Genomic DNA, 115,343 nt, shown 5'->3' on the forward strand with positions numbered 1-115,343 from the left:
AGCGGCAGGAGTACGGCAGCACTGAAGTCAGGGGCAGCGTTGCCGCCCGAGAGTCGATTGCTAACCCAACCCGCCCAGGCGTACGAGCTGACCAAAACGAACCCAGCCTCTACGGCGAAAAGCGATGCTCTTTTTGAATTGCTTCGGTCCAGGAGTACGCCGGTCACAGCTTTATGATACGCGACCCTGAGTCCTTCCGCATTGCCTTAGCCCGGAGAGAACTCCCAATACAGGTACCAGCTACCTTTCAGTCGTCGAAACGCAACTTGAGCTTGCCCAGGAACTGGTTCCTGGGCGTCGAGAGTTGGAAGGATTGGCGACGGCGTAGCACTAGCGAATGCGAAGCCCTTTCGGGTGTGAGTAGCGAGGAAGAAGTAGGTGCGCCATTGTGGAAGCAACCAAACTGAACCACGCCTAACGAGCGTTCCTTCGAGGCCGATTTTATCGAAGGTGTCGCGAATTTCCTTTATGGACCTCAGTTGTTGGAGAGAGCAACTGTCTTCGGGTGGATCGGACCACGATGGGCCTACCCTGTTTATCCCTTTTGATTGGGAGAGGAGTCGTGCCAAGCGATTGAGATGATCTTGGTTAGAATCAAAACTTGCGACAAGAGCTGAATCCAAGGGCGGTTCGTTGCCGATCCGTGCTGCACGCCGAAGAGTTGCCGGAAATCCAACGAGCCATACAAAGGTCAGTAATGCACAGAACCACTTGGCTCGAGATGTGGTACGTTCAAGTTTTCCAGGGTCAACCGTGGCTCCCACAATCAGGCTTAGGATGGCGACCCAGGGTCCTATGAACACAACAGCGAGTCCAAACGCGATTCCCGGGGCTAGTGCCGTGCAAACTAGCAGGAACAAGGATCCGAACCAGATCAGTGAGCAGCAAGCGGTGAAGATTCTTGTTAAATAAGTTGACGCGACAGACTTAGAGCGCTCGGCGGTTGATGCGTTCAGGTCTTCCCCTCGAGTCACCTCTTGATTGTATCAAAAGTCTGAGTATGATGTCTCGGTGGACTATCGCGGGCCGTTCCCGATCGGAACCCCAACCATTGCCGATAGCAACTCCGCAACCCCCAACGCCTCGGAGTCCAGGTTGTGTTGAACGATTTGTCCGGGAAGGAAATCGTCCCACATCATCCAGTCGGGCCAGAGGGAGTTGTTGACGAATTCGCCTTGACCGTAAAAGCGAAAGAGGGTGAGTTCGCGGTCGTCGGTGAGCCAGAGGCCGACTTTGTAGAGGTCCTCGGAGTCGTGAGAGACCCAATCGTTGCCCATCATGTCGTTGTAGGAGTAGATGATTTCGTGGATGCGGTCGAAGGCAATGACCTTGCGGGAAGTGAACGCCCAGAATCGGCGGTCTTGGATACGGATGATTCGGCTTTTGGGGTCGATGGAGACTCGGCGTTTGCGTCCGCCGGCGGTAATCAGGGCGGTGCGCCATCCTGATTCGAGGATGAGAAGAGACCCTTCTCGGCGCACGAAGGGCCGCGGGGCAAAGGCTTTGGTGATGAGCCGAGAGGCGACTGAGCTGAGGATGTCGCTCATCTAGGTTAAGGATAGCTGAATCCCCTCTCCGTATTGAGATGGAGAGGGTTGGCTAGGCATTAGACCAGGACTTCGGCACGCCGTTCGGAGACTCGGCGCTCGGAGTGGTCGAGGACCTTTTTTCGGAAACGAAGCTGCTTCGGCGTGACCTCAAGAAGCTCGTCGTCGCGGAGCCAGGCGAGAGCTTGCTCAAGCGAGAAGTCCTTGTGCGAGTCCAGAACCGAGGTGGCTTCCGAGTTAGCGGAGCGGATGTTGTTCGCGGCCTTTTCCCTCGTGCAGTTAACGATCATGTCTTCGTCGCGGCTACAGGCTCCGACGATCATTCCGGCGTAGACTTCGGTCTGGACTGGGTAGAACAGGGTTCCGCGCTCCTGGACGTCCTCGTAGGCGTATCGCGTGATCTTGCCCGGATCCTTGCTGATCAAGGAACCTTGGGTCCGGCTGGCAACTTCGCCCTTATATGGCTTGTAGCCGTCGAACAAGGAAGAGATTAAACCAAGGCCGCGCGAGAGGGTCAAGAAGGTGGATCGGAAGCCGATGAGACCACGAGTTGGGACGGAGTATTCGAGCGATTGGGTGCCGTTGTCGTTGACGCGCAGGTCGAGCAGGTCGCCCTTTCGGCGGCTCATTTCTTCCATGACCGAACCAACTGCGTCCTCGGGGACTTCGAGGGTCGCGATCTCGTAAGGCTCTTCGATCTTGCCGTTATCGTCCTTCTTGTAGATAACTTGTGGTCGCGAGATCTGCATCTCGTAGCCTTCTCGGCGCATCGTTTCGATGAGGATCGCGAGTTGGAGTTCGCCTCGGGCTTGGGTCTTGACGGTGTCGGTGGCGGCAGTGTTGTCAATCTTGACCGAAACCGAAACGGCTTCTTCTTTCTCGACTCGCTCGCGAATCTTGTGGATGGTGAGGAATTTACCGCCGTCCTTTCCGCTGAGCGGGGAGTTGTTGGCGTAAAAGTTCATCGACAGGGTGCTTGGCTCGACCTTAATGGCGGGGAGGGCTTCGCTGGTGTCGTTGTGAGCGATGGTATCGGAGATCAGGACGTTGTCGAGACCAGCGAGCATTGCGATCTCGCCAGCGGCGACGGATTCGGTTTCCTTGAGCTGGATTCCCTCGTACGTCCAGAGCTTGGTGACGTTGAAACCGGCTTTCTTGGTCATGCCTTCGCGGAGCATTTCGACGCGGTCGCCGACTTTGACTTCGCCACGGAGAACCTTTCCGCCGAACATTCGACCGAGGTACTCGCTGTAATCGAGGTTGTTCACCTGGAGTCGGAACGAGCCTTCTCGCTCAACGCGAGGCTCCGGAACGTTTTCGACGATCATGTCGAACAGGAGCTTCATATCGGTCTCGGTTCCTTCCGGAGTTGCTCGGGCATAGCCGCCAGCACCTGAGCCGTAGAGGACCGGGAATTCGAGGTCAACGTCGTCGCCGCCGAGGTCGATGAAGAGGTCGAGAGTCTTGTCGTAGGCGTAATCAGGTCGAGCGTTTTCGCGGTCGATCTTGTTGATAAAAACGAGTGGCTTGAGGCCGTTCTGGAAGGCTTTCTTCAGAACGAAGCGGGTTTGGGGCATCGGGCCCTCGTTTGCGTCGACGACGAGAAGGACGCTATCAACCATGCTGAGAACTCGCTCGACTTCGCCGCCGAAGTCGGCGTGGCCGGGAGTGTCAACGATGTTGATCTTGGTTCCCAAATACTGAACTGAGGCGACCTTGGAAAGGATGGTAATGCCCTTTTCGCGCTCAAGGTCGTTGCTATCCATGACGCGATTCGCCATGTGCTGGTTCTCTCGGAAAAGTCCCGCCTGCTTGAAAATGGCGTCGACGAGCGTCGTCTTGCCGTGATCGACGTGCGCGATAATGCCAATGTTCCGAATTTTGGGGGACATAGAAGCCAGTTTACCTTTTTGAGGCTGGTTGGGGGTTTGGAGTGGGGCGCAGGGGGTTGCCTAGTAGCCGGAAGCGAATACTGAGCGCGCGGCTTTGAGCGAGCAATTCTGGTATTTCGAGTAGGCAAGGGCGGCTCGCTGAATGGCTTTGGCCGAGGATTCTTGACGCTCGAAACTTTGAATCGAGGCTTCAAGGACGTAAGCTTCCGGAGCCATCAGAGACTTTGTCCAGAGGATCGGTTTGGCTGCTGTAGGACGAATATGAGGTTCAAAGAACTTCTTGCTCTTGCAGCATAGGATCGCGACCGATTTCGGAGCACTCAGTTTGGAATGGGTTGTGACGGGGAGCCTAAAGTCCATAAGGCCGTCGTGACCCAGGAAGACCAGCATGTCGGCTCCACCCCCGAATGCTTGTCTCGAGTCGGGTAGCGCTTTGGGATCAAAGCCGTTGGTGAAGCTAAGGAAGTCCTCGATTGCGTTCTTGATGTTTCGACCTCGATACGCGTCTGCAACGAGAGTGGTCCCCGAAGAGTTTCGCAGGATGATCCGCTCCAGGATTCCCGGTTTGGGGTTTTTGGTCGAGCTGATTCTTTTCCAGCCGCGTCGCGGTGTGAAGTAGGCCTTGACTCCGTACATTGAGCCCCAGTACAGGTTGTCCTTCAGGTCGTCGCCGTTCCCAAGTCGAGGCGGGACGGGGACGATGCCTTGGTATTTGTTATCGCAGAGTGCGACTAGAACGTGGATGACAGGCTTCGAGTTCGAGTGAGAACTCGCTACCCGGTTTTTGGCGGTGACTTGCGTGGGCCGTGCTGGGGTTCCGGAGTTACACCCTAGAGCAGGTACTAAGGCAAGAAAGACCAAAGCAAATTTGCTCATCTTCCAATTCGCAACACTTTCAATTTGATGATAGTTCCTGAGCTGTCGGTCCAAGTTCGTGAGAGTGATATCTTGCGCTACATATGGCGTAGGAATGAGTGTGGAAAAGCCGGAAATCACATTTGCCGTTCTTTACCGCTGGCGTCTGGTGCCAGGTTCAGAAGCAGTGTTCAAGGACTCATGGGCGAAAGTCACAGAGCAGCTAAAGACTCGCGGTGGTAGAGGGTCAAGGCTACACAAAGCTGAAGATGGGACTTGGTATGCGTACGCCCAATGGCCTTCTGCGAAAGCGCGCGAGGAGGCAGTCGCAGAACCGTCCGATGCTGAATTGGGCAGAGGAATGTCCGAGTCAATTGCAGAGCGCTTTGATGAGATTCGATTGGAGATCGTAGCCGATTTTCTGGACTAGCCCTCGCTCAAAACCCGCTCTGCCAGAACTAGGGCCGCGAAGTCATCGTACGGCTCGGGCGGTACCTGGAGCGAGGCGGGCAGTAGCTTCCGCCACCCGGTACGTGGGTTGGACTCCCAGTAACGTTCGCGAGCTTGAATCGTCGTCTCCTTCTCATCAATAACAAGGAGACCCATCGAAGGCAGGTGCCGACGAATCGCGGTTTTGACTTGCTTAGAGCCGGTCGAATCCCCAAGAATCACGAGATGGAACTCGTGGACGATGTAGGCTTCGTGGAGTTTGACGAGGACGCTGTCGATAGGAACAACGTCGTGCCAGAGCATGTTGATGGTGCCGTTGGACTCGCGTTGGACCAGGGCAAGACCGCATTTGCTGGTGCCGGGATCAATACTCAGGACGGTTTTGGGAGTCATCTAGCGCACCACAAGGTCGAACTCCAGTTTATCTCCCGCCCGGATGTCTTTGCGGGCGACGGCTTGGAGCCTCAGGAGGCGGTTTGTGGAGCGCACAGTGCGGATTGTGCTGAGAAGCTGGCCTGGATCAAGTTCACCAAAGGTTTCGCCGTCTCGACTCTGGATCGGAACCATTTTCACCCGCTTGGCCTTCGCGTTGACGTAGACGCGAACGAAATCGCGGATTTCGGCGAAGACCTCGATATCCGAGTTGCGGCCATCAGCGCGGCCCTCGGCGATGACATCACCCTGTTGGAAGACGACCGGATTGGGATAGAAGGTGAGATCTAGCGTGACTGGTTCGCCGACAAAGCGGTTCCAAGTTGACCTGGCGACAAGAACTCGGGTTGCGTTGGACGGTGTGATCTGCTTGACCCAGAAATCCTCGACTTCACTCTGCGGGATTTCCAGACGATTGACAATTCTCAGAAGGCCAGCCTCCCCAGGAAACGGATAGGCCGGATCAGGCTGGGCACCTTTTGATGCGGCTACAGTTTTAGCCGAACGGATGAGCGAGCGGAGCAAGTTTCGAGCCTCATCAGAGGTGAGGCTTGATGGGACGATGATCCGGGCCAGCTCTTCGCCTTTGCCGATTGCGACCGTCGACGTCCGTGAGAACGCTGCATAATTGCTGTTCTCTTTGCGAACTTGCTCGAGCACGTCCTGGCTATCTTTGATCTGCCGAACGAGATCGGATAGATCCTTGTTTGCGGATTCCTTGTCGCCTTTGAGCGTCTCAATTTCGGCCATCAGGGTCGGTAGCTGTTGCCTCAGTTCAGTGAGGTTCTTGGTGAGAAGGTCGTTGTTCTTTTGGATATCAAGATTACGAGCATTCAGGTTGTTGTAGTCGCTCAGGGCCTGCGTCTTTGCGGCGTCGGCAGCGTCGCGTTGTTTCGTTGTCGCTTCTAGGCTTTGACGAATGACCCTGAGTCCGGCTTGCTCTTTGGAAAGCAAGGATTTCGTGGCATCTAGGGTAATCCTTGCGGCGGCGCTTTGCTTGCGGAAACTGACGCTTTCACTTTGGAACCGGCGAATCGAGGATTCTGCTCGGCTGACAGCAGAGCTCAGCCGACTAAGCTGACCTTGCTGGCTGTCAATCGTCTTCTTCAGGAGGTCTGCTCTGGCGATCTGCGCGGCGGCCTCCTTCTTCTTCTGTTCAAGCGACTTGTTGAGCTCCTCTTGCTTCTTTTTGCTATTGGTTAGGAGGTCCTGACTACTTTTCAGAGACTGATTCGTCTCGCGGAGCAAGGTGTTTTTGGCTTGAACTTCGTCCTCTTTTTGTTTCAATTCCTGGACCGCTTTGCGCCCTCGGGTGACCCAGGTTCGGAACTCTGCACTGGAGGCAGCAAGGAGCAACACGGTGATGAGCGGTATGAGCATTCCCGTGATCGTGACGCTTGCACGGGCGATGTATTTGGGGCGGATGTGCCAAAGCGAAAGGCGCTTTTTGCCGATTTTGTAGCCGAGAATGTCGGCGACAAAGGCGGATATTCCGCCAAGCGCGATCATCAGAACTATGAATCCGGTTGCGACGCCGTCCATTGCTTAAGCGTTGTTCCTCCGCCACATGATTAGACCAGCGATTCCCAGACCCAGCGCCAACGGGGTAAATGCTGCCGCCATCGGAGGAATCACGCCGCCCATTGCCCACTGGTTCATAAACCGAGCAATGGTTTGGTAGGTGAACATGATGATAATCGCGAGCGCGAAGCCGGCTCCGGTGCCCGCACGGTGACTTCTAATACCAAGAGTAGCACCAAGAACGCCAAAAACAAACGCGGCGAGGGGAATAGCGAGTTTGTTCCAGAGCCAATATTCTCTATCTCGAACTTCGGCCGGGAGTAATGAGTTAGTGATCTTGGCCTTTGCTATTTGCTCGCGGAGCTCACCAGAGGTGAAGTAGTCGGGATTCTTGATCTTCTGCGCGACGATTTCTTCGGGGGTAGCAGCGATCTGGGGTAGCTGTCCCGGCCAGATGCCTTCTTTGAAGTCAGTTCGGTCGCGCCCATCGGTGCTGATCAACTTGCTAGCGCCGATGATGCGCCAATCTTTGCGGTCGTTAAATCGAAGCTGGTCGGCGAACATCGTAAAGGTCGGCTTTCGCTCTTTGTCCCATCCGATGATGGTCACATTGGTCAGGGTTCGATTCTCAAGCGAGAAGTCGAGGGCCTGGATGGTAAGCGTCACCTCTCCGTTTTCCTCTTGAACATTGAATGTGGGTTGCTTGGACTGACTCGATGCGACTTTTGAGGCCTCTTGGATAAGGCTTTCAGCCTGCTTTGTAGCGTAGGGGACGAGTGTGTCGTTGAGGATGTAGGTGACGCAGGCGACGAACAGGGTGAAGATTCCCACCGGAACCATGATCCTGTACATGCTCGCGCCTCCCGCTCGAAGAGCAACGATTTCAGAGTCGTTTGAAAGGCGTCCGAAGGCCAGCAGAGAACCCAATAGGGTCGCCATCGCGAAGGTGTTGATGAGCGTGGGCGGGACAACGAGGAGGGTAATTTTGGCGACGAGAGCGGGGGAGGCTCCGCCGACTATCAGGTTTGTGATCTTGTCGAGCGAGGTAGCCGCAAGCAACAAGGTAGAAAACATCGCGACCCCCATGAGCCAGGGGCCGAAAAGTTCGGAGATGATGAGGCGATCAACCTTTTTCATCGGGTTTGTCGTCTTTGTAGTCTTCCGAAAGGTCGTCGCTGAGCTGGTTTCCGAGGTAGTGCTTGCGAACCATCGGGTCTTCGGCGACCTGTTTGCGGTCGCCCTCAGCGACGATCTGGCCGTCGATGAGAATGTAGTTTCGGTCGGTGATTCGCAGTGTAGCGGCGACGTTGTGGTCGGTGATCAGGATCCCGATGCCGCGCTCTTTGAGGCGGAACAGAATGTTCTGAATCTCTTCGATGGTGACTGGATCGATACCGGTGAACGGCTCGTCAAGGAGGATGAATTTGGGCTCAGTCGCCATCGCTCTTGCGATTTCGACTCGGCGACGCTCTCCACCCGAGAGAACCCCGGCTTGCGCGTCGAGAATGTGGTTAATGTGAAGCTCGTCGGCGAGCTCCTTGACTTTGTCTTGCTGCTCTTTGCGACTCTTTCCAGCGAGCTCAAGAACGAGTAACAAGTTGTCTCGAACCGAGAGTTTGCGGAAGACCGAGGTCTCCTGGGGCAAGTATCCGACGCCGGAACGGGCCCGCTTGTACATTGGCCATTTGGTGATGTCTTTATCGTCTAGCGAGACTTTGCCGCCGTTTGGCTTCACCAAGCCGACCGTCATGTAGAACGACGTTGTTTTACCGGCTCCGTTGGGACCTAGCAGGCCGACAATTTCGCCTGTGGAGACTGAGAAGGTGACGCCCCGCACAACTGTGCGGCCCTTGTATCGCTTCTGCAGGTTCTCGGCGGTGATCTTCAAACTGGAGTGTTACCCTTCTTTTTGATCTTGGTGACAATCTTGTCCGGTTTCTCGCTGTTCATGCGGACGTTGGTGACTTCGCCTTTAGCGTTTAGAGTAAGTTTCACGCTTTGGGCACCGGTGACCTCAGCAGAATCCTCATCCTCCGGACCCTTTTGGTCGAAGTAGATGTTTCCGCTGAGCAGCATTTCAGCTCCTTCTCCCTTCTTTTCGTAGGCCATTCGGTCGGCTTTGGCGGTGATATTGGCTTTGCCCTTTTCGGAGACGCTGACACCTTTGTAGACGAGGGGCCCGTCAACTTTGAGCACCTGGAGCGCGGATTCATCTTTAGCGACTTTGCGTTTGAATGTCGCTTCGACCTTTGCCGCTGTTAGGTCAGCGTTTCCGGCTTTATCAGTAGTGGCAAGGAAGTCCAGTTTGACGTCTCCTCGGAGGACGGCTCTGGCTAAGGAGGAGTCAATAAGGTCGTAGTCCATCTCGTTGCCAGTGATCTTGAGGTTGCCGTTCTTCTCGACCTTCGAGATAGCGACGTCTCCTCGGACGCGGACATGGTTGGCGACGGTTCCCCTGTCCTCATTTTGTAGGTCGCCCAAAATCTGCTGGCCAGTCATGATGATTTGGTCGGTTTTAGAGTCGAGGCGAACGTTGCCGGTGACCTCAAACTTCTTGGCGAGTTCCACCCAGCCACTCTTGCCCGAGATCGATAGTTTTGGATCGACCTTTGGGCTACGGTAGGTGAAGCCGGTTTGGGACAGAATCAGTGCCGCCAGTCCACAGCCGATCACAAGTGCGAGTGCTTTCATTTCTTAAAAAACTTCTCCGATGTTCCGACCTTATCTAGTATCGCCTTTCCGGCTTTGTCGGTGTGAGATGAAGCGAATAGAACATCCATCGGGCCGACAACTGCGTCAATGCTCTCAAAGCTGGCCTTGCTCTCAAAAGTGACCTTACCCATCGCTTTGTAGAGGCTTTTCACGCCGTCAAACTCCACTCGGTCCGCAAGCATCGTCCCGTTCGATGCAATGATCTTCACCTTCCCCTTGAGAATCAGACGGTTGACTTTGTTGTCGGCTTCGGCGGTGTCGGCTTCAAACTCACTAGCGATCTTCTCGTTCTCGTAGGTTTCGCCTTTGACCCCACTCATATTGCCCACCTTGGCCGCATCGGTCGCCACGACTTCGGCGGCTTTCCAGGTGATCCGCCACATCTTTTCGTTCTTCTCACTCAAATGGGTGGACTCACCTGCGGCAGTCGCGACAGCAATCGGCTCGGCTGGCTTTGGCTTCTGCTTCTCCTCGGGCTTGTTCGCTTCTGGTTTCGGTGAGCCACAGGCGAGCAGTAACGCGCTTAAGGAGCAAGCGGCAGCGATTTTAATGGCTCCCCCTTGGCTCGGTTGGCGAATTTGCCTTTGTGTTGTCCGGCGAGTTGTCCGCAAGCCGCGGCGATATCGTGGCCGCGCTCGACGCGCTGCGTGACGTTCACTCCGGCATTTTGGAGGATGCCCCGAAATGTGCGAATTCTCTCATTCGAAGGTCGTGAGAAACCCTGACCGGTGTCGACCCAGTTGAACGGAATGAGGTTGACAACGTTTGGCATTCCCTTGAGAAGCGGGATGAGTGCGCGGGCCTGTTCCGGAGTGTCATTGACCTCGTTGATGAGCAGGTACTCAAACGTAACCTTGCGTCCGGTAGCAGCTTGATAATCGCGCATTGCGCCGACGACTTCGCGTACTGGCCACTTGTGATTGACAGGCATGAGCTTGTCGCGTACTTCGTCGAGGGGTGAGTGGAGACTGAGCGCTAGGTGGATTGGGAGCTTTTCTTTGGCTAGCTCACGGATCTGGGGAACGAGACCGACGGTCGACACGGTGATGTGGCGGTAGCTAAGACCCACTTCATCGTGAAGGATTCGCATCGCCTTCAAGAGGTTTTTGAGGTTGAGTAAGGGTTCGCCCATGCCCATGAATACGACGTGTGAGATGCGCTCTTTAGTCAGCCGCTGGAGCATCAGATACTGCCCAACAATCTCACCGGCGGTCAAGTTCCGGTCAAATCCCCCAAGGCCGGTCGCACAGAACGTGCAGCCCATTGGGCAGCCAACCTGGCTACTGAGGCAACACGAGACACGGCCCTCGTACGGAAGCAGAACGCACTCATACACTTGGTGGTCCCCGTTGTGAACAAGGAGTTTGTCGACGCCGTCGGTTGAAGTTTTATGAGTTGCGACTTCGAGAGGTTGAACCTGAAAGTTCTCAGTGAGGTCAGCGCGCAGGTCGGTGGGAAGGTCCAGCATGGCTTCGAACGAGTCGACTGCACGTTTGTAAAGGTGACCCGCGATTTGTTTTGAGCGGAGTTTTGCGTTCGCTCGTTCCCCGAGGAGGTTTTGAATTTCACTGCAAGTGTTGCCAACCAGACAAGTGTTTTTCGCCTCCATAGTTATAGAAGTGTACTTGGTTCAACCTGGGTCTTTCGGGAACACGGGAACTCAGCACATTTTCTGACGTTTATTACTGATATGAAACGAACAACGTTCATCGCAACTCTGGCGGCTTGTTTTGTAGGCGTTCTTGGCGCACTCCAAGTTGACCGAATGGTGACGGCTCGCAATAAGCCGGACGACATCTTTGCTGAGTCGAAGCCGTTCTTTGGCTCGTTACGCCAAGTTAAGGCTGAGCCCTTAGCTCAGCCGGCATTTGACTTCCGAGAAGCGGCGAAGCGGGTGATGCCCAGCGTTGTTTCGGTGGATCGGTTCGACAAAGTTCGAGGCTTTTTTGAGCAGCAAGCTTCGGAGCGTGAGACGGGTCAGGGAAGTGGAGTGATTGTTAGCCAAGACGGCGTCATTGTCACCAATAATCACGTTGTTGAAGCCCAAGCAATGGGACGACGTGGACAAGCAGTTTCGCCAAGAGTCCAAGTTCGACTGTTTGACGGTCGAAAGGTAGAGGCGAAGATCCTTGGTACGGATCCCCGCAGTGACCTAGCGGTGCTCAAGATTGATGCGCAGAATCTTCAACCAATTGATTTAGGCTCGAGTTCGAACCTTGAAGTTGGCGAGTGGGTGATGGCAGTCGGCAATCCGCTCGGATTTGACAACACGGTATCGGTCGGTGTCGTTAGCTCGAAAAAGAGAAACTTGCCAGTTGGTGAGAACGGGCTGGTCGAAGGAATCCAGACTGACGCAGCAATCAACCCAGGAAACTCCGGCGGAGCGCTATGCAATGCTCAGGGGCAACTGATCGGAATTAACTCCGCCATTGCTTCGGGAACGGGTCAATCGGTGGGAATCGGATTCGCCATCCCAATCGATCGGGCTAAGAAGATTGTCAACGACATCGTGAAGTACGGTGCTCCACGCTACGCCGGGCTCGGAGTGAGCTACGTCGGAAACATTGCTGGTCAGTTGGATAATCCTTGGGTACGACAAGAGGTTGCGGACTATCTCAAGCGCGAGGACTTTCCGAGCCATGGCCTCTTACTCAATCAGGTCGGTGGTCCAGCCGCTTCGGCCGGCATCAAGGCGAACGACTTCTTGCTTGAGATTGACGGACAAAAGGTCGAAACTACGTTCGACCTGAACAAGGTGATTCTCACCAAGAACATCGGTGACAAGGTGAAGGTCAAGTTTTGGCAAGCAGGGCAAACAAAAGAAGTCACGATTGCCTTAACAGAAATTAAACCTACAATCTAAAATCTCTTAACCGAGCGGTGCAAAAACACCGCAATACGCGTCTCGAAATTAACCAACGGCTCCTCAACCAATCTTGATTGAGGGGCCGTTGTACATTGAACTAAAATGGCTAGACATTCGGAAGGAATTGTCGAATTTCTCAACGTTCTCCCCAGCATCGTGCGCCAGCGCATCGAAGACAATGGGATTCATGGTTTGATCGAAGTGGTGCTCGACTACGGGCGTCCGGCAGAAGCGCGGTTTATCGACCGTGTTGAACGCTTCCCGGACATCATGGTCGGCGAGCACGACATGGAGTTCGTGGCTAAACAGCTCGGCGAGTTTGGCACCGATAACCGAGCGGGCATCGAACGCACACTTCACCGGATTTCGGCGATTCGAAATCGCCATCACAAGATAGTGGGACTCACGTGCCGTGTCGGGCGAGCGATGGAAGGGACCATTGACATTATTGACGACATCGTCCGCTCAGGGCAGTCAATTCTCATTCTCGGAAAGCCGGGAGTAGGAAAGACAACAAAGCTTCGCGAGGTCGCTCGAGTCCTTGCTGATGAAGTGATGAAGCGGGTTGTCATCGTTGATACATCTAACGAGATTGCCGGCGACGGCGACGTTCCGCACCCTGGGATCGGCTTTGCGAGAAGGATGCAAGTTCGCATCGCCGAAGAGCAGTACAAGATCATGATCGAGGCAGTGGAGAACCATATGCCGGAGGTGATCATCATCGACGAAATCGGGAATGAGGCCGAGGCTCATGCCGCTCGAACGATTGCCGAGCGCGGTGTGCAGTTGATTGGCACAGCCCATGGCCAGACGCTCGAGAATTTGATGCTCAATCCGTCATTGGCCGACTTGATCGGCGGAATTCAGGCCGTCACCTTGTCAGACGCCGAAGCCCAGCGCCGGGGAACTCAGAAGACGGTTTTGGAGCGAAAAGCTCCGCCAACGTTTGATGTGATTGTCGAGCTTTTGGATTACGACCGGCTCGCGGTGCATCACAACGTTCAGAAGACGGTAGACATGATTCTTCGCGGAGTTCCACCTCGCCCTGAAATTCGGGTACGGACGAGTCAAGGTGAAGTTGAAGTTGTGCAGGAGGAGCAGACTGCCGAGATTGCTGATCCCGCATTTAACCAGCGATTCCCGGCGTTAGCGAGAGCCTCGAGAGCTAAGGAGAACAATCCTAGCGGTCCGGCTGCACCAAAGGACGTAGAAATCGCTCGTCCTCCGGAATCGACGGTTGTCGTCAAGATTTTTCCCTACGGAATCGCCCGAACTCGGCTCGAAAGGGCAATCCGAGAGAAGCGAGCCCCGGCGATCGTGACTTCGGATATCGAAGGAGCTGACGCAGTGATGGCGATCCGCTCGACTTATCAGAACAAGCCGCGCAAGATCAAAGAGATGGCGGGGAAGAATGTTCGGACAGTCGTTGTTCGGTCGAACACCTTCGCAAACATTGCGACCGCGCTTGAGGAGCTGATCAAGAACCCAGGTGAGGCTGGCTCGCCGCAACAGTTGAAGATGGACGAAAAGGCTCTGGCCGAGGTTCAGGCAGGGATCGATACCGTGCTTTCCAGCAACAAGCCATTCGAGCTGACGCCTCAATCAGCGACGGTTCGCAAGGCTCAGTTCCAGATTATTGAGTCGCGGCGGCTGGCTTCGGAGGCGGTAGGCGAGGATCCGAACCGAAGGGTCCGGATTTTGCCAGTGAAGATGGCGTAAACAAAAAGGGCGAGCAGTTGATTGCTCGCCCTATTCGATCGGTTGCTTGATCAGTCGATCGGAGCGATGACGACTCGGCGATCTGGCTCTTCGCCTTCGCTGTAGGTAGTCACGCCTTCGATCTCTTGAAGAGCCTTGTGGATCACTCGTCGCTCGAATGCGGGGAGGGCTTCCAGGACGGCTTCTTCGCCGCGCTCTTTCACCTTGTCGGCGATTTTCTCGGCGAGTGCGGTGAGGGACTCAGCGCGCTTCTTGCGGTAGTCGTTGCCGTCGAGGGTAACGCGAACTCCGTTGCCGAGCTGTTGCTTGGCGATGAGGTTGATAAGGTACTGAAGCGAGTTCAGTACTTCGCCATTCTTGCCCACCAGGTAGCCAGCTTCCTTTCCATCGATGGAGAGGTTGATGTACTTGCCCTGGAGTTCGCCGACAACAATCTCGGCTTCCAGGCCAGATTGCTTCGCCAGCAGTTCAAGGATGTCGCCGAGTTTGGCGGCATCTTCAGGAGTAGCGGCAATTTCGGGGCCGTTGTCCTCTTCTTGCTCAGCGACTGGAGCTGCTTCTGCCGCTGGAGCCTCGGCGGCAACCGGAGCTGGAGCTTCGTCGGCCTTCTTCTTTGCGCCGAGCTTCTTCGGAGCAGCGGCTTTCTTCTCTTCGGCTGCTGGGGCGGCTGGAGCTTCTTCCGCAGGAGCGGCTTCGGCTTTCTTTGCCTTGGCCGGAGCCTTCTTCTTTTCTTCTGCCGGAGCGGCTGGAGCAGCGGCGGCAGGAGCGTCTGGGGCTTCAGCCTTTACTTTGTATGAGACTTTGCCAAAGAGTTTTTTGGACTCTTCGATAACGGTGATCTTTACTTGATCGGCGGAGACGCCTAGTTGTTCGGCAGCAGTAGTGGCGGCTTCGTCGAGGTTTTTAACGGTCAGTTCAATGGATGGCATTGTTGATCCTTACTTTTTTGGTTTGTGTTGTTGTGGCTTACCGGTCTTCGTTGACGTTTTGATGTCGGTTTTGCCACCGGGTTTGGTGTTTTTGGGGGTCGCTTCCGATGTGCTGCCCGGAGCAGGTGGCGTCATATTTTTGAGCCACTTGCCAAACGGCGTATCGTTAGGGACTGCTCCCCCATGAATCGTGTTCACCTTTTGCAAAGGAGGTAGCGGCAGGCGGTAGGCCCTGAGCGACTGGAAGGTCGCCAGGATGTTGGTAAACGTCCAGTAAAGGACGAAGCCGCTGACCACCGGGAATGCGCCGGTGAACATGAAGACTGTGAACATCACGGAGATGCCAATTCCCATCAGCCGCATCTGTTTAACTTGGCTGGGGTCACTCACCGGGGTGAGAAATTGGGAAATGACCATCGTGATTCCGTAGATGATGATGAGGATGGCGTCTTGCGCTCCTAGATTTGGAGCGATGAAACCGTTGGTTGCTTTGCTCGTCGCTTCGTTGATCCAGAGGAAGTTGCCCTTCTGAAACTCGAATTGGTATAGCAGCATGCACTGATAAACGCTAAGGAATAAAGGCATCTGGACGAATGCGGGAACACAGCCGGCCATCGGGTTGAGGCCATATTCCTTATAGAGCTCCATTGTTTTGATCTGGAGTTGCTGAGCGTCGTTCCCGTATTTCTCCTTCAGATCCTTGGTGAGCGGTGCCAGTTGGCTCATCATGCGCGAGTGCATGATTGTCTTCTGGGTGAAAGGGAATACGATGAGCCGGACGACGAGCGCGAGGAGGAACGCGCCGAACGCATAGCTGAACGAGGGAACTGCTCCAGTCATGTGCACCAGTCCGTCGATCATCTGATAGCCGAAGGGGATGAATCCCCAGATGAGCTCGTGCTTGTTGCGTTCGCTGATGGTGTCGCGAAGGGTGAAGAAGAGTTGTTGGCCGCTTGCAGTTTGCGGAACGGCTGGGAATCTTGAATCAGGAGCCGAGGTGAATGTCTTTCCGCTCCACTCAGGAGTGTCCTTAAGTTTCTTTTCGAATGGCCAAAGCGTCTGGAACGCAGTCCTAAGTCGTTGAGTCTCGTTCCGCATGAGACCTGCACGGAATTCGGTATTTGCGACTAGGATCGCTGCTTCGTGCTTCTTATCATCGGCTTCGGCTTGGGTCAGCTTTTTCTCGTTGACCGCTTTGTCAAGCAGGCCCTCGTACTTGCCTTTCAGGCTGGCCGCTGTGACATCTTTGGTCTCAATGTTTGCTTTCTGAAGATCCTTGTAAACCTGCTCGAAAGTCGTTTTATCGACAGGTTGGTTCTTCTGCATCACGATGAGCAGAACTAACGAACCGAGCCAGAGAACCCAAAATGTTGGGGGGAGTTTCTTTCCTGGTTGAGCTTTAGCCATAAAAACTTTCTTTTGACCGTTTACGGAACGGGGTCATGTCCGCCGGGAGTCCAGGGTCCGCACCTTGCGATCCGCTTTGCCCCCATCCAGCTTCCTTTCAGAAGCCCGTATTTTTCAATTGCTTGAAGGGTGTAGTTAGAGCAGCTGGGGGTGAATCTGCAGGTCGGTGGTTTCCAAGCGGTTCCGCGTTGGTAGCACCGGATCATGAAGATGCCGAAGCGTCGTCCCATACTCTCTTCACTAAATTCGCCATATCCGCACTGAGCGTTGCAAAGTCGGCATCTTTTGCTTTGATTCCAATCACAATCACCCAGTCTTGTTGCGGGTTGGTGGTTAGCGATTGAAGAGCGGCTTTGACTCTGCGTTTCTGGTAGTTGCGAGGTGGTTTCTCGCCCAGTTTGCGGCTTGTGGCAATCCCGACAAGTCCGGTTCCTTCGTGGGTAATTAACGTTAAAAAGTCGCCACGGTAGCGGCGACCTTCGTTAAAAACTTTGTCAAACCGGTTCTTGTTTGGACCTTTTATGCGCTGAGTTTGTGGCGACCCTTAGCTCGGCGTCGCGCGAGGACGTTCTGACCATCGGTGGTCTTCATGCGGATGCGAAAACCGTGGGTTTTGCTCCGTTTGCGGTTATTTGGCTGAAAAGTTCGCTTCATTTTGCGGCCTTCATTCGTCTCGGAATGAACTTTGGATTGTACCTGATGGAAAGTCGGGAAGTCAGGCTTTTGCCTTTACTCCAGCTTTGGCGAGCTTGGATTCCGTTTTTTGAAGTGTCTGCTGCATCTCAGTGAATTTCTTTGTATCGACTCCGGTGAGCTGCTTGAGAACCTGGGGATCGAGCAGGGACATCAGGTTGATCGCAGATCTCATCCGCCAGAGCTCGGTGATGAGCTTCTTCTTTTCGTCCATCGTCTTGGCGATGTCGCCCTTCTCAACTCGCTTGGCAAAGTCCGTTAGGGATTTCTGAACACCCTTGTAGTAGTTTGGAGCCTGCTTGATGGTCTTTTCGGCAAACGGTCTTCCTTCCTTCTCAGCGCGCTTCCACATCCCAACCGCCCAATCGATCCCCTTATCGACAATGTTTCCCTCGTCTTTCTTCTGTGCAAAGGCAAGGATCGGGAGAAGGCATATGAGAATGCAAATTCCTTTTCGCATGGCTACAATATCTTGGACGTGACCCGGACGTTTAGGGTTTCGACTTCTTAGGCTTCGGTGCCGGAAGTGATGCAGCTGAATCCGACACGACGGTTGTCAGCCAAGCCCGATCTGCCCAGCGCTGCTCTGGAACAATGAAACTCGGCTTCGCGCCAGGATACGGCGGAGCTTCGTCGAAACCTTGGACGTGCACAGCCAGGCCAGCTGAAGGCTTCAGGAACAGCAGGTCATCGCAGATCAGACCGACAATTTTGCCTGTTACCCAGATCCCGTATTCGCCGAACATTGGCTTCACTACAACGCCATCCACACCCGAAAGGGCATCTCGTACGGCCTCGGCGAACTCAGGTCGGGTTGCCATCAGATCATCTCTCTCGGATCAGCAAATGATCCCTTGATCGCGGTCGCCGCTGCCGTGCTTGGAGAAACCAAGTGGGTTCGCGAACCGGGACCTTGGCGACCTTCGTAGGGTCGGTTAGAAGTCGAGGCTGAACGCTCTCCAGGGCGAAGAATATCGCCGTTCATGCCCAGACACATCGAGCAGCCCGCCATGTGCCACTCAAAACCAGCCGCCTTGAAAATCTCGCCGAGCCCTTCTTTCTCGGCCTGCTCTTTGACTGCCTCGCTACCCGGAACGACCATTGCCCGAACTCCATGTGCCACCCGGCGACCACGCACCACCGACGCGGCTTCGCGCAAATCTTCGATTCGCGAGTTTGTGCAGGAGCCAATAAAGACCGTGTTCACTCGCTGATCGGACATGGCGTCACCTGGCTTCAATCCCATGTATTTCAATGCTCGTTCCTCAGCCGCATCGCGAGGCGCTGGAATCATTCCGTCCACGTCCACCGTCATAGCCGGAGTGGTGCCCCAGGTGACTTGAGGCTTAAGGCCGCTCGCATCCAAAACCTCGTGCCGATCAAAAGCCGATTCGTCATCCGTGCGCAGGTCAGCGCACGAAGCCACCATCGCGTCAAAGTCTGCTCCTTTAGGAGCAAACGGGCGATTCTCGGCGGAGATGTAATCGAACGTGACTTGGTCGGGAGCGATCAGCCCCGCCCGGGCACCCATCTCGATGGACATATTGCAGATGGTCATTCGCCCGCTCATGGGCAACTTCGAGATTGCCGAGCCATAGTATTCAGCCACATAACCGGTGCCGCCACTCGCCCCAAGCTTGCGGATGATGGCGAGAATGACATCCTTCGCCGTTACTCCTAAGCCAAGCTCGCCATCAATCCGGATCCCAAGCGACTTGCCCTTCCCTGGAGTCCGCAAGGTCTGGGTTGCCAATACGTGCTCGACTTCCGTCGTCCCGATACCGAATGCCAATGCTCCAAAGGCACCATGCGTCGAAGTGTGGCTATCGCCGCAAACAATCGTCAAGCCGGGAAGAGTGATTCCGAGCTGCGGACCAATGACGTGAACAATCCCCTGTTTCGCGTGTCCGTAGCCGAACAGTGGCACCCCAAACTCCGCGGCGTTGCGAGCCAATGCCGCGAGCTGCTTGCCGCTCAAAGAGGACTCATCAATCGCCCGTCCATCGGTCGGAACGTTGTGATCAACCGTAGCAAATGTCAAATCGGGTCGCCGAACCTTACGCCCTTGCTCGCGCAAGCCGTCAAAAGCCTGAGGAGAGGTGACTTCGTGGACAAGGTGTCGGTCAATGTAGATCAGGGTTCCCCCGCCCGGAAGATCGGCCACCACATGCCGATCCCAAACCTTGTCGAAAAGCGTCTTTGCCACGCCTTTATTCTACTAGGATCACAGGTAGTCGGCGGGATCGACCTGCTTTCCGTTGACGCGCACCTCGAAGTGGAGGTGGGGCCCGGTGGACATTCCTGATGAACCGACTTCGCCGACTTTGTATCCGGCTCCAATTCGATCTCCGACTTCAACATTGAGCTGAGACAGGTGAGCGTAAGCGGTTTCAAATCCCGCTCGGTGTTCGATCACAACGATGTTTCCGAATCCGGTAGCTTGACCTGAGAAGACCACTCGACCGGCGGCGGCAGCATTGACTCGCGTTCCGTAAGGACCCGCAAAGTCGATTCCCTTGTGCATCCGTTCTTCTTGCAAAATCGGGTGCATCCGCATTCCAAATGCGCTTGTTTGGCGAGTATCGATTGGTCGCAAGAGCGGTGCTCTTCGAGTGGGTGGCTCGTCTTCTGGCTCACCTTGGGCAGACACAACACGAATCTCGGCCTGAATATGCTTTTCGTCCCGCTCGCACTTGGCAATTTTTGTTTTTAAGAATTCAATCTGTTCGCTGACTTCATCTTTTGGATCCCGATCAACATCCTCGGGTTCAGCTGCTTTATCAGCGATTCGCTTGGGAGCGAGTGGCTTTGCTGCCCCTACAATAGAGCGGAATGAGTCAATGCTGGGTAGCCGATCAATTGCTTCCTCCACATCAGCGAGTGTGAGAACGGCTCTTTTGCCAATCAAAAGCTCTGCCAGCAGTTTGATTTCCCCTTCGACAAGCTGTTGATGAAGTCTTCGACGAAGGGAATCGATGTTTGAAGGCGTTGGTTTGAGCACTCTATCCGCAAGCTGTTGGACCTCCGGGCGCACTCGCTCCGAGTAGCGGATGGCTTCATCTTCCGACGCATAGACTTTGACAAATGATTTTTGCTCACTGAGACGCTTCTGCTCGGACTGAAGGAGCTGTAACTTGCTCGTCGCAAGTGTTTTCGCTGCTCGGACGCTTCGGAGCCCCGCTTTCAACCTGTCGAGGCTCTTATACTTTCCCTTGTTTGCGCTCACGGATGTTACAGAGCCGAGGCACAAGACCATCGCCATCGCTACAGCAAGTAGCGATGAACCTTTCCGACCCGAATCCCCCAATTCCCTCATGCTTTATCCGAGCCGTGACGAAACGCCACGTCGGCCTTGTTGAGTTAGTTCCTGAAGTGAGATATTGACTAGCTAGCACAGCTACTGGGTTTGGCGAAACAGCTTCAAGCAAAAAGAAAATCGGCAGCTCCAGCACATAGAATGCGAAAGCTGCCGATTGTGGTTGTCGGAGTGTTTGGAGCGGACTTAGAGGCCAGCTTTGGCGACGAAATCTACGATGTCGGCGATTCGGCAGCTGTAGCCCCACTCGTTGTCGTACCAACTAACCACCTTGCACATATTGCCGATGGTGATGGTGTCAACTGCGCTGAAGATCGAGCTGTGGGTATCGCCACGCAGGTCGGTGGAAACGAGTTGCTCATCGGAGTAGCGGAGAATGCCCTTCATCGGGCCGTCTGCGTACTCCTTCATTGCGGCGTTGATCTCGGCAACGCTGGCTTCTTTGAGCAAGACAGCGGTGAAGTCAACCACTGAAACGGTCGGAGTTGGGACGCGGAAGGCCATTCCGGTGAACTTGCCTACCAGCTCAGGGATGACCAATCCAACGGCTCGTGCAGCTCCGGTGGACGAAGGAACGATGTTCTGCGAAGCGGCTCGGGCGTCCCGCCAGTCTTTGCTCGCAGTGTCCTGGGTGCGCTGGGAGTTGGTAAAAGCGTGAACCGTGGTGAGCAATCCCTTGTCGATACCGAACTTTTCGTGAAGGACCTTGGCGACCGGAGCGAGGCCGTTGGTGGTGCAGGAAGCGTTCGAAATGACGTGGTGCTTCGCTGGGTCGTACTTGTCCTGGTTGACGCCGAGAACGATCGTGATGTCCTCGTTCTTTGCCGGAGCCGAGATGATGACCTTCTTGACGCCGTGGTTACGGTGGTTGACGGCAAGGGTTGCGTCAGTGAAGAATCCGGTGGATTCGATGACGATGTCAACGCCAGCAGAGTCCCAAGGGATGTTCGCCGGATCCTTTTCGGCAAAAACCGTGATCGGCTTTCCGTTGACGATGATGTTCTTTTCGTCGGTGGATACGGTGCCGTTGAAATTGCCGTAGGTGCTGTCGTACTTCAGCAAATGGGCATTTGTGGCAGTATCCGTCAGATCGTTGACGGCAACAACTTCGATGTTGTCTCCATGACGCTCAAGGATGGTTCGAAGAGAGAGACGACCGATTCGTCCAAAGCCGTTAATTCCGACGCGCACTGGCATAGTAGCGAGTTTACTCAGACTAGCTATCAGCCGTCTTGACTATCGTTCTTTAGAGGCTGACATTCCGTCCAAAGCTTAAACGAGAGCCGTACAATATGGGACAGATGTTGGTCTCAACCTTGCTACCCGTGATCATTGCGACGGCGTCAGTCACTTTCAAATTGATGTGGAGAATTGAGAATTCGGAGTCGCCGTTTTATAGCATCTCCAGTGTTTCAAAGAGTGGAAGTCTTTACGGGCTCGAAGGCTACTCCAGCCTCCACGATGGGTGGACCCAGCCGGTTTGGTATCAATCTGGAAAGCGAGTTAAACAGGCGTTCTCCATTCCGGCGTGTTCGCTTCCATCTGGACAGCCCATTTCGAAAAACGACCAACTGTTCAAGGACTTTCCGACCGGTGGGCCCACCGATTGCACCTGGGCCGTTTCGGGACGACGCTACTCTCTCAAACCGGGGGTTGATATTTGCCAGCTGACCTATGAGGGCGGAGCCCAAAACTTTTCACAGGTGGTTGTACAAGTCAGTCGAAGAAAGGCCAAACAACTTTCCTCGGTGGTACCTGGCCTGAAAGAGTTCGCCACCGCCAACATCATCCACATCGACCGTAAAGGATGGATGGTGGTTGGGGGATTCAAGGGATCCTTCTATTCAAGCGACAACTTGTATCACATCGGCGCGATTGGAGAGCAGCTCTACTGGATCTCGTTCAACTAGAAGTCGAATTAGCGTGAAGACACTTCGTCATATCGGGGATCGCTGACCTCGGGCGGAGTTTCCACAACTGCCGAGTCCTCCTTCTGAGTGTCCGCCTTCACCGGATGCAGAATCTTTAAACTCAGTGCCCAAGCCACCCCAACGCACACCGCGCAGCCCATAAAGGGCGAGTACCGTCCAAAGCTCTCTCCCAGTCGTAACGAAACCCCCAATGGCTGCAACTTCTCGTACATCGCCGAACCGATCGGGGCGCCGATCATGGCTCCGACGCCTTGGGCGGTCATGATTGCGCCAATGTTGGTGGCGCGCCGCTCCGGGTTGAGGTCGCTGACGCTCGCCATCCATGCGGGAATCGTCAGGAGGAAGCCGAGACCAGCCGGAAGACCGGCGAGGCCGAATAGATAGGGCGATCGCAGGAAGGGAAGAAAGCCGCCGATCGCGATGAGCGACAGGCCAATCGTGCAGAGCATGAGCCCATAGTGCACCGCCCTTGCACGCCCAATCCGGTCACCAAATTTCGCGAGGGGGCCGCTCAAAACGGCCATTGCAATCGCACCGGGAAAGATCATTCCCCCAACCGCCGACTCCGACATTCCAAACTCCTCAAGAGTAAAGAGCTTAAAGATGGCAAGCGGAAAACCGATTCCCATGAACGCGACGACAGCGAGCAAAAGGTACTCAGGAATCTGTTTGATTGAATCCAAGAACTCCTTGATTCCTCCACCCGAATGCTCGGCATCTGCGATGACCGGCACGTCATTCCGGCCAGTCAAGTAGGCACCTAGAGCCGCGCCGATAAACAGGATCATCGCCAACACCAGCCCCGCTGACTTGACATTAAACACGTCATTCGCAATTCCACCCAATGGGAAAGCGAGAGCTATTCCGACCATGTAGCAAGCGTTGAGATAGCTCATCGCCTGTTGGCGTTCTTCATCCTTCACCACGGAGTTCATCTGCGAAAAAGCCGCTGGCCACAGCATCGCAACGGCGAGCCCGTCAAAGGCTCGAAGGACAACGAAGGCAAATACCTCGATCGCCGAGCCGTTTCCGTGGGGAAGTAAAATCGAAACGATGGACGTCACGATGGAGATTGAAGGTCCGGCAATAAGCAGTTTTCGAGTCCCAAACCGATCGGCAACGTGGCCCATAACCGACTTGAAAACCGCCTCAAACAGCAGGAACGAGACCATCACAAGCCCTATCACGCTCTGCCCGAATTTGCGATCGGCAACGAGGTAGATTGGCATCGTCGAGATGTTCATCGTCGCATAGCCAATCTCGGCGAACAGTGCGATGAGCAACAGGTTTTGCACCGGGCGCTTCTTCCAGCAGGCAAGATTAGGGGCGGCGATGCTCATCGTTGTGCGCTCTCTATTGTACGGTGTTGGGGTGGGAATGGGTGCAACTCAGATAAACTCTCGGTTCTATGCTCGACCGTGAACTGATTCGCAAGCACCCCGATTTGGTGCGCCAAGGCATCCTCCGCAAGAAGGGCGACGCCTCGCTCGTTGATCAGTTCCTTTCTCTTGACGCCGAGTTTCGGCGGCTTGCTACCGAAACTGGGAATGCCCAGGCAGAGTCGAACGCGATTGCGAAGTCCATCGGAATGCTGATGGGACAAAAGAAGTTTGATGAAGCCGAGGGAGCCAAGGCAAAGGCGTCAGCTTTCAAGGGTCGAGTTGCCGAGCTTGAAGCCCAGGAACGAGAAGCCGAAGCCAAGCTTCGAACCCTCGAACTCGAGTTCCCAAATATTCCCCATGAGTCTGTTCCCGAAGGAGCCGACGAGAATGATAATCCGGTTGTACGCCTCCACGGCGAGCAGGCAAAGTTCGATTTTGAACCCAAACCCCACTGGGACCTCGCCGACCAGCACAAAATGATCGACCTTGCTCGAGGCGCAAAAATTACTGGTTCAGGCTGGGTGGTCTACACCGGAATAGGTGCAAAGCTCCAGCGGGCACTGTTCAACTTCATGGTCGATTTCCAGACCGAGAAGAACGGCTACAGCGAGATTTATCCTCCGTTTGTGGTGAACCGGGAGTCACTGATTGGTACTGGCAATCTGCCCAAGTTCGAGGACGATCTCTACAAAACTCAGGACGACTTCTTCCTGATCCCCACCGCTGAAGTTCCCGTCACTAACCTCTACCGCGATGAGATTCTGGAAGCCAGTCAGCTCCCCATTCGCCACGCCGCGTTTTCCGGCTGTTTCCGTCGCGAGGCCGGAGCGGCAGGTAAGGACACGCGCGGACTCCTGCGAATTCACCAGTTCGACAAGGTCGAAATGGTCAAATTCGTCGAGCCCGCGGCGGCTTACGATGAGCTTGAGTCGATGGTCGTTGATGCCGAGTCGATTCTTCAAGCCCTTGGCTTGCACTACCGAGTCATCGAACTCTGTACAGGAGACATGGGACCGAAGGCAACGAAGATCTACGACGTCGAAGTTTGGGCACCGGGCGTTGGCAAGTACCTCGAAGTCTCCTCGGTCGGAAACTTCGGCGACTATCAGTCGCGCCGGGCCAATATTCGCTACCGCCCAGAAGCGGGTGCGAAGCCGGAGTTTGTTCATATCCTCAACGGTTCAGGTGTTGCGGTCCCTAGGTTGATGGCGGCTCTGTTGGAGACTTACCAGCAGGCTGACGGGTCCGTCGATATTCCAGAGATGCTGCGACCATATCTTGGTCGCGAGAAGATTGGATGATCTTTCGCTGTTCGGTTGATTCACCCGTCGGACGGCTTCATCTTGCCGCTAGTGATGTGGCGCTGACCGAGTTGCTATTTGAGAATCATCGAGAAGAGGTCGATGGTGCGAGCCAGTTTATTCCTGCGCCCACCGAGTCGAACGAGGTTCTTGAGATTGTGTCGACCCAACTGGCTGAGTATTTCGCGGGGGAACGCACGGAGTTTTCAGTTCAGGTTCAACCCGGTGGAACGGAGTTTCAGGTCGCGGTTTGGACAGAACTCCAGAAAATTCCGTTTGGCCAAACGATCTCGTATATCGAGCTCGCGAGGCGGATGGGTGACGAGAAAAAGACACGCGCGGTTGGCCTCGCCAACGGCAAGAACCCGATTTCGATCATCATCCCGTGCCACCGAGTAATCGGGGCAAATGGGCACCTCGTCGGCTACGGAGGAGGGATTGAAAACAAGCGATGGCTGATCGACTTCGAAGCGACCGACCGACTGTTTTGACCTCTGCCGTCCCCGAATGGATGCTCCCGGCGCCATTCGCAGAAGTGACGGTGGCCTCGGATGAAGTGGCGGAGTGGGTTCGTTCTCGCGGACGGAGGCCGGTCTTTGCGTCCGCCGAACGCAAACCATACTCGCCCTACTTGCCTACACCTTCAAAAGGCATTGACAGTCTTTCGGAGGGGCCAGGGAAATCTGTGGTTGACCTGGGCTGTGGAGCAGGTCGGGATGCGTTTTGGCTGCAACAGCACGGTTGGAAAGTTCTTGGTGTGGACCGCCTTCCGCCACAAACCGAAATCCCATTCGTCCAGTCAAATCTCCACGAATTCAGAACTGAGCAACGGTTCGATCTCGTGCTTCTCCATTACTGTTGGGATCCCGAGTATCTTAAGCTCGCAATGCGGCTTTGCGCCGAGGGCGGAAAAGTATCGATCCTCGCTCACTCAGAACTCCACTGGCGATGCTTTGGGCATCCCCGAAGCAGCAAAGTCTTCAGCGAGTCCAGCTTCATAAACACACTCTTTCCGGGACTCAGGAAGCTAAGTGTTCAAAACATCTCCGGGTTCCGAATTACCGAATCGGAGGAGTTTTGGTCCTTGGATCGCCACTCCGTCCGGGTCGTTCTGGAACGTCGTAGCTGACCTTCGGTCGCTCCATCTTCAAGTTTGGATTCAAGAATGCCAGTTTTGCAGGCGCGGTCAGTCGGGTGAAAACGAATCCAGAAATGGAAGACACCGCAACCGTCTTGTCCCCAAGTCCGTTCGTCGAGGCTTGAGAAGACCAGAAACGCATTCCTGGCTCGCCCTCAGCCGTCTTCTCCCAGCCAAGAAACACCACCGAATGTCCCGGCCCTTTCACCCAGTTGATATTGCAAAAATCCCCCGGCAGTGCGTCCTTTGGAGAGACCCGAACTCCCATCTGCGAAAAGCCGCAGAGGGCATAGAATGATCCCGGGCCATCCGCGTTCCACCAACCGTAGAGCTTCACAGTATCCTCTCGGCGTCCTCCGTTCGGTTCCTGCATCCGAACGGCTTCCAAGACATCTTCCGACAAAGTTAAACGAGAAGACTCAAGTAGCAAGTCGAGAGCGGTCATGAAGGCGGCGTATGAGGCACCCGAGCAATAGCTGGAGCATCGGGGCGGATCGAGCAAGGGGCGATCGAAAAAAGTCACTCGATAACCAATGGGCGACTCCGGTGGATCGGCCTTCACGCCAATGAAGTAGCCGCCTCCTTCTGGCTCCGTGGATTGAACAATGTCTACCGCGTGCAACACTGCGCGGTTAGGCTCCGGAACCCCGAAACCGAACTTTCGCAAGTGCGAGATGTGGTAGGTTGGCACCTCAGTCGACGGCACTCGGGGCGGCATTAACATCGGATTCATGAACATGATTGTATCGTGCGGGTACCCTCGTTGAGAAATCTGAGGCTCGTATGATCGAAATTAACGAACTGCTGTCCGTTTTGCCCCACCGATATCCAATGCTCTTGGTCGATCGGATTCTGGAGATCAATGAAGAAGGGACGTATTGCAAGGGGCTGAAGAACGTCACGATGAACGAGCCGTTCTTCCAGGGTCACTATCCCGGAAATCCGATCATGCCGGGAGTTCTCATCATCGAGTCGATGGCCCAAGTTGGCGCGGCTTGTCTGATGAAAAATCCAGGATTGGCAGGGCGAATTCCGTTAATCGGCAGTATTGAGGAAGTTAAATTCCGAAGAATGGTAAAGCCGGGCGACCAGCTCATTCATGAGATCAAGATTTTGTGGGTCAAAGGCGGCGTCGGAAAGATGGATGCTGAGGCCACGGTAGATGGAGAACTCGCGGCTAAGATGACGATGCTCTTTAAGCTAAGCCTCCCAAACAAGGAATAGATTTGCCCACCATTCACCCCCTCGCATACGTTGACCCCAAGGCCGAAGTCGCTGCTGATGTTTACGTCGGTCCCTTTTGTAATGTGGAGGCTGGGGCCTCTTTGGGCGCGGGTTGTGTATTAGAGAGTCATGTCACTGTTCACAAGTGGACTTCGATCGGGCGGAACAACCGCTTTGGGCCTGGCACGGTAATTGGTGGCGACCCCCAAGATCGTAAGTACCACGGCGAACCGACATTCTTGCAGATCGGGGATAACAACATCTTCCGGGAGTACGTGACCATCCACCGGGCGGCCGGAGAAGGACGGTTCACGACGATTGGCAACGACGTTTTTGTGATGGCATACACCCACATCGGCCACAACTGCCACATCCACGACCAGGTCACCATCACCAACTCGGCCGGGATAGCTGGCCACGTGACCATCGAGGAGAAGGCGAATATTGGCGGGATGGTTGGGATTCACCAGTTCTGCCGAGTCGGGAAGTCCTCCATGATTGGAGGATTTACCAAAGTGACCCGCGATGTTCCTCCCTTTTGCTTGGTTGAAGGCGCCGACGAAGCCGTTCGAGACATTAACGCGGTTGGCTTACGCCGGCTTGGAGTGACTCAGGATGCTCGATTGGCTCTGCACAAGGCGGTGAAGCTCCTGTTTAAGAACAAGATTGGTTTGACAAACGCGCTAGAACTCGTCCGAAACGAAGTTCCTCTGACCGAAGAAGTGAAGTACCTGATCGCCTTTGAGGAGCGCCGATTCCACGGTCGCAACGGCCGCGGCGACCAGCACTGATGCGAATTTTTATCTCGGCTGGCGAAGCTTCCGGGGATCTGTATGGAGCGGCCTTGGCCGCCCGTTTGCTTCCTTTGGGATTTGACGTTACCGGGCTAGGAGGATCCAGGATGGCGGCTTTGGGTCTGGCTCTCATTGGGGACTCTTCGCGCTGGGGATCCATCTCTGTTGTCCAGTCTGTGCGTGAAGGACTCCGAGGGATCGGTACGTATCGTCGACTAAAAGCATCCCTACAGGCTGGACCGCCGGGTGTGTTTGTCCCGATTGATTTTGGTTACATGAACCTTAGACTCTGCTGGTGGGCACGTGAAGCGGGTTGGAAGGTGCTCTATTTCATTCCGCCGGGGTCGTGGAGGCGGGATCGCCAGGGTGCCGATATTCCTCGGCTCGCGCATGAAGTGGTCACGAACTTCCCTTGGTCGGCGGAGTTGCTGTCAAAAATGGGAGCATCGTCCCATTTTTATGGACATCCTCTGTTAGAAATTCACTCAGAAGTGTTGAGATCTGATTTGCCACGCGCTGGGCTGGCGGTGTTACCCGGATCGCGAAGGTCGGAGTTAGAGCAACTTCTGCCGATTCTGTCCGTCGCGCTGTCGGACTATCCTGGCACGATTACACTTCCCGTTCCGCCTCGGCACATGGAGCTGGTTCGACGACTCTGGGCCCGCGGGTCGGATCAGATTATTGATGGCTCGAAAGATGGAGCTGTCATGGGAACCCTCAAAAGTGCCGAGCGAGCGGTTGTCTGCTCAGGTACCGCCACGCTGGAAGCTGCCCTTGCCAAAACGCCGATGGTGGTCGTTTATCGAGTTTCTAAAACCGTGGAGATCGAGACGAAACTGATTGGGTTCAAACGGCCAAAGTTCGTTAGCCAGCCGAACATCCTTTTGGAAAGGGAAGTAGTTCCGGAATTGATTCAAGAGGGGCTCACGATAGCCACCTTGCGTAACACCCTCGGAAATCTCGATGTAGGACGCCAACTCCAAGGCTTTGATGAAATCGAATCCCTCCTGTCGCCATCGACCTGCCTCACCCAAACCGTCGAGCTTATTCAAAAGCTCGCAGCTCAGGTGTGATACTCGGCGTTGATTCGAACGTATCCGTACCCAAAATCGCAGGTGTAAATGGTCGCGGCTGCCCCTTCGCCCAGACGTAAATCGATGATGACATGATCGGCTTTCAGTGCGGTCGAAACCTTGGCTGGATCGAATTTCGTTGGTTCGCCTTTCTCGAACAACAAGTGGCGTTCGTCTCCGATTTCAAAGTGCAAGACTGCTTTGCTGACGTCAAGAGGAACTCCACTCTTTCCGGTCGCCATAATCACGCGACCCCAGTTGGGATCGCATCCAAACATCGCAGTTTTGACAAGCGGCGAATCGGCAATAGATCGAGCAACTTGGGTGGGATTCTCAGTTCCCGTGACCCGAACTTCGATCAGCTTTGTTGCTCCTTCACCATCTTTTGCGACTTGCTTGGCGAGCTCGGTACAAACACGAGAGATGATTTCAACTGCTTCCGTTTCGCTGGGTTGGATGCCCGAGAGACCACTGGCGATGAGGATCACCATGTCGTTGGTGGAGGTATCCGAATCGACCGTCATGCAGTTGAAACTGACTCTATTCGCCTGAATGAGGATCGACTTGATATCGAGGTGGGATAGATCGAGGTCAGTGACCAGATAGCCGAGCATCGTCGCCATGTTCGGCGAGATCATTCCGCTACCTTTGCAAACCCCGTAGACAGATGCGTCTCCGTTAAGTTCCACTGGATTCTTTGGAGTTGAAAGAACGTTGGACCCCCAAGCGGCAGCGGCCCACTTTTCGACGAGGTCAGTCGTAAGAATGGCTTCGATGAAAGGCTTTGGGTCCCTGGAAAGCTTTTGGGCAGCATCGTGGATCCCCTTCTCGACCTTTTTCATGTCGAGCTGGTGACCAATGACCCCGGTGGATGCGACCGCAATTGCTCCATCGATGCCAACGGATTCTGCGACAAGCTGAGCCATGCGAGCGGTGTCCTTCGCGCCTTGCTCGCCCGTGGCGCAGTTTGCGTTTCCGCTGTTGACAACCAAGCCGCGCAGCGCTCCTTCGGCGAGAGCCGTCCTTGAGAAATCGACGCACGATGCCCGAAACTGGTTCGTCGTGAATACTCCGGCAGCCGGATAGTCCGCATCGCAAATGATGAGGCCCATGTCGTTCCGGCGGTTCTTGAGTCCGCATCGAACGCCGGCAAAACGGAAACCCTTTGGGATCAAGGCCAAACTCCGTGGATGGGGAGTCCGGCGGTTTCGTCGAAACCAAACATGATGTTCATATTTTGAATCGCCTGGCCAGCGGCGCCTTTGACCAGGTTATCGATGACCGAAGTGGTCACAAGGTAGTTCGTGTGTTCGTCGATCGTTGCGAAGATATCGCACCGGTTGGACCCAATGACCTGCTTGGTTTCGGGCAGGGCACCAACAACTCGGACGAAGGGAGAGCCTGCATACGTGTCCCGAAGCACCTGCATCGGATCGCAGGTTGCGGCGAGTGGGATGTGGCATGTCACTTCCATGCCGCGTGGTGTGGGAATCAGGTGCGGCGTAAATCGAACTGGAACGCCAAGGGTCTGCTCGATCTCTGGCACATGACGATGTCCGGTCACTGCGTAAGGGGCAAAAGAGCCCTCACGTTCGCTAAACAAGTAAGCCGTCTCCGCCTTGCTCCGCCCGGCTCCCGAGACGCCTGATTTGGCGTCGACAACCGGAGTCCCTGCGATCAATCCGGCGCGATAGAACGGGGCAAGGGCAAGGCAGGTCGCCGTTGGGTAGCACCCCGGATTCGCCACCAAAGCCGCACTCGTTAGGCTCACACGCTCCGCGAGTTCGGACAACCCGTAAGTGACTGAAAAGTCGAAAGGCGCCCGAGGCATCTTGTAGTGCTTCTCGTAAGCGGCTTGATCCAGAAGGCGATAGTCGGCGGAAAGGTCAACCACTCTCAGCTCGCGCTGCACCAGTGTCGGGGCAACCTTTGCCGCGAAGCCGCTCTCTTGAGCGAGAAAAACAACGTCCGCCTTAACGGTTTCCGCATCAAACGAAGAGAGCACTAAGTCAGTACAAAGCCACGGGCAATGCTTGTCAAGTCGATCCCCACCGGCTCGACCGGAGGTTGCGGCGACGATTTCGACCGCAGGATGCGAGGACAGCAGGCGCACAAGCTCGGCTCCGGTGTAACCCGTAGCTCCGACAATAGCGACCCGTAACTGACTCATAAGGGAACGGGAATCGTACCCGTTTTAGGTTCCCCGATTCCCAATCGGCCCCGCTAGGCCACCACCACCGCCACCGCCGCCAGATTTGGCCGGGGGAATGTCGTCATCATCGGTCGTCGTGAGTTTGCCGTTACCCGTCTTGAACTCGAATTCGTCAACTCCCTCTTTGGTCACGATCGTCCCGGAGACACCGTACATCTCGTCGTCGAGAGAGTTCTTCATGATGACGTCCCTCTTGCCCGGCGCGCTGTCTAGCTTGAGGATTTCCTTCTCGTCGTCGTAGAAAGCTGAGTGCGCCCAGACGTAGCGCCACTCGCCTCCCGGAAGTTCCTGGCGAGCCTGGGGATTTCCGTTGATCTTCGCTCGACGTTCGCCCTTTTTGTACCAATACTCGATCTTTTCGGCAGTGATCGTAAGCGGATAGTCGCGAAGGTTTGAGCCGCTCCGGATCGTGTCTTCGCGCTTTTTCTGCGCCTCCGTATCCTTAGGCGCTGGTGGGCGATTCTTCGAGATCGAATCAGGGATTGCAGGCAACATTGGAGGAAGTGTGCCTTCGACGAGCTTATCGTTTTCCTGGGATTTTGGCTTCACTAGCATCGTGACACGTCCGGTGACCATCGCACGTTTTTCCTTGCGATAGACCACCACTTTGTCGGCGATCATGTTTGCCTTCTTGCCAAAGTATTTGACTTCGCCAGTGGCGGTCAGGATGTCCGTTTTGACTTCTCGTTTGATGTTTTTGGCGATGATGATGACCTCGCCGTCGGTTGCGCGAGCGTCGGTGAATACGTCAAATCCATCCTTTCGCCCGTAGGATTCATACTTGAACTCCCAGGATTTCTTGGTGTCTCCTGCCGGGAGTTCTGCTTGAGGAAGGTTGGCTAGGACGCCCTTCCATTCTCCTGCCCCGGTGCTGTACTCCTCCTTGTCCATGTTGTACAGGAAGTTTGCGACCTTGAGGTCGCCGCCATACAGCTTTCCAGAAACCGGACGGGGAACTCTGAGAGTCTTGTTCGCCTCGTCGTAATTCAGCTCCTGTGAGGCGAGGTCGAACTTGGCTCCTTTGAGCTGAACTTTGCCGTCCAACACGAGTTGCTTGGCGTAGCCGTTCCAGTTTCCGCGCTCCGCGCTGAATTCGTAGAGAGCTTTCTTCCAGGTGAGCTGTCCCTTCGAAACTCCAACAAAGTCGTACATCTGCCGATTCTGGGCAATGCTCATCTCTTTGACGAAACACTTTGCGGCAGGCTGATTGGGCTCGACGCGGGTGAAGTCGGTCTCCTTCATAAAGACGGCCACGTTGGAAGGAAGTTCGTTCTTGATCGGTGTCTTATACGGAGCAAGTGCGTCGACGTTGAGGATTTGACGGGTGCCATTGTATACGCCAAACCCTGCTCCTCCCAGCAAAGCGAGGAAAAGCAGACTTCGGAGGGCTTTCCGGTTAGTTGAGGGTTGCGTCGGCACGGATGACATCAGAGCTACTACTAAGTGTGACGTTCTGAGCAGGCGCGGTGAGCGCACCATTTTGAAATTCAATGCGATAAGTGGCCGCATCAACCCAGAATTGGTAACGAGCATCTGTCCCAACCGTGAAACGCCGCACAACGGTTCCTCCCGAGTTCTTCAGGGTGACGATCGTTCCGTTCGCAGACCCGCTCGGGGTGATGATGCCCCAGATATTGAACGGCAATCCCGGAGGGGTGTCGCTGTCCAGCGGTGTCATCAGGATTTCGCCGACGTCAACGACCCCTGAAATCGCAAGATTCCCATTCGGAGTGAACTCGTTGCTGAAGAAGTTGTTCGCCGCAACTTGACCGACGAGCCCGAGGAAACTCGCCGTGTTTGTATTCGAGTAAGCGACGTTCGGGATGCTAAACGTTCCGTTGCTTGCCGACGTACCGGATTGGCCCGCAAAGGCGATCTTTGCTCCGGCAATCACTCCGCTTGTGGCAGCGTTTCGGATCGTGCCGCGAAGCGTCACCTTCTGCGGCCCAACCCAGAGGTCGCCGACGTCGCTAACCTTCTGAGTTTGAGCAGGGAACACGAAGTCAAATATGGGGTAGCCGAGCGACGATGGCGCAAGGACAGTCACTCCGGTGGCTCCACTCGGAGCGGCTACCGTAAATGAGCCGTCAGCTACAGCGGTATTGGCGTTTGCCGCAGATGTCTGTACGGATGCCGGGCTGCTAAACGGTGCTCCTGTGTCGACATTGAGAACGCGTCCAGTTAAGGTGATGTTTGAAGCTGGGGGCCCTCCTCCACCGCACGCTATGAGCGTCAAGAGGAGTAAAAGAGCGAAGAAGCGACCGATCATCGCACACCTCGCACTGTGACATCAAAGCTTGCGGTGGTTCCCGTGGCCACAAACGCCATAGTGAGCCGGGTCGCCCCAGTAGTCGCGGATGCTCCCGACGAGACGTTCCGGGCGGTGACCTGAGTCCAACGACCCTGAACTTGGTCAATCACGAAGGTGTACGTTTTGCCTTTTACGAGCCCGTCCATGCTCATGCGGTAGGTAGCAGAAGCCGAGTAAGGGAGGTATTCGAGATATCGTTTATCATTTGCGGGCGAGAGGGCGGAAATCTGCATCCCTCCAATTGCGGGCGGAAGGTTGCTGTCCCACCGCGCATCGAATCCTGTTGTGGCCGCAGCCGACATTCCGAAGAAAACCGCACTTTGCTCTGCTTTACCGAACAACGACGCTCGGAAGGTGCTGGATTGCACAGCCGCTCGGGGAGCTCTAGAGCCACGAGACCCGCTGGCTTGTGATCCGAAGAGCATCACCGCACCTTCCGGAGCCAGGCACCGAACAAAGTAGCCGATGCCTGGAGCAAACTGAGTCGCGGCGGCGAACGATCCCCCTTCGGGCAAGCCAGTGACTCCGTCGGACGCTCCGGGAACAAATTGGAATGCGATCTTGCCCAATATTGGAGCCGAGGAATCCTCAGGATCATTTCCGCTTGCGGCGATGTACGAGAGTGGGAATCCAGTTGTACGAACGACCTGGACACTACTGAAAGCGCAGGCTGAACCGAGCGGGTTTGCGATCAGGTTCCATCCTGGTCTCAACGCCACCCCGAGGGAGTCACCAACTTCGACCCGAGCGGCTATGTTCGGATTTTGAAGTGTGCCCGTTCGGACGAAGTATCCCTGTCCTCCAGCAACCAGGCCGGTGACCGGGTACAGATCGTACTTTGCTTTCGATGGATTGTAACGCGCTCCGAGAAACGCCGTCGAGCCTAGGGAGTCGGCAAGATCTGACATCAAAGGATCGCCGGAGAGCCCGACCATCACGAGGCCACCAGGGAGTCCGTTCGGGAATCCGATTGCGGAAACGGGAGCCGCACCGAGGGTCACTCCGAGAGCTCCGATCGACTTGTTCACTTTTCTGGTGAGAATCGTCGTTGGAGTTCCACCGGCATCTTTTCGAACGACGGTGATCGTCACTTGACGGGCAGCTCGAAAGTTTGCCGTCCCGATCTGGCGCCCAAACGCAAACCTGCTGACCGGAATGTCGTTCACGGATTCAGAACCGTAAGAAATGTTGACGAACAGGTTCGTTCCAACCGGTTGACCGACGCCTACGATAGTGCCGTAGAAATCGGAAACTGAAGTCGTCGGCGTGGCAATGGCACCAGCCGGTACATAGAGCCGGGTCAGCTTGTCCTGTACTGGAATGTCGATTGCGACCCGGTACGCATTGCCTGCATTCTCGTTGGCAAAGTTGGGAGCAACGCTTCCGTAAGAACCAGCGATGTCAAGCCGCTCGCTCTGAGCGCTGGCTAGAATGCGGTTGTAATCTTTGTCCCAAAACAGCGGATAGCTCGTTCCGGAGAGCAGGGTTTCGTTGCCGTTGGCCGCGGTCTCGAACCACGCAGTCTCGATTCCGAAGACTCCGAAGTCGGTTCCGGCAAGCCCGTCGGTGATCGCAAAAATAGTCGTGTGGAGCTTGGTGCCTTGTGTCAGCTTGGTTTGCAACACGCCTTGCTCTCGCATCCAAGATGCAAAAGGAGTCCCCTCGATGGTTCCTCCTGGTGAGATTGATTCCAGGGTGCTGACGGCAAGATTCTGAAGGTTCACCGCATTTGTCGCGGCCGAAGGATTTGCCTTGATCGCGAAGTTCAGGTCTTTTGCAAAGGTCGGGTACTCAAGAAGCACCTTCGCCCAAGTCGAACCCGCCATACGGTACCGGGTTAAAAATAGCCCACCAAGATTTCCGCCTGTTATGGGTGCCGAAAGGAGGTTGTTGGCGATGAACTGAGGTCCACCCAACGACTTCTGGTTGAGCCAATCATAATCCGCTCCAACATCGTAGCTGTTGGCAAGCACGTCGACAACCGTTGCCTGATCCAAGGTTGGAACTGCGGCTGGAAGACGGCAGATTCGCATCGTCGTCGCTCGGACAAGTCCTTCGAGATAGGCATCAAAACCGTATGCTGGATCCGGAAGATACGCTAGCAAGAGGCAGTGGATTAGGGCGACCGCCGCCACATCTCGGCTGGTGTTGAGCGGTAGCCGAATCTCGCGTCCTCCGGAGCCGTTGTTGGGCAGGTAGTAACCTCCAACGATCGCTTGACGGTCCCCGATTGTCGCGTCGAAGTTGACGACGTTAACGGTGCCGCTGATCGCAGCGGTTCCGAACATGGAATCCATCGTTGCCTTAGCGTTGTTGTAGACCGTCTGCATAAAGGCTGTGCGCCCGGAATCGATCGAGTTGAAGGTCGGATCAATGATAAGGGTGAGTCCATCAAGGACTCCTCGAGATTGCCCGCCCGTCGGCAACGGACGGCCATTCTGCATGATTCGCAGCACCGCCGGAACGATGTAGGGCTGCTTGTTTGACTTGAATGCTTTCGCCCTTGCCGCTCGGTTTTGTGCCGTTAGCTCTGCATATTTCTGAACGTACTTGCCAAACATCGCGTCAGCCTGAGTGATCAGGGGTTCACGAGTAGTTGAGGCAAGATCGAGCTTCAGAAGGCTGGATTGCGAAAAAGCACTCGCCGCCCCAAGAAGGGCGGCGAGTACGGCAACGATCGGGCGCACTGCTTTCATGAGATTTGCTAGGTTACGGAGCTACAAACGATCCGACCGCGCTGAGAGTTCGGGCAGAATCGTTCGAGTTGGCTCCCATGACGATGTAGTAGTAGCGCTGTCCGGAAGACAGCGGAGTAAGGTTGTAGGTCCAAGACGTTCCGGTCGCGGGAGTGTTGAAGTTATTGGCGTACGACGTCACCCGGACTCCTGGGTATTCCGAGAAGACGTAGACCGTGTAGTTTGACGCACCGTTGACGGCTTGCCAGTTGAAGTTCACCTGTCCGCCACCGGTGCTCACGTTGTTCACGTACATGTCTGCCAGGGGAGTGACCGAAACCGTAGCGCTAAAATCGCCTTTCGAGTTATCGGTGTTTGGGTAGTTCGAGTTTCCACCCGCCACGGCATAGGTGTAGGCAAGGTTTTCTCGAAGCTCGGAGTCGCTGTCGAGATAGCTCTCCGACAGCGGATCCCGAAGGAAGTCAATTCCCGACCAGTCTCCGCTACCCCGTTTTCGCCAAACTTCGTAGCCAAGGATGTTAAGCGAGTCGAACTTATCCCAGAACAGTTGGACTTCGACGGCATTGCCGTTAGCAGTTACTCGGGTTGGTGAAGGTTTGTAGCGAGCATCGATGAACTTTTTGATGTTGGCTTGAGCCGCCGCCGCAACTCGGTCGCGTGAGACTTCACTCGGAGACGTCCACGCAACGGCCGAGAGGTTGGTTGGAGCGGGTATGACGCCATCGCTGGAGTTCTGTAACGTGAAGTTCTGAACCAGTGCAACCCCGGCGGTGGGAACCCGAGCGACATCCGTTGACCGGAAGCCCGAGAAGCTCGCCATGACCTGGTAGCTCACCCCGCTTTGAAGGCCGTTGAGATAGTAGTTGCCGTTGGAGTCGGTGATCGTCTGGACTGTCGCGAATTGAGATCCGCTGGTTGGCTTAGCGGTGATCCTAGCACCTTGGACGCGCACGCCGCGAGTTGACTCCGAAACTCCGCCTTGGATGGCGGCGACTTGGCTGATCGGCATGACAACGACGTTCATGCTTTGCGAATTCTCGTTGGCGTACACCTGCGCAAAGTTTTCGCCATAAAAGGTCGTTGAATTCTTGACGATTGTTGCCCTGACGTTGACGTTGTCAGCAACGACTCCGGTCAGCGAGAACGACCCCGAAGAGTTGGAAACCGTCTCTCGAATCGGCGAGTTATCGACATAGACCCGGGCACCTCGGACGGGGTTACCATCTGTATCGAGGACGAGGCCGGATATGCTGCCGGTTTGGGTTGTTCCGCCGCCGCACGCAATCAGCGTGAGGGCAAGAATTCCAAATGCAATCTGCGAAGATTTCATGTTGTTGATACGTTTGACGACAAGAATCACTTCATCGCCGAGATGAAAAATCAAATGTGAGTTCCAAGCTCAGTCCGTTTGACCTAAATGCTCCCGCCGTGTCGTTCGGATCAAGGTTCACAAGGTCTCTAAAAGTATAGCGACCAGTCAAGGCAATTCCACTGATTAGCTGATAAGAATATCCGGCGTTGAGGCTGATATCGTCTTGGGGAAAGAACCCTCGAGTGTTGCTCAGTATCGCGTTGAGAAACAATCGTTGACGATCGTTGATCCGGTATCCCGCGCCAAAGGAGCCATTGAGGCTGCTCTGGGCAAAACTTCCTCCGCTCGAATCAGTGAGGTTGTAACCAAGATTGAACGACCAAAATCGACCGGGCGATGTATTGTAGTTGAAATCAATCGAGCTTGAACTTGACGTCGGCGTGCTTCCGCTGAGGAAGCTCGTGTTCGACCTGGACCAATCTAAGTTAAAATTTGAGACGTCATTGGGTCGCCACGACATCCCCAAAACCAGGGTCTTCAAATCCGCGTTGCTGGTGCTCAATCCTTCACTGTTCTGTTGGATGAGGCCAAAGTTGAGCAGCATGTTTTCTTTCACTTGGTGCGACCCCGTTAAAGAGAACCGGCGACTGCGCAGTTGCCCCGTGCTTACCGTGTCAGTGCCGGTCGAGAAGCCATTGTTTCCGAATCCGAACCCGTTGCCGTTGGTTAGGCCCAGCGAGGCGAGAGTGCCGGAATCGCTCAGAGCGTATACCAGGGAGCCGCTCCATGGTCCAGTGTCTAAGAGATTCGCCCCGAACGAGTAGTCGTATCCCAACGAACTCTCATCTTCAGTCTTTATTGCACTTTGGCTCGCGCTTGCGGTGAGCCTCAGTTTAGAGCTGGCATCGTATCCGACAGTTGTGCGAAACGTGTTGACCCCGAAATCTTGGAGCTTGTTGCTGATTCGGCTGCGTCCGTCCTGCTTTTCGACTTCGGCAGTGACGTTGAGCTTTTTGTAGCGGTACTCATCGCCGAAGCCTAGAGTGCGGAGAATGTTGCTCTCTGTGGCTTCGCTGCTAGTTCGTGCATAGCGGAGTGACTGTCGGTGATTTACGTTTCGCTTTCGGTTGTTCGGGTCGCTGTACTCAAGTTCGATGCGATCGTCGACAACCCGAGTCGAGCCTCTTGGTGCGCCAGTCGAGTTGTCAAAGGTTGTGACCGAAGTGTTGTATGTTCCAACCCTGCTCGTGAGTCCCTTCGTGAAATAGTCAAGTCCATACTGAACGCGATCCTCGTTGCGATTAAAGCCCGTTTGTTCGATGGACGAGAAACCTGGTTCAATTTTTTTGACCTGAGCGGTGAAGGCACCCTTGCCTTCGTCGATTTTGAGGTCGTAGCCGGTTGCGATTCCGCTGTTGGGATTGAGTCCTCTCACCAGACCAGACGCCTGGGAAAACTTGATGTAGGTTGTCTTCGATCCAGGTGCAAAGACCGTGTAGTCGAGGCCGGTTACCTGCCTATCGCCGCTAGCAGTCTGAATCACTTTCGGACGGTAGGAGAAAATGATTTCTTGGGTCGTCGGAATCGCAATCCTCGAGATGATCAGGATTGGAAGTCGGGGATCCAAGTAGAAGTCAGAGATGCCGTCATCAAGAACCGAGAAGGTTCTCGGTATTCCGTTGACGGTGATTCTGATCGTCGCCTTCTCAGGCTCGAACTGCAGGTAATACTGGTCGCCAGGCCGGCCGAAGCCAAATGACTTTTCCTCGCGAATTGAGTTCGAGTTCGAGTCGCCCGTGAGCTGCTCGACGCTAGTGAATCCCAAACGCCCTGCCCAACCCAGGTCATAGGTAAACCCCGTACCTCGAATCGAACCTCTCTGTCCGCCAAAGTCAAAACTCTCGTAGCTCGCGTTGATCGTGCTGGTGGGAGCAATAACTTTGTTTAAGAAGGTGATCGTGCCAAGCTGGTTATCCGCAACATAGTCTTGGCCGACCACTTGGGGCTTGCCATCAACCTGGACTTGCAGGGAATCACTAATGATTCTTCCGGTTTGTAGATAGAACGGTCCGCTGGTGTTGTTTCCTTCGACGGTGATGGTCCGGGCCGCTCCTCGGGCGTCGGAACTGATGAAGCGTCCGTCAAATCGGCCTTTCTTGAATCCACCGGAGAACCCATCGAGCGAACGGTTAAAGCTAACAAACTGGTTGCCTCCCGTCAAGCTAGCCCTAATGGTTCCGTAGTTTAGGTCCAGCCCACCTCGCTTATAGTTTAGAAGCGTTCGTTGCTGTTCAGGGTCGCTGAAGCGGTTGTCGGTGAATTGCGCATCAAAGCTGACGAAGTCGAACAGTTTGTCGGCACGAACGGTGATGTTCCCCGTGTCCGAAAAGGTCTGTAATCCCGTGCCAAAGTTTGTGAGAGCATTAAAGCTCTCGGCGTCACCTTCAAACCGAAACTGGTGAAATCCTAGAGTTCGTTGTCCGGACCATTGAAGTCGGTTCAGCACGTTCTTTTGGAACCAGCTTTGCTGGCCCAGACTCATTTCCTGCTGCTGGGCAGAAGCAAGCGCGCAGGTTGTCCCGAGCGCCATAACGGCGAATCGCTTCATGAGGGTTTATCGCAGAATTTCGTTGGCGAGTTCGACACTTTTCATCGCTTCCGCCAGAAGCACTTTGCGCTGCTTTTCGACGATGGGCCGCATCTTGTCCATGTTCTTATGATGCGTTCTAAATGAGTCAAACAAGCGTTGGGGAGTCAAACTTTCCAGCGGAAGTGCGGCCCCGATGTCCAGTTGCCGTGCAAATGCCGTCACTTTCGGGTCGTAGCTTATCATGATGGGTGGTACGCCAACCGTCGCCGCCAGAATTCCCGCATGAAGACGCATCGCAATGACTGCTTCCATTCTTGCGAACCTCAGTTGACTCATTCGAGGCGTTCCAAGACGTTTGATCTCGGGAATTCGTCCACCCTGCTGTTTGGAGATTGCCGATATGAGGGGGCCGTCCTCGTGGGAATCCATCTCGATCAGGTTAGGGGCATACCCGGCTTGGTACAGCAACCGGCAAGTCTCGCCGAATAGTGTCACAACATCCACTCCTTTGCGTACTGCTGGTCGAGGAGCAATCGCGACGGAGGGCATCCCGCCGACTTGGTATTTTCCTTCGTCGCCATCTCGGATGGGTTCCGTCATGAGGAACGCACTATCCGCAGCTAAATGAACTTTCTTCTGAATCCCGATTTCTCTGAGGACGGTCAACGAACCAGGATCTCGGACAGTGATGAGATCGGCTGCCGAAAACGCGGCAAAAGCCTGTTTCCTGGCGATCCAAGATTTGAGGGGCCCCACACCTTGCCCGAGAAAGATCACCTTCTTGCCGTGCTTCTTCGCGATCTTGACGATGCCGTTGTAATAAATCGTGCTTTTGGCGCTGGTCACGTCCTGGAAAATTGAGCCGCCAGGGAAGATCACCGCGTCGGACTCTTTGATGACGCTATCCGTCAATCGAGCATCGCGACGGTCGATTGCCCGGATCCCAAAGTTCTGATTCGACTCTGAGGGACTGCCGCTCATGATTGTGTAATCATGGTCACCAAGGCGGTCCATGACACCAAGCATGACCGCATCGTCGCCAAGGTTGCCGCACCCCAGATAGCCCGCCATCACGATCTTAGCCATTCAAAATCTCCATCTGCTTCACCAAGAACTTTTGCACCACTAGCCAAACGATCTGTCCAACGATTCCGCCCAGTATGATTCCTTCAATGTTTCGGATCACTGAAGTCATCACCGGGGTGTGGAGGTGGCACATCGTGTTGACGACATCGGTGAGACCAACCACTCCGAGCATCAGTAACAATGAAACCCACCCTCGCATCTTGCCGAGCTGAGCCGAATCGTAGTGCGCCTTGTGAAGCATCGCAAGCCCCACGAAGAGCGCAGGGAACGCGAGAAGGAACTCCTTTGAGCGGGGCCGGACGGGAAGGAGCTGTTCTAGCAATCCTCGGAAGGCGAGTTCACCGCCACTGACCGTGTTAGGGTTGTCGTTTCCAGTCCGCAGGATCATCAAGCCGATGATCGCCATGATGACCAGCCCGGTGACCGCCGCTCCCCAAGTGATTGGGTCTTTCAGAGCATCTTTGAGGCTGTTCAGCTTTGCGAATCCGATAACGCCAAGGATCAGCACCGGCAGGAAAACGGAAATCTTGACTCCGGGAAACGTCTCGGCTCGAATGTAGTATTCAACTCCATTGAGTAGCCCGGCAACGCACATCCCTGAAACCATTGCGAGCAGCGCACTAGTGATCAGACCGATCCAGGGCGCTAGCTTTGATTCAAGCATGAAGAAAAATGCGCCACAAGGGAAAACGAGCGATGCCATCAGAGCGGCGAGTTGTAGAGCGGTTCCCTCGCGAGTCGAACCAAGGAAGATCGCGAGTCCGCCGAGCCCTCCGACGATGAGGCCCCGATTATCGCCAAGAAGTCTCACCCCGACCCAAACGGCTCCAATTCCCGAGAGAAGGCCGATCAACATCTTGACTGTCTTGGGTACGCCGGGTTCTTGATACGGCTGAGGTTGCCCCTCTTTGAGGCCCTCGGCTTGAAGTTGATAGCTGATGGTCTGAATGAATTCGCCAAACGTCGTTATCGGGGCATCGGAAGCGTTGCTAATTCCCCTCAAGAGAAGAATCCGCATGTTTCGCTCTCGGGCAGCCTTTCGGAACCTTTCGATGGCGCTATCCAAGCTTAGTTTGTCAAGCTCAGCGGCTTGGGCTGAGTGCAAACGAACAGTTTGGTCGCCGACTTTCCCGAGCATTTCAACGTCGCCTCCGAGCTTTGCGAATTCGGGCGATGCATAAAGGAGTCCTGTCGACTGGAGAGTCGACACCGTGGCGTCCATCGCGTTGCGCCGACCAAGCACCTGCTCTCCTTGAGCAAGGAAGATTGTTGCCCCCATCTCTTTTGCCCACTCGAGGGTCGCGATGACTGCTTTGGAAGTCACACCTGGAGGGTTGGCGCATCGGGCAATGATTCCAAGGCCGTTTTCCTTAGCGAGCCGGGTGACCAAAGGATCTAGCCCAATCGCCGTTGATCGGAGGGACCCAGTGTCCACCGGAGGTAGCGCAAGCCGGCGGTCCCGGGGCACGACGGTCTTTACGAGTTCGCCAAACCGAATTCCCATGCCACGCGTGACCCGCTTAACCGTCTCTTCGTCTGCAAACAGAAGCGACCGAACTTGATCTTTGGAGGCGACAGTCACCCCAGTCAGTTCTGCCCGACCATCCGAAATGAGTTCACCGATGGTCTCTTCGGGAACGACAAGACCGTTCAGTCCCTTCGTCTTCAGTTCCTTGATTCCCTGTTCCAAAGTCATGCCTTGGGCGGCAGAGTAAGACTGGATGGTGTCGACCTCCGCAGCAAACATCACGTACTGGTTGGCATTTTCAACCTGGATTCTCTTGCTGATCGAAAAAGCGCAAACTAGCGCGGTGAGGATCGCGATAGCGACGAAGGAAATCTGCGAATCGGTGAACTTCTTCATGACGCGTCGTCGTCAAGCTCAATCAGTTCGGGGTGCTCGCGTAGAATCGCCGTCCTACCCCCGATGACAAGCACAGTTAACATACCAGCTAAGAACCCGCCCGCGTGCGCCCAAGTAGCCACGCCTTCCTGCGGAACAAAGATCTGATACAGGAACCACGCCCCGAGAAGAAGCCAAGCTCGCAGTTCCCACTCAAGCCAGCCGAGGAGCGAAATAATGATTCGATTCGAAGGAAAGAGCAAAAAGAAGCAACCCAAAACACCACCAATCGCCCCGCTTGCCCCAAGAGTCGGGACGTTTCGATAAGGAGCGGCATAGATGTGACAAGCTGAAGCAAAGATTCCCCATGCCAAGTAGTAAAGGGGGAACCGCCAGGCACCGACTGCTTGCTCAACTGGGGGTCCAAACACGCCAAGGAACATCACGTTTGTGGCGAGATGCATCAGGCCTCCGTGCAGGAACATTGAGGTGAAGAGAGTGACAATCGGGAACCTGTCCGATCCGCCCTGGAGAGCTGAAATGACCTCGGGAGCCCGGAGCGAAAGGTCGCCGTACACAATGCTGGGCCCAAAGAGTCCGCCCCTCCGGTCTGCGATGTAGATCACGATATTCAACAAAATGAGCATCCAGGTAATCACCGGGACTTGCTCTTTCTGCTGTTCGGCGTCGCGCGGGGCCACCCGAAGATTGTACTGCTACCGGTCGCCAGGGATGACGATTCCCTTCATGATGACCCGTTGGGCAAACAGGAACACGAGGAGTGTTGGCAGTGCTGCAAGCGCAAGGGCTGCCATGACGACAGCCTTGGGTGCCGTCGTCTGAAGCTGATAAACCCAAACCATCAGCGTCCACATCCTCTGATCTTGGGCGACCAGGAACGCGAACATGAATGTGCTGTAGCTCGCCATGAACGCCATGAGCGCGAGGTAGCCGAGAACGGGCTTTGTCAGCGGGATTGCGATTCGAGCCAAAAGCGTCGTCTCAGGGGCCCCGTCAAGCTGCCCTGCCTCAAACAGTTCGGTAGGCAGTGAGTCGAAGAAGCCCTTCAGGAGGAAGATCATGTATCCGCTCGCCATTCCAGGCAGGACTAACGCTGCGAAGGTATTCAGTAGGTGCAAGTCCTTGAGCAACAAGAACGACGGGATCATCGCGACTTCAGCGGGGAATGCCATTGTCGCAAGCAGGAAGAGAAGAATCTTCCCCGACGCTTTGATCGGGTACCGCGATAGCGCGTAGGCGGCAAGAGGATTCACAACGAGTTGAGTCAGTATCGCGAGTCCGCAAAAGATGATCGTGTTGAGAACTGCCCGACCGTTGATAAGGATGTAGTCCAGAACGTAGCGGAAGTTTCGCCCGGCGAACTCTTGTTTGATCTTGCTGGCGTTTGACGAAACGAAATCCTTCTCTGCCGCCGCGATCGGCATCGGCCCCGTATGCGAAGCCGTCCAAAGCTCTTCGGCGGTGCCGTTCTGGTACCGCTCGGGAAGCTGCTTCATGTAGAGCGGATCGGATGGCTTAGTGATGATTGTCTCAAACGATTTCGCTGCACCCTTCAGATCTGCGGGAACATCGTCAATCCGGTTTTTGTATGTCGTTCGTAGATACTCTTGCCACAAACGAGTGGTGCGAACGGGAATCCGATATTCGGCAGGCAATGTCTTCTTGAACTCGAGCCAATCGCTGTATCTCTGAGCGGCGAGCGGCTCCCAGGTAGCCCGTTCTAACTGCTCGGTGGGCGGTTGAACGGTTTGAAAGGCGACGTTCTCCTCGATGTAAGCCTTGTTAAGTTCTTCGATGGAAGCAAACTTCGTGCGGAGCCATGTTTGATAACGCTGAGTCACCCGGCTCGTGACCTGGTTCGGGGCGAGGCGAAATCCAGCCGTCCACATATCGTTCGGCAGGGCCATCAGGAAACGATCATATTCGGCGACGTCTCCTTCATCGCCGATCCGGGTCGAGCCAATCATCTCCAAATTCCCCGCGTACTTATCGTCCACGTACTTGCTCAGCAGCTCGTTAGAGTCAGAGACATAAACGGGAACAACGGAGGTATCGTTTTGGTCGGTAGGACCCTTGAGTCCGGTGCTGACCATCAGCAGGAACGGATAAACCGTGGTGAGCGCACCAAGCGTGAGAAGGAGATAGAGGAACCCCATTGCGAACCTGGCGCGTGGACGCTTGCGACCGACTTGGCTCACGAGGCTCATACCAATATCTTACCGACTACTCTAAGTTTTTGCGGAAAACCTCACAAGCTGGTAAAGATACGTGGGTTTGCGCCGATGACAACGATAGATGTCATTCCGAATCAACACCAATATGCCGGGCATGATCGCCCATCGAAACGCCTCGATGAGCGGTTCGAGCCTGCAAGACTCGATTACAAGGTTGAGCTCGGGTATGCGGATCAATACCGCTGGGGACGATCCCGCAGGGTTAATTGCCTCCGAAGGACTGAGGGCACAAATCGCCTCGATCGAATCGGCAAGTCGAAACAACCAAGACGCGATCAACTTTTCAAAGACCGCCGAAGCCGCCCTTGCTGAAGTCAACAAACTCCTTTCAGATGCACGGGCACTGGCAATCACCGCTGGAAACTCTGCGACGCTCTCGGCATCTCAGATTCAAGCTAACCAGGATCAGCTTTCTTCCATCGCGTCGTCGGTCACCAGGATTGCACTCAATACTCAGTTCGGCACGCGCAGACTGTTGGACGGCTCTTCTGGAGTTCAAGCGCAAATCAGCGATGCTTCTCGAATCCAGGGAATGTCCTTCGCGGGAACATTCGCGGGGACGCCAATCACCTCGAACGGTTTAGTCAGTGTCAGCGTCAGCACCCAGGCGACTCGAGCTACGTTCGCTTCCGCGACGCTCGCCGGTGGAGTCGTCCTCAATGCAGGTTCCGTTAACATCAACGGAACGAGTTTTAGTTTCCCATCCGGAACAACAGGAGCTGCGGTTGTTGCTTCGCTCAACTCTTCATCCGGCCAGACCGGAGTCACTGCAAACTTCAACTCGACAACAAACGTGATTACACTGTCGAGTTCAAAGTACGGTGCTTCACAGGCGATCAACTTTACGGATCCTAGTGGAGTGATCTCTGCTTCGGGAACCAACGTCGCACCCACCGGAACCAATGCAGTTGCAACTGCTTCGATCAGTGTCAACGGCTCCACGAGGACGGCGATTTTCACGGGCGGCAAAAACGCGATGGACGGTTTGGCACTCAGCGATGCCGACGGAAACGTTGTTCGGATCACAGAGTTCGGGAATACGAACCTCGGCGCAATCACTACCATCGGTCAAGTCGCCGCGGGTGTTGCAAGCTTCCAGATTGGGGCGAACGTTAACCAAACCGCCCAACTTTCGCTTCCCAACCTCACCGCGTCGAACCTAGGAAACGACATCCTGGGGAACGTAAACCTTTCTAACATCGATCTTTCGACTGCCACCGGGGCCTCTCAGGCGATCCAGGTCATTGACCGAGCGATCGAACAAGTCTCCGCGTCACGAGGCCGAATCGGTCAGTTCACTAAGTACATCCTCGAATCGAACAACCGCTCGTTGGCGGCCGCCAAGGAGAACATGGCGGCGACTGAGAGCGCGATTCGCGACGTCGATATGGCTTCGGAAATGACTCAGTTCACCAAATATCAGGTCATGCAGCAAGCCGGAACGGCGATCCTAGCCCAGGCCAACAACCTTCCCCAAAACGTTCTCAGCCTCATCCGAGGCAACTAAGTTCCTTACTGAGGAGCTTTGGGTGGGGCCATGCGCAATGGCTCCATTTTTTTACGTGCCTTGATACTGCTTCCGGCTTGTTGGCCGAAGAGGTCATACGGTTCAGCCTCGGTGATCTCGACATCCACCATCTCGCCTGGCTTGGCGTCCCCCTTGAAAAACACAAGGCCGTCAATATCCGGAGCATCTCGATGAGATCGGCCGATCAGCCAGCCATCACGTTGGTCTTCGACGAGGACCCTGAGCGACCGGCCAACCCAGCCGTCGTTGACTTCTTGCGAAATCTCTTGCTGAAGGCTCATCAATTTGTGATATCGATCCTCTTTCACCTTTTGGCTCACTTGCCCCGGCATGTCGTGGCTCGGAGTGCCGGGCTCTTGGCTAAACATGAACGCTCCAACTCTGTCGAGTTGAGCTGCCTCGGTGAAATCCAGAAGATATTGGAATTCCTTCCCGGTCTCTCCAGGGAAGCCGACGATGAACGTTGTTCGGATCGAGACGTCTGGCATTGCTGCTCTCACTTTGTCAAAGATCTTCAGGTACCGCTCTCCATCCCAAGGTCGTTTCATACGCCGTAGGGTGTCTGGGTGAGCGTGTTGGAGCGGGATGTCGATGTACTTCGCAACCTTGGGAAGTGTTGCCATCGCTTCGATGACTTCGTCAGTCAGGCGGTTGGGATAGAAGTAGAGTATGCGAATCCAATCCAGTCCCTCGACATCATTGAGTTCGCGAAGAAGCTTTGGAAGAGTGAATTCCTTGTACAGATCATAGCCATACTGAGTCACGTCCTGAGCGATCAAATTGATTTCGCGAGTACCTTGCTTGGCTAGGTGAGTTGCTTCGGCTAGAACTCGCTCGATGGGTTTACTTTCGTGCTTGCCGCGGAACGAAGGGATCGTACAGAAGGTGCATTTGTGGTCACACCCTTCGCTGACTTTAAGATAGGCGCTCCAAGGTTGGCCCGATCTGGCTCTTGTTGGGATATCTGCCCAGCGGTGGTGGGGTGGGGCAACATCAATTGTAGGTTCTGAGCGTTGAAGGGTGTCGCGGACGATCTCGTCGAATCGACCCATTTGCCCCACACCGACGTAAGCATCAGCTCCGGGAGCGAGTCGTATGAGCTCGGGTCCTAGTCTTTGGGCGAGACAGCCCGCGACGATGACTTTTGAAGCTCGGCCCGCGTTCTTCTCGGCAACGGCGTCGATGATGGCTTGGATCGACTCCTGCTTTGAGGCTTCCAGAAAGCCGCAAGTATTGATGACAATGGCATCCGTCGTTTCAGAAACTCCATCGACTCGATAGCCCGAGGACTGGAGGACGCCAGCAATTTCCTCACTGTCAACGTCATTTTTTGCGCACCCGAGGGTGACGATTCTTACTTTTGCTTCGGGCACGCCAATCAGTTTACTTGCGCCGTCGCTTGAGAGCCGCGATGCCTAGCCCAAGAACTGCAATCGAAGCTGGTTCTGGGACAGCCTGAACGGTTGTCAGCGAGAAGTCTCCGCCGGCGGAGGGATCGAAATCAAACACGATTGCATCCACATCGGTCAATAATCCTGCAACGCTCGTGAAATCGAAGACGAGCGATTGAGGGCTGCTCGGAACGATACCGCCCGGCGCATTGAGCGTCAGAGTGTGGGTGTTCGCTCCACCATTTGTATAGATCGTGGCGGTGACTGGTTGAGCAACGTCGTTGCTATCAAAAACTAGATCTAGCTTTGGATTTAGCGAGAGGTCTGTATTGAGCGGATTTGAAGCAGGCGTAAGGGATGAGTTGGCAAATCCGTAGCCAAGGCGCGATACGATGTCAACTTGCGACTCCGTACCAACGGAGTAGATTCCTGCTACTGTCACAACGCGAGCGCGAGCGTCGCCACCCAGTGGGTTTGCGGTGATAGTGGATGATAGAAAGCGATTTCCACCTTGAGCACCAGAAGCATTGACCCAGGCATTAACGGAGCCGGAGCTGAAGTAGCCGCTATTGAAGCTCCCCGTCGAAAAGTCGTCGAGAACGAACGCCTGCGAAGCCGCAGCCATTAGCGAAACTACAATAAGAGCAGGAATTCGAGCCATAAATCACCAACAACCCGGCAACGTTGCAAGGTTAATACCGTTCAGTATAACAGAGGTTAGGCTGAAATACTGGCTGGACAGTCCCAATCTTCCGAAATCTTAACGAATTACTCGAGGGGTGAAGTCGGTATCCGGCTTGACTGAGCGGCAATATGCAGCCATGAGCTTTGCGCAGTTCTCTACGTCAGTGAGGCTCAGTACCTCTACCGGCGTGTGCATGTAGCGCAGGGCGACTCCAAGAATTCCGACCGCCATACCAGCTCGATTGAGCTGCATCGCGTTCCCATCCGTTCCGGTTCCCCCGCCGGTGACGTCAACCTGATACGGGATATCGCTAGAGTCGCCAGCTTCTCGGATCATTTTGAAAACGATCGGATTCGCGTTTGCTCCGCGCATGACTGATGGGCCTTTACCCACATCAAGCTGGCCGTGCTTGGTCTTGGAAACCGAAGGGTAGTCGATGGCGTGGTTCACGTCGACGGCAAGGCCAGACTGAGCGTTGATCCAGTACGCACTGGTTCTCGCGCCTCGCAGGCCAATCTCTTCTTGCACGGTTGCAACCGCGTAAACACCAACGCCTGCATCCAAACCACCCTCTTCTTTCAGCAAGCGCAGGGCCTCGGCAACTATGAATGAGCCCATTTTGTTATCGAACCCGCGGGCGGTAGCTCGGTCTCCAAGGAGGTGCTGGAACTCGTATTGAAAGGTCACGCAGTCGCCAAGCTGGACGTACTTTTCGGCTTCTTCGCGAGAAGAGGCTCCGATATCGATCCACATGTCTTCGATCTCCGGCTTCTTCTTCCGCTCTTCATCTTTTAGCAGGTGAATCGCCTTTCGGCCAATGACTCCAGCAATCCGTTCTGTCCCATGAACCCACACGGCCTGACCAACGGGGATCGCGGAGTCGTGCCCGCCAATCGTGCTGAAATACAGAAGCCCATCGTCACCGATGTAGTGAATGAGGAAGCCGATTTCGTCCATGTGCCCTGCGAGCATGATCTTCATCTCGGCACCGGGGTTGAGGATCGCGGCGACGTTACCGTGAACGTCGGTCACGATTTTGTCAGCAAAGCTCCCGGTGTATGAGCGGTAAACCTCTGCCGCTCGCTCTTCAAATCCCGAAGGGGAAGGGGTGTTGACGATTTCTTTGAAGAACGCAAGCGACTCTGGGCGCATATGCCAACTAGGTTACCGCTTCGCTTTCGCTTGATTTCGTGCCCGAAGAATGATCGCCACTGAGTTCATCGCCAGAAGGCAAACCATGAGCACCAGAATGGCACTTGCGGCCACCTTGTGAAACTCCTCTTGGCTCTCGTTTGCCCAATCAAAAATCTTGATCGGCAAAACTGTGTAGTTATCGCGGAGACTGTGAGGGAGGCTGCTCACGTAGCTGGCGGCTCCGACGACGATGAGGGGTGCCGTTTCACCGATGGCTCGGCTGATCGAAAGAATGATTCCCGTGAGAATTCCTGGAGCGGCATTGGGAAGCACCTGGCGGCGGATTGCTTGCCACTGTGAACTTCCGAGCGCGAGCGACCCTTCTCGGTAGCTGTTCGGTACTGCGCGGAGAGCTTCCTGGGTGACGATGATCACCGTGGGAAGAATGAGTAGGGTCATCGTTAAGGCACCGGCGATGATGCTCTGGCCAAGCCCCATCACAACAATAAACATCACCCGGCCAAGCAGGCCGTAAACAATTGAAGGCACGCCGCTCAGGTTGGCGATGTTTAGTTGGATCAAGTTCGTCAGACCAGTTTTCTTCTTGTTGAACTCTTCGAGATAGATAGCCGCTCCAACTCCGATTGGAACCGAAATGGCGGTCGTCAGCAACATGACGTAAGCCGAGCCAACGATTGCTGGCCATAGCCCGGTCCGGCGAGCTCGGTTCGAGAGATCATCGGTAATGAACTTCCAGCTCAGCTTGCCGATACCGTCCATGAAAATCTTGCTCAGAAAGATTGCGAGCAGGATCACACCGGCAAGGGCCGCGAGCTGACAGACCAACTGGAAGAGTTTGTCCTTCCGCTTCCGAGCGGCGAGATTGGCGGCAAGGTTTGCGTCGATGATCATTGGTAATTCAGCTTAAACTTGGATACCAGCCGGCGAGCGATGATGTTCATGATCATCGTAAAGGCGAAGAGAAGTAAGCCCACTGCGAAGATGGAGTAGTGCTTCATGGAGCCGTAAACGAGATCACCCTTTGAAGTCGAAACCATGTAAGCAGTCATCGTCTGGATTCCCTTGGTAGGGTCCAGCGAGATCACGGGATTCGAGCCAGCGGCGAGGGTGACGGCCATCGTCTCGCCAAGCGCACGGCTCAGCGCGAGGATGAACGAAGCGACAACTCCTGAAAAGGCTGCCGGGACGACGATCTTTGAAATCGTCTCCGCCTTTGTCGCCCCGAGTCCTTGGGCACCTTCACGAAGCGACTTCGGAACCGATGAGATTGCGTCTTCGCACAGCGAAGAAACGAGCGGAAGAATCATGACGCCAACCACAATCGCACCGGCAAGCGCGTTAGAAGACTGGATAGCGGGGAAGATGTTTTTCAACGCCGGAGTGACGACAAACAGGCCAAAATAGCCGTAAACAACCGTCGGAATTCCCGCCAGAAGCTCGAGCGCGGGTTTAAGAATTGCCCTGACCTTTGGCCGGGCATACTCAGCCAGGTAGACGGCGCTGAGCAGGCCGAGCGGGAGCGCAAACAACCCCGCTCCAAAGGTGATCATCAAAGTTCCCGTGACCAGCGGAAGAACCCCGTATGTGCCAGGCTCAGGAGTCGGCTTCCAGGTGCGGCCGGTGAAGAACTCTGCTATATTGACTTGACCGAAGAAGGGAAGTGCTTGGCTCAAAAGAACGTAAACAATTCCGACGGTAGTCACCACCGATAGGAGCGCGCAGATCAAGCAAAACCACTTTGCAAACCCTTCAGGCAAAGACCGCGAAAGTCTCCGTTCGCGGTTGAACGGAGACTCTGGGAGCGTCGGCTGTCCGGGCTGGACGACCGCCTTGTCGATTTCGCTAGAGATCACTTCTTGCCGTAGACGTCAGTTAGCTTTTGGCCAGGCTTGAAGTCTTTCATCTTCGTACCCGATTCGGCGGCCTCAAAGTGTGCTTTGACGGCAGCTCGAACGTCGGCTGGAAGTTGAACGTAGGATGCATCCTTGACGGCCGTGTTTCCGGCGTCGCCAAGTGCGAACTCGACGAACTTCTTGACCTCAGGTCGATCAAGTGACTTCTTGTTTACGTAGATGAACAGCGGTCGGCTGAGCGGGGTGTAGGTGCCATCGGCGATGGTGGTTTCGGTCGGGGCGACTCCGCCAACGGTCAACGCAGTCACATCAGCCTTATTCTCGATGTAGTAGTTGTAGCCAACAAACGCCATCGCGTTCTTGTCGCCCTTAACAGCGGTGACGATTGCGGTGTACTCCTGGTTTGGTTGGTACTCGCGAATTTCGTTCTTCTTGCCGTTGATGGCTTCGGTGAAGTACTCAAACGTTCCGTGGTTGTCGGTTGGTCCGAGGAAGGTGATTGGGTCTTTCGGGAAACTTGGGTTGATTTGATCCCAGGTCTTGACCGTGCTGCCCTTCATCCAAGCCTTCTTAAGCTCTTCGACGGTGACGTTCTTTGCCCAGGTGTTGCCAGAGTTAACGATGACGCTTAGACCGTCGTAGGCAACCGGGATCTCGATGAACTCGATCTTCTTCTCTTCGAGAGATTTGATTTCTTCGTCCTTGATCGGCCGCGAAGCGGTTGCGATGTCCAGGTTGCCTTCCATGAACTTCTTGAATCCAGAACCAGTGCCGGCCTTGTTCACGACGAGGTCTACTCCGGAGTTCTCCTTCTTGAAGTCCTCCGCAAGGATCGAAACGATTGGGTAGACGGTGGTGCTTCCGTCAATGGAAATCGTTGAACTAGCTGCGGGCTTAGCCTCGCCTCCAGTCGTTGCAGTTGGGGTGGAACCGGAACCTTCTGGGGTCGTGCCCTTGTCGCCGCAGCCAAAGAGGCTGTATCCCACGATGACCGTGGCTGCGAGAAGACCAGAAAACATCCATGTGCGCGTGTTGCTCATGTCATTGCTAAGGTACCGACCATTCATTAACAGATTGTTAAGAATGTTAAGAACTCGGCTCTCGGACGTTTTGGGTATCCTTATGAGCCTAACTCGGCGGGTGTAGCTCAGGGGTTAGAGCGTCTGACTGTGACTCAGAAGGCCGTGGGTTCAAGACCCATCATCCGCCCCATTTTCTATTTCCCTACCAGCACGAAGGATAAAGCGGATGATCGGGCTTCATAAAGCGAAACGCATCCTCTCAAAACTAGAATCCTCGGCGTCGGGGGTTCATGCCGTTCTACTCTACGGTCCTGAAGGCAGCGGCAAGGGTCTCATGGCGACCTCGCTAATTGAGCACTGGCTGGGAAATCAACGGGCGATCGATGCTTTCCGACGCGGGGCAAACCCTGACGTTCACGTCATTGAACCGATGGGTGCGAGTCGAATCATTAGGCGCCATCAGATCACTCCGCCGACGCCGCCCAATGAACCACCCGTTGCCCACTTGGTCGACTTCCTCCGAACTGCACCGCTTTACTCAAACAACAAGGTCGCCAAGATCGTGGATGCCGAGCGCATGAACGACACGGCGACAAACGCGCTCTTGAAACCGCTTGAAGAGCCCGCCTCCTACGCTAAGCTCATCCTGACCACCACTAGCATCAGCCAGATTCGCCAGACGATTCTCTCCCGCTGCCTTGTCGTTGCCTGCGAGCTCCCATCAGATGAAGAGCTAAAGAAGGCCTTCCCTGAAGCAACCCCCGAGTTCATCACGATGGCCGGGGCTTCACCGGGTCAGCTGAGTCGAATCGCCGGGAACCCGGAGTTCTACCAAAAGGTCTCCCAGTTCGCGCGTCAGCTTGTCAATGCCGATGCGAGTCAACTCCTCAAGCTCTCCGACGGATTCAAATCCCTCGCCGAGGAACTTGACTCCTCTACCAAGATCGGCGCTCGAGCGGCTAACACGAAAGTCGTTGAACTAGTCGCTACCATGATCGCTCAGCAGTCTCCAGAGCGAGCCGATATCATCCAAGCTCTTAGTGATGCGCATCGTAGAATCATCGGAAACGCCGCCTCAAACCTCGTATTTGATGCGGTTTTGGCACGTTTTCTAATAAAATGATCGTTCTGGAACTGTTCCAGATATTCTTTGCGTAAGGCTTCTTCAAATACCATGCTCTCGCTGCTCAAATCCAAATCCGAAGCGATCTCCGCAAGTGCGGAGTTCGAGCAGTTAATGCGCGGAGCCTATCGACAAGCCTACTCCGTCGCTTATCGACTCACTGGCGACTCCGTGGATGCCGAAGACCTGCTCCAAGAAGCCTTCGTCCGCGCTTATCGATTTTTCCACCGTTACGACCGCTCGCTCCCATTCCTGAGCTGGATGTACCGCATCATCAGCAACGCACATATCGATATGGTGCGACGCAGGAACAAGCTCAAGCCATCCTCGCTTGATCACGGCGGAAGAGACGGCGACCAGGCTCTCGAGATCGCCGACATGAGCTTCTGCCCAGGCGTCGAACTCATCAACTCTTCCTACTCAGACAGTGTTCAAAAAGCCCTCAACGCAATGAACCCTGAGTTCCGAATGGCAGTCGTACTCTCAGATGTCGAAGGAATGTCTTACGAGGAGATCGCCGTGATCATGGAGACATCTATCGGAACCGTTCGATCTCGAATCCATCGAGGCCGAACCCAGCTCCGAGGTTTCCTCGTCAAGCTTCAGCCAGAAACCTATGGGAGGATGCTATGAAGAACTGCGACCAGTTTGCTCCCCTGCTCTCGGCTTACTCAGATCGTGAGCTATCAACTACGCAGTCTCTGCTCGTCCGCCAACACCTGTTCGAGTGTGAGGCATGCGCTGCCGAAGTCAAGACTCTTGAAGGAATTCGTGGACTCATGCTGGAGATGCCAGCCGCCCCAGAGCCTCGCTTGAGCTTCGATCAGCTCGTGGCCGCAACTCGGCCCCGCCCGGTCCGCCGAACCCCGTTGATAATCAGCATCGCGTGTGTTGCGCTTATCGCCTCACTTTTTGCCCCAGCCATGATGCGGGCAGACAAAATTGCCCCACCGAAATCAATGAATCAAGAACTCGAGCGAGAGATCGCTCGTGACCAAATGATTGACGCTGAGGCCGACCCGACTTCAGGAGCGCCACTTGTCCACCTCACTGGCTACTCGCGTTAAGCAGTTTGCGATGCTGGTTGCGGCTTGCCCCGTGATGGTCTGCGCTCAGCAGTTCTCAGATTCTAGTCGGGATCTACTGTATCGCAGCATTCGGGGCGATAACCGGGCCAATTTGGTAGCAATCCTCACGCAACATAACAGCGAGAATGAAGAGGACTCTGTCAAGTTTAAGCTCACGCGAACCGCCGACGGAAAGACCAGGCAGTCCGTCATTGCTCCGCTGCGTCTACAGGGAAAGGAGAGTGTGGACGATGGCGTGAAGAGCTACACATTTTTGCCGGACGAAAAGATGATGATTGTCCAGCCGTCGGCGAGTGTCAAAGAAGATGCAGATTTTAGGATCCCTCTAATCGCTAAGAACTACATCCTCAACGCAAAGCCAGGTGGTAAGGTTGCGAATCGATCAGTGACTCAAATTACTGCCATGGCTAGGGAAGCCCGAGTTGGCGGAATTCGGTTTTGGCTTGACAACGAAACCGCGCACGTCATGAAGAAAGAGGTTTATAACTACGAGGAAGAAGAATGGGTGCTGGACTACGAAGTTCTTCGTGTCGACTTCCCTGCAAAAATCGACGCGAGCATCTTCAAAATCAGCCCTATTGGCGGTTATGAAACCCTTGAATACGGGGCTCGAAACCGTATGACATCGCTCAAGGAAGCGGAACGCGCTCTAGGATTCCTCCCAACTGCCCCCAAGGACTTGCCCTTCGGTTTTCAGATCCAGTCGATGCAAACCAACGCGAAATCGAATTGGAAATCGCTGTCTATGCGACTGACCGATGGGCTTCAAAAGTTGACGGTTTATCAGTGGAAACCGAGCAAGAACGAGACGATTACATCCGGGTCAAGCAGCACTGTCGAGACGGTGAACGGGATCAAATACATGGTCGTCACCGACTTGGATCCGTACGTCCGGAAATCCGTGCTCAAAGCGTTTGTGCGAACCGCTCGGAACTTTGCATATGTCGCCTCGACATACGACACGCTTTAATCGGAAACCTTCTGGTTCCGTCTGGCGTTTCTTAACTCAACCAATCATGAATACATTCAAACCTTGGACCGCCTACGCCGTTCTCGCTGGAGGCGCGCTTTTGGGCTTTGCAACTGTCATCGGCATCAACGGAGGCATTCGCCCACCTGCAGCCCTAGCTCAGACTCGCCCGGCGTTGCAAAGCGTCGGAGTGACGAACGGGGACAATCCAGTCTCATTGAGAGGACTCAACGACATGGGCGTTAACTTGGCGGAGTACGTGAAGCCCGCCGTCGTCCACGTCAAGACGGTGACCCAGCGTAGTCAGGACAGTGAAGGCAAGCGGATCCCGATCTCCGGCAGTGAGGGTTCAGGCTTCGTCTATCGTGCGGACGGCTACATTATCACGAATGACCATGTGGTTTCTGGCGCAAAGGAAGTGACAATCATCCTCAACGATGGCCGTGAACTCACCGGAAAAGTCACCTCTGCTCCAGAATGGGACGTCGCGGTGGTAAAGGTGGATGCGAAAGGCCTTGAAACTATTGGAATGGCGGACAGCAAGCAGGTCAAAGTTGGTCAGATGACCATGGCCATTGGCTCACCGTTCGGATTGGAGAACTCGGTCACGTTCGGCCACGTCTCTGCACTTGGTCGCGAAAACATGATTCCCGACTATCTGAAGGGCGGAGACCCAAGGTTTTATCCAGATCTGATTCAGACCGACGCGGCAATTAACCAAGGCAACTCTGGTGGACCTTTGGTGGATATCGACGGCCGGGTGATCGGAATGATCAGCTCCATCGCTTCGCGAACCGGAGGCTCGAACGGAATCGGTTTTGCAATCCCGAGTAACCAAGTTCGCTTCTTAGCGGATCAACTCATCTCCAAAGGCAAGATCACTCGCTCGATGATCGGCGTGGTTCCGCGTAATTTGAAGCCAATCGAGATGAAAGACCTCGGAGTGAAGAATGGGGCCTTTGCCGAAGACGTGTCACCGGGCTCGCCCGCCGAGAAGGCTGGCATTAAGAAAGGCGACGTGATCGTCGGCGTGGCTGGCGAAACGATCGAGAGCCAGATGGATCTGCGCAACTCGATGCTGAAAAATGCTCCAGGTACGACGGTGAAGGTTGAATACATCCGCGGTGGCAAGCGAAGCACAGTCTCGGCCAAGCTGGAAGAGTTTAAGCGAGTTGCTCCTGCTACCACACCGAAAGGTCAAGTGGAGGATCTCGGAGACATCTTTGGCGGCGACGGTAAGATGCCAAACATTGACGAACTGCGAAAGCGGTTCAACCTGAAACCGGAAGCCGAAAAGGATGTTGAGCCACTTCGCGAAGGAAAAGCTCGTCTCGGAGTCGGAATCGAAACGATCACCGAAGAAGCCAAGAAGCGGTACAAGATTCCGGCAAACATCAGCGGAGTGTTGATCAACTCGGTGGAACCCGGTTCCACTGCTGCGAAGTTGGGACTGCAAGCCGGGGACATTCTGACTGGAATTGGGGACAGCAAAGTAACTACGCTCAGCGACGTCACACAGGCTATGGAAGGTGTGAAAGTCGGTGATCAGAAGCAGATCAGAGTAGAACGTTATTCCCAAAATGGCCACGTTTCGATCGACCAAACCGTCACTTTCCGGTGAAAAACCGCCGATTCTGCCCAAGAAACATATCACTTGGGCAGAATCACGCGAAAAAGTGACTTGACATTTACGGAGTTTGTGATATTCTCTGTCTGGCAACAAATTGAACCTAAAACAAGTTGGAGCTTTCTCTTGGAGGAGTGCTCTGGCAAACGGGGAAAACAATGCAGTTCTACAATCTTAAGACTCGTTCACACGTCGACGTTCCGGATGCAGATGTCCGCAAGATCAAGATGGTTCGCAAGACCAAGACCGGAGAGCAGACGCGCTATGCGTTCACCGCGAACCACGGCGGCACCAAGCTGTTCAAGTTCGTGAACGAAGCCACCTACAAGGCTTCCACTGCACAAGAAGCCTAAGTTCAATCGAGCTAACGCGTTAAGAAGTGAGACAACAACAGTTGTCTCACTTTTTTTGTGAACGACAAGCGGCGAGCAACGTCTGTATCTGTAACCTATGGCACTAACTGATCGAGAGAGAGTCGCTCATTTGCTTCGCCGATTTGGCTTCGGCGCAAGTGAGGCAGAGATTGATTACTACGTGAAGGACGGCTGGAAGAGTGCCGTCGAAAAGCTTTTGAATCCTGAGGGCGTCGACGAGCAATTGGAGTTTCCCGTTGAGTCAATGGAGAACGACAAGGGAAACATTCAGGTCCAGCAAGTTGCTGGTTGGTGGGTCGGATGGATGCTCATGACCCGACGACCACTTGTTCATAAAATGGCGAGTTTCTGGCACAACCACTTTGCAACTAGCGGCGACAAAGTGACCCAGGCGTATCTGATGGCTGCCCAGAACGAGATTTTTGTGACCAAGGGCCTCGGCAAGTTTGAAGACCTCCTCATGGAGACTTCGAAAGACCCGGCAATGCTGATCTGGCTCGACGGCCAACTCAATATCAAGGGCCGAGCAAACGAGAATTTTGCCCGCGAGATCATGGAGCTTTTCACTCTTGGCGTCGGGAACTACTCCGAAAAGGATATCCAAGAAGCATCGCGAGCGTTCACCGGATGGAGCTTTACTCGAAACAATAAAGGCAAGAAGGGCCGTGCAGAATATGTATTCAAAGCTCCTTTGCACGATACGGGTGTGAAGACGGTTCTGGGTAAAACCGGAAACCTAACAGGGGAAGAGGTGATCAGCCACATCTGCGAGCTACCCCGCACCGCTGAGTTCCTGACTGAAAAAATCTGGAAGTGGTTCGTTTCTGACAACCCAACTTCCGCAACGATCAAGCCGTTTGCCAAGACCTTCCACGACTCTGGATTGGACATCAAGGTTTTGCTGCGAAGTATCATGCTGAGCGAAGAGTTTTATTCCCCCAAGGTCGTTCGGCGCCTCATCAAGAACCCGATTGACTTCACCGTCTCCACCCTCCGTGCGATGGGAATCGGCGAAAACATCCGGACTCGGATTGCCGCCGAGACTGATGGTGACAAAAAGCGCGGCGTCCTAGGTCCAGCGCAGGGGGCTTACGTCACATCCAAAGCGATGGGAATGTGGATTCTCTTCCCGCCAGACGTCTCGGGCTGGAAACCCGGAGAAAGCTGGATCACCTCCGCCACCATGGTTGAACGCATCCAATGGGCGAATAAGCTGATGGGACTTGGCAATGCTCGCGGAGCCGCAGGCGGAAACCTGAAGTATCCGATCTACCAACTCCTCGCGGCAGACCCGACAACATTCGGGATTGCCAAGAAGCTGTGTAGCGTCTACGATGCCCCTTTGGAGGGTGCCAAGCTAGCGAAGCTAGCTGAAGCGGCAGAGAAGGAGATGGGCGGCCAAGGGCTCACCCCACAGAACGCCAACAAAGTCGCGGCAGGAGTGATGAAACTGATCTTCGGCTCCCCGGACTTTCAGTTCTGTTAGGGTATCTCCTGCCTTCCGGGCGGTCACCAGAGACCGACCGTAAGGCGGGGATGCTGCTATGGGTAACCTTCGCGAATGCAACTCCTCGCCGCTTTAGCTTTCACACTCCAAGACTCCGCAATCAAGGAGCGCATCGTTGATCACATCTATCATAAACAAGGCGGAGCGGCGTTTTCCTACGACGTATTCAAACCCAACAAGCCAAACGGAGTCGCCGTGATTTGGATGGTCAGCGGCGGATGGGTCAGCGACCACAACAACATCAGTGTTCCAATGGCCGAACTCGCCTGCGCCAAGGGCGTCACCTTGTTCCAAGTGGTTCATGGAGCCCAGCCGAGATACAAGATGGGCGAGATCCTCGATCAAGTCCATCGGGCGGTCAAGGACATTCGAGCAAATGCAAAGCAATGGGGAGTAAATCCGAACAAGTTCGGTGTCTCAGGCGCTAGTGCGGGCGGTCACCTTTCACTCATGATTGGCACCCAGGGTTGCGTCCCCGTCGGCTCGGATGTTCTTCTGAAGACATCAAGCGAAGTTCAGTCAATCGCTGTTCTGTTTCCTCCAACCGACTTCCTGAACTACGGCAAAGAAGGCGGTGCGGCGTTCAAGAATCCGCTGCTTGTCGGAGCATACGGCGCTACTTTTGGAGTCGATACTAAGTCGCCTGAAGACAAACTTTCCGCGATCGGCAAGCTGTACTCTCCCGCAACCTACGTCTCGGAAAAGACCCCGCCGACTCTTTTGATCCATGGCGATAAGGATTTGCTAGTCCCGATCCAGCAGAGTGAGTGGTTCAAGTCTAAGCTGGACGGGCTGAAAATCAAGAACAACCTCATCGTCGTCCCCGGTGAAGGGCATGGATTTAAAGATATGGTGACGCCGTTCAATCAAATTTTGGATTGGCACTTGCAGACGCTCAAATAACCCTGCGGTATACTAGACACTCTAAGCGGGTGTAGCTTAGTGGTAAAGCTCCAGCCTTCCAAGCTGATCATGCGGGTTCGATTCCCGCCACCCGCTCCAAACTCCTTTTTGACTGCGCGCGCCTCAGCGCCGCTCTTACAGTGTTTGCTTTGCGACCCGAGTCATTCAACGGCTTACTCGGTCAGCAACAGCAGATCGCGATCCGACGGATCAAACATCTCGATTCTCAGTTCGCCGCCAACATCAACCCAGTCGCCGCACTGTCCTCCGCCAACCGAGGTCTCCAGCTCGACAATCGTCTGATCCATGCGATACACCGGCTTGTACCATTGGCCAACTGTGGTGCAGTCGCCGATAACGTAATGAGCAATAAGGCTCCGCCGGAAGCGCGAGCCGGACGTGTTCGGATTCGAGCCGTGAATCACTTGACCGTTGAAAAAGAGGACGTCTCCCGCCTTCATGACGACCGGTACCGCCGCCATTCCATCGGGAAGGGTCACTTCAACGCTCGTGAACGACTTCGTGGTATCCGACTTAGACAAGCACATCGTCGGCAACGTGTGCGTCCCCGGCACCACCATCAAACACCCGTTTTCCTCGTCGCAGTCGTCCACAGCAAGCCATGCCGCAATGCAGGTCGAAGGAGCTGCCTTTAGATAAAAATTATCCTGGTGAAGCGCTTGGCCGCGCGCAGTCGGAGGTTTGAAGTAGAACATCGTCTGCACCGCTAGCGGAGAAAGCCCGGTCAACTCCGTAATCGCGGCATCAATCCTCGCATCGCACAAAAAGTCCAAAGAAAGCTGATCATCACGATGCATCTGCATCTGTCGGGGATACCGTTGCAGAGGATCATCAGACGTCGGATCGGCGATGTTCGCATCCAAGAAACGACCTTGCTGCCGGATGCTCTCGTAATGCGATCGAAACTGCTCTATTTCATCAGCAGAGAACATCGAACGAGAAACAAAGAACCCGTCTGCTTCAAAGGTTTCACGAGGATTCATGCGTCCATTTTCCGTCAGTTTGCACGCTGGAATAAGTGTTAGAACAATTCAAGGCATATAATATTCAACTGTATGCCGTACGACGATCCGGCTCTTCGACGAGAGACTGTTGTGATTGCTGGCTACGCCAGCGAGGACCTAAGCTACCGAATCCGCCGAGACCAGGGAACCCCAAATTGGCTTGTTCTTTACACGATGGACGGAGCGGGCCGCTTCGACCAAACCCAGTGCCCCAAAGGGAGCTTCCTGTTCGTTCGTCCCGGTGTGCCCCAGGACTACAGCGTCGGAAAAGGTGCTTCTCACTGGGAGCAACTTTGGGTCCACGTCGCCTTTGCAGGAGCCTTTGAAGGCTATGCCGACACGTTAGTAGGCAACGCCCCTTACCGACTAATCCTCGACGCTCCGAAGGAGTGCGAGCGGTGGCTCCACCGGTGTGTCAATGCAGCGACCAAACTCCATGCGCTTCACGCGATCCAAGGCGCACTCCTGGAACTTGAGATCCCTCGAACCGACGCTGCCGGAATCCATGCCGCCTCGCTCGAATTCATCCGGCTCCATCTCAGCGAAGACATCGGCGTAGCCGAATTGGCAAAAGGGGTCGGACTCTCTCCCTCGCGCTTGACTGCTGTGCTTAGGTCCCAAAGCTCTCTTTCTCCTCGCGAGCTCATTGAGACCGAAAGAATGAAGGTCGCCTCAGAACTCCTCACGATGACAAATCTGCCGATTCAAAACATCGCCTCGCGGGTTGGCTTGCACTCGCCCTTCTACTTTTCATTAAGGTTCAAAAAAGCATTCGGCTCGGCCCCGTCGGATTACCGCAAACTCGCGTCTGGACAGGCGTAAAATAGCGGCATGAAGGGATTGGTGGTCGGTGCCTTAGGCGTCGCTGTGTTTGGACTTGGTTTTGGTTTGTCCCAATCGGCCAAGGTTGTAAAGGTCGGAATTCAGCCTGAGGGTGGGTACGTCGTATCAACTGGGCAGCGCCTCTTGCCTGGTGCAGTGAAGTTTGATCAGCGCCTTAGCGACCTCGCTCCAAATCCCAAACATGATGTCATCGCGGTGATGCAAAAAAGTCGCGTGTCGCTAATGACGGCTGCAGGACAAATCGCCGGAAGCGAAGTCGCTCTTGGCTCAGATGCAGGATTTCACGGAATGGCCTGGACCCCCGATGGATCCAGGCTCTATGTTTCTACAGAAGCTGGGCATATCCAGGAGTTTCGCTTTGACGGCTCGAAGCTCGATCTCGGGGAAAAGATTTCACTCGTCGGTGAGTCCCAGAAGGGTAATCCAGTTCCCGGCGGGATGTGCATTAACCGGGCCGGAAACCGACTCTTCGTCGCCTGCGCCGACTTCGGCGGTGTCACTGAAGTAGACCTGAAAACAAACAAGCGAATCGCGTTTCACGGTGCTCAAATGGTCCCCTTCGGATGCAAGCTCTCGCTTGACGAAAAGCAGCTCCTCGTTTCTAACTGGGGCGGCGAGCCACCGAAGCAGGGTGATGACACCATGGCGAGCGGTTCAAAGCGACTCAAGATCACAAAACAAGGTTCGACGGCAACCGGAACAGTTTCGTTGATTAACTTCCGAACCGGGGTCACGACCCACATCCAAACAGGATTTCACCCAACTGAGATCGAAGTCGATGGAAACCGGGCCTACGTTGCCTGCGCAATGAGCGATTCAATCGATGTGATTGATCTAGACAAAGCGCAGAAGGTTGCAAGCTGGCGCATCCAGACCGGCAACTACAAACTCATCGGCTCCATGCCAAATGCTCTGCATCTGGAAGGAAAGACCCTGTACGTAGCGGACGGAGGTGACAACGCTATCTGTCAAATAGATGTAAACAGTGGCAAAGTACAGGGTTTCCGACCTGCCGGCTTTTACCCGACCTCGGTTCGAATGCATCGAGGAAAGCTCGTTGCTCTTAACACCAAAGGCAATGGTTCGGTGCGGAACTCGGACAAGGGATCTAAACTCCGAAACACTCACGACTTCCAAGGAACTGTCTCCGTCATCGACCCAGCCGCGAATCTTAAGGACGAAACAACCCGAGTCGCCAGCCTCAACTCTTGGAACGACCCGCTAAGCACCCAAAGGCCGAACCTGAAGGTCTACCAAGGCGCGATCAAGCATGTGATCTACGTTATCAAGGAGAACCAAACGTACGACATGCTCTTCGGCGATATGAAGCAAGCAAACGGTGACCCATCGTTGTGCATTTTGGGTGAAAAAGTCGTTCCGAACCAGCGAAAACTCGCCCGAGAATTCACGCTTCTTGATAACTCCTACACCAGTGGGACGAATTCCGCCGATGGCCACCAGTGGTGTACCCAAGCCATGGCGAACGAGTACCTGGAGCACTTCTATGTCGGGTATTCCCGAACCTACCCCGACGACGGAACGGATGCACTAGCCCTCAACTCGGGAGATCGAATCTGGGATGCAGCTCTCAAGAAGGGTCTCTCGGTTCGTGTGTATGGAGAATGGGCCGACGACGAGAACCCGATCTATAAGCCGCGCAAACCGAAAGACTGGTTCGAGGCGTGGGAGGACCGCCAGAGTGGTCGAAACATGTTCGAGTTCATACCGACCACCGAAATTCCTTCCCTCAAGCCGCTACTTGCTCCTGGTTATCACTATTGGCCGCTTGAGCAAAGTGACCAGAGCCGGGTCGACACCTTCGAGAAGGAGTTCCGCAAGTTCGAACAGAACGACTCGCTCCCCAACCTCATGGTGATGACGCTTCCATGCGATCACGGCGAAGGCACTAACCCGGCCTACCCAACCCCACGAGCGATGCAAGCTGACAACGACTTAGCCCTCGGCCGCCTGGTCGAGATGGTGAGTAAGAGCAAGTACTGGAAGGATACGGCAATTATCGTGACCGAGGACGACTCGCAGTCGGGGCCGGATCACGTCGATGGACACCGGGTTCCAACTCAAATCATCTCTGCGTATACGAAGCGAGGATTTGTATCCAGCGAATTCCTCACCCAGGTTTCGCTCCATAAGACGATGCAGATGATGCTCGGCTTCGGTCCGCTCACTAAGTTCGACGCAATTGCTCGTCCAGCAACCGAGTGCTTCACCAACGAACCCGACCTAACCCCTTTTTACAAGGTTCCTAACAACGTTCCTCTGGACGAAGCCAATCCTGGTCGCAAGAAGCCGATGAACGAAGAGGAGAAGTATTGGTACGCGAAGACCATGTCTCTTGACTGGTCGAGTATGGACAAAGCCGATCCTTATTGGGTCAATCGAATCAACTGGTTCTCCTACACCAAAGGCTCCCGTCCGTACCCTGGTCGTCCGGGAGAAAGGCCGGGAATGAATGTTGAAGACGAAGATTAGAGTGATAGAATAAGGACATGCGTACGCTTGTTCGTTTGGGAGTAACATGCCTGATTCTTGCTATCCTTGGTGGCTGCGGAGGATCCTCTGGTGCCGGTGAAAACCTGACCGGAATCCTTCCCAAAGCGACAATTGATTGGCCAGACATCTCTAGGGGGTTCCAGGCCTCCAAGTTTGCGCTCTCCGCTCGAATTAGGGTCACCCCGTCCGCGGAAGGTGGAGCGGTCTCGAGTTGGGTAGTGGATCGACCCGCTGGAACATCTGCTCAGACGAGAACCTATTCCGGTACCGATGTTAAGGTGACGGGTCCAGTTTCAATCGAAGTTCAGTTCCTTTCAGGCACGGGAGCGACTGGAGACACTGTTGCGACTGCCGTCATCGCAGGGCGTGTCCTCAACGACGGAAGCTTGCGAGATTCGGAAGGCAACCCGCTTGGGAGCGTTGCCAGCGAAGGAACGATTACCGAATTAGTCGCGTTCGGATCGGATCCTTCGGGAGAAGTCGGGACGACAGTGAATGCAACGTCCAAGGTGATTTTGATTGGGCGAACGGGCAGTGGGAACTTCATCGCCCTGAACCAAGCCCAGATTGCTCCAAGAATTTCCTCCAGCGTCGTTTCAGGCGCCTCGCTCGTTTCGGCGCAGGGACCCAACATTCTCGGCTTGGCAGAAGGCGAAGGTCGAGTTGCATTCGTGCTCGACGGTTTTCGCGCTGAAACAAACGTGCGAATCTCGCCTCGGCTCGCCTCAGTTCGAACTCTGGACGTACAGGCTTCTGCAATTGCTTACGATTGGACTCGAAACCAGTTTTGGGCGACGTTTAATGCCACTGGTCCCAATGCAAACGGATTTACTTCGATCAATCCAACCAGCGGAGTCCTCGGTACCACCGTTAACATTGGCGGCGAGGCAAGTTTGCTCACAGTGAGCGGAGATGGGACGGCAGCTTATGTGAGTGTGCCGAATACGAATAGCGTGACGAGGATCTCCCTAGCCACTGGGGCAGTCGGCTCGCCAATCAACGTTGCGCTTGAGGGTAGCGGCAACCCGACTTCGATTGCCGTAAATCCAGTCAACGGAAATGAAGTAGCTGTTACCGTCAAGGGGACTCAATCGACGGCCAATTGGGGACCAGTGATCATACGAGACGGAGCTGTCCTGCCGAATTACATCACTGGTTCGTACAGCGATATGAGTCGCACCGCCTATCTTGACTCTTCAACCCTCATTGGTGCGAGTGGTGAGACCACCGCCTTCCCGACGGCAAAGGCGACCGTCAGCTCGAATGGTTGCGTTCTAGCCGCAGTTCAGAACGAGGTTCTGCCAGGCTTTGGAATGACTAGTTTGATCACTAAAGACGGGAAGGGCGTTACGAATAACGGCACCGTTTTCGACGGCTCAACGCTTTCGAGAAGCGCGCAACTCGACTACGAAGAGAGCTCGGTTGTGAATAGCCGGGCCAGCTTTGTCACTACGGACACTACCAACAATCTTGTCTGGTTCCTATTCCTTGGCCAGGATGGCTTCGTGTCAAGGATTCGGGCAGTCGATACAAACACCTGGACATTTACGGACGCAGTCACGGCCAAGGGGATTCAAGGCGAGGTGCGAGGGCTGCACCGATTTGGCACTAATGGCATTGCGATCCACACGACCCAGGCAATCTACACAATCGACGCCGCTCCAGGGTTATAGGTCGACCGAGATCTCGCTTAGGTTTGAGCAACGCGTGATTGCTCAAACCCGTACTTAGGAACGTCAAGTAGGCCTAGGTATTCTGTAACTGATCGCGCTATGTCAGACCTCCCCCCCATTCAGTTCGAACTTCCCCCGGTCGCGGAAGTGAAGAAACCCGGTGCGGAACTTCCGCGAGTCTGGCTCGGATGGGCATTGCTGGCTGTGATTTTTGCGGCACTAATCGGAAACAGTTTTGTTGCGGCGTCCGGAAAACGAATCCTCAGCGGAAAGGACACCGATAAGGCTCAGACCAAGATGGTCGAGATGATGTTGGGGCTGAAGGCACTTCAAGGGAAAAATGCTCCAAAGACGGACGTATTCACGCCTTACATTGACGACCTTAAGAACGCCGCGAAGAAGTCGGCTGACGCTCAGAAACTCCGGGTGGCACTTCGAACGGAAGATGATAAAGCTCCGTTTGGCGACGATCTAAAGAATCTGGCAGCTTCCCAGGATGAGCAAAACCAGATCTTCGCGAAGCTCTACGAAACGAAGGAAATAAAGAAGGCTGAAGCCGAGCCTCTGCTTGTCAAACTCGATGGGAAAGACCTTGGAGAGAAGCTAGCCCTGGTCCAATTCAAGGAAAAGTTTGGAGACAAAGAGATTCGAGGTAAGTCATTCCCGGCTGAACCTGCGATCCGCTTTGGGATTGCGGGAATGATCGGTTGTACGGGCTTCCTGGCCGGAGTTGTCCTGCTGGGCATGTTCACCACTCAGCGCGCGGCGGGTGCGATGAAGCCCATGGGGATGCCCCAACAGGGGGTCTCCCTGCCAGTGGCCGACCGGCTCGCTCTGGGAGCCGCAATCATCATGTGCTCGTATCTAGGCTTAGGTCTGGTTGCGGCCAAATGGCTAAGCGGGATCCCTGCCGTTCAACAGGTACTTCCATTCGTCGGAATTCTGGTATCCATCGGTCTGATCAGCCAGGTTTCGATGATGGGGCACCGCTTCACTTTGACCTCGCTTGGGATCAGCACGAATGGTTTCGGAAAGCGGATTCTCTGGGGAATCGGCGCATACCTTGCCCTGCTCCCAATCCTCCTCGTGGCCTTGTTTGTCGTTAGTGCCCTTGCCAAAGTTCTGCCAGGAAATGCTCATCCGGTCGGCGAAGAAGTGCTCAATGCGAATGGCATCCAGGCATTGGGCCTGTTTGTGATGGCGTCGGTGATCGCTCCCATTTGGGAGGAGATCATGTTCCGTGGGTTGCTGTTTCCTGCGCTATCTGCGATCACGAAGAGTCCCGTGTGGGGGGCAGTGATTTCCAGCTTCGTTTTTGCTGCGATCCACCCACAGGGTCCCGCAGGAATTCCTTTGCTCATGACGCTTGCCCTTGGAATGTGCTTCGTCAGCTACCAAACCAAGTCGCTAGTGCCGAACATCATCATGCACGCGATGAACAACAGCGGAGCACTTTTCATGCTCCTGCTGATTGGCAAAGACCTCTTTTAGCCCGACTCCGTGGTGGATGCATCGGGTCGCATGTGCTCTCCGTCGTCCCAAGCTGCTGTTTGCCAGTTGTCTAGCTCAATCTTTCGTCGCCGCCACGGCGAGATTGGGAACATCAACACCTCGCTAATGGTCATCACGTAGGGCTCGTACAGTTCGCGCAGCTTCTGGAGAGCTTCAAAATCTCGGTTCAGAGGGAAGTCGACCGTTTCTAGTTCATCCATCATCCAGTCGAAATCGTGCTGGTCAAGCCGGTTGCGCCATCCCGTCGTAGGGGGCATATTGAAGATGTACGCAGTATCCACAATCATGTGTCTTAGCGATGCAAACGTCGCCTTTGCCTGAAACCGCAGAACTTTGCACTCAGGAGAATCAGCCTCTGTGTTGGAAATGATCAGGGCGCATGCGTCCATAATTGCTGTCGAGGTGCGGAGCCAGTTCTGGTCGTCGTGCTGCGAGCGATAGAACGCAACAATCGGATAGGAAAGTGCCGCCTCCAGAAGCTCCGAACCCCACTGCTCGTACTTTTCAAGCAGTCCGGGCAGAAGCGAAAGGGCTCCACCTTTGGCATGTCGCCGAATCAGCTCAAACCCAGTTGGATCAGAGCTTGCTTTGCTATCGAGCAGCGTGATGAGGATTTCGCGCCGCTGGATGGAGCCGTAGATGACAGGAAGATAGCCGATGACGCTTGCTAGGAATACAAATCCCGTTCCCGCTTCGATGACGGCAAGTAACCGCCCAAAGTCGGAAGTTGGGGCAAGATCGCCGTAGCCCAGCGTCAAAAACGTAACGCCGGAGTAGTAGAGCGAATCTGCAAAGGTGAAGACGCCTTCTCGATGAGCAATCTGGAAGCCGGTATTCGCCATCGCGAAGCCGATTACCAAAAGAACTCCCCAAAGGATGATCAGCCCCAACAGCGAGAGCGGCGCGTAGATCATTAGCAAGGAGTTCTGAAGCTTCTTGCTTGGCACGGCGCGGACGATTCGGAAGTAGAGGGGCCGGGTCTGAAAGTAATAGAGCCTCGTGATTCGCCATGACCGCGTGACCGTACGGGTGAGAATCATGGTCTCAAAGCCGTCCCAAAGCGCCAAAGCGCAAAGGACCAGACCCAGGAGACCGACGATCACGATGGCTATTCCCCCTCCGACGGCTTGGGCGGAACCAACCCGAGATGCTTGTAAGCTAAGTCCGTCACGCAGCGTCCGCGAGGCGTTCGCTGGAGCATCCCGATCTGGAGAAGATAAGGCTCGTATACGTCCTCAATGGTCTGTGAATCTTCACCCGTGCTGGCCGCCAATGTTTCGATTCCGACCGGCCCGCCTCGGTGCCTCTCGATGATGAGCTGCAACAGGGTTCGGTCAATGCGATCAAGCCCGAGATCATCAATTTCCAGCGCTCTCGCGGCCTTTTGGACGATCCCTTGGCCAATGGATGGGTGCCCATCCACCTGAGCGAAGTCCCTCACACGTCTCAACAAGCGGTTGGCGATGCGAGGCGTCCCTCTCGAGCGGCGAGCAATTTCTTCGGCTCCGTCCGGAGCAATTTCGTAGCCGAGGATCCCCGCCGAGCGGCGTACTATCTCGTACAACGCATCCTGCTCGTAATACCGAAAGTGAGAAATGATTCCGAATCGGTCCCTGAGAGGGCCCGTCAGTAGCCCTTGCCGCGTGGTTGCGCCCACAACCGTGAACGCCGGAACTTCCATGCGAACCGATCGGGCCGCTGGGCCTGAGCCGATCATGATATCGACCTTCCGGTCCTCCATCGCTGGGTAAAGATACTCCTCAACAGTCCTCGAAAGCCGATGGATTTCGTCAATGAACAGGATCGCGCCTTCTTCAAGGTTAGTCAGAATCCCGACCAGATCACCGGGCTTGTCAATCGCGGGTCCGCTGGTGACGTGCACAATCGCCCCCATTTCGTTGGCAATGATGTGCGCAAGGGTGGTCTTCCCCAGTCCTGGAGGGCCGTACAACAGCACGTGATCCACCGGCTCACCTCGCTGCTTTGCCGCCTGCAGAAAAACTCCAAGGTTGTCCTTCAGGGCCTCTTGTCCGATAAACTCACGCAAAAAACGGGGACGAAGCGATAGTTCGTCCCCGTCTCCGGGCTGTCGGTTTGGGTCAAGATTCTCGTTCGCCACTGCTTATTATAGAATCCTTTTGTCTACCTATTTGGGTTTTCCAACTAGGAAATTCAGCTCTGCTATGCTCGTCCACTCTTGCTTGCGAACCTCTTCCACGGCTCGGAATTCAACGAACCTCGTCTTGATCGGGGCACCGATCATCACCCGTTGAAGCGCTGCGTTGTTCGGGAAGCTGCCTTCCTTCACTTTCACAAGCTGGTCCTGACTCAACCCGACCCGAATCTCATACTTACCAATCCGACCGTTCGCTTGATCCTGCCGGGGTAGGTAATCAAACCCACTCAGCTCAACCTCGGCTCCGAGGTCCACGAGGACAAAGTGCGGATGTTGCGCAACTCCGCCTGAATAAACAGTGTGCCAGAAGGTGGTCGGATCGCCATCAAAGGCGTGCTCAATGTTGCCTTCGCCTTGTTCCTCAGAGTCGAAACTCAGAACTCTGATCTGACTTTGGGGAATTCGGAAGACAGGGTTGATGCGTGGGAACTCCTTGACGACTTCGGGCGAGTCGATCCAGTCGGCAATCCTTTGAGCAAGCCGAAGTGTGCCGCCACCGGCGTATTCAAAGGTCGCCATCGTGGGTTGCAATCCGGCTTCCGTGACCCGCACGACACCGGCTCGGGAATCTGTCGCGACGACCGTCACGATGCCATCTTCACCCCGCGAGACTTGAGGCATTGGGGCAACCGGAGCAATGGTTCGACCAGCCGTAAAGTCACTCTTCCGAACTGGCTTGATGACAACTCGCCACGTCCGGGCGCCTGGTTTGCAGAGATACTGCTGGAGCGGCGAAGGGCCACAAGAAGCTCCTCCGAGACCCATTTGCTGAGCATCCAGGGAGACGATGGTTTCGTCTCTCGGGACGATCGGAATGAACTTGGCGGGCTCGCCATTCTCGTGCCGCGAAGCGTCTACGTCACGGGGGTCCTTGTTTGAGACGGTGACCGAGAGTTTGTCCCAAGCCTGGAACATCAGTCCAACGCCACTAGCATCGGTCAAAGCCGCCCAGCGGACGTCCTCGCGGTTTCCGTTCTCTTGAGGCCGAACATACTCCGTTCCTGCCTCGCTGACCTTCATGGAGTACAGACCAACATCCTGCCCCATCTTGCGATCGGGATAACTTTCCCATGGTCCTCGGCCCAGGTAAGTGAAGTTCTGCAAAGCCGAATTCAGCCTTAGATCGAGTCCGATCTTTGGAAGCTGCGGAAGATCTCCTACCGGATCGAACTGGTTATCAACCGTCACGGTTCCGTCGCCAAGAATTGTGTAGACCGCTCTGTGGAAGAACCCGCGACCCTTGTAACCTCGACAATCCATCTCAACGCTCACCCGAGCCACGGATGCGGAGAGTCTTTGGGCTGAGACTGTCACCGGTCGGTGCGCCATTCCGCCCAAACCGCTCTCCCAGTAGGACTTTTGGAACCAGGTGTCGTTGTCTGCAAACGCTCGGAACGTATTCAGCCAAGGGCCGCGTTTGAGCATCTCCCGCTTATCGACTTGGAACGAGGACATGAGACCTGTACCTTTATCAAATTCGATTCGGGTTCCACCAGCGGAGAACGCGTAAGCAGCGATCTCTTCGGACATCCCCAAAGCGGGCAACTTGCTAACGGAAGCAACCGGGGTAACCATCGCGTTACTGATGGGCAACTGCTCCCAAGCAACGGAATGCCCCTTTTCACCCCAAACATTTGCTGCACGAAGCCGAAGATCGACCCGAAGGAAATACTCTCGACCTGGCTTCTTCGTAAACTTCTCAACTGGTAGGGCCAAGGCTTTGGTCTCGCCCGGAGCAATCGACTGAGGCGTCCATTCACCCTTCGCGACAACCGCGCCGTCTTCCGAGACGGAGTAGCTCCAGTCGTAATCTGAGAGGTTGTTAAAGGCAAACTTGTTGGTCACCTTGAACTTGCCTTCGCCGGCATCGGATGCTTCGAAAGCGACTCGCTGATAAATCTTCCGAACTTCCCAGAGCTTCGGTGTCACCTGCCGGTCTGGCAAGATCAGTCCGTTGTTACAGAATGGACCGTCGTTTGGAGAGTCGTCATAATCCCCGCCGTAGGCGTAAAACCAACCAGTGCCGTCCGGAGTCGGTTTGTGAAGCCCCTGATCCACCCAATCCCATATGCAGCCACCCATGAGCCGCGGATACTTATCGAACTGCTCAACGTACTCCTTAAGGTTCCCGACGGCGTTGCCCATCGCATGGGCATACTCGCAGACGAAGAACGGTTTTGCAGATTTCTTTGCACCTTCAAAAGCCAGGTAGTCCACACCGGGATACATCACGGAATCCACGTCGCAAGGCTCATTGTATCGCTCGTAGTGAACCGGTCGTGTTACGTCGTTGTCGTGAATCCACTTTGCCGTAGCATCAAAGTTCACTCCAGGACCGGCCTCGTTGCCCAAGGACCACATGATGATCGACGGGTGGTTTCGGTTTGACGTCACCATGCGCTCAGTTCGATCTAGGTGGGCCTTTTGCCAAATCGGCTGATTGCCTAACGATCGATTCCAGTCATAACCCATCCCGTGGCTCTCAATATTGGCCTCATCCACGACGTACAGCCCGTACTGGTCACAAAGCTCGTACCAGTAAGAGTCGTTGGGATAGTGGCTATTGCGAACCGTGTTGAGGTTGTACTGCTTGTACAGTTTGATGTCCTCGATCATTCGCTCACGGGTAATTGCGCGACCACGATCGGGGTCGGCCTCGTGGCGGTTTGCCCCGAGGAGCTTGACAGCTTTACCGTTGATTGTGAATATACCGCTCTTCCATTCGATCCTGCGGAATCCGACTCGGCATGAGCGAACGTCACGCACCTTGCCGTTTTCGTCTAGGAGGTTGAGAACTGCCGTGTACAAGTTCGGTTGCTCGGCCGACCAGAGTAATGGACTATCGAGTTTCAGGCTCGCGGGAGGGTGATTCGAGAGGCCGCCGCTGAGACCATAAACAGATGACTTGCCACTCCCGACCTCCTTTCCGGAGTTGTCCAGCAGCCGCACATCGAGCTGATACCCGCCAGGACCTTCAACATCAGTTTTGACTTCGAGCGTCCCTTGCTTGAAGTCTGAACTCAATACCGTTTCGGTTCGGAAGTTTTCCAATCGCGTTTTTGGCGTGCTCAACAGAGCCACATCTCGGAAGATGCCGCTAAACCGAAACATATCTTGGTCTTCCAGGTAGCTTCCGTCCGTCCAGCGATAGACTTCAACAGCAACTTGGTTCTTACCGGGTTTAACGAAGGGCGTTAGGTCGAATTCGGAGGTCGTCTTCGAGTCCTCGCTATACCCAACTTTTTGCCCGTTGACCCAAAGGAAGTACCCAGAATAGACGCCGCCGAATCGAATAATCGTGCGCCGATTTTCCCATCCCGCAGGCAACTCAAAGGACGTTCTATAAGAGCCGACCGGGTTGTAGTTCTCGTCAACAAACGGAGGGTTAGCTGGATATGGGTAGCGGACGTTTGTATAAATCGGCTGTCCGTAGCCCTTCAGCTCCCAGCACGAAGGAACCTCGATACTCTTCCACTTCGAGTCGTCGAACTCTGTTTTGTAGAAGTCGACCGGACGATCCGCCGGACGCCCTACCCAGTTAAATTTCCAATCACCATTGAGAGATTTGTAGAACGGTGACTTAGAACGATCCAAAGTAATTGCCGAAGCAGCGTCGGCAAAAGGAATTGCCTCTGCCCGTGCCGGGAGCTTGTTGACGCCGACGACCTCCGGATCCTGCCATTCAAGCAAACCTGGGGGTAGTACTTGGCGAGGTTGTGCTTTAGATTGTTGCAGGGCGAACAGGACGACGAGCGCGGAAAGCGGCATTGCCCATTAGTTTGCCAGATACCGAGCAGTTTTGCGAGGGTGCATCTACCATTGATTCGTCGACCAACTCTTGTTGATCGCGAGAATGGCAACAACGATCCACGCAATGAGTGCTATGGAAGTTGGGAGCCAAGCCGTCTTGCTTCCGCTCTCATGGGCGCGATAACCAAATACGAAGCTCGCCGGGAGCACAAACAGCGGTAAGAAAACCGCGCCGACTAGCAAAAGAATCCATGAGGTAATCATGTATTCGATAATGCTTCTGGTGATGTCTAGCTCCCGTCGCCGGTCCAACTCTTCTGTAGTCGTCGGAAAACGACTTGAAGTTGATGGGAGGTAGTCGAACTCGGCAAGCTCTTTGGCGAGCCTGAACTCACCCGATGAAAGCCGAACTCTGCTATTAGGACTCAGGTTCCCAAACCGCGCCGCAAGATGGAGATCGGTCAGCGACAAAGGACCTCGCTCCGACTCGGAGCCTTGCACCCAGTACAACACGTCTTCGCTCATCTAAACGAATTCTATCAAACTACGCTGACTTTCGCGAGTAATCTCCGCCAACAATTCGATCAAACTCGCCACTCAAGACCCATTTCTCAAGTTCTTGAGTGCGAAACACCGGCATCGGGTGAGTCATTGTCTTGCCCATCGTGGCGAACAACACGAACTTCCCAAGCTTGTCGAGCGCATCTGCGTCCTGGTACGCCCGCGCCTGATCCATAAAGGCTTCCTGGTTCAACTCATGATGCAATCGCGACGGTCCGGCTGCTAGTCGAATCAGAGATTGGATCGCGATCGATTTATCCTGCGCCACCAACAGCCCAGCTCGATCCGCCGAGAACTCGGCTTGTCGAGACCACTCATAGAGAGCCAGTACTAGTGCATAAGTAGCCACGTCTGTGGCTCCCATTGTTCTTCGACCCAAAATATCGAGCAAAGGGAACAGCAGCCAGCCAATCGAGAAGTACAAGACATGATTCGCTTTGATGTGCCCAAGTTCGTGACCCATGATGAAGAACAATTCCTCATCGCTCATTGTGTCGATCATCGAAGATCGCAAACAGATGTACGGCCGTTCAACTCCTCCAGCAAATGCGTTCGGAAACGGATTCGACGACACATAAAGCTCCGGCTCCGGCATGTCCAGAGTCTTCGCCGACTCTCGCATGATCTCGTACAGCGTCGGATATTGGTTTGGTCCGCATCGGATCGAGCTGCTCATGTTGTAGCAGTACAGCCATCGATCGATTCCGATCTCATAAAACTTTGAGACCAGCTGCGGCACCAAGGGAAGATTCTGGAGCTTGTCCAAAGCCCATTTATCGGCATCCGAAACGAATGCATCCTTGGTGATTCCCGTCAAAACTTTGCGTTCACTCATGTCTAATAGACAAGCCTACGCCCACAACCGTATTCGGTTGCAGGCGTAGGACCCAAAAATTCTCGAGTGCCCGAGATATTTTTCTTACTTAGGCAGCGGCGAGAGCGATTTTCGTTTCTCGAAGGCTAACGTTCACTTCGATCTGTCCCACTCCCTCAAAGATGAGAGGAATGACCAGCGTCGGCGTGTTAAAGGTCGAGATTCGGATACTGTTTCCTCGAACCAGCGTGGGAGGTGTGATATTGCAAATCACTCCTTGGCCCGCAAAGATCGATGAGCTACTGCCCGTAATCATGTTTCCAAGCTCGGAGATTGCCGAAGCAACCAGCTGATCGAAAACTCGTGATGGCGCACCCATCATCAAGCTCGCAATCGCAAGCGCAGTGTCTTTGGACATGCTGTACATGACCAGGCCTTCAAGATCGCCATTCACTCCGCAGAGAATGTTCACCGGCAGCGCAGTAAACAACTCTGGTTTTGCGGATAGCTGACCTCTGGTCGGCTTCGCACCCATCATCATTTCTGCCACTGCCGAGGTCGCCTCGGCGAACGGCGCAACAAATTCAACTTTCATAAAACCCAATAACTCCTTTTGTTTGGTCGGCTGTTACTAGGCAGCATGTCGATTGATAACTTCTAGTACCTTATCGGCCTGGAAGGGCTTGACGATGAACTCTTTAGCTCCCGCCTGAAGGGCTTCAACCATTAAATTCTGTTGGCCCATTGCAGAGCACATCACGATTGTCGCGTTTGGGTCGGAAGCGCGGATGGCTTTCAGAGCCTCGATTCCGTCCATCTCGGGCATGGTGATGTCCATGGTGACCAGGTCTGGTTTGAGATCGTTGTAAAGCGAAACGGACTCAACTCCGTTTGCTGCTTCTCCAACGACTTCAAATCCGGCATCCGATAGGATGCGCTTGAGAGTGACTCGCATGAACAATGCGTCGTCTGTGATTAAGATGCGTTTAGCCATTTTTTCTCCTCGCTTGGTTTCTGATAGAAATACGGTTTCGGACACTCGTAGCCGATTTCCTTTGGATTGAAGATGCGTTCGCTACCCCCGATGAAGAGGTATCCACCAGGTCGCAACGCACCGTAGAATCGTCGGAAAATCTGCTCTTTTGCCTCGTCGACAAAGTAGATCAGAACATTCCGACAAACAATAAGGTCGTAGCCCGTGCCATAGCTGTCGGCAAGAAGGTTATGGCGTTGAAACGTCATGTACTTCTTCAGCTCGTCACTGACTGCGGCCCCCCGTGGCGTCTTGCTGAAGTATTTTTGATACTCCTTCGGAACGTCACGAAACTCTGTGCCGAACAACACCCCTTCCTGGGCTTGTTGCATTGCCGCGGCATCGATGTCCGTGCAGACAATGCGATGCGGCTTTCGGGGAGCATGAACGTCGAGGATCGAGGCAAGGCTGTAAGCCTCCGCACCCGTCGAGCATCCGGCACTCCAAACCTTGAGCGGCTTTCCGGCTTTTAACAAATCTGTTCGCATGAAGTGCTCCAGTTGCACCCAATGTTCCGGATTGCGGAACACTTCGGTGACATTGATCGCCAGGCGATCCAGGAACCATTCTCTTGCTTCTCGATCTTTGAGCACTAAATCGCAAAGCTCTTCAAAGCTCTTGAGCTTGCGCTGATCGATCAACATCAGCATTCGCCTGGTCAACTGATCTTGCTTGTAGTCGTTGAAGTTGATCCCTGCGACCGCATTGAAGCGGCGGTAGAAATCTTGAAACTGTTTTTCGTTAGGCTGCTGCACGTCTTCCTCCCTGTAGTCCAGCCACGATCGCCATGTATAGCTCGTGGGCAGGGAACTCGCCGTCTACTGCTCCAGCTTCTTTAGCCGAGCGCGGCATCCCGTAGACGGTGCAGGTCTCGGCGGATTCTCCGAGAATCATGCCGCCCGCCTTCTTGACTGCTTGGGCTCCGGCGGTTCCATCCCGTCCCATCCCGGTCATGATCACGCCGAGCGCCCGATCACCCAAATACTTTGCACCAGATTCAAACAGGTAGTCAGCGCAAGGCTTCACGCCGAGCCGATCTGGAGCATCGTTAAATTTGAGAGAGCTTTCTGAAGCAAACTCCAAGTGCATGCCGCCTTGCGCCAGCAGCGCGACTCCCGGTTCCAATTTGTCTCCGTCCTGGGCTTCGCGGACCTTGAATGAACCTGCCCCGTCGAGCCGGTGCGCCAGACTCTTAGTGAACCCGACAGGCATGTGCTGAACGATGACACATGGCACTCGCATACTCTTCGGTAGCGTTTCAAACAGCGTCATCAACGCCTTTGGACCGCCAGTCGAGGAAGCAATCAGCAGGACTTTGTTCGACTCAACAGCCTTGAGTTTCGGTGCCGAACCGAGTGGTGCCCGGTTGGACATCTTCGCCTGTGCTGCGGTGCGGACCTTGGGGATCAACTCCTTAAAGGTCTGATCCATTGACTCGGCGGTGATTTGAGTCGGCTTCGCAATGAAATCAATCGCACCGATTTCAAGGGCAGTCATCGTTGCCTTTGTGCCCACGGCGGTTAGCGTCGAACACATGACTACCGGCGTCGGGGCTTCCCGCATCACTTCCTGCAGGGCAATCAACCCGTTCTTATTAGGCATTTCGATGTCAAGCGTAATGACATCTGGTTTCAGCAATCGAACATTAGCAAGGACTTCGTCACCACTCGCCGCGGTTCCCACAACCTCCATATCGCCGGCTTTGTTGATAGCATCGCAAATCACTCGGCGCATGAAGATTGAGTCATCGACAACCAAGACCTTGATCATGCTGCTCTCCTCTCGACACCTTGCAACTCATCGCACTGAGAGATTGCACAATCAAGCATCTCGTTAAGTTCGTCCATCGTCAATCCGACCCGCTCAAACGCCTCTTGATCTAATTGATAGATCTGACCAAACGCCCCTTCGTTGATGCCTCGCTCCCTAACCATAAAGTCAGCGACGTGGATCAAATCAGCAATCGGATCTGGACATTCAGGCAAGCTCGGCTGGTGATGAAAACGGATCGCGCTCCCGTAAACCTTCGGCAGATTCCACACGTCGCAGAGTTCGGCTCCGACTTCGGCATGGTCAAACCCATAAACCTCGCGTTCAATCTCATCCAAGGGGCGTTGCTCCTTCTCGGCTCGGTTGACGAGGGACTCGAATTGACACTCCTTCCACACTGCAAAGACAACCGTGCCAAGATCGTGCAACAGTCCGATGCAGAACGGCAATTCGGCGTCTTGCATTTCCTTCTTGGTCGCCATCGACCGCACAAGGTATGCGGTGGTCAGTGAGTGGTTCCAAAGCAGGGTAGGGCTGATGCCTTTGCCGTTCAAGGCCTTGTGTAACCAAGGAAAGCTTGCTGCCACAAGCGACAAACTCTTGACTGTACGCATTCCGAGTACAACCACCGCGTCGGAAATGGATGTCACTTCGCGAGCCATTCCGTAGAAGGCCGAGTTAGCGAGCCGAAGAATTCTCACGGAGAGACTTGGATCTCGAGCCAAAGTTGCCGCAACGTGAATCGCACTCGAGTCCGCCAAGTCTGCGACTCGCATGACCTCAAATGCAACTTCTGGCATCGATGGCAACTCAGTAGTTTGCCGTAGTAATTGATTAAGCTGCGCGGACATGTTGACCCTCCCCGAACTTGTGTAGCAAGTTCATCTCCCGAGAACCACATGCCACGAATACCTCCCCTGACCCCAGGCACAATTGCGTGGACGTTGCCTGAGTTCCGCCGATCAGATCGGCTTCAAGGCGGGCATTGTGCTTGGTCAGGTTCTCGTGCAGAGCTTGGATGTTTCGCTCGCCAATGCTGAGATTCAAGCTAGCAGCTCCTGCGCCGAACTTAAAGACATTTGCGCCGCCTACAGCGACAAACTTGAGTCGACTCCGATTCGCTCCGGCGTTGATCAGCTCTTTGATCAAAGCAGGGATCGCCAAGTCCATGTAGCGCCCCGGAAGGTCGAGGTCCTTTCGTCCAGTGCTATCTGGCAGCACGACATGTGCAACTCCACCAACGTAACTTAGTGGGTCGTATGCCATGAGTCCGATGCAACTACCCAGGCCATGGCAACCTACCATCGGGGCCTTTCGCGCGACATATATCTCGCCCAATCGGGCGATCAAAATATCCTTTGTCTCCACTGTTACGCGGCCATCCCTAAGCCGAGGCGATCCCATAGTAGTTCGACCGACTCTTGACTCGGGATGAGCAGGAAGCTGCCCTTGACAGCCTCTTGGTCATCCCAGAGCTTAGTTTCGATAAACAGGGCAACTGCCTGCTCCGATGCCTCGGCGGCAATCGAGCCAAGGATCGAACCGAATGAATCGACCGCAAGCATCGGTGGCGTAGCGTTGCTAAACAATCCGGTGAAATCTGTAAATGCGGAAAGGAATGACCCGTTGATGATGTTTCCGACTTCAACGACGGAGCTCCATTCAAGTTCCGTGAGCTCATCGGCAGTCTCTGGTGCGGAGCCGATTAGCATTTGCCACAGTGCTTGACAACTTGGCCAGTCGAGGAAAAATGCCATGCGTCCATTGAAGTCGCCGTCCACTGCCATGTAGATCACAGCGTGAGTGTCGTCAACGTTATCGATCAGCTCGTGAACTCGGTCAAATGTGATCGGGCGAACCTGTGGAACAGAAATCAGGAAGTCTCGTCCGCAGACCGAAGCAAGGGCGCGTGCGGCGTGCCCCGTACCAATATTGGCAATCTCATTGAGAGCGCTCATGCGCATGTTCTGGTTCTCAATTGCCTGAACAATACTGATCGTGTTATCCGCCATGCGAAGGTGATTCCACAAAATTACTTGCTAGTAACACAGAATTTTGGGGATTGGTACACTGTTAGGGTTATGTCCGCTATCGACTTCGAACTGGTCCGGCACGCACTAGATGTTGCTGTGCAAAGCCAGATGAATGAAGTAGAGCTTGAAGTCGGCGCTGCGAAATTTTCCGCAGTGATCGAGAAAAAAGCGGCACCTAAGGTTGCACCCTCGCAGACCGTCGAAACTGCTGCACCCGCTGTCGTAGAAATTCAACCTTCCAGCAAACCGATCAAGGCAACATCGGTAGGGATATTCAGAACGGCCAAGGTGCCTTTGATTGCAGGAGCAACCGTCGAGAAGGGCGATGTGATCGGAACGATCTTCGCGCTTGGAATCTCCTCCGAAGTCCACTCTGCTATTGCCGGAACGATCTCTGACATCCTTGTTGAAGACGGTGACCCCGTCGAATATGGTCAGCCGATCATGGAGATCCTTATATGAGACGCGGCCAGACCCTCGTTGCGAGCCTCGCCGTCATAGCAATCATCGCGATCCTCGCCGTCGTTATGATGAAAGGTATGGGAGGCGCGGCACCAAAACCTAAAGCTGATGGTCGAGGAAAAACCGTGATGGGTAACGCGATGGCAACCGCCAATGATTCGGCGTGCCAAAGCAATTTGAGCCAGATGCGGCAGCTGATACAAGTCCAAAAAACCTCCGATGATGAGTTCAAGCCCACTTCACCCGCCGACATTCCTGGTGCGGCAAGCGTGAGTAAATGCCCGGTCGGCAAGGAAACCTATTTGGTCGACGAGCAGGGCAACGTCCATTGCCCCCACTTAGGACACGAGAAATACTGATGCTGAAAAAGGTTCTCATTGCAAACCGTGGCGAAATTGCCTGCCGTGCTATCCGCGCCTGCCGCGAACTGGGTATCGCTTCAGTAGCGATTTACAGCGAGGCAGACCGCGAAAGCCTTCACGTCAAGCTTGCCGACCAAGCCATCTGCGTCGGTGCCGGAAGCAACGGAGACTCTTATCTCAACCTCGCAAACGTTCTGATGGCTACCCAAATCAGCGGGGCTGAAGCTGTTCACCCTGGCTACGGATACTTCTCCGAGAGGGCAAACTTCGCGGTTGCACTAGAATCACTTGGAGTTAAGTTCATCGGACCTCCAACCGGAGCAATCGAGGCCATGGGCGACAAAGCCAGTGCCAAAAAAGCGGCTATCGAAGCCAACTGTCCTGTCGTGCCCGGCTCCGACGGCCCTGTCGCAAACGACAGCGAAGCCATTCAAGTCGCCGAAGAAATCGGCTATCCAGTGCTATTGAAGGCTGTCGCGGGTGGCGGCGGTCGGGGCATCCGCCGCGTCAACAACTCCGAGGAACTCAGCGGGCTCTGGAAAATGGCGACCGCCGAAGCCCAAGCCTCCTTCGGCTCGGGTGAAATGCTGGTCGAAAAATTCGTTCTCAATCCCCGCCACGTCGAAATTCAGGTCTTCGGCGACAGCTATGGAAACATGGTCTACCTTGGAGAGCGAGAGTGCTCGATACAGAACCTGCGTCACCAGAAGCTCGTCGAAGAAGCCCCCTACGCCGACCTGCCTCCCGAGGTCCGAAAGAGCATGGGAGAGGCTGCTGTCAGGGTCGCAAGCAGCGTTGGATATCAAAATGCGGGAACAGTTGAGTTCCTTGTCGACACCGATTTCAACTACTACTTCTTGGAGATGAACACTCGCCTACAAGTTGAGCACCCCGTGACCGAAGAGATCACTGGAATCGACCTGATGCAACTCATGCTCCGCACCACCAGCGGCGAAAAGCTCCCTTTCACCCAAGCCGATATCAAGCTAAAAGGTCACGCGATCGAAGCTCGGATCACCGCCCAAGACCCCGACAACGACTTCTCGCCTTCTACCGGAAAAATCACTGGCTGGCGCGCGCCAATGGGTCGCGGAGTTCGTATGGAATCCCACTGTTACGCCGGACTGACGGTTACTCCTTTCTATGATCCCCTCCTCGCCAAACTCATCGTCCGAGGCGAAACCCGAGCAGAGGCAGTGAGCAAACTCCAAGCCGCGCTACATGAATTTGAAGTGGAGGGCATCGCCACGAATATCCCATTCCTGCGTCGGCTAGCGGCCACACCTTCCTATGTCGCGGGTAACTTCGACACGGGATTCGTGCCGAAGTTCCTCGACGGTGAGGCCGTTTGAGCACCCCCTTTAGCTTCCGCCGAGTCGCCCGCGAGTGCGCTCTTCGCGCAATCTACACTTGCGAGTTGTCGCAGGTCTCCATCGATGACGCCCTTGAACTGACGTTCGATGCATTTCATGACGAGGAACAGCTAGATGATCTCACAAAGGGCGTCGACTATCCCGACGCCACCCTCGACCTCGTATTCCGCTTCGCTCGAGCTTTAGCAAAGGGAGCTTGGCAACACCGTGTTGGCCTCGACCGGACCATCTCCGCAGCAATCCCTGACTACGATTACAATCGTCTTGCCTCGGTGGATCGAAATGTGATGCGCCTGGCTCTTCACGAACTTCACGACTACCCTTATATCCCGCCTGCGGTGACGATCAACGAAGCCGTCGAAATGGCGAAGAAGTACAGCACTGCCGAGAGCGGCAAATTCGTCAACGGCGTCCTCGGTACCGTGCTGAAGCAAACCCTCAAAGCCAACTTCGACCCAAAAACCGCCCCCGCTGACCCAGATCTAGGCGAAGCCGAGCGCATCTTCCGCGCCCCAAAAGTCGAGCCAGAAGAGGAAACCATCGAAGCCGATTCCGAACAAGGAAAGCTTGTCAACCGCTTCGGCTGGACGATCAAGCAGTAAACTCTTGCCGTACTATGGCAACCATCCTTGACGGGCTCGCTCTCTCCAAAATCGTTCGCGCTGAGCTTGCCGAGCGAGTTGCCGCCCTCAGAGTAAAGGGAGTCACGCCTCGGCTCGACGTTGTCGTCGCCGCCCAAGACCCTGCTTCCGTTGCCTACGTCAACATGAAAAAGAAATGGGCCGCCGCCGCTGGCATGATCGGCGAACAGTTCGAGATTGACGAAAAAACCACCCAACAGGAGTTGATCGACATCATCGGTTCGCTCAACGCAAATCCCGCAGTCCACGGAGTCCTCCTTCAGCACCCGCTTCCAAAACACCTCGACGAGAACGCTGCCTTGCTTGCTCTTGGAGCGGAAAAAGATGCCGACGGGATCACTCCCGCATCTTTGGGACGCCTGACCGCTGGACTCGATGGATTCCGCTGCGCGACCCCGCTGGGCATCACCAAAATTCTCGACCACTACAACATCGACGTCACCGGAAAGCGCGCTCTTGTCATCGGTCGAAGCCACATCCTCGGCAAACCGATGGCTCTGATGCTGCTCGAAAGGAACGCCACCGTCACCATCGCCCACAGCAAAACCCTGGACCTCGCCGACCGATGCCGTGAAGCCGACATACTCGTCGCCGCCGTTGGCCGCGCCGAGATGGTCAAAGGCGATTGGATCAAGCCTGGAGCCACTGTCATTGATGCCGGATATAACAAAGTTGAGGGCCGAAAAGGTGATGTTGGGGACGTTCACTTCGAGTCCGCTGTTGAAATAGCCGGAGCGATCACTCCCGTCCCCGGCGGAGTCGGGCCGATGACGGTCGCCAGTCTATTGAGCAATGCAGTTACAGCGGCGGAAAAAACGGTTTCGTAAAGTGATTCTCTGGCTTTGTCTAGGGGTCGGACTCTACTTTGGGATGTGCTACAAGCTGGCCGACGGCTTGATTCATATGCCCAGATCCCATCCCGAGAAGCCATCTGAGTTTGCCGTCTGGCAACCCGTCAAAGATGTGAACGCCTGGGTGACTCCTTCAATCCTTGACGGGAAGCGAGAGACCGTCTTCGTCCTCTGTCACGGCCTAGGCGGAAATCGTGGTTACTACGCCAACACCGGCCTCGAGCTCCAAAAGCGCGGCTACCAGGTCGTTATATTGCCAATGACGGGCCAAGACGACAACCCCTCCGAAACCGTCGGCTTCGGCCCGGCTGAGTCCGAACTCATCCGCCAAACAGTCCGTGCCCTTAAGGCCGAGCGGACCATTCTCGTCGGCTGCTCGCTGGGCGGAGCCGCCGCCTGGCTCGCCTCGGATGAGCCTGGTGTGAGTGCCGTGGTTTCAGATTCTGCCTTTGCGCGATTGGACGAGGCTTGCGAAGCATGGCTCAAAAAAGACCTCCCCTACGGCAACATCCTCCTCCGCCCCGTGATCTGGTTCGGCACGGCGAGGGTTGGGGTTAAGCCCAGCGAGGTGAACCCGGTAGATACCGCTAAAAAATGGATGATTTGGGGTGCACAGATCAGCGAACTTGATGAGAAAGGCAAACCAATGGGCACACCGAACCTCCGTAGGCCAGCCCTCGTCATCCACGGCGCCGAGGACCGTCTTTTCGGCAAATCCAACGCTGAAGCGTTGGCCAAAGCCGCCGAAGCCGACCTATGGATCGTCCCCGACAAAGGCCATGCTCAACCCGTCGATGATCCCGGGTATGTAGATCGGCTCATCAAGCTAGCGAATTCGACAGCTGCAAGCTAACATTCCTCATCCTCTCGAATCGCTTCCAGCTCCTCCGCCGACTCCATCCAAACCATGAGCAATTTCGTTGGCTCATCCGGATGTTGGGACGGCAAAGCTGACTCGTAGCGGTGCCGATGACGCGAAAAGAAGATCATCGAGTCTCCGGGCTGCAGCATAATGACCTCTTTCGCAAGCGTCACCTTCAGAAGTCCTTGAAGGCAATAGACGTACTCCTCACCCGAATGGCGGAACCCCTCAATGTCCTGGTCGCCGTAGAGCTCCATCATCGCCGCCTCCAGTTTTCCGCCCCTCAAAGCGCAATTCGAGTTCTGCAGGAAGCCGCTGACAAAACCCAAGTTCCCGAGGCGCTTTCGTTCAGTAGCACTCTCGACTTTGGCAAAGTCGACTACGGTGCTGGGCGCCTTCTGTTTTCGAAATGCCACCCCCCAGTCTTCATCCGACCGCCGATGAATCCGGTAGTCGCGATCCCAATCCTCGCTTACGACCATGAGGTTCGGAATGACGGTCTGAAGCGCCACGCAAAGCCGGTCCAGCGCATCTTCTGAAATCGGCTCGCCTCTCTCAATCCTCATCAAGGTCGTCTTGCTGATTCTCGCCCGAGCAGAAAGCGCCCGAATCGAGAGTCCGCGCGACTCTCTAAGGTGCCGGATGCGCGGACCTGCGATCCTAGCTGCCTCTTCGACGTTTTCGTACCCTCTCCAACTTAATTTCGGCATCTTCTTATTACTCTGGCTGGTGCGCACCCGGATTGGTTTAGCGAAAACTCTAAACGTTCCTAACCATGACCCAAATCCTGCCGGATTGGGTCATTTTGAACCCAAGTTTGCTCCACAATAGGGAACATATCATCCGTGAATGATAGTAGATTTTAGCAAGTCCCAGAACTTGGGGGAAGAAATCAAATGAAGATTCGCACTCAATCACTTTTCGCCGTCGGCATTGCGACGGCACTAATCGGCTGCGGAGGCTCCGGCACAACTACACCGTTGGTCACACTCGACAAAAGCTCAGCCCGAGCTGCCGTCAAAGAAGCGGCTGGTTCGGTTCAGTCCGTCAAGTCTTCCAATGCAAAGCTCGCCAGAGAGGCAAGCTCCAAACTCTCACTCCAGTCGAGAGAACACGACGGCGACGGAGAGCAGGAAGGAGGCGGAGGAACCGAAGGCGGTAACCCGAACGGAATTTGGTACAAGACAACCAAGGAGGAGTATGGTTTTGCTAATGGTAACGAGTTTCGGAGTGTTTTTGAAGGCGACATGTTCTCCGATGCCGAACATATTAACAAAATTGGCTACCAGAACAACTATGTCCGCTATGAGGATGTGGTTGGGTTCAACGAAACCGACTATCACTTCACGAGCGGGATATACGCTCCAAATCGGTACAAATCGAGCACAATGCTCAACCCCATTTCCGGTAAGTCGTCATACGAGACCCTGATTATCGACAAGGGAGATGATGGGAAAATCTATGAAACCATCTCAAAGTTCAAGCAGGAGAGCTGGGAATCGAAGACCGAATTCGAGATTTCGTTCTCAGTCGGAGGTAGCCGCTACATCTTTATCGGTTCGGTTGAAGACAACGGCGTTGTTCAATCCAGCTGGACAAACTCGCTCGGTTACAAGATCAATTGGAGAGTCAACCAAGACGGATCTGGTTCCATAAGGCTCGAAAACGCCAACAACCCCCTCTGCCCTGCAACTGGTGAGTACGGAGTCGACGGAAAAGGCACACTGACCTTCGCCGATGGAACACAAGAAGCGTTCGACATGAATGCCGAAAACTTCTGGCAATAAGGATTCTGAGGAGCACGACTCAGATGTCGCGGGGTCTTAGGGCCCCGCTTTTTTGTGCCAGCCGCTTGTATCTTGCACGTTGCATTGGGAGAGCCGACCCTCCTATACTTGCCAAATGGTTCGCGCTGCTGCCGTTGCCTGCTTCCTCCTTTCGATTGCCATGTCCACTGCCCAAACCCGACCCACTCCGTCGCCCCGTCAGCTCGCATGGCACAAGATGGAGTACTACGGCTTCGTCCACTTTGGTCCAAACACGTTCAGCGGAAAAGAGTGGGGTGAAGGCAACGAGGACCCGCGCAGCTTTAACCCGACCCAACTTGACACTCGCCAGTGGGCGAAGACGTTCAAGAAAGCCGGGATGAAGGGCGTCATTCTGACCGCCAAGCACCACGACGGGTTTTGCCTCTGGCCAAGCAAGTTCTCCACCCACACTGTCGCCCAATCCCCACTCAAGCGAGACGTACTTAAAGAACTCTCTCAAGCTTGCAAAGCCGAGGGACTCAAACTCGGTGTCTACCTGTCGCCTTGGGATCGAAACCACCCAACCTACGGCACCGACAAGTACAACGATACGTTTGTCGGCATGCTCGAAGAAGTCCTAGGCAACTACGGTGAAGTTTTTGAAGTCTGGTTCGACGGAGCCAACGGCGAGGGCGCAAACGGCAAAAAGCAGGTTTACGACTGGAAGCGGTACATCGACACCGTCCGCCGACTCCAGCCCAAGGCCGTGATCTTCTCCGACGCGGGCCCCGACGTCCGCTGGGTCGGAAACGAATCCGGAAAGAGCCCGAGCACCAACTGGGCAACCATCAACCGCAGCCGCTACGTCCCGGGTACGTCGCTCTACAAAGAACTCGGCGAAGGTGACCCGAACGGCACCGATTGGGTGCCAAGCGAGTGCGACGTGAGCATCCGACCAGGTTGGTTTTGGCGTGAATCCGAAAACGCAAAGGTCAAGAGCGCCACCGATCTGGAGAACCTGTTCTATCAATCCGTCGGTAACGGCTCCTCCTTTCTCCTCAACGTTCCACCCGATACCAGAGGTCTCATTCATGAAAATGACGTCAAGTCTTTGCTCGGACTAAGGGCCAAACTCGACAAGACCTTCAAAACCCCGCTCAGTGCTCCAATCAAGGTAGAAGACACTAAATCCCTCTCAATCAACTTCAAAAAACCCACACTCATCGACCGAATCGAGCTGAACGAGGAAATCGCCAAGGGGCAAACCATCGCCCAATTTGACGTCAAGGGCCAAGTTAATGGCAAGTGGGAATCCCTCGCCACCGGAACGACCATCGGCAACAAGCGCCTCTTCCGCGTCGTTCCGACGACGGTCACTTCGCTCAAACTCACGGTGGAAAAAGCGTACGGGGCACCGATCATCTCTAGCTTCCGTGCCTTCAACAGCGGCGAGCAAAGCTTTATGACCGAAAGCAAAGCCCAAAAAGACGCCCGAATGGCGTGGTGGCGCGATGCTCGTTTTGGGATGTTCATCCACTGGGGACTTTACTCAGTCCCCGCCGGAACTTGGAACGGCAAGGAGTACGGAGGCGCATCCGAGTGGCTCATCAACTCGGCACAGATCAAAATCAAAGACTGGGAGCCGCTCCAAAAGCAGTTCAATCCGGTCAACTTCAACGCGAAAGAAATTGTCAGGGTTGCCCGAGCGGCGGGAATGAAGTACATCGTCATAACCAGTAAGCACCACGAAGGATTCGCCATGTGGCCGACCAAAGAAGGCACTTGGGACATCGGACACACTCAGTTCAAACGCGATCCCCTGAAGGAGCTCAGCGACGAGTGCAAAAGGCAGGGCATCAAATTCTGCACATACCATTCGATTCTCGACTGGCACCACCCTGACCACACCCCCCGCGAGAAGTACGACCTTCGGCCAGAAGTCAAAGCGGATTTTGAAAGGTATGTTCGGTATCTGAAGGCGCAGCTCAAGGAAGTGGTCACCCGCTACAACCCTGCAGTCATGTGGTTCGACGGTGAGTGGCTGAACACCTGGAACCACGAGCGCGGAGTTGACCTGTACAACTACGTCCGCGGTCTCAAACCCGACATCATCATCAACAACCGCGTCGACACCGGTCGCGCCGGAATGAGTGGCCTCTCTGCCTCCGGCTTCGCTGGAGATTTCGGTACCCCCGAGCAAGAAATCCCCGCCGATGGTCTCAGCATCGACTGGGAAAGCTGCATGACGATGAACGGCTCATGGGGCTACCACGCGGGGGATAACAACTGGAAATCTGCCGACACTCTCATTTTCAACCTGGTGGACTGCGCCTCAAAAGGCGGCAATTACCTTCTCAACGTCGGTCCTACCGCCCTCGGAGAAATCCCGCCCGCTAGCGTCGAAAGGTTGGAGGCGGTAGGGAAGTGGCTGCATCTAAACGGCGAAGCCATCTACGGAACCCAGGCGTCTCCGTTTGCCAAACCCCTGAGTTGGGGGCGGGTAACCCGAAAGGGCAACACGCTCTATTGCACGGTTTTTGATAAGAACGCTTTCCAAATCGAACTCCCCGGACTCCAGACTCCGATCAAGTCGGCAAAATTGCTCGGCTCGGGTAAGTCGCTTCCGATCATTGACGGTCTGGCAAGCCCCCTCATTGAAGTGCCTGCTGAGATCAAAGAACCGGTCGTCATCAAAGTCGAACTCGAGGGCGAGCCGAGCATCGTCAAAGTTCTCCCCCAGCAAAACCTAAATGGCTCCTTCACCTTCCTCGCCGCCGATGCAACTATCAACGGCACGACAGCCAAGTTCGAGGACGCCAAAAAAGCCATCGGATTCTGGACCAACCAGACCGACAGCGTCTTCTGGGACATCAACATCGTCCGCCCAGGCAAGTACAAACTCCAACTCGAATACGCCTGCGAAGCCGGCAGCGAAGGCTCCCTGTGCTCCCTCCTGAGCGGTGATATCGAAACCCAGTTCACAATTGCGAGCACTGGTGGCTGGTCAACATTCAAAACCCTCGACCTCGGAGAAGTGAACCTCACCAAAACGGGCAAAACCCGGTTCGAAGCCAAGGTGCGAATGATGCCCAAAGGTGCGGTGATGAATCTGAAGTCAATAAAGTTAATAACACCTTAACATCCCGTTCCCAATTCCAGCCGTAACCACGATTGAAGGTCAAAATGGATAACAACCAAGCCCTCATCGCCTCAATCGAGGCATTCGACATCGACGGCGGACAAGTCCAAACATCGTTCGCCGATCGCCTTGCCAAAGAGCAAGGCTGGACTCCCGAGTTCACCCAGCGGGTCATCCTCGAGTACAAGCGCTTTGTCGCCCTCGCCATGATCTCCAAGACACCGGTTACTCCCTCGCTCATTGTCGACGAAGCCTGGCACCTCCACCTCGTCTACACCCGCTCCTACTGGGAGCGCTTCATGCCGATGCTCCCGCGGCCGCTCCACCACGAGCCGACTAAAGGGGGAGAATCCGAAGACACCAAACACAAAACCCAGTTTGGATCGACGCTCGAACTCTACCGGCAAACCTTTGGTGAGGACGCACCGGCAGATATATGGCGTGGCAAACTCCCTCAAAAGCCAGAAGCTCCGAAGGCTGGAGTGCGGGCCAAACTAGTCTGGGCAACGCTCCTAACGGGAAGTGCCGCTGCTCTCGTCGGGTGCACAGCCCTAGCTCAAACCGGATCTCCTGCCAGCCTCGTCCCTCTGCTCTTCATCGGAGGAGTTGTGGTGATCATCGTGATTATCGCTGCAGTGACATCCGATCAACAACGCCGTAAGAACGGCAACTGTAGCACCAGCGGCGGAGGTTGCTCGTCAACCACCGGAGCCGATTCTGGCGGCCACGGTCACTCGGGTCACTGCAGTGGCGGCGGCCACTGCTCCGGCGGACACGGCGGCGGTGACGGCGGCTCGGGCGGAGGAGACGGTGGCGAAGGAGGCTGCGGAGGTGGAGGTTGTGGAGGAGGCGACTAACCCCACTGGGACCGCAGGTCGAAGATCCCGATGAAGTTGGGGCGTTTCGCCTGCCGAGCGAGGGCAGCGAGGCTTCAAGCCTCTAACGGTAATTCTTCAAACCCCAACCGACCTCCGTCATCCCGAATGACTTTCAAAACCCCGTCCTCCACAAACGAGTAGACCAACCCTTCCCCAAGAGCTGCTGCGACAAACGACGGTGCCGACAGTTTTGATGCACTTAACGCCGCGTCGATATTCAAAACCCCCTCCACCTTTCGAGCAAAAGAAGCGTCGAAAATCCGAACCACCGCACGTAAACTTGGCTTGATCTTTTTTGCAGATAGCCCTGTCGACAGGTTTGTCGCATCGTTATCAGTTACTGCAATCACCGCCGAGCACCGATGAACCCCCGCTCGCTCCAGAACTTCTACCTCTCTCCCATCACCGACCAAAAAGTGAACTGAATCCGGCAACATTCGGCGATCTCGCGCGGAGGCATCGGTATCGACCGCTACCACTTCAATTCCCATGTGGCGCAGGTACTCAACCGTCCTCCGCCCAACGTTGCCGAGTCCGACCACAATAACGTGTCCGCTCGCATTCACCCGTTGCTTACCTGCAAGTTCGTCGAACCGAGTCGAGACGATGTAATTGGTAATGATCGAATAAACAACCGCTACTCCTGCCGAGCCAAGAACCATCATTACGCAGGTGTACAGCTTCAGAATCCAAGATTCTCTTCCCACGTTGATGTCCCCGTATCCCGTCGTCGTCAACGTCGTAACCACAAAGTACAAAGAGTCGATCAACGAAAGTTTCATTCCGAGGTGGAACACCATGATGCTCCCCATGGCGAGTAACGAAATGAGGAGGAAAGCAACTTTCAGACTCCCGGGAATCGATCCCGCAAACTGCTGAAAAGATATACGGGGTCTTGTCGCCCGCCTCGGACCTGCCGTCGCCTCTCGACGGTGCGCTACCAAATCATCTGCCAAACCGATGTCGTCTGCTGACGGCGAGTCAGTCCGAACCAACGTGTATTGTTCCCCTCTCCACTCGAACGCTCCCAAAACACTGGGATCAAGTGCCGCCGCCGCAAAGCTTGGAGCCGCCACCATTGACATTGCAAGTGTTCGATCAATGCCCGACTCGCGGTGCAACCTCGCGGCAAGGGTCTGATCGCCGAGTCGAATCACAACTCGGCAAGTCGCCCCACTTTCCACTGCGTCCATTGCGATCTCCAAGTTCGCCAAATCCGAACTGGTCACCGCCAACAGCGCCCGAGCTTCCGAAAGTCCGGCTAATCGCAAAGAATCGATGTCGCGCGCATCTGCAATCTGAACTATAGCCCCAGCCTCCTGGGCGATCTTCTTAAACCCGCGCTTATCCTCAGTCGTCACCACCGTAACCGGAATGCCAAGCTGCCGCAGAAGCATGGTGCACCGAAACCCCACCTGCCCCAACCCGCAAACAATTACATGCGCCATGAACCTCCCAAGTCTACGCCAACCGTAACTCCAGCACCCCTACCAGGATGAACGGCACACCCAAAGTGGATTAACAAACTTGCTGCGCTGAATGGCAGTGAGGGATTTGGGCATTGAATACAGGCATTAGGACGAGTCATCGGCTAGAGACAGGGTTGCGAGTCGACCCGAAGCTCTTGCTTTCCAGCCAGATTTTGCAACTATCCATGCAAGAACTGGAGCAGAAACTGGAGGCGGAACTCAATGAGAACCCTGCCCTGGAACGCCTTGCTCCTGAAGAGATTCCCCTAACCGAGCGGGAAATCCTCCGCAACATCGCTCCCCGCGAGCTCAAACCCCACGGCGATGACCGAGAGCTTTGGCGTTCCTTGCCAACTGACGACGTCACTCCCGGCTGGATTGACCTTGCGTCGTCAGAAACGACGCTCCACGAATACCTCAGCGCCCAGCTTCTGCCGCAGCTCTCCGAAGACCTCCGCCAAGCCGGAGAGTTTGCTATCGGTTGCCTCAACGAAAACGGATACCTGTACGAGCCGGTCGAAGAAATCGCCCTCGGCGGAAACTGCTCCATCGAAGACGCGGAATACGTGATCGAGCAACTCAAAAAGTGTGAACCCGCAGGAATCGGGGCAAGCGGAATTCAAGAGAGCCTTCTGCTTCAACTCAAGGAAGATGAGACTTTTGAAGGCAAGATCGCCCGAAAGATTGTCCGCGACCACCTCGATCTGTTCACCGGCGGCAAGCGCATGAAGCTCGCCCGCCGATTCTCGGTCACCCCGGCGGTCATCAACGAAGTCTTCGACCTCATCATGGGCTGCGTCCCATTCCCCGGCGATGCCTTTAGGCCAAGCAGCCAGAGCCATGAAGCTCGGTTGCCAGCAATTCAGCCCGACATCGTGCTTTCGCGATCAGAATTCGGTTGGGAAGTCAGTGTCCGAGGTCCATCCGCGTCCGAATTCTGCGTCAACGGTTACTACAAGAAGCGACTCGATGATCTACAACAACAGGCTCGGGTCGAGAAGGATGAGAAGCGGCACTTGTCGCACTTCGTCGGTAGAGCGAGCGACTTTATTGACTGTCTTGAACAGCGCCACCGAACCATGATGCGCGTCGGTCAGTATCTCATCGAGAAGCAAGCCGGATTCGTCTCCACTGGCGATGTCTCGTTCCTCATGCCGCTTACCCGAACCCAGTTGGCCCACGACATCGACCTGCACGAAAGCACTGTCAGCCGCGCCACCCAAGGCAAGTTCGTCCAACTCTCGACTGGCGAAACTGTCTCGTTCGAAGTCTTCTTCAAACCGGCGCTGCGGGTTCAAAAGATGATCGAGGAAATCCTCGCCACCGAAAACCCCGACAACCCGCTCTCCGACGAACGAATCGCGAAGATTCTTGCGGATAAAGGCGTCCACGTCGCTCGCCGAACGGTGAACAAGTACCGGGATCGCACCAAGCTCCTGAGCAGCCGAAAGCGCCGCTCTGCTTAACCCAAAAGATTGATTGAACGTATGGACGGATCAACCACGTCCATAATCCAATCGTGTCCGTCAAGCTCCGTTTCTCCAAACCTCTCCAAGTCGTCTTGGGCATCTCCGCCGCCCTGATGGCCCTGCTTGGAATCGCCTACGCCCTGACCGACATCCCGTCTGCGGCCTCAAAATTCAAGGAAAACGAAGCCAAAGCCAAAGCCGCTGGACTATTTACGTCGAGCGAAGAGTTTCTTGCCACTCTAGAAGTCCCGACAAACGAGAATGGAGCCACGTTGATGAAAATGGTGTTGGACGAGTTCACCAAAAATTACGAAAGTCGCAAACTGTTCGAGTTAAACCAAAAATCACTCAACACCCCGCTCATCACGGCGTCCTACCAAGAGTTCGATCCGTTCTGGAAACAGGTTGATCAAGCCGCCAAGCTCAAATACTGCATCTTTCCGCGCAACCGAAAGCCGCTCATCAATGCCGAGTATCCAGAGCTTGCAACGCTCAAAAGCGTCGTCAAGTTTGCTTCCCTCCGTGCTGATGTCGCAGTTGAACAGAACCAGCCACAAGTCGCCGCCGAAGCCTGGCGCCGCGCCGCTAACGTCGCCCTCGTGGCCGACGACGAGCCAACGCTCATCGGCCTACTTGTGCGAATCGCTGGCGAGGCGATTGTAGAAGAATCGATGCGTAAAGCCCTCAACCGCCGAGGTCAAGACCCCGCCTTGCGGGCCGCCGCATGGCAGACCCTCCAACTCCTCGACCAGCCCCTCGACTTCGCGAGAACGATGAAAACCGAGCACGTCTTCGCGCTCGAAGGCTTTGACTCCTTAGCTAGAGCTCAGACAAACTTAAATGAAGAGTGGATGACGGAAGACGGGAACCGGTTGATCAGGACATATAGCAAGATTCCACGTGCAAAGCTTGCAGCCAATTCTCGCATCCATGAAATCTATGCCGAGTTCTACACTCGCCTGGGAAGTGATCCTTACGACTCCAAAAAGATCGAAAATGCGAGCAATTGGATGGATCGAGAATTGGAGTCCAAGAACGGACTCAGCTACATTTTGCCAAAGATTCTGATGCCGGTCTTCTCCCAAGCCGGAAAAGCCTGCTCAAAAACCTACGCCCAGCGGAACGTCTTGATGCAAGCCATCAAACTCCTCGAAAACCCAACCCAGAGAGACCTCCCCCTCAAGGGCCGCTACGCCCTCGACAGCGACGGAAAACCCCTCCGCCTAACCTGGGACAAAAACCAACGCATCATCTACAGTATCGGACCAAACTTCAAGGACGACGGTGGAGTCATTGAGCGACCCAAGTCAGGCGGCAGCCTTGACTACGACTACGGCGTAGCCATCCCCAAATGAAATCTTTCCGAAAGCCCCTCATCGTCACTGGAATCGTCGTCTGCATCATCGGTGCCGCAGCCACGATCTACCTGACGACCACTGGAGTCCTACCCGCGTTCCGCTCGTACTCTGCCCAAGTCGAGCGCGCCCACGAACTCTGCTTCCCCTTGGAACGGGAAGAAATCATCCAGAAATTCCCCATCATCAAGTCGGACGGAGTTCTGATCGCCCAGGAGATCGCGAGCGACCTCGGACGGGGCACCGCAACCGTCCTCAAAGCCCCCACGCCATCCGCCAAACTGATTCCGCCCGACCCCCAAACCCTCGAAATTTGGCAGAAAATCTCTCCAAAACTGAAGGAAATCCCCCGGTTAGAAGCCGCCAAACAGTGGAGCGGAGCCTCCGCCAGCCACTCCATCGACGCTGATCTTCAAATCAACGTAGGCCAAGGGGCGCTCCTTTCGCGCCTGGCCGGACACCTCGCCAATGCCGACCGAATCGAAGACGCCTGCCAAGTCTGGAAACTCTTCTTCCTCCTCAACAAAGCCCGAGGAGAAGGGCAGTGGGCCGGCGCCAGGCTGATTGAGCTCAAGTCGAACCAGAAAGCACTTTCCGATTTCCTCGCTTACGCACCAAGATGGCGGGCTAGTCCCGCCTATCAAACCTGCGCCAACCAGTGGTTCGACACCGTGCTCCGCAAAACCGACTACCGAAAGTACGCTTGGAACGACTTCTCGATGATCCACACCGCCCTCGATAAGTTCCAAGACCTCGGCGGCTCCTGGAACACCCCGTTCGGGCGCCTTCTTAAGCTCACGAGCATGGAACCCCTCCGAAGCGCAACCCGCGCCGAGCACCTACGTGGCTTCATCGAGCCCTATCCATTGCTGGAAGCCAACCCAAACTCGCCCGCCGTCTTCGATGACTACATCAACAAGGTCCGCGCCACCCACGCCACTAGCAACAAATTCTCCAAGGAGTTCCTCCACGAACTCGGCCCAGCGCCGGGTGTCGGCCGAATGATCGAGAGCCTTGAGCGAGACATCAATCTGCTCCGCTCAAAGCTCTAAATGGAGACCCTTACCAGCCTCGAACCGCCAGCTGCTCGCTCGGCAGCAGCGAATCGCAGTTGATCCCGACCATCGCCTCGCCAAGATTCTTACTAATTTCCGCAAGCTTCTTCGCATCCTTGTAGAACAGAACCGATTCAACAATCGCCTTTGCCCGCTTCGCCGGATCGCCGCTCTTGAAGATTCCGGAGCCAACAAACACTGTCTCCGCCCCGAGCTTCATCATCAAAGCCGCATCTGCTGGAGTCGCGATTCCGCCTGCCGAGAAGTTCGGGACTGGAAGCCGTCCGAGACGATGAACCTCGCGAACGAGCTCCAACGGAGCCTGGTGCTCCTTCGCCAAAACGTACAGCTCGTCATCCCGGGCGTTGTGAACAAGCCGAATCTCCGCCATGATCGTGCGCATGTGTCGAACCGCTTCTACAACGTCGCCCGTCCCGGCTTCGCCCTTGGTTCGGATCATCGCCGCGCCCTCGGCGCATCGCCGCAAAGCCTCGCCCAAATTTCTCGCGCCGCAAACAAACGGAACCGTAAACGCATGCTTGTCGATATGGTTCGCGTGGTCAGCCGGAGTCAGAACTTCGCTTTCGTCAACGAAGTCGACTTCCAGCGCCTCCAAAATCTCCGCCTCGACAAAGTGCCCAATCCGCGCCTTCGCCATCACCGGAATCGAAACCGTCTCTTTAATGCCCAGAATCATCTCCGGGTCGCTCATGCGCGAAACGCCGCCGTCGCGTCGAATGTCAGCCGGAACTCGCTCTAAAGCCATGACCGCAACCGCGCCCGCGTCCTCTGCAATCCGAGCCTGTTCAGGGTTAACAACGTCCATAATCACGCCCCCCTTCAGCATCTCCGCCAGCCCAACTTTTTCGCGCCAAGTCTTCAAACTCATGGTGTTAAGGATACCTTTCTGGGCAACCTGGGACCCCACTTGCACTCATGGGCCTAAGGTTCGAACAGTCGCTCCCGGTTGCTTCCTACGGAAGTTTTGTCAATGTCCTCTGCAACTCTGCTTTAGCGTCATCAAACGGCCTTCGATCTTCAAAACCAAACGGGTGCCAGGGGTACCAAGCCGTCGCGGGAACCTGTCCAAAGCGCATCTGGCGAGCATCGAGTTTCTCTCGGAACTTCTCTTGGTCAGCGAAGCTCCGGGGCGGGTTCGACTGGAGCTCTTCGTAACCGTAAGAAACAATGTCCATGGCGGTGGACTTCCAAGCGGCCTCAATGCGAGGATACTTCCGCCACTTTCCCCACTCTTCAAACTGAGGATCAGACGGCCGAATTCCTAAATCAGAAAATACCTTTGCCGCAGGATAACTCGGGTCATTGATTTGAAAGAGGCTGAATAGCTCGTATTTGAGTCCGAATTTCAAGTTTTGATTCATGACCTCGGTGGCCAAGAGTTTCTTTGCATGCTCAACAAGATCCTGGTCCCGCTCCAGCCTGGTAAGCAGCCGAGTAGCGACCTTCATTTCCTGCCGAAGGATTCCTCTCGCGACCAGTGCTGGAAACTGGGATTCATAGTTATCAGTAATGTGACTGCGAAGCCAAGCCACATCTTTCATCAGTGAAAGAGCCTCGGCGGGACTGGCCGTGGTTAACGCCTTGTTCAGCGTATGCTGGGCCACCTGGCGGTAGTAGGTGTACTCGGGCAACAACATTGCATATCCTTCGCGAAACTCACGCGGAATGCGAATCACCTTTTGGTCCCGAATCGGCTCGATCCGCTTCCACAATGAATCGAGAATTTCAGACTGTGCCACCGTCGTTCGACCGTCGGGCTTGGCCGTGAAGTTGATTTCATTCGCAACCTTCGGATCCTTTCCCAAGGCAAGGTTGTAGGCCTTCAGTGCGTCTCGAAGTTGCTCGCCAGCATACGTCGCCGAAGGCACGTTGTACTCCCGATTCAATTCGTCGGCGGTAGCAAACAACCCATACTTCTGGCACTTCTCCTCCCCATCGCGGTAAGCAGCAATCGCCGGCCCGATGCCGGTCTGCCGCTCAAAAACAACAATCCCCACTCCGGCAAGCCCAAGCGCAATAACCGTAGGAATCACGAAAACTTTAACCCAATTTCGCTGTCCAGATTCGACCACAAACACCACGACGCACCCAGCCGCGCAATTCGTTCAAAAAAGGTGGGCAACTTTGTAACCGCGCAACGACTCACTGGCGACCCTGTAAACTCAAACTACTTGCTCCACTTAGAAGCCTTAGCCGACGCCCCGTCTCTGACGCCAAAACAACTCGCCGCGAAGCACGGCGACGAAGCGGCCCGATGGGCACTGATGCAATTTGACCTCAGAAAGCGAGCAACCAAAAAATACGGCGATCTCGCCGAAGACATGCTATTCGAGCGGGAAGCCCTCGAACAAGCCTCCAGCTTCGCCGTCGCCCGCTACCACGCCAGTCAATTCCCCCAAGATGCACTCGTCATCGACCTAACCGCTGGACTCGGCGGCGACGCCCTCGCCCTCGCCGCCCGCGGCCCTCTCATCGCCTACGAAAACGACCCCACCCGCGCCGAACTTCTTGAGTTCAATTTATTGCGACTGCAGAACCTTGGAAGCACCGGGATTCCAGAACGTGAAGTCCGAGTCGCCGACGGCACACAAGCCCTCCTCGAACCCCTAACTCCCAACTCGCAACTCTCAACCCCCAGCTACTACTGGACCGACCCGGACCGCCGCTCCGCCACCGGACGCCGACTCACCAAACCCGAAGACTACACCCCCAACCCCGGCGATCTCGCCGCAAAACTCAAAGACTCCAAACTCGCTGGAATCAAGCTGTCCCCCCTCCTGCCAGATGACTACCTTGAGTCCCTTTGTGAATCCCACAATGGCTCCCTTGAATTCATCTCTCACCATGGCGAATGTCTCGAAGCTATCATCTGGCTCGGAACCGAAAACAAGAAGCCTAAACGTCAAGCCGTGATCCTCCACCCAAACCACCAACCAACACGAATCGAGGCAACCTCAAACCCCCCACTCCAAGCTGCCCACCCCGAGCGCTACATTCACGACTGCGATCCCGCCGTGGTCCGTGCCCACTGCCTCGGAACTTTTGGACTCTTCCAACTAGGCGACTCCCCCGGCTACCTGACCTCTGACGACCCAAACCCCAATCTCGCCTATCGAACCTACGAAGTTCTAGGCAGTCCGACGAAGAACCAACTCAAGGCTAAGTTGCAGCAACTCAACGCAAGAGTCTTCGAACTCAAACAACGAGGGACAAACCACGATCCCGTGAAGCTCCTCAAGGAGATCAAGACCAATGGGGACCGCCCCATTTCCCTAATCGCATTTCGATCGGGAAACAGTATTCGCTATGTCTTGACCGAGCGGTTAAGATAGAATCGTAGAAATGCCCCAATTCCTCCTTGAACTAGGACTAAACCGCCCGGATATGATGCAAGGTCCTAGCGAAGATGAGATGAGCCTGGTCGTCCAACATTACGCCTATTGGGAGGTTCTCTCCCAAACTGGGAAAGCTCTCGTCGTGGGCCGCACCCAAGACGATCGGCCCAACGGCTACGCCATTTTTCTTGCCGAGAACGAAGAGCATGCCCAGTTGATCGCGGAAAACGATCCGGCCGTCGGCAAAGTCTTCAGTTACGTGGTTCGTCCCTACAAAGTCTCCCTCCTCGGCGACCCCGCTGCCTTCAAACCCTGATACAATCACTGGGTATGAACGCACTGCTCAGCCCGATCACCAGGCCAATTGAGCAAGTGCTCATCTTCATCGGCGAGGTTTCGATCCTGATCGCCGATGCCTTCAAGCGACTGTTCGCTGGCCGAATCGAAGCAAAAGAAACGATCAACCAGATGGCGTTCGTAGGAGTGAACTCGGTGCCCATCGTTGCACTCACGGGATTCTTTAGCGGAGCTGTTTTTAGTCTCTATCTCAGCACCTTTCTGAACAGGTACGGTGCGGGCTCTTTTGTCGGAGCAACGGTTGCCCTGTCGATGATCCGTGAGATCGGCCCTGTTCTGGCCGGAATCATGGTCGCCGCCCGCTGCGGCTCAGCGATGGCGGCGCAGATCGGTACCATGCAGGTGACGGAACAGGTGGACGCCCTGCGAATGCTGAGCGTCCACCCCACGAACTATCTGGTGATCCCGCGGATGGTCGCAAGTATCTTCATGCTGCCAATCCTCGCGATGATCTGTATGACCATCGGAATCGGTGGTGGCCTGCTGGTCGCGATGTCCGAGAACATCGCTCCCGGAACCTATCTCACCTCCATCACCCAGTTCGTCAAGCCCGACGATATCCTGAAGGGCCTGATCAAAGCTCCCGTTTTTGGGATCATCATCAGCATCGTCGCCTGCCAACAGGGAATGCGAACCACCAACGGCGCCGTCGGCGTGGGTCGAGCGACGACCAACGCGGTTGTCATCAGCATGGTACTTGTCTACGTCAGCAACTTCCTGATCGCTCAAGTGACGAACTAGCATTCGCCAACCAGTTCCCGGCTAAACTCCACTCATGTTCTTAGCCGCGCTTATCCTTGCTCCCAAAGGCCAACTCGAACCGCAACTTAATCAAATCATCGCCCTCAGCAAGTCGGACAATCGTGTGATGCGGCATCTCTCCGAGCTCTGCTACGGAATCGGCCCCCGTGTTACCGGTTCACCCCAGCTCACGAAAGCCGAGAACTGGGCTTTGGCGAAATTCAAGTCTTTTGGTTACGCAAATGCGCACCTTGAAAAATGGGCTGACATCCCCGTCGGCTTCTCGCGAGGCCCAAACAACTCAGCTCGTATGCTTGAGCCGTTTCAGAGTGAGATTAAGTTCAGTAGCAACTGCTGGATGCCAGGAACCGATGGGCCGCTCAAAGGTCAAGTTGTGATGGCTCCGAACAATATGGAAGAGTTCGAAAGAGTGAGGAGTTCGCTCAAGGGTGCCTGGCTCCTATCCGGGGCGGCGGTTGGGATGCGAGGTGCTCAATCAGCTGCTGAGGATGTTGCCTTACGAAAACGGATTGAGGCAATTGGTATTAGCGGTTTTGTCTACGGGGCAAAAGATGATCATCTCCACGCTCACGGAACTTGGAAAGATAAAGACTTCACTAAAAGACCGACTACTCGAGAACTCACGATCCGGCGAGACGACTGGGATCGCCTGGCACGAAACGTCAGCTTTGGTCGCAAAACCGTCGCCGAGTTCAGCATGGACAACATTTGGCACAAGGGTCCCGTGGCCGTTCACAACGTTGTTGCTGAGCTAAAAGGGACTGAAAAGCCGGATGAGATCGTCGTCATCGGAGGACATCTGGATAGCTGGAACGCCCCAGGTTCTCAGGGCGCAAGTGACAATGGAACCGGTTCGTGTGCAACTCTTGAAGCCGCCCGCCTTCTCATGAAAAGCGGTCTGAAACCCAAGCGCACCATTCGGTTCATTTTGTGGGGTGGCGAGGAGCAAGGTCTGCTCGGCTCAACCGAATACGTGCGTCAGCATGAGAGCGAACTGGGCAAAGTCAGTGCTTGTGTCGTTGATGACGGCGGCTCCAACTACGAGAACGGGTGCTCCGGAATTGCGGCTTGGCAACCATTCTTCCAGCCAGCTTTCGACGCCATGACCGCTGGATTCCCGGATATGCCGATGACGTTCCGGCCAGTCGAAAAGTACAACGCCAGCGGCGGCAGTGACCAGGCTTCGTTCAACGCAAAAGGCATCCCCGCCTTTTTCATGGGCAAATCCGGGAGCCAGAAATATGGCCACATCTGGCACACCCAGTACGATCGCTACGAGGAGGTCGTGCCCAAGTACATGCAGCAAGTGAGCACCAGCATGGCGGTCACTGCATTGGCTCTCGCGAATGCAGAAACGATGCTCCCAAGGCAAAAGTAACCCTGGAATCTCCTCGGGCTTCGCCGATGTCCGAGCTTTGCTCGGACGAGGCGTTAATTTGCGCCATCAAATCTCGGCGATAATAAAGTAGTGGACGCCTTCCTCGGACTGAACCCCCAATCCTTCGGACTATCACCCGAGTTAAGCGCCGATATCCAACTCCTCGATCAGGTCCTTGGCCGAGTCCTGAGGCACCAAGAGGGCGAATGGCTTGTTACGGCGGCGCGAATGCTCGTTGACAATCCAAAGGAAGATTTCGACGCCCTCGTCACTCAAACCCCTGAACTCCAAACGGCAGAAGGGCTTCGTGCCTTTGGAAAGGCCCTAACACTTCTCTTTCAGCTGATCAACTCCGCCGAACAGAAGGAGATTGTCAGAGTTAACCGCGCGCGATCCAAAACCGGTGACCGCCGAGAATCGATCCGTGAAACCGTTAAAAGACTCCATGCAAAGCACGGCTCCGACAAGCTGAAACATGCCGTCAACCAACTCTGGATCGCTCCGACTCTCACCGCCCACCCTACCGAAGCCAAGCGGAAAGTCATCCTCGATAAACTCCGCGACGTTTCCCACCTTCTTGCCCACCGCCAAGGGACCAACGATCTTAATTCCCCCCTAGATGTGGGGAACGACCTCCCTCAAACTCTCGAAAATGTCATCCTCGAGCTCTGGCATACCGATGAAATGCGAAACAAGCGCCTCTCGGTGGATGAAGAGGTTCGGAACGCTCTTTACTTCTTCGATCGCACAATCCTCGACGTTGTCCCCTGGCTCTACCGCGACCTCGAGGATGCCCTTTACGAAACAACGGGCGAGCGCGTCGACGTCCCCGATATCCTCCGCTACCACTCTTGGATCGGAGGTGATCGCGATGGAAATCCTAACGTCACGCCAGACGCCACCATTGACGCCGCCGAAGCTCAACAGCAGCTCATCATCCCACGGCTAATTACAGACCTAGAGAAACTCCGCTGGGAGTTTACGCAGTCGGTCAAGCATACGCCTGGCCTTGACAACCATGAGCTTCAGGCGCAAGTCAAATTCTTCGATCCCCACCTTAACGAATTCGAACGCGAGCGCTACGCTCAGGAGCCATTCGTCCTCCTGCTTTTAGGAGTCATCTCTTACCTAGGGAAACCTGGCGCCTTCTTCTACAACGCCGTTGCCGCCCTCGATTGCATCTCCGAATCCGTTGGCGCAGATCTTCTGTCTGAGCGCAGCCGGCTCAAAGACATCCGCCGGCGAATGAGCGTCTTCGCCGACTACCTCGCCTGCATCGATGTCCGCCAACACAGCAAGGTCCATGCCATCGCAATGGGTGAACTCCTTACCCAAGCGGGCCTTATCGAGGAGCCGGAGGAATACGTCGATGCCCCAGAAGCAACAAAGCAGTCGATACTACTAACAGAACTCCAAAACCCACGACCCCTCATCCGCCAACCCGAGGGTGACTACCTGGAGACTGTTCTGGGCTCGATTCAGGTCATGAGCCAGGAGCCGGGAATGGATACTTATATCACTAGCATGTCCACCTCCGTGAGCGACATGCTCGAGGTGATGCTGTTCCTCAAGGAGGAGGGGCTATGGAGTGAAGAATCCCTCGGAACTCCCCACAACCCCAACATCGTCCCTCTTTTTGAAACCGTCGATGACCTCGAACAAGCCGCTTCACTGCTCAAAGAACTCTTCGCAATTCCTCTCTACAGAAAGTACATCGATGGCATTGGCTACCAAGAAGTCATGCTTGGCTACAGCGATTCCAGCAAGGACGGCGGGTACCTCGCCGCCAACTGGTCACTTCAAAACGGAATGCGCCAAATCGCCCAGGTCAGTGAAGAAACAGGAGTAAAAATCCGCCTCTTCCACGGTCGAGGCGGGACGGTTGGACGAGGCGGCGGACGGGCTTCACAAGCAATATTGAGCCAACCTAAAGGCGCATTCTGTGGACAGATTCGGTTCACTGAGCAAGGGGAAGTGATTAGCTTCCGCTACTCATTACCCGCCATCGCCCACCGGCACCTCGAACAAATTGTCTCTGCTTGTTTAATTGCAACCGTCGAGCCGAACGAAAACGACTACGACAGCAAGTACGAAGACGTGATGTCGAAGCTCAGTGAAGACAGCCGCCACGCCTATCGCAAGCTCGTCTACGATACTCCCGGCTTCTGGGAGTTTTACACAGAAGCAACTCCGATCGACCATATCTTGCTGCTTCCGATCGCCTCACGTCCGGTCTATCGCCCGGGTGCCGCCGCTGAAGGGGTTGAGGGTCTAAGAGCAATTCCTTGGAACTTCGCTTGGGTCCAGAGCCGAGCCTTGCTGGTGGGTTGGTACGGCTTTGGGTCTGCTTTGCAAGAACTGCTAGCAAGACCCAACGGCAAAGAGCAACTTCAAGAAATGTACACAGAGTGGCCGTTCTTCCGGACCGTTGTCGACAATGCCCAACTCGAACTCGTCCGCGCCGACATCCCCACTGCTGCGCTCTATGCGAAACGAGCCGAGGACCAATCCTTCTGGCAAGCGATCGAGCAAGAATACGCCAGAACCAAACACGGACTGCTGGCGATTACTGGCGAAGCGGAACTTCTAGAAAACAGCAAAGTCATCCGCCAAACCGTCGCCTTCCGCAACCCGATGACGCTCCCAATCAACAAACTTCAAATCCACCTGATGAACCGCTGGGAGAGCCTATCGGAGCAAGAAAAAGAAGGCACTTGGCGAGAAGCAATGCTCCAAAGCATTGCAGGAATCGCGGCTGCAATGCAAAGCACGGGCTAGCCAAATGAATATTGCCATCGTCGGAGCAGGAATCATGGGTGTAAGCACGACCTATGCATGCGCCAAGCGGGGGCACGAAGTCACCATCTTCGACCAATACAAACCCGGCCACACAAACGGAAGTTCCCACGGCAACAGTCGAATCGTCCGCAAGGCCTACCCCGATCCCTTCTACACCGAGATCATGCAAGAAGGCTATCGCCTCTGGCAAGAACTCCAATCCCAAGCAACCGAGCAAATCCTCTTCGAAACCGGCCTGGTCTACTTCGGGAAACGCAAAAGCCAAGAACTCCAACAAGTAACAGAATCCCTCCGCGCCAACGGAGTTGACCAGTCAATCTTCAACTGGCCCGACTTTGCCGATCTCTCCATCCAAGAAGACGAAATCGGTTACGTCACCAAAGAAGCCGGGTGGGTCCATGCCAGTCGAGCGGTTAAAACTCTCCTAGATCTTAGCGAGGCGAAGCAAGTTCAACAACAGATCAGCGACCCGCGAGAATTAGCTACCGACTTCGATAGAGTCATTGTCTGTGCCGGAGCCTGGGCAAAACTACTCTTCGACCTCCCCGTCACCGTCACTCGCCAAACTTTCGCTTACGTCCAAACCCACGAACCGATGGAAGGCATGGTCTGGATCGACGACACCTATCCAATGCTGTACGGCTTCCCCTCCGAACCTGGCAGAAGCGCAATCAAAATCGGAGTGCATAACCTCGGCGACGAAACCGATCCAAACGAACTCGGCCAACCAAACCTAGACCACCTCGAGATGATCCGCACCGCCGCGACAAAAAGATTCGGCATCCAAAACCCTATCCTGCAAGATCCAACCACTTGTCTCTACACCCGAACCGCCGACGAAGACTTCCTCTTGGGCGAAGCCGCCAACAACGTCTTTTGGGTATCCCCTTGCTCCGGGCACGGATTCAAATTCGGACCTTGGATCGGTGAACGGCTTGCCGACTTAGCCGAAGGCAAAATGCACCCGCGCGACATCCCAAGGTTTAATCTAAGTTGATGAAACGCCCGAGCCCGCCGTATCCGATGTGGTTCGCGTACTTGTTTGCCATTCTTCCTCTGGTCACCTGGTGGGCAAGCGGCCTCTTCGACCTCGATGAAGGCTTCTACGGAGCCGTTACGGCCGAGATGCTCCGGCGCGGAGACTTCATCACGCCATACTACAACGGTCAGCCGTGGTTCGAAAAGCCGATCCTGCTTTACTGGCTCGCCGCGCCGTTCATCAAGATTTTTGGAATCTGGATTGGTCCGAGAATTCCCTCCGTCTTCTGTACCATCGCGCTCTACGTCCTCTGCGGCAAGTTTGCCAAACGGCACGCGGGCGCGTGGCAGGCGCGCCATGTCGTCTACTGTCTGGGCACCAGCCTGTTGGTTCTCGCCCTAGGACGGCTCATGATGACCGACGCCGCGCTGAACCTGGCGATGACCGGGGCATTCCTGAGTTTCTACACTTCGCTAAGAGAGGATGGCGACGAATCGACTTCCGAAGCGAAAAGCGAAGAGCGAAAAGCGAACGTCGAGCGCATCCAGATCGGACTCTGGCTCGGAATCGCCATCCTCGCCAAAGGCCCCGTCGCTCTCCTCCTGTTCACTCCGATTGCGGTCCTAACATACTGGCTCAATCCCACCCTTCGCCCTGGATTTAGAGGCGGCTGGTTCGCCGCCACGGCGACTCTTCTCGCAACCGTCTCCAGCTGGTACATTCCTTGTTACCTCGTCAACCGAGAAGCCTTCATCCAGAAATTCCTCATCGAGCAGAACCTCAACCGCTTCACCGGTGGCGACGCAGCCCACTCCCTGGGACTGAAAGGACTCCCGTTCTATATTCCCGTTTTGCTCATAGCAGTCATCCCATGGGGGTTCACCGAAGCAAAGCGGATCTGGCAAAGCAAAGCCGCCACCCCTCTGAACCGCTACCTGTTCACTTGGGCGGCAACCATCTTCATCTTTTTCACCATTTCCAGCGCGAAGCTCCCCCATTACATCCTCCCGGTCATTGCCCCGCTCGCTCTGCTTGCCGCTAATTCAATCGCCACAAAGGAAAAGACAAACGCTCGCAATCCCCAAGTCGTTCTTGGCATGGGAGTTCTTCTGCTTTTCGTGATTAGCGGGCTTCAAACATCCTGGTACGTCAAATCGGGACAAGCTGAAGCTCATACAATCGCTCTTCGTCACCCGGAAATCAATACTGTGTTTCGCCTTGGACGACAAGAAAAGGACATGGGAACCGGAACCACGGATTTGCAGCAGACCTCGCTGCCGTCGTTGATTATGGTTCTCAATAAATCAATCCAAGAAGTCGACGATCATGAACAAGTCAAACCCGGAAGTGTTGTCTTCACGCGCAACGGAAGGGTGAGTCTTGACTGGGGTTGGACTCTCGTAGAAAGTGGCAGAAACTTCGAGGTGTACAGAACCCCTCCACGGTCACCGCGCATTCACAATGAGCTTTGATTGCACGATCTGACTACCATTCATCAGAAAACAGCTCGGAAACTGCGCAGTTTGACGCAAAAAGCCTAACATTGCGCGGTTACCGTACCGATACAAATACGTGGACGCTAACTGTCCGCGGGAATAGAATGTTCAAGGTACTGCTTAATCCGGCTGTCAAACTGCTCAATCGCCTCCGCTATGGAGCAAAGTTTGCCCTCATCACCGTCCTCTTTGGCGCACCGCTGTTCTACGTCGTCAAAGCCTTTGTCACTGAAATGAACAACCAAATCAAGTTCAGTTCAGACGAGGTTGTAGGAACAGAGTATGCCAAGCCGATCCAGTCGGCTATCTTCAATTTCGCTCACTACCGTGGCGAAGTAGTTAAAGGTGATACAACCAAGGCGGCTCAGTATGCCGAGGCAATCGAAAAAGACTTTTCGGCATTCGCCGCAACTCAAACCAAGTATGCCGACCAGCTCAAAACCGCAGATCTTCTCAAGACCGCCCAGACTGAATGGGAAACCTTGAAGGGCAAATCGGCCAAGCTGAGTTCCGACCCCGTAGGCACTTCCCAAGGGTTTACCAATGCGCTCCTTGCGGTCAATACGGCGGTGACCAACAATTCGAACCTGATCCTTGACCCAGATATTGATAGCTTCTACACTATGGACCCGGTTATGGTCCAGATTCCGCAAACCGTTCTGCGCATCGCCGACATCCGTGGCACATCTTGGAATGTTCTGCGTAACAAAGCTCTTTCCGAACAAACGAAGATCGACCTTGTCGTCATGTCGGGCCAACTCGATGGGTTTAATGGAGTGATTTCTGGTGACAAGGACACCGCCGTGGGTTACAACAAAGATCTGGAGCAGGGCTACAACGAAGGACATAAAGCATATGCGGACAGCGTCGCCAAATTTCGGGAGGCGGTCGAAAGCACGTTCATCAAAGGTTTCAGCGGTGCGGCGAACGCCAACTACTGGACCGTGGCAAGCTCCCCAATTGAACATCTTCAGTCGTATCATATCGGGCAGGCGAAGAGCCTTAGAGCTCTTCTCGACGCTCGGGTCGGACGACTCGCTGATCGCAAGAGCACCGCTCTCACCGTTGTTAGCGTGTTCTTGCTCCTCGCGATCTACACGTTTGCCGCCTTCTATCGAGCAACGGTCCTGAGCCTCGGAAACCTCAAGCGGGCGACTGGGAAGCTCGCAGAAGGAGATCTCGAATTCGAACTGAAGCAAGATACCCGCGATGAAATTGGGGAGCTCTATCCAGAACTTCAGCGTGTCATTGAGGGTCAAAAGGACATGGCCGCGGTTGCTTCTCTCATTGCCGATGGAACACTCACGAAAGAGATTTCTATCCGAAGTTCCAACGATACTCTTGGAAAGTCGCTGAACAATATGCAACAGAACCTCAGAGCGATCGTTATCGAGATGCAAGGCAGTGCCAAGAACCTCGACGAAACGAGCTCGGAGCTTAGAAGCTCTTGCGAGATCCTCGGCGATTCCGCCCAAACCGTCAGCACAGCCATCCACGACGTCGCCGAAGCATCTGACCAAACTCAGCACGCGACCTACGATATCGCAACGACCTGTGAAACTCAGGCTAATTCGACGACCCAGGCGAGCTCGGCCATGTACGAATTGCAGTCGTCCATCGGTCAGGTTGAAGCTTCAGTAAGCGATCAAATCCAGATCGTTCAAGAGACTCAAGAAAAGGCTAAAGAAAACTCTGAAGCGATCAACGCGGCTCTGAAAACTGTTGAGAAGATTCGAGACGAAGTTCTGACAACGTCCGAGCGGGTCAAGTCACTTGGCGCGACAAGCGAGCGAATTGGCTCGATCGTCGATACGATTGATAACATCGCCTCGCAGACAAACCTCTTGGCTCTCAACGCTGCCATCGAGGCCGCCAGAGCTGGTGAGCACGGACGCGGATTCGCGGTTGTTGCCGACGAAGTCCGCAAACTAGCTGAGCAGTCGAGCCACGCAACCGAAGAGATTGCCAAGCTCATTGGCGAAGTGAAATCTGACGTTGACCTGACGCTCGAAGCAATGAACCGGTCGAACAAGGAAGTCGAAAACTCGACCGCCGCGGCCCAAACCGCCGCCGTGGCGATGGAAGCCCTCACCGGCTCCATCGCGGGAATCACCGAAAGCACCGACAGTCTTGCTACCAGCGCTCAGGCGATGCTTCGCGAGACGCATCGACTTAGCGAAATTGTGGAGACCATCGCGACTGGTTCTGAGCAAACTGCCGCAGCCGCCGAGGAACTCTCCGCGACCGCCGCCGAAGTTGCGAACACGGCTCACCGGGTCAGCAGCGAAGTCGAGAACCAGGGCCACGCGATCAGTTCGATCGAACTGACTTCTTCTGATCTTGCGACCATGGCTCTTCAACTCAGGGCACTCAGCGACCACTTCACGGTCGAAGAGCCAACCTTGCGAGTGGTCAACGAGGAGTATCAGCAGGCGGCTTAACAGAAAGAAAGGGTTAGAAGTCAGGAAGGGACTCACTGGGATCGCGGGCGTCTCGCCCGCCGCACCGAGCGCAGCGAGGCTGCAAATCGCGACAATGGACCAAGAACTTCTAACCCTCTCTTAACATTCAACCAGTTAAACTAGGGAGACGATGTCCGTCTCTCGCCGCTCTCTTCTTACTCTCGGAGCCGCTGGGCTTGCCAGCATCCCTCTTGCCCGAATCGAAGGGTTCGAACCCCAAAAGTGGAAAGGGAAGCGACCAAAGAACATCATCTTCTGTGTCGCCGACGGCATGGCCCTCCAGGTCGTGACGATGGCTAACCACTTCCAGCAAATGACGGAAGGGAAGCACTCGTACTGGACTGAGCTCATGGAGCGACCAGATGTTGCGACCGGACTGCAGGACACCCGGTCACTTAGCTCCATCGTCACTGATTCCGCCGCTGCTGCCGGCTCTTGGGGATCAGGACGGCGCCAGTGGAACGGGCAGATTAACGTTTTTCCTGACGGCACCAAGTTGAGAACAATCTACAATGTTGCTCAGGAAGCAGGTGTCAAAACGGGTCTCGTGACGACGACCACAATGACCCACGCAACCCCTTCCGGATTCTCAGTTGTGATCGACAATCGAGACCGAGAAGCGGACATCGCAGTTCAGCACCTCACGAACAACGTCGATGTTCTCCTCGGCGGCGGAGACAAGTTCTTTAGCGGCGAAAAACGCAAAGATAAGCGGGACCTCTACAAAGAGTTCGCCACGAAGGGCTACTCTGTGGTCAAGGACCGAAGCTCGCTGCTTGGACTTAAGTCTGGCAAAATTCTTGGCATCTTCAGCGATAGCCACGTCCCATTCTCGGTGGATCGCATGAATGATGCATCGATCCAGACTTCGGTGCCAACGCTTGCCGAAATGGCCAAGACCGCAATCGATAACCTCAAAGGCGGAAAAAACGGATTCATTCTCCAGATTGAAGGCGGAAAGGTCGACCACGCTGGTCACGCCAACGACATCGCTGGGCAAATCCACGATCAAATCGCCTTTGAAGATGCCGTTCGCGCCGCAATCGAATTCGCCGAGAAAGACGGTGAAACCCTTGTCATTATCACTAGCGACCACGCGACCGGCGGTCCATCGCTCAATGGAGCCGGGAATGAGTACGGCGACTCAACAAAAGGCTTCGCTTCTATTGCCGGAATCAAGTCATCCTTTGGCCCAATTTTCGATGCCATCGGCAAGAAGCCAACCGCGTCAATGGTTCAAGACGTGATTCGCGAAAAGACCACCTATGGACTGAAAGAATCAGAAGCTCAAGCCATCGCGGATACCATCCAAGGCAAGTCGCCATTTGGCCTCCTCGAACTCCAAAAGGGTCCCCAATCCGTCCTCGCCTTGGTCCTCCAAAACTACCATAAGGTTGGTTACACCAGCCTTAACCATACAAGCGACCACGTTCTCGTCTCTGCTTTCGGTCCGGGCAGTCACTACTGTCACGGGATGACGAACAACTTCGAGTTCTTCGACCTGATGCTCGCCGCCAAGGGCCTGAAGCACGAGAATCCGCCCCAGATGAGCTACGAAGAAGCCGCTAAGCATATGGAGAAGAACAAGGACACCGTCTTCGCTGAACTTGAAGAGTGGGAAACGTCAAGCGACTGCTCTTGCCACAACCACTAAGTCCAGAATCTTGAGATAAACTATCAGAACTCCATTGGAGGAGGTGCGCAAATGTTGATCCCATCTGACCGAAACCAGCTGCGTACCTCCGCGCCTTACTAGGCCCCAGCCCAAAAAGCACACATATGGAATTCAGACAATTAACGTCTGACCAAGACTGGTCAGACGCAGCAAATATTCGTAATCGATTCTTCTGGAACAGTCCCTTGACGCCAGAAGAACTCAAGTCATTCTTCGAGATGAACGTTCGGCAAGGGCGTCCGGAGCGACGAGAACTGATGCTTGTCGACGGTGAGGTTCGAGCCTTTGGCGGAGCCAGCCTCAATGCGAGCGCCGAAGGCACAACCGACTTCTGGCTACGTCTAGCCGTCGATCCGAGCGCGCCACATTATGTCGAATCATTCGACCGAATGTTACAACGAAGCACCCAAGTCGCGATCGAACTTGGAGCAAAAACCGTACGCTTCGAAACCAGGAGCGACTATCCCTGGACACTCGACGTTCTGAAGGAAGCCGGCTTCGAGTTCTCGATGCGCCTTCCGATGTCCGCTCTCGCGGTTCAGCGCGTGGATTACGTTCCTCCGTTGTTGCCCAACGGACACGAAATCATCAATATCGTCGACTACGAACATCGGTTTCCTAATACGTGGGAGCACGATCTCTGGCGACTAGAAATGGACATCGCAGCCGATCTTCCCTTGCCCTTCCCGTTCGAGGAATCGCCCTTCGAGGACTACCGTGAGGAGTTGAGTGATCCCCTTCTGAGTCGGGAGTCTCAGTTTGTTTATTTGGTTAACAATGAGCTAGCGGGAACTACTCAACTGCATCCATGCCCCGCCGACCCGAGGTATGCAGTCAACGGCTTGACCGGCACCCGCCGGACATTCCGACGGCAACGAGTCGCTATGAACCTCAAAAAGACGTCAGCGTTGTGGGCTAAACAAAATGGCATCGAACTGATCTTTACGGACAACGAAGAGAACAACCCGATGTACCAGCTCAACCTCCAACTCGGGTTCGAACACCGCTTCGACAACCTGGTTTACAGCAAGCAAATTTAGTGCTGATTCCCAAAGCCCCTCTACTTCCCAGGAAGGAGAGGGGGCTGGAGGTGAGGCAGGCTCCAGCAGAAACCTTTCGGTCTCAGGGTTTACTCTTTACTCAGTGCTTCTGGAACCTCAAACCGTCGACGATCTCAACCTGCTCGCCCGGTTCCTTGCCGCGCCAGAACCTCTCCCAGAAAGAGCTGATCTGATCGTCGTTTTGGGTTCTGCACTCCCTATCAATGCAACTTACGGGGCTCAACTGTTTCACCAAGGCGTCGCCCAACTTTTACTCATCTCCGGCGGAATCGGACACTCCACCCCTTCCCTCTGGGCGAACCTTGAAGAAGAAGGAATCGAAGGCGAAGACCGCGCCGAGGCCGACATTTTTCAAGACCTCCTGGTCAGCCGGTACCAGGTCCCTTCCGAGAAGATTTTGGTCGAGTCGGTCTCGACCAACTGTGGCTCCAACGCGATTCAGTCCAAGCGGTTGCTCGACCAAGTCGATCTCCATCCCCAATCTCTTGTCCTGATACAAGATCCCACAATGCAACTCCGCTCTAAGGCCTCCTTCCAAAAATCTTTCCCCGAAGCCGAGATATTCAACGCCCCACCCTTCGTCCCTGCGGTCACGCCGAGCGGACTTGAAAACGAAGGCTGGTCTTTCGACCGCTTCCTCGAACTCGTCCTAGGCGAAATCCCCCGTTTAGCGGCGTATGGCCCCAAAGGGCAAGGCTTCATTGCCGAAGTAGACGTCCCCGAAAATGTCCGAGCCACTTGGATCCGCCTCTCCAATAGCTTCCCCGAACATATCCGAGGTGTTGCTCAGTGAAAAGCGACAAACGACCCACGAATCACGAAAAGCGAACCACCAAATGCTAATCGACACCCACTGCCACATCCACAATCCCGAGAGCTTCGATGACCCCGACGCGGAAGTCCTTGCGGCCAAAGAAGCCGGAGTCGAGCGGATCATCGTCGTGGGAACCGAGCCCGCTGACTGGACACAAGCCATCGCCTTTGCCGAAAAACACGCGGAAGTCTTCGCGATCTGTGGTTGGCACCCCAACTACACGGCCACGTACGATCCCATCGATATGCCCCTTCTGGTCAAAGCCCTCAAGCACCCCAAAGTGCTTGCTCTCGGCGAAATCGGTCTGGACTACCACTGGGACTACGCCCCTGTCTCCATCCAGCACAAAGCCCTCCGGGACCAGCTCAAACTCGCCGAGGAAATGAACAAGCCAGTGGTGTTCCACGCCCGCGAGGCATACTCCGACCTTCTCGACGTCCTCGAAAAACTCCCCCGCCGCCCCTATCTCTTCCACTGCTTCGCGGGAACGAAGGAGGACGCAAGACGTGCCCTTCGACTTGGAGCCTGGTTCGGTTGCGACGGCCCGATCACCTACAAAAAGGCCGACGAACTTCGCGAGGTCTTCAAATTCATTCCACCCCACAAGATCGTGCTGGAAACCGACGCTCCGTACATGGCACCCGTGCCTCATCGCGGGAAAACAAACCGAAGTGCCTACATCCCGATCCTCAACAAGACCCTGGCCGAGCTCCACGACATGACCCAGGAGGAGATGGCGGCTCAAACGACCCAGAATGCCCTCGACTTCTTTGGGTCTACTCTGGCTTGATTCCGCGAATATCTCGAAACTTCTTACCGTTCTCCGAGAGATTTCCTTCTACAGAGGTCTTCTTCTCTGCTGGCTTACCAATATTCGGCCCGATCAGGACGTATCCTATGAGGGCGGCGCAAAGAGGCACTACTAGCCACTTGACAGTCCCGATAACCGCTTTTCCGAGAGGAGTGAGTACAACCGCCACTACCTATCAGTTTAACCGAAAACCATGCCAGTCCAAGTCTACGAAGATTCCCTTGAGTTACTTATCGACGTGCTAACAGAGGACGGGTTCACGAATGCTTCCTGGCCCCTGCCGCAACTCAAATCCCACGAGCCAAAGGTGGCTCGAGTTGTTCGAACCGTCATCCTTGAAAACGAGTATCTAAAGTTGACGATCGTGCCCGAACTAGGCGGGCGACTCTGGGAGGTTTCCGACAAGCGAAGCATCGGTTCTGCCTTCGGGGGCGGAACTGAGGTGTTCCTTAATAACTCAGCCTCGGCCGGGGTCGAGTATCGTCGAGGACTTCTTGTCTCCTCTGGAGTTGCACATCACTCCAGATCGCTCGCACGGGCCGACTTTCTTGTCGACAATCCCGATGCAGAGGACTCCAGTCCTTCCGTAATCATCACTCAACCGGGATCATCCTCAATCAAGACTCGTTATAGCCTCTCTCCCGGCGATGCTCGCGTGCGAGTAGAGGTCACCGTTCACAACCGCACCCGAGAATCTATTCCCTACGAATCAAACACGGTCTGGATTGAAAATGAGCACTATAACGTCGTCTACAACCCCGACTCAATCTTCGCGGGAACGTTCTGCCTGAACTTCGAACCCGGCACTTTCGAGAAGCCCAATGCTGGAGTTTGGAAAGAAGATTTACAATTGTGGCGCCGTGTCCCAGGAGCAACGCTTGGCCCAGGCCAAGCCGACTCCTACAGCTTCTATCTCACTCCGGTGAAAGGTATCAACACCGTTAGCAGTTGTAATGAATTTGGCGTCGGTCACCTGCATGTTCCGGCGAAGCCAGTCGACGAGAATTCAAAAGAACCTCCCAATCGCCCCGCGTTCTTCTTCCGAGCATCCAGAATCATCCTCGGCGCAAAGCTCCTCATCCAGAACGACTCCGGAGCAACCTTCGAGATGCCCGTCGATCTCTACCCAGAGAAGGTCCACTATAGTGATCTGACAAGCATTCCTTGGAAAGTCGTCGCCGCGGAGTTAAGGGATTCGAACGGGGCTACTATTGCCAGTGTGCTTCCGCCGAAGGAGTTCTTCGAGCCCGAATACGAGCCGTTCCCCACCCCGCAGCTAACACTTTTAAGGGTCAAACAACTTTCCGACGCCCAA

At 54.9% G+C, this 115,343-nt stretch carries 106 protein-coding genes and 2 tRNA genes (2 of these 108 only partly in view); 50 read left to right on the plus strand and 58 right to left on the minus strand.

Annotated features, from left to right (window positions below; genetic code table 11):
• The 5 genes in view from WCK51_05195 to WCK51_05215 are tightly spaced (at most 60 nt apart) and all read right to left on the minus strand, a layout consistent with a single transcriptional unit that may run on beyond the window.
• Positions 1 to 167, minus strand: the 5' portion of a protein-coding gene (locus tag WCK51_05195; GenBank protein ID MEI7576268.1) for a hypothetical protein. The gene continues 229 nt to the left of window position 1, outside the view; only the first 167 of its 396 coding nucleotides appear in the window; the start codon lies at positions 165 to 167; its stop codon lies beyond the left edge, outside the window.
• A gap of 39 nt (positions 168 to 206) precedes the next feature.
• Positions 207 to 974, minus strand: a complete 768-nt coding sequence (locus WCK51_05200) for a hypothetical protein (GenBank protein MEI7576269.1) — start codon at positions 972 to 974, stop codon at positions 207 to 209.
• 42 nt (positions 975 to 1,016) lie between these two features.
• A complete protein-coding gene (locus tag WCK51_05205) occupies positions 1,017 to 1,547 on the minus strand; it encodes a hypothetical protein (protein ID MEI7576270.1) in 531 nt (176 codons plus the stop codon).
• 59 nt (positions 1,548 to 1,606) lie between these two features.
• The gene (gene typA, locus WCK51_05210; GenBank protein MEI7576271.1) at positions 1,607 to 3,439 is read right to left on the minus strand and encodes a translational GTPase TypA; all 1,833 of its coding nucleotides are present in this window, start codon (positions 3,437 to 3,439) and stop codon (positions 1,607 to 1,609) included.
• Between the two features lie 60 nt (positions 3,440 to 3,499).
• The gene (locus tag WCK51_05215; GenBank protein MEI7576272.1) at positions 3,500 to 4,315 is read right to left on the minus strand and encodes a hypothetical protein; all 816 of its coding nucleotides are present in this window, start codon (positions 4,313 to 4,315) and stop codon (positions 3,500 to 3,502) included.
• A 94-nt stretch (positions 4,316 to 4,409) separates the two neighbouring features.
• Between WCK51_05215 and WCK51_05220 the strand changes: the two genes are divergently transcribed.
• Positions 4,410 to 4,724 carry an antibiotic biosynthesis monooxygenase gene (locus WCK51_05220; protein MEI7576273.1) on the plus strand — a complete coding sequence of 105 codons (315 nt, stop codon included), beginning with the start codon at positions 4,410 to 4,412 and terminating at the stop codon, positions 4,722 to 4,724.
• Here the strand turns inward: WCK51_05220 and WCK51_05225 are convergent.
• The 7 genes from WCK51_05225 to rlmN form a co-directional block, all read right to left on the minus strand.
• A complete protein-coding gene (locus tag WCK51_05225) occupies positions 4,721 to 5,137 on the minus strand; it encodes a pre-16S rRNA-processing nuclease YqgF (protein MEI7576274.1) in 417 nt (138 codons plus the stop codon). The genes WCK51_05220 and WCK51_05225 overlap by 4 nt on opposite strands.
• Entirely contained in the window at positions 5,138 to 6,718 is a 1,581-nt protein-coding gene (locus WCK51_05230; protein ID MEI7576275.1) for a DUF3084 domain-containing protein, read from the minus strand.
• A 3-nt stretch (positions 6,719 to 6,721) separates the two neighbouring features.
• On the minus strand, positions 6,722 to 7,834 hold the full coding sequence (locus WCK51_05235) for an LptF/LptG family permease (GenBank protein ID MEI7576276.1): 1,113 nt from the start codon (positions 7,832 to 7,834) through the stop codon (positions 6,722 to 6,724).
• Positions 7,821 to 8,585, minus strand: a complete 765-nt coding sequence (gene lptB / locus WCK51_05240; GenBank protein ID MEI7576277.1) for an LPS export ABC transporter ATP-binding protein — start codon at positions 8,583 to 8,585, stop codon at positions 7,821 to 7,823. The genes WCK51_05235 and lptB overlap by 14 nt, the downstream gene beginning before the upstream one ends.
• Positions 8,582 to 9,388 (minus strand): hypothetical protein, encoded by an 807-nt coding sequence (locus WCK51_05245; GenBank protein ID MEI7576278.1) that lies wholly within the window; start codon positions 9,386 to 9,388, stop codon positions 8,582 to 8,584. Before WCK51_05245 ends, lptB begins: the two co-directional genes overlap by 4 nt.
• Complete coding sequence (locus WCK51_05250; GenBank protein MEI7576279.1) at positions 9,385 to 9,813, minus strand: hypothetical protein; 429 nt, start codon at positions 9,811 to 9,813, stop codon at positions 9,385 to 9,387. Before WCK51_05250 ends, WCK51_05245 begins: the two co-directional genes overlap by 4 nt.
• 119 nt (positions 9,814 to 9,932) lie before the next feature.
• Positions 9,933 to 11,018, minus strand: a complete 1,086-nt coding sequence (rlmN, locus tag WCK51_05255; GenBank protein MEI7576280.1) for a 23S rRNA (adenine(2503)-C(2))-methyltransferase RlmN — start codon at positions 11,016 to 11,018, stop codon at positions 9,933 to 9,935.
• Positions 11,019 to 11,099: 81 nt separating this feature from the next.
• Here rlmN and WCK51_05260 point away from each other — a divergent pair, with 81 nt between their 5' ends.
• Complete coding sequence (locus tag WCK51_05260) at positions 11,100 to 12,272, plus strand: trypsin-like peptidase domain-containing protein (GenBank protein MEI7576281.1); 1,173 nt, start codon at positions 11,100 to 11,102, stop codon at positions 12,270 to 12,272.
• Between the two features lie 105 nt (positions 12,273 to 12,377).
• Positions 12,378 to 13,994: an AAA family ATPase gene (locus WCK51_05265; protein ID MEI7576282.1), complete on the plus strand. Its 1,617-nt coding sequence runs from the start codon at positions 12,378 to 12,380 to the stop codon at positions 13,992 to 13,994.
• Positions 13,995 to 14,044: 50 nt separating this feature from the next.
• Here WCK51_05265 and jag read toward each other — a convergent pair whose 3' ends face one another.
• The 9 genes from jag to gap all read right to left on the minus strand — a co-directional run bounded on the left by jag (position 14,045) and on the right by gap (position 21,536).
• Complete coding sequence (gene jag / locus WCK51_05270) at positions 14,045 to 14,923, minus strand: RNA-binding cell elongation regulator Jag/EloR (protein MEI7576283.1); 879 nt, start codon at positions 14,921 to 14,923, stop codon at positions 14,045 to 14,047.
• A 9-nt stretch (positions 14,924 to 14,932) separates the two neighbouring features.
• On the minus strand, positions 14,933 to 16,330 hold the full coding sequence (locus WCK51_05275; GenBank protein MEI7576284.1) for a YidC/Oxa1 family membrane protein insertase: 1,398 nt from the start codon (positions 16,328 to 16,330) through the stop codon (positions 14,933 to 14,935).
• A gap of 20 nt (positions 16,331 to 16,350) precedes the next feature.
• Positions 16,351 to 16,560, minus strand: a complete 210-nt coding sequence (yidD, locus tag WCK51_05280; protein MEI7576285.1) for a membrane protein insertion efficiency factor YidD — start codon at positions 16,558 to 16,560, stop codon at positions 16,351 to 16,353.
• A gap of 289 nt (positions 16,561 to 16,849) precedes the next feature.
• Positions 16,850 to 16,984 (minus strand): 50S ribosomal protein L34, encoded by a 135-nt coding sequence (rpmH, locus tag WCK51_05285; GenBank protein MEI7576286.1) that lies wholly within the window; start codon positions 16,982 to 16,984, stop codon positions 16,850 to 16,852.
• 61 nt (positions 16,985 to 17,045) lie between these two features.
• Positions 17,046 to 17,483 (minus strand): hypothetical protein, encoded by a 438-nt coding sequence (locus WCK51_05290; GenBank protein MEI7576287.1) that lies wholly within the window; start codon positions 17,481 to 17,483, stop codon positions 17,046 to 17,048.
• A gap of 31 nt (positions 17,484 to 17,514) precedes the next feature.
• The gene (locus WCK51_05295) at positions 17,515 to 17,844 is read right to left on the minus strand and encodes a TfoX/Sxy family protein (protein ID MEI7576288.1); all 330 of its coding nucleotides are present in this window, start codon (positions 17,842 to 17,844) and stop codon (positions 17,515 to 17,517) included.
• The gene (leuC, locus tag WCK51_05300; protein MEI7576289.1) at positions 17,844 to 19,229 is read right to left on the minus strand and encodes a 3-isopropylmalate dehydratase large subunit; all 1,386 of its coding nucleotides are present in this window, start codon (positions 19,227 to 19,229) and stop codon (positions 17,844 to 17,846) included. Before leuC ends, WCK51_05295 begins: the two co-directional genes overlap by 1 nt.
• Positions 19,230 to 19,247: 18 nt before the next feature.
• On the minus strand, positions 19,248 to 20,339 hold the full coding sequence (locus tag WCK51_05305; GenBank protein ID MEI7576290.1) for a peptidoglycan DD-metalloendopeptidase family protein: 1,092 nt from the start codon (positions 20,337 to 20,339) through the stop codon (positions 19,248 to 19,250).
• A 186-nt stretch (positions 20,340 to 20,525) separates the two neighbouring features.
• Complete coding sequence (gap, locus tag WCK51_05310; GenBank protein MEI7576291.1) at positions 20,526 to 21,536, minus strand: type I glyceraldehyde-3-phosphate dehydrogenase; 1,011 nt, start codon at positions 21,534 to 21,536, stop codon at positions 20,526 to 20,528.
• A gap of 104 nt (positions 21,537 to 21,640) precedes the next feature.
• Between gap and WCK51_05315 the strand changes: the two genes are divergently transcribed.
• Positions 21,641 to 22,249 (plus strand): hypothetical protein, encoded by a 609-nt coding sequence (locus WCK51_05315; GenBank protein ID MEI7576292.1) that lies wholly within the window; start codon positions 21,641 to 21,643, stop codon positions 22,247 to 22,249.
• A gap of 8 nt (positions 22,250 to 22,257) precedes the next feature.
• Here WCK51_05315 and WCK51_05320 read toward each other — a convergent pair whose 3' ends face one another.
• Positions 22,258 to 23,610, minus strand: a complete 1,353-nt coding sequence (locus WCK51_05320; protein ID MEI7576293.1) for an MFS transporter — start codon at positions 23,608 to 23,610, stop codon at positions 22,258 to 22,260.
• Between the two features lie 68 nt (positions 23,611 to 23,678).
• On the opposite strand from WCK51_05320, the gene serS reads away from it, so the two are divergent.
• Genes serS through WCK51_05335 form a run of 3 tightly spaced genes read left to right on the plus strand, consistent with a single transcriptional unit; the run spans position 23,679 to position 26,082 of the window.
• Entirely contained in the window at positions 23,679 to 24,953 is a 1,275-nt protein-coding gene (gene serS / locus WCK51_05325) for a serine--tRNA ligase (protein MEI7576294.1), read from the plus strand.
• The gene (locus WCK51_05330) at positions 24,950 to 25,444 is read left to right on the plus strand and encodes a methylated-DNA--[protein]-cysteine S-methyltransferase (GenBank protein MEI7576295.1); all 495 of its coding nucleotides are present in this window, start codon (positions 24,950 to 24,952) and stop codon (positions 25,442 to 25,444) included. The genes serS and WCK51_05330 overlap by 4 nt, the downstream gene beginning before the upstream one ends.
• Positions 25,405 to 26,082, plus strand: a complete 678-nt coding sequence (locus tag WCK51_05335; GenBank protein ID MEI7576296.1) for a class I SAM-dependent methyltransferase — start codon at positions 25,405 to 25,407, stop codon at positions 26,080 to 26,082. Before WCK51_05330 ends, WCK51_05335 begins: the two co-directional genes overlap by 40 nt.
• Here the strand turns inward: WCK51_05335 and WCK51_05340 are convergent.
• Positions 26,012 to 26,824, minus strand: a complete 813-nt coding sequence (locus tag WCK51_05340) for a hypothetical protein (protein ID MEI7576297.1) — start codon at positions 26,822 to 26,824, stop codon at positions 26,012 to 26,014. The two genes, WCK51_05335 and WCK51_05340, sit on opposite strands and share 71 nt — an antisense overlap.
• A 50-nt stretch (positions 26,825 to 26,874) precedes the next feature.
• Here WCK51_05340 and fabZ point away from each other — a divergent pair, with 50 nt between their 5' ends.
• Genes fabZ through WCK51_05355 form a run of 3 tightly spaced genes read left to right on the plus strand, consistent with a single transcriptional unit; the run spans position 26,875 to position 29,182 of the window.
• On the plus strand, positions 26,875 to 27,315 hold the full coding sequence (gene fabZ, locus WCK51_05345) for a 3-hydroxyacyl-ACP dehydratase FabZ (protein ID MEI7576298.1): 441 nt from the start codon (positions 26,875 to 26,877) through the stop codon (positions 27,313 to 27,315).
• Between the two features lie 2 nt (positions 27,316 to 27,317).
• Positions 27,318 to 28,106: an acyl-ACP--UDP-N-acetylglucosamine O-acyltransferase gene (lpxA, locus tag WCK51_05350; GenBank protein MEI7576299.1), complete on the plus strand. Its 789-nt coding sequence runs from the start codon at positions 27,318 to 27,320 to the stop codon at positions 28,104 to 28,106.
• Positions 28,106 to 29,182, plus strand: coding sequence for a hypothetical protein (locus WCK51_05355; protein MEI7576300.1), 1,077 nt, complete (start codon positions 28,106 to 28,108; stop codon positions 29,180 to 29,182). Before lpxA ends, WCK51_05355 begins: the two co-directional genes overlap by 1 nt.
• Here WCK51_05355 and argJ read toward each other — a convergent pair.
• From argJ to WCK51_05410, 11 genes are read right to left on the minus strand one after another with little or no spacing between them, the layout of a single operon-like run.
• Entirely contained in the window at positions 29,173 to 30,357 is a 1,185-nt protein-coding gene (gene argJ / locus WCK51_05360) for a bifunctional glutamate N-acetyltransferase/amino-acid acetyltransferase ArgJ (GenBank protein ID MEI7576301.1), read from the minus strand. The genes WCK51_05355 and argJ overlap by 10 nt on opposite strands.
• Positions 30,354 to 31,352: an N-acetyl-gamma-glutamyl-phosphate reductase gene (argC, locus tag WCK51_05365; protein ID MEI7576302.1), complete on the minus strand. Its 999-nt coding sequence runs from the start codon at positions 31,350 to 31,352 to the stop codon at positions 30,354 to 30,356. Before argC ends, argJ begins: the two co-directional genes overlap by 4 nt.
• Before the next feature lie 24 nt (positions 31,353 to 31,376).
• Positions 31,377 to 32,822: a hypothetical protein gene (locus WCK51_05370; protein ID MEI7576303.1), complete on the minus strand. Its 1,446-nt coding sequence runs from the start codon at positions 32,820 to 32,822 to the stop codon at positions 31,377 to 31,379.
• Positions 32,791 to 33,663 (minus strand): hypothetical protein, encoded by an 873-nt coding sequence (locus WCK51_05375; GenBank protein MEI7576304.1) that lies wholly within the window; start codon positions 33,661 to 33,663, stop codon positions 32,791 to 32,793. Before WCK51_05375 ends, WCK51_05370 begins: the two co-directional genes overlap by 32 nt.
• Positions 33,660 to 36,401, minus strand: a complete 2,742-nt coding sequence (locus WCK51_05380) for a hypothetical protein (GenBank protein ID MEI7576305.1) — start codon at positions 36,399 to 36,401, stop codon at positions 33,660 to 33,662. Before WCK51_05380 ends, WCK51_05375 begins: the two co-directional genes overlap by 4 nt.
• A gap of 13 nt (positions 36,402 to 36,414) precedes the next feature.
• Positions 36,415 to 37,785 (minus strand): carboxypeptidase-like regulatory domain-containing protein, encoded by a 1,371-nt coding sequence (locus WCK51_05385; protein MEI7576306.1) that lies wholly within the window; start codon positions 37,783 to 37,785, stop codon positions 36,415 to 36,417.
• The gene (locus WCK51_05390; protein MEI7576307.1) at positions 37,763 to 40,321 is read right to left on the minus strand and encodes a hypothetical protein; all 2,559 of its coding nucleotides are present in this window, start codon (positions 40,319 to 40,321) and stop codon (positions 37,763 to 37,765) included. Before WCK51_05390 ends, WCK51_05385 begins: the two co-directional genes overlap by 23 nt.
• 6 nt (positions 40,322 to 40,327) lie before the next feature.
• On the minus strand, positions 40,328 to 41,389 hold the full coding sequence (gene csaB, locus WCK51_05395) for a polysaccharide pyruvyl transferase CsaB (protein ID MEI7576308.1): 1,062 nt from the start codon (positions 41,387 to 41,389) through the stop codon (positions 40,328 to 40,330).
• Complete coding sequence (locus WCK51_05400; GenBank protein MEI7576309.1) at positions 41,382 to 43,253, minus strand: DUF5693 family protein; 1,872 nt, start codon at positions 43,251 to 43,253, stop codon at positions 41,382 to 41,384. Before WCK51_05400 ends, csaB begins: the two co-directional genes overlap by 8 nt.
• A complete protein-coding gene (locus WCK51_05405) occupies positions 43,250 to 43,933 on the minus strand; it encodes a rhomboid family intramembrane serine protease (protein MEI7576310.1) in 684 nt (227 codons plus the stop codon). Before WCK51_05405 ends, WCK51_05400 begins: the two co-directional genes overlap by 4 nt.
• Positions 43,934 to 43,948: 15 nt before the next feature.
• Positions 43,949 to 45,460, minus strand: coding sequence for a carbohydrate ABC transporter permease (locus tag WCK51_05410; protein MEI7576311.1), 1,512 nt, complete (start codon positions 45,458 to 45,460; stop codon positions 43,949 to 43,951).
• An 88-nt stretch (positions 45,461 to 45,548) separates the two neighbouring features.
• On the opposite strand from WCK51_05410, the gene WCK51_05415 reads away from it, so the two are divergent.
• On the plus strand, positions 45,549 to 46,994 hold the full coding sequence (locus WCK51_05415) for a flagellin (protein MEI7576312.1): 1,446 nt from the start codon (positions 45,549 to 45,551) through the stop codon (positions 46,992 to 46,994).
• Positions 46,995 to 46,999: 5 nt separating this feature from the next.
• Here WCK51_05415 and rimO read toward each other — a convergent pair whose 3' ends face one another.
• The 6 genes from rimO to WCK51_05445 all read right to left on the minus strand — a co-directional run bounded on the left by rimO (position 47,000) and on the right by WCK51_05445 (position 53,166).
• On the minus strand, positions 47,000 to 48,388 hold the full coding sequence (gene rimO / locus WCK51_05420; GenBank protein ID MEI7576313.1) for a 30S ribosomal protein S12 methylthiotransferase RimO: 1,389 nt from the start codon (positions 48,386 to 48,388) through the stop codon (positions 47,000 to 47,002).
• Positions 48,389 to 48,398: 10 nt separating this feature from the next.
• Positions 48,399 to 49,031, minus strand: coding sequence for a PEP-CTERM sorting domain-containing protein (locus WCK51_05425; protein ID MEI7576314.1), 633 nt, complete (start codon positions 49,029 to 49,031; stop codon positions 48,399 to 48,401).
• Positions 49,032 to 49,166: 135 nt separating this feature from the next.
• Entirely contained in the window at positions 49,167 to 50,243 is a 1,077-nt protein-coding gene (locus tag WCK51_05430; protein ID MEI7576315.1) for a M20/M25/M40 family metallo-hydrolase, read from the minus strand.
• 12 nt (positions 50,244 to 50,255) lie between these two features.
• Positions 50,256 to 51,137 carry a phosphate ABC transporter permease PstA gene (gene pstA, locus WCK51_05435; GenBank protein ID MEI7576316.1) on the minus strand — a complete coding sequence of 294 codons (882 nt, stop codon included), beginning with the start codon at positions 51,135 to 51,137 and terminating at the stop codon, positions 50,256 to 50,258.
• On the minus strand, positions 51,134 to 52,099 hold the full coding sequence (gene pstC / locus WCK51_05440) for a phosphate ABC transporter permease subunit PstC (GenBank protein MEI7576317.1): 966 nt from the start codon (positions 52,097 to 52,099) through the stop codon (positions 51,134 to 51,136). The genes pstA and pstC overlap by 4 nt, the downstream gene beginning before the upstream one ends.
• Entirely contained in the window at positions 52,096 to 53,166 is a 1,071-nt protein-coding gene (locus tag WCK51_05445; GenBank protein ID MEI7576318.1) for a PstS family phosphate ABC transporter substrate-binding protein, read from the minus strand. The genes pstC and WCK51_05445 overlap by 4 nt, the downstream gene beginning before the upstream one ends.
• Positions 53,167 to 53,235: 69 nt before the next feature.
• Here WCK51_05445 and WCK51_05450 point away from each other — a divergent pair.
• From WCK51_05450 to WCK51_05495, 10 genes are all read left to right on the plus strand, one after another.
• A tRNA-His gene (locus WCK51_05450) sits at positions 53,236 to 53,311 on the plus strand.
• 36 nt (positions 53,312 to 53,347) lie between these two features.
• Positions 53,348 to 54,244 carry an ATP-binding protein gene (locus WCK51_05455; GenBank protein MEI7576319.1) on the plus strand — a complete coding sequence of 299 codons (897 nt, stop codon included), beginning with the start codon at positions 53,348 to 53,350 and terminating at the stop codon, positions 54,242 to 54,244.
• Positions 54,245 to 54,295: 51 nt separating this feature from the next.
• Positions 54,296 to 54,877, plus strand: coding sequence for a sigma-70 family RNA polymerase sigma factor (locus WCK51_05460; protein ID MEI7576320.1), 582 nt, complete (start codon positions 54,296 to 54,298; stop codon positions 54,875 to 54,877).
• Positions 54,874 to 55,311, plus strand: coding sequence for a zf-HC2 domain-containing protein (locus tag WCK51_05465; GenBank protein MEI7576321.1), 438 nt, complete (start codon positions 54,874 to 54,876; stop codon positions 55,309 to 55,311). Before WCK51_05460 ends, WCK51_05465 begins: the two co-directional genes overlap by 4 nt.
• Positions 55,283 to 56,302, plus strand: coding sequence for a hypothetical protein (locus WCK51_05470; protein ID MEI7576322.1), 1,020 nt, complete (start codon positions 55,283 to 55,285; stop codon positions 56,300 to 56,302). Before WCK51_05465 ends, WCK51_05470 begins: the two co-directional genes overlap by 29 nt.
• 46 nt (positions 56,303 to 56,348) lie before the next feature.
• Entirely contained in the window at positions 56,349 to 57,923 is a 1,575-nt protein-coding gene (locus tag WCK51_05475; protein ID MEI7576323.1) for a trypsin-like peptidase domain-containing protein, read from the plus strand.
• 164 nt (positions 57,924 to 58,087) lie between these two features.
• Positions 58,088 to 58,282 (plus strand): hypothetical protein, encoded by a 195-nt coding sequence (locus tag WCK51_05480; GenBank protein MEI7576324.1) that lies wholly within the window; start codon positions 58,088 to 58,090, stop codon positions 58,280 to 58,282.
• Positions 58,283 to 58,379: 97 nt separating this feature from the next.
• On the plus strand, positions 58,380 to 59,789 hold the full coding sequence (locus WCK51_05485; GenBank protein MEI7576325.1) for a DUF1800 domain-containing protein: 1,410 nt from the start codon (positions 58,380 to 58,382) through the stop codon (positions 59,787 to 59,789).
• A 75-nt stretch (positions 59,790 to 59,864) separates the two neighbouring features.
• The gene (locus tag WCK51_05490) at positions 59,865 to 60,713 is read left to right on the plus strand and encodes an alpha/beta hydrolase (GenBank protein MEI7576326.1); all 849 of its coding nucleotides are present in this window, start codon (positions 59,865 to 59,867) and stop codon (positions 60,711 to 60,713) included.
• 25 nt (positions 60,714 to 60,738) lie between these two features.
• Positions 60,739 to 60,812, plus strand: a tRNA-Gly gene (locus tag WCK51_05495).
• A 74-nt stretch (positions 60,813 to 60,886) separates the two neighbouring features.
• Here the strand turns inward: WCK51_05495 and WCK51_05500 are convergent.
• Positions 60,887 to 61,717, minus strand: a complete 831-nt coding sequence (locus WCK51_05500; protein ID MEI7576327.1) for a phytanoyl-CoA dioxygenase family protein — start codon at positions 61,715 to 61,717, stop codon at positions 60,887 to 60,889.
• 72 nt (positions 61,718 to 61,789) lie between these two features.
• Here WCK51_05500 and WCK51_05505 point away from each other — a divergent pair, with 72 nt between their 5' ends.
• The 4 genes from WCK51_05505 to WCK51_05520 all read left to right on the plus strand — a co-directional run bounded on the left by WCK51_05505 (position 61,790) and on the right by WCK51_05520 (position 68,256).
• Positions 61,790 to 62,560, plus strand: a complete 771-nt coding sequence (locus WCK51_05505) for a helix-turn-helix domain-containing protein (GenBank protein MEI7576328.1) — start codon at positions 61,790 to 61,792, stop codon at positions 62,558 to 62,560.
• A 9-nt stretch (positions 62,561 to 62,569) separates the two neighbouring features.
• Positions 62,570 to 65,071, plus strand: a complete 2,502-nt coding sequence (locus WCK51_05510; protein MEI7576329.1) for a bifunctional YncE family protein/alkaline phosphatase family protein — start codon at positions 62,570 to 62,572, stop codon at positions 65,069 to 65,071.
• 17 nt (positions 65,072 to 65,088) lie between these two features.
• Positions 65,089 to 66,765 (plus strand): hypothetical protein, encoded by a 1,677-nt coding sequence (locus WCK51_05515; GenBank protein ID MEI7576330.1) that lies wholly within the window; start codon positions 65,089 to 65,091, stop codon positions 66,763 to 66,765.
• Positions 66,766 to 66,864: 99 nt separating this feature from the next.
• Positions 66,865 to 68,256 carry a type II CAAX endopeptidase family protein gene (locus WCK51_05520; GenBank protein MEI7576331.1) on the plus strand — a complete coding sequence of 464 codons (1,392 nt, stop codon included), beginning with the start codon at positions 66,865 to 66,867 and terminating at the stop codon, positions 68,254 to 68,256.
• On the opposite strand, the gene WCK51_05525 is transcribed toward WCK51_05520, so the two are convergent.
• The 12 genes from WCK51_05525 to WCK51_05580 form a co-directional block, all read right to left on the minus strand.
• The gene (locus WCK51_05525) at positions 68,253 to 69,380 is read right to left on the minus strand and encodes a potassium channel family protein (GenBank protein ID MEI7576332.1); all 1,128 of its coding nucleotides are present in this window, start codon (positions 69,378 to 69,380) and stop codon (positions 68,253 to 68,255) included. The genes WCK51_05520 and WCK51_05525 overlap by 4 nt on opposite strands.
• Positions 69,381 to 69,385: 5 nt before the next feature.
• Positions 69,386 to 70,396 (minus strand): Holliday junction branch migration DNA helicase RuvB, encoded by a 1,011-nt coding sequence (gene ruvB, locus WCK51_05530; protein MEI7576333.1) that lies wholly within the window; start codon positions 70,394 to 70,396, stop codon positions 69,386 to 69,388.
• Positions 70,397 to 70,423: 27 nt separating this feature from the next.
• Entirely contained in the window at positions 70,424 to 74,221 is a 3,798-nt protein-coding gene (locus WCK51_05535; GenBank protein MEI7576334.1) for a glycoside hydrolase family 2 TIM barrel-domain containing protein, read from the minus strand.
• A gap of 45 nt (positions 74,222 to 74,266) precedes the next feature.
• Positions 74,267 to 74,728: a hypothetical protein gene (locus WCK51_05540; protein MEI7576335.1), complete on the minus strand. Its 462-nt coding sequence runs from the start codon at positions 74,726 to 74,728 to the stop codon at positions 74,267 to 74,269.
• Between the two features lie 19 nt (positions 74,729 to 74,747).
• Positions 74,748 to 75,599: a M48 family metallopeptidase gene (locus WCK51_05545; protein ID MEI7576336.1), complete on the minus strand. Its 852-nt coding sequence runs from the start codon at positions 75,597 to 75,599 to the stop codon at positions 74,748 to 74,750.
• Positions 75,600 to 75,687: 88 nt separating this feature from the next.
• A complete protein-coding gene (locus tag WCK51_05550; GenBank protein MEI7576337.1) occupies positions 75,688 to 76,173 on the minus strand; it encodes a chemotaxis protein CheX in 486 nt (161 codons plus the stop codon).
• A gap of 36 nt (positions 76,174 to 76,209) precedes the next feature.
• Positions 76,210 to 76,572 (minus strand): response regulator, encoded by a 363-nt coding sequence (locus WCK51_05555; GenBank protein MEI7576338.1) that lies wholly within the window; start codon positions 76,570 to 76,572, stop codon positions 76,210 to 76,212.
• Entirely contained in the window at positions 76,554 to 77,366 is an 813-nt protein-coding gene (locus WCK51_05560) for a protein-glutamate O-methyltransferase CheR (GenBank protein MEI7576339.1), read from the minus strand. Before WCK51_05560 ends, WCK51_05555 begins: the two co-directional genes overlap by 19 nt.
• Positions 77,353 to 78,381, minus strand: a complete 1,029-nt coding sequence (locus WCK51_05565; protein MEI7576340.1) for a chemotaxis response regulator protein-glutamate methylesterase — start codon at positions 78,379 to 78,381, stop codon at positions 77,353 to 77,355. Before WCK51_05565 ends, WCK51_05560 begins: the two co-directional genes overlap by 14 nt.
• Positions 78,378 to 79,181: an HDOD domain-containing protein gene (locus tag WCK51_05570; protein MEI7576341.1), complete on the minus strand. Its 804-nt coding sequence runs from the start codon at positions 79,179 to 79,181 to the stop codon at positions 78,378 to 78,380. Before WCK51_05570 ends, WCK51_05565 begins: the two co-directional genes overlap by 4 nt.
• A gap of 34 nt (positions 79,182 to 79,215) precedes the next feature.
• Positions 79,216 to 79,647: a chemotaxis protein CheD gene (locus WCK51_05575; GenBank protein MEI7576342.1), complete on the minus strand. Its 432-nt coding sequence runs from the start codon at positions 79,645 to 79,647 to the stop codon at positions 79,216 to 79,218.
• Positions 79,648 to 79,751: 104 nt separating this feature from the next.
• Entirely contained in the window at positions 79,752 to 80,393 is a 642-nt protein-coding gene (locus tag WCK51_05580) for a chemotaxis protein CheC (GenBank protein MEI7576343.1), read from the minus strand.
• Positions 80,394 to 80,462: 69 nt separating this feature from the next.
• On the opposite strand from WCK51_05580, the gene WCK51_05585 reads away from it, so the two are divergent.
• Genes WCK51_05585 through WCK51_05610 form a run of 6 tightly spaced genes read left to right on the plus strand, consistent with a single transcriptional unit; the run spans position 80,463 to position 84,956 of the window.
• Positions 80,463 to 80,876, plus strand: a complete 414-nt coding sequence (locus tag WCK51_05585; protein MEI7576344.1) for a biotin/lipoyl-containing protein — start codon at positions 80,463 to 80,465, stop codon at positions 80,874 to 80,876.
• Positions 80,873 to 81,235, plus strand: coding sequence for a hypothetical protein (locus WCK51_05590; GenBank protein MEI7576345.1), 363 nt, complete (start codon positions 80,873 to 80,875; stop codon positions 81,233 to 81,235). Before WCK51_05585 ends, WCK51_05590 begins: the two co-directional genes overlap by 4 nt.
• Positions 81,235 to 82,590 (plus strand): acetyl-CoA carboxylase biotin carboxylase subunit, encoded by a 1,356-nt coding sequence (locus WCK51_05595; protein MEI7576346.1) that lies wholly within the window; start codon positions 81,235 to 81,237, stop codon positions 82,588 to 82,590. The genes WCK51_05590 and WCK51_05595 overlap by 1 nt, the downstream gene beginning before the upstream one ends.
• Positions 82,587 to 83,213 carry a transcription antitermination factor NusB gene (gene nusB, locus WCK51_05600; GenBank protein ID MEI7576347.1) on the plus strand — a complete coding sequence of 209 codons (627 nt, stop codon included), beginning with the start codon at positions 82,587 to 82,589 and terminating at the stop codon, positions 83,211 to 83,213. Before WCK51_05595 ends, nusB begins: the two co-directional genes overlap by 4 nt.
• Before the next feature lie 14 nt (positions 83,214 to 83,227).
• Positions 83,228 to 84,079 (plus strand): bifunctional 5,10-methylenetetrahydrofolate dehydrogenase/5,10-methenyltetrahydrofolate cyclohydrolase, encoded by an 852-nt coding sequence (locus tag WCK51_05605; GenBank protein MEI7576348.1) that lies wholly within the window; start codon positions 83,228 to 83,230, stop codon positions 84,077 to 84,079.
• Position 84,080: 1 nt separating this feature from the next.
• Positions 84,081 to 84,956: an alpha/beta fold hydrolase gene (locus tag WCK51_05610; GenBank protein ID MEI7576349.1), complete on the plus strand. Its 876-nt coding sequence runs from the start codon at positions 84,081 to 84,083 to the stop codon at positions 84,954 to 84,956.
• Here WCK51_05610 and WCK51_05615 read toward each other — a convergent pair.
• A complete protein-coding gene (locus WCK51_05615) occupies positions 84,953 to 85,675 on the minus strand; it encodes a helix-turn-helix domain-containing protein (protein ID MEI7576350.1) in 723 nt (240 codons plus the stop codon). The two genes, WCK51_05610 and WCK51_05615, sit on opposite strands and share 4 nt — an antisense overlap.
• Positions 85,676 to 85,861: 186 nt before the next feature.
• Between WCK51_05615 and WCK51_05620 the strand changes: the two genes are divergently transcribed.
• From WCK51_05620 to WCK51_05630, 3 genes are all read left to right on the plus strand, one after another.
• On the plus strand, positions 85,862 to 86,752 hold the full coding sequence (locus WCK51_05620; protein ID MEI7576351.1) for a hypothetical protein: 891 nt from the start codon (positions 85,862 to 85,864) through the stop codon (positions 86,750 to 86,752).
• A gap of 115 nt (positions 86,753 to 86,867) precedes the next feature.
• The gene (locus tag WCK51_05625) at positions 86,868 to 89,852 is read left to right on the plus strand and encodes an alpha-L-fucosidase (GenBank protein ID MEI7576352.1); all 2,985 of its coding nucleotides are present in this window, start codon (positions 86,868 to 86,870) and stop codon (positions 89,850 to 89,852) included.
• 44 nt (positions 89,853 to 89,896) lie between these two features.
• Complete coding sequence (locus tag WCK51_05630; GenBank protein MEI7576353.1) at positions 89,897 to 90,709, plus strand: hypothetical protein; 813 nt, start codon at positions 89,897 to 89,899, stop codon at positions 90,707 to 90,709.
• 74 nt (positions 90,710 to 90,783) lie between these two features.
• On the opposite strand, the gene WCK51_05635 is transcribed toward WCK51_05630, so the two are convergent.
• Positions 90,784 to 92,178 carry an NAD-binding protein gene (locus WCK51_05635; protein ID MEI7576354.1) on the minus strand — a complete coding sequence of 465 codons (1,395 nt, stop codon included), beginning with the start codon at positions 92,176 to 92,178 and terminating at the stop codon, positions 90,784 to 90,786.
• Between the two features lie 113 nt (positions 92,179 to 92,291).
• Between WCK51_05635 and rpoN the strand changes: the two genes are divergently transcribed.
• Genes rpoN through WCK51_05650 form a run of 3 tightly spaced genes read left to right on the plus strand, consistent with a single transcriptional unit; the run spans position 92,292 to position 96,075 of the window.
• Positions 92,292 to 93,665 (plus strand): RNA polymerase factor sigma-54, encoded by a 1,374-nt coding sequence (gene rpoN / locus WCK51_05640; GenBank protein MEI7576355.1) that lies wholly within the window; start codon positions 92,292 to 92,294, stop codon positions 93,663 to 93,665.
• 53 nt (positions 93,666 to 93,718) lie between these two features.
• The gene (locus WCK51_05645) at positions 93,719 to 95,023 is read left to right on the plus strand and encodes a hypothetical protein (GenBank protein MEI7576356.1); all 1,305 of its coding nucleotides are present in this window, start codon (positions 93,719 to 93,721) and stop codon (positions 95,021 to 95,023) included.
• Entirely contained in the window at positions 95,020 to 96,075 is a 1,056-nt protein-coding gene (locus WCK51_05650) for a hypothetical protein (protein ID MEI7576357.1), read from the plus strand. The genes WCK51_05645 and WCK51_05650 overlap by 4 nt, the downstream gene beginning before the upstream one ends.
• 10 nt (positions 96,076 to 96,085) lie before the next feature.
• Here WCK51_05650 and pdxS read toward each other — a convergent pair whose 3' ends face one another.
• Entirely contained in the window at positions 96,086 to 96,967 is an 882-nt protein-coding gene (pdxS, locus tag WCK51_05655; GenBank protein MEI7576358.1) for a pyridoxal 5'-phosphate synthase lyase subunit PdxS, read from the minus strand.
• An 85-nt stretch (positions 96,968 to 97,052) separates the two neighbouring features.
• On the minus strand, positions 97,053 to 98,132 hold the full coding sequence (locus WCK51_05660; protein ID MEI7576359.1) for a hypothetical protein: 1,080 nt from the start codon (positions 98,130 to 98,132) through the stop codon (positions 97,053 to 97,055).
• 138 nt (positions 98,133 to 98,270) lie between these two features.
• On the opposite strand from WCK51_05660, the gene WCK51_05665 reads away from it, so the two are divergent.
• The 12 genes from WCK51_05665 (at position 98,271) to WCK51_05720 (ending at position 114,007) form a co-directional block, all read left to right on the plus strand.
• On the plus strand, positions 98,271 to 99,431 hold the full coding sequence (locus tag WCK51_05665; protein MEI7576360.1) for a hypothetical protein: 1,161 nt from the start codon (positions 98,271 to 98,273) through the stop codon (positions 99,429 to 99,431).
• 10 nt (positions 99,432 to 99,441) lie between these two features.
• Positions 99,442 to 99,750, plus strand: coding sequence for a YciI family protein (locus WCK51_05670; GenBank protein MEI7576361.1), 309 nt, complete (start codon positions 99,442 to 99,444; stop codon positions 99,748 to 99,750).
• A 14-nt stretch (positions 99,751 to 99,764) separates the two neighbouring features.
• Positions 99,765 to 100,532 (plus strand): ABC transporter permease, encoded by a 768-nt coding sequence (locus tag WCK51_05675; protein ID MEI7576362.1) that lies wholly within the window; start codon positions 99,765 to 99,767, stop codon positions 100,530 to 100,532.
• 34 nt (positions 100,533 to 100,566) lie between these two features.
• On the plus strand, positions 100,567 to 101,931 hold the full coding sequence (locus WCK51_05680) for a M20/M25/M40 family metallo-hydrolase (protein ID MEI7576363.1): 1,365 nt from the start codon (positions 100,567 to 100,569) through the stop codon (positions 101,929 to 101,931).
• A gap of 90 nt (positions 101,932 to 102,021) precedes the next feature.
• On the plus strand, positions 102,022 to 104,709 hold the full coding sequence (locus tag WCK51_05685; protein ID MEI7576364.1) for a phosphoenolpyruvate carboxylase: 2,688 nt from the start codon (positions 102,022 to 102,024) through the stop codon (positions 104,707 to 104,709).
• 4 nt (positions 104,710 to 104,713) lie between these two features.
• Positions 104,714 to 105,727 (plus strand): FAD-dependent oxidoreductase, encoded by a 1,014-nt coding sequence (locus tag WCK51_05690; protein ID MEI7576365.1) that lies wholly within the window; start codon positions 104,714 to 104,716, stop codon positions 105,725 to 105,727.
• Positions 105,727 to 107,181, plus strand: coding sequence for a glycosyltransferase family 39 protein (locus tag WCK51_05695; GenBank protein ID MEI7576366.1), 1,455 nt, complete (start codon positions 105,727 to 105,729; stop codon positions 107,179 to 107,181). Before WCK51_05690 ends, WCK51_05695 begins: the two co-directional genes overlap by 1 nt.
• A gap of 128 nt (positions 107,182 to 107,309) precedes the next feature.
• Positions 107,310 to 109,646 carry a HAMP domain-containing methyl-accepting chemotaxis protein gene (locus WCK51_05700; GenBank protein MEI7576367.1) on the plus strand — a complete coding sequence of 779 codons (2,337 nt, stop codon included), beginning with the start codon at positions 107,310 to 107,312 and terminating at the stop codon, positions 109,644 to 109,646.
• A 151-nt stretch (positions 109,647 to 109,797) separates the two neighbouring features.
• Positions 109,798 to 111,321, plus strand: a complete 1,524-nt coding sequence (locus WCK51_05705) for an alkaline phosphatase (GenBank protein MEI7576368.1) — start codon at positions 109,798 to 109,800, stop codon at positions 111,319 to 111,321.
• A gap of 125 nt (positions 111,322 to 111,446) precedes the next feature.
• Positions 111,447 to 112,382 (plus strand): GNAT family N-acetyltransferase, encoded by a 936-nt coding sequence (locus WCK51_05710; GenBank protein MEI7576369.1) that lies wholly within the window; start codon positions 111,447 to 111,449, stop codon positions 112,380 to 112,382.
• A 103-nt stretch (positions 112,383 to 112,485) separates the two neighbouring features.
• A complete protein-coding gene (locus WCK51_05715) occupies positions 112,486 to 113,196 on the plus strand; it encodes a YdcF family protein (GenBank protein MEI7576370.1) in 711 nt (236 codons plus the stop codon).
• Between the two features lie 43 nt (positions 113,197 to 113,239).
• On the plus strand, positions 113,240 to 114,007 hold the full coding sequence (locus WCK51_05720) for a TatD family hydrolase (protein MEI7576371.1): 768 nt from the start codon (positions 113,240 to 113,242) through the stop codon (positions 114,005 to 114,007).
• Here WCK51_05720 and WCK51_05725 read toward each other — a convergent pair.
• Positions 113,994 to 114,197: a hypothetical protein gene (locus WCK51_05725; GenBank protein MEI7576372.1), complete on the minus strand. Its 204-nt coding sequence runs from the start codon at positions 114,195 to 114,197 to the stop codon at positions 113,994 to 113,996. The genes WCK51_05720 and WCK51_05725 overlap by 14 nt on opposite strands.
• Before the next feature lie 24 nt (positions 114,198 to 114,221).
• Between WCK51_05725 and WCK51_05730 the strand changes: the two genes are divergently transcribed.
• Positions 114,222 to 115,343 carry the 5' portion of a hypothetical protein gene (locus WCK51_05730; GenBank protein MEI7576373.1) on the plus strand. 636 nt of this gene lie beyond the right edge of the window, so only the first 1,122 of its 1,758 coding nucleotides appear in the window; the start codon lies at positions 114,222 to 114,224; the stop codon falls past the right edge of the window.

The sequence above is a fragment of the Armatimonadota bacterium genome, from assembly GCA_037138755.1.
In the GTDB taxonomy this organism is placed as follows: Bacteria; Armatimonadota; Fimbriimonadia; order Fimbriimonadales; family Fimbriimonadaceae; genus Fimbriimonas.

Bases quoted from the DNA above. Each gene is read 5' to 3' on its own strand.
- WCK51_05205 (MEI7576270.1), bottom strand. From the start codon at position 1,547: ATGAGCGACATCCTCAGCTCAGTCGCCTCTCGGCTCATCACCAAAGCC.
- typA (MEI7576271.1), bottom strand. From the start codon at position 3,439: ATGTCCCCCAAAATTCGGAACATTGGCATTATCGCGCACGTCGATCAC.
- WCK51_05215 (MEI7576272.1), bottom strand. From the start codon at position 4,315: ATGAGCAAATTTGCTTTGGTCTTTCTTGCCTTAGTACCTGCTCTAGGG.
- WCK51_05220 (MEI7576273.1), top strand. From the start codon at position 4,410: ATGAGTGTGGAAAAGCCGGAAATCACATTTGCCGTTCTTTACCGCTGG.
- WCK51_05225 (MEI7576274.1), bottom strand. From the start codon at position 5,137: ATGACTCCCAAAACCGTCCTGAGTATTGATCCCGGCACCAGCAAATGC.
- WCK51_05230 (MEI7576275.1), bottom strand. From the start codon at position 6,718: ATGGACGGCGTCGCAACCGGATTCATAGTTCTGATGATCGCGCTTGGC.
- WCK51_05235 (MEI7576276.1), bottom strand. From the start codon at position 7,834: ATGAAAAAGGTTGATCGCCTCATCATCTCCGAACTTTTCGGCCCCTGG.
- WCK51_05245 (MEI7576278.1), bottom strand. From the start codon at position 9,388: ATGAAAGCACTCGCACTTGTGATCGGCTGTGGACTGGCGGCACTGATT.
- rlmN (MEI7576280.1), bottom strand. From the start codon at position 11,018: ATGGAGGCGAAAAACACTTGTCTGGTTGGCAACACTTGCAGTGAAATT.
- WCK51_05260 (MEI7576281.1), top strand. From the start codon at position 11,100: ATGAAACGAACAACGTTCATCGCAACTCTGGCGGCTTGTTTTGTAGGC.
- WCK51_05265 (MEI7576282.1), top strand. From the start codon at position 12,378: ATGGCTAGACATTCGGAAGGAATTGTCGAATTTCTCAACGTTCTCCCC.
- jag (MEI7576283.1), bottom strand. From the start codon at position 14,923: ATGCCATCCATTGAACTGACCGTTAAAAACCTCGACGAAGCCGCCACT.
- WCK51_05275 (MEI7576284.1), bottom strand. From the start codon at position 16,330: ATGGCTAAAGCTCAACCAGGAAAGAAACTCCCCCCAACATTTTGGGTT.
- yidD (MEI7576285.1), bottom strand. From the start codon at position 16,560: ATGGGACGACGCTTCGGCATCTTCATGATCCGGTGCTACCAACGCGGA.
- rpmH (MEI7576286.1), bottom strand. From the start codon at position 16,984: ATGAAGCGAACTTTTCAGCCAAATAACCGCAAACGGAGCAAAACCCAC.
- WCK51_05290 (MEI7576287.1), bottom strand. From the start codon at position 17,483: ATGCGAAAAGGAATTTGCATTCTCATATGCCTTCTCCCGATCCTTGCC.
- WCK51_05295 (MEI7576288.1), bottom strand. From the start codon at position 17,844: ATGGCAACCCGACCTGAGTTCGCCGAGGCCGTACGAGATGCCCTTTCG.
- WCK51_05305 (MEI7576290.1), bottom strand. From the start codon at position 20,339: ATGAGGGAATTGGGGGATTCGGGTCGGAAAGGTTCATCGCTACTTGCT.
- gap (MEI7576291.1), bottom strand. From the start codon at position 21,536: ATGCCAGTGCGCGTCGGAATTAACGGCTTTGGACGAATCGGTCGTCTC.
- WCK51_05315 (MEI7576292.1), top strand. From the start codon at position 21,641: ATGTTGGTCTCAACCTTGCTACCCGTGATCATTGCGACGGCGTCAGTC.
- WCK51_05320 (MEI7576293.1), bottom strand. From the start codon at position 23,610: ATGAGCATCGCCGCCCCTAATCTTGCCTGCTGGAAGAAGCGCCCGGTG.
- serS (MEI7576294.1), top strand. From the start codon at position 23,679: ATGCTCGACCGTGAACTGATTCGCAAGCACCCCGATTTGGTGCGCCAA.
- WCK51_05330 (MEI7576295.1), top strand. From the start codon at position 24,950: ATGATCTTTCGCTGTTCGGTTGATTCACCCGTCGGACGGCTTCATCTT.
- WCK51_05335 (MEI7576296.1), top strand. From the start codon at position 25,405: ATGGCTGATCGACTTCGAAGCGACCGACCGACTGTTTTGACCTCTGCC.
- WCK51_05340 (MEI7576297.1), bottom strand. From the start codon at position 26,824: ATGAATCCGATGTTAATGCCGCCCCGAGTGCCGTCGACTGAGGTGCCA.
- fabZ (MEI7576298.1), top strand. From the start codon at position 26,875: ATGATCGAAATTAACGAACTGCTGTCCGTTTTGCCCCACCGATATCCA.
- WCK51_05355 (MEI7576300.1), top strand. From the start codon at position 28,106: ATGCGAATTTTTATCTCGGCTGGCGAAGCTTCCGGGGATCTGTATGGA.
- argC (MEI7576302.1), bottom strand. From the start codon at position 31,352: ATGAGTCAGTTACGGGTCGCTATTGTCGGAGCTACGGGTTACACCGGA.
- WCK51_05370 (MEI7576303.1), bottom strand. From the start codon at position 32,822: ATGTCATCCGTGCCGACGCAACCCTCAACTAACCGGAAAGCCCTCCGA.
- WCK51_05375 (MEI7576304.1), bottom strand. From the start codon at position 33,663: ATGATCGGTCGCTTCTTCGCTCTTTTACTCCTCTTGACGCTCATAGCG.
- WCK51_05380 (MEI7576305.1), bottom strand. From the start codon at position 36,401: ATGAAAGCAGTGCGCCCGATCGTTGCCGTACTCGCCGCCCTTCTTGGG.
- WCK51_05390 (MEI7576307.1), bottom strand. From the start codon at position 40,321: ATGAAGCGATTCGCCGTTATGGCGCTCGGGACAACCTGCGCGCTTGCT.
- csaB (MEI7576308.1), bottom strand. From the start codon at position 41,389: ATGGCTAAGATCGTGATGGCGGGCTATCTGGGGTGCGGCAACCTTGGC.
- WCK51_05400 (MEI7576309.1), bottom strand. From the start codon at position 43,253: ATGAAGAAGTTCACCGATTCGCAGATTTCCTTCGTCGCTATCGCGATC.
- WCK51_05410 (MEI7576311.1), bottom strand. From the start codon at position 45,460: ATGAGCCTCGTGAGCCAAGTCGGTCGCAAGCGTCCACGCGCCAGGTTC.
- WCK51_05415 (MEI7576312.1), top strand. From the start codon at position 45,549: ATGTCATTCCGAATCAACACCAATATGCCGGGCATGATCGCCCATCGA.
- WCK51_05425 (MEI7576314.1), bottom strand. From the start codon at position 49,031: ATGGCTGCGGCTTCGCAGGCGTTCGTTCTCGACGACTTTTCGACGGGG.
- WCK51_05430 (MEI7576315.1), bottom strand. From the start codon at position 50,243: ATGCGCCCAGAGTCGCTTGCGTTCTTCAAAGAAATCGTCAACACCCCT.
- pstA (MEI7576316.1), bottom strand. From the start codon at position 51,137: ATGATCATCGACGCAAACCTTGCCGCCAATCTCGCCGCTCGGAAGCGG.
- WCK51_05445 (MEI7576318.1), bottom strand. From the start codon at position 53,166: ATGAATGGTCGGTACCTTAGCAATGACATGAGCAACACGCGCACATGG.
- WCK51_05455 (MEI7576319.1), top strand. From the start codon at position 53,348: ATGATCGGGCTTCATAAAGCGAAACGCATCCTCTCAAAACTAGAATCC.
- WCK51_05460 (MEI7576320.1), top strand. From the start codon at position 54,296: ATGCTCTCGCTGCTCAAATCCAAATCCGAAGCGATCTCCGCAAGTGCG.
- WCK51_05465 (MEI7576321.1), top strand. From the start codon at position 54,874: ATGAAGAACTGCGACCAGTTTGCTCCCCTGCTCTCGGCTTACTCAGAT.
- WCK51_05475 (MEI7576323.1), top strand. From the start codon at position 56,349: ATGAATACATTCAAACCTTGGACCGCCTACGCCGTTCTCGCTGGAGGC.
- WCK51_05480 (MEI7576324.1), top strand. From the start codon at position 58,088: ATGCAGTTCTACAATCTTAAGACTCGTTCACACGTCGACGTTCCGGAT.
- WCK51_05485 (MEI7576325.1), top strand. From the start codon at position 58,380: ATGGCACTAACTGATCGAGAGAGAGTCGCTCATTTGCTTCGCCGATTT.
- WCK51_05490 (MEI7576326.1), top strand. From the start codon at position 59,865: ATGCAACTCCTCGCCGCTTTAGCTTTCACACTCCAAGACTCCGCAATC.
- WCK51_05500 (MEI7576327.1), bottom strand. From the start codon at position 61,717: ATGAATCCTCGTGAAACCTTTGAAGCAGACGGGTTCTTTGTTTCTCGT.
- WCK51_05505 (MEI7576328.1), top strand. From the start codon at position 61,790: ATGCCGTACGACGATCCGGCTCTTCGACGAGAGACTGTTGTGATTGCT.
- WCK51_05510 (MEI7576329.1), top strand. From the start codon at position 62,570: ATGAAGGGATTGGTGGTCGGTGCCTTAGGCGTCGCTGTGTTTGGACTT.
- WCK51_05515 (MEI7576330.1), top strand. From the start codon at position 65,089: ATGCGTACGCTTGTTCGTTTGGGAGTAACATGCCTGATTCTTGCTATC.
- WCK51_05520 (MEI7576331.1), top strand. From the start codon at position 66,865: ATGTCAGACCTCCCCCCCATTCAGTTCGAACTTCCCCCGGTCGCGGAA.
- WCK51_05535 (MEI7576334.1), bottom strand. From the start codon at position 74,221: ATGCCGCTTTCCGCGCTCGTCGTCCTGTTCGCCCTGCAACAATCTAAA.
- WCK51_05540 (MEI7576335.1), bottom strand. From the start codon at position 74,728: ATGAGCGAAGACGTGTTGTACTGGGTGCAAGGCTCCGAGTCGGAGCGA.
- WCK51_05545 (MEI7576336.1), bottom strand. From the start codon at position 75,599: ATGAGTGAACGCAAAGTTTTGACGGGAATCACCAAGGATGCATTCGTT.
- WCK51_05550 (MEI7576337.1), bottom strand. From the start codon at position 76,173: ATGAAAGTTGAATTTGTTGCGCCGTTCGCCGAGGCGACCTCGGCAGTG.
- WCK51_05555 (MEI7576338.1), bottom strand. From the start codon at position 76,572: ATGGCTAAACGCATCTTAATCACAGACGACGCATTGTTCATGCGAGTC.
- WCK51_05565 (MEI7576340.1), bottom strand. From the start codon at position 78,381: ATGATCAAGGTCTTGGTTGTCGATGACTCAATCTTCATGCGCCGAGTG.
- WCK51_05570 (MEI7576341.1), bottom strand. From the start codon at position 79,181: ATGCCAGAAGTTGCATTTGAGGTCATGCGAGTCGCAGACTTGGCGGAC.
- WCK51_05575 (MEI7576342.1), bottom strand. From the start codon at position 79,647: ATGGCATACGACCCACTAAGTTACGTTGGTGGAGTTGCACATGTCGTG.
- WCK51_05580 (MEI7576343.1), bottom strand. From the start codon at position 80,393: ATGGCGGATAACACGATCAGTATTGTTCAGGCAATTGAGAACCAGAAC.
- WCK51_05585 (MEI7576344.1), top strand. From the start codon at position 80,463: ATGTCCGCTATCGACTTCGAACTGGTCCGGCACGCACTAGATGTTGCT.
- WCK51_05590 (MEI7576345.1), top strand. From the start codon at position 80,873: ATGAGACGCGGCCAGACCCTCGTTGCGAGCCTCGCCGTCATAGCAATC.
- WCK51_05595 (MEI7576346.1), top strand. From the start codon at position 81,235: ATGCTGAAAAAGGTTCTCATTGCAAACCGTGGCGAAATTGCCTGCCGT.
- WCK51_05605 (MEI7576348.1), top strand. From the start codon at position 83,228: ATGGCAACCATCCTTGACGGGCTCGCTCTCTCCAAAATCGTTCGCGCT.
- WCK51_05615 (MEI7576350.1), bottom strand. From the start codon at position 85,675: ATGCCGAAATTAAGTTGGAGAGGGTACGAAAACGTCGAAGAGGCAGCT.
- WCK51_05620 (MEI7576351.1), top strand. From the start codon at position 85,862: ATGAAGATTCGCACTCAATCACTTTTCGCCGTCGGCATTGCGACGGCA.
- WCK51_05625 (MEI7576352.1), top strand. From the start codon at position 86,868: ATGGTTCGCGCTGCTGCCGTTGCCTGCTTCCTCCTTTCGATTGCCATG.
- WCK51_05630 (MEI7576353.1), top strand. From the start codon at position 89,897: ATGGATAACAACCAAGCCCTCATCGCCTCAATCGAGGCATTCGACATC.
- WCK51_05635 (MEI7576354.1), bottom strand. From the start codon at position 92,178: ATGGCGCATGTAATTGTTTGCGGGTTGGGGCAGGTGGGGTTTCGGTGC.
- WCK51_05650 (MEI7576357.1), top strand. From the start codon at position 95,020: ATGAAATCTTTCCGAAAGCCCCTCATCGTCACTGGAATCGTCGTCTGC.
- pdxS (MEI7576358.1), bottom strand. From the start codon at position 96,967: ATGAGTTTGAAGACTTGGCGCGAAAAAGTTGGGCTGGCGGAGATGCTG.
- WCK51_05670 (MEI7576361.1), top strand. From the start codon at position 99,442: ATGCCCCAATTCCTCCTTGAACTAGGACTAAACCGCCCGGATATGATG.
- WCK51_05675 (MEI7576362.1), top strand. From the start codon at position 99,765: ATGAACGCACTGCTCAGCCCGATCACCAGGCCAATTGAGCAAGTGCTC.
- WCK51_05680 (MEI7576363.1), top strand. From the start codon at position 100,567: ATGTTCTTAGCCGCGCTTATCCTTGCTCCCAAAGGCCAACTCGAACCG.
- WCK51_05690 (MEI7576365.1), top strand. From the start codon at position 104,714: ATGAATATTGCCATCGTCGGAGCAGGAATCATGGGTGTAAGCACGACC.
- WCK51_05695 (MEI7576366.1), top strand. From the start codon at position 105,727: ATGAAACGCCCGAGCCCGCCGTATCCGATGTGGTTCGCGTACTTGTTT.
- WCK51_05700 (MEI7576367.1), top strand. From the start codon at position 107,310: ATGTTCAAGGTACTGCTTAATCCGGCTGTCAAACTGCTCAATCGCCTC.
- WCK51_05705 (MEI7576368.1), top strand. From the start codon at position 109,798: ATGTCCGTCTCTCGCCGCTCTCTTCTTACTCTCGGAGCCGCTGGGCTT.
- WCK51_05710 (MEI7576369.1), top strand. From the start codon at position 111,447: ATGGAATTCAGACAATTAACGTCTGACCAAGACTGGTCAGACGCAGCA.
- WCK51_05720 (MEI7576371.1), top strand. From the start codon at position 113,240: ATGCTAATCGACACCCACTGCCACATCCACAATCCCGAGAGCTTCGAT.